111 protein-coding genes and 2 pseudogenes (2 of these 113 cut by a window edge) are annotated in these 112,342 nt (G+C 63.7%); 74 read left to right on the top strand and 39 right to left on the bottom strand.

All coding sequences use genetic code 11. The features are described 5' to 3' along the window. A protein-coding gene (locus PBR20603_RS02060; protein ID WP_150557872.1) for an MBL fold metallo-hydrolase crosses the window boundary here: on the top strand, positions 1 to 928 show its 3' portion. The gene continues 179 nt to the left of window position 1, outside the view; only the last 928 of its 1,107 coding nucleotides appear in the window; its start codon lies beyond the left edge, outside the window; the stop codon is at positions 926 to 928. Positions 929 to 1,000: 72 nt separating this feature from the next. Here PBR20603_RS02060 and PBR20603_RS02055 read toward each other — a convergent pair whose 3' ends face one another. The 6 genes from PBR20603_RS02055 to argS all read right to left on the bottom strand — a co-directional run bounded on the left by PBR20603_RS02055 (position 1,001) and on the right by argS (position 7,502). After that, a complete protein-coding gene (locus tag PBR20603_RS02055) occupies positions 1,001 to 2,320 on the bottom strand; it encodes an MFS transporter (RefSeq protein WP_150557871.1) in 1,320 nt (439 codons plus the stop codon). A gap of 225 nt (positions 2,321 to 2,545) precedes the next feature. Beyond that, positions 2,546 to 3,037: a hypothetical protein gene (locus tag PBR20603_RS02050; RefSeq protein WP_246174330.1), complete on the bottom strand. Its 492-nt coding sequence runs from the start codon at positions 3,035 to 3,037 to the stop codon at positions 2,546 to 2,548. A 99-nt stretch (positions 3,038 to 3,136) separates the two neighbouring features. Next, positions 3,137 to 3,991 carry an SDR family oxidoreductase gene (locus PBR20603_RS02045; protein WP_150557870.1) on the bottom strand — a complete coding sequence of 285 codons (855 nt, stop codon included), beginning with the start codon at positions 3,989 to 3,991 and terminating at the stop codon, positions 3,137 to 3,139. A 46-nt stretch (positions 3,992 to 4,037) separates the two neighbouring features. After that, complete coding sequence (locus tag PBR20603_RS02040; RefSeq protein ID WP_150557869.1) at positions 4,038 to 4,721, bottom strand: thiol:disulfide interchange protein DsbA/DsbL; 684 nt, start codon at positions 4,719 to 4,721, stop codon at positions 4,038 to 4,040. A 248-nt stretch (positions 4,722 to 4,969) separates the two neighbouring features. Beyond that, positions 4,970 to 5,662 carry an SPOR domain-containing protein gene (locus PBR20603_RS02035; protein WP_150557868.1) on the bottom strand — a complete coding sequence of 231 codons (693 nt, stop codon included), beginning with the start codon at positions 5,660 to 5,662 and terminating at the stop codon, positions 4,970 to 4,972. 85 nt (positions 5,663 to 5,747) lie between these two features. Then, positions 5,748 to 7,502 carry an arginine--tRNA ligase gene (gene argS / locus PBR20603_RS02030; RefSeq protein WP_150557867.1) on the bottom strand — a complete coding sequence of 585 codons (1,755 nt, stop codon included), beginning with the start codon at positions 7,500 to 7,502 and terminating at the stop codon, positions 5,748 to 5,750. Between the two features lie 162 nt (positions 7,503 to 7,664). Here argS and PBR20603_RS02025 point away from each other — a divergent pair, with 162 nt between their 5' ends. Further along, complete coding sequence (locus PBR20603_RS02025; protein ID WP_150557866.1) at positions 7,665 to 7,991, top strand: DUF1840 domain-containing protein; 327 nt, start codon at positions 7,665 to 7,667, stop codon at positions 7,989 to 7,991. Between the two features lie 201 nt (positions 7,992 to 8,192). Here PBR20603_RS02025 and PBR20603_RS02020 read toward each other — a convergent pair whose 3' ends face one another. From PBR20603_RS02020 to PBR20603_RS02005, 4 genes are all read right to left on the bottom strand, one after another. Then, positions 8,193 to 8,513 carry a hypothetical protein gene (locus PBR20603_RS02020; protein WP_150557865.1) on the bottom strand — a complete coding sequence of 107 codons (321 nt, stop codon included), beginning with the start codon at positions 8,511 to 8,513 and terminating at the stop codon, positions 8,193 to 8,195. A 143-nt stretch (positions 8,514 to 8,656) separates the two neighbouring features. Continuing rightward, positions 8,657 to 9,367 carry an MgtC/SapB family protein gene (locus tag PBR20603_RS02015; RefSeq protein WP_150558292.1) on the bottom strand — a complete coding sequence of 237 codons (711 nt, stop codon included), beginning with the start codon at positions 9,365 to 9,367 and terminating at the stop codon, positions 8,657 to 8,659. Between the two features lie 284 nt (positions 9,368 to 9,651). Then, positions 9,652 to 12,357, bottom strand: a complete 2,706-nt coding sequence (metH, locus tag PBR20603_RS02010) for a methionine synthase (RefSeq protein WP_150558291.1) — start codon at positions 12,355 to 12,357, stop codon at positions 9,652 to 9,654. Between the two features lie 157 nt (positions 12,358 to 12,514). Then, positions 12,515 to 13,630: a homocysteine S-methyltransferase family protein gene (locus tag PBR20603_RS02005; RefSeq protein ID WP_246174329.1), complete on the bottom strand. Its 1,116-nt coding sequence runs from the start codon at positions 13,628 to 13,630 to the stop codon at positions 12,515 to 12,517. A gap of 139 nt (positions 13,631 to 13,769) precedes the next feature. Here PBR20603_RS02005 and PBR20603_RS02000 point away from each other — a divergent pair, with 139 nt between their 5' ends. Beyond that, a complete protein-coding gene (locus tag PBR20603_RS02000; protein WP_150557864.1) occupies positions 13,770 to 14,162 on the top strand; it encodes a rhodanese-like domain-containing protein in 393 nt (130 codons plus the stop codon). Positions 14,163 to 14,290: 128 nt separating this feature from the next. On the opposite strand, the gene PBR20603_RS01995 is transcribed toward PBR20603_RS02000, so the two are convergent. From PBR20603_RS01995 to PBR20603_RS01980, 4 genes are all read right to left on the bottom strand, one after another. Next, entirely contained in the window at positions 14,291 to 14,548 is a 258-nt protein-coding gene (locus PBR20603_RS01995) for a BTH_I0359 family protein (protein ID WP_010808411.1), read from the bottom strand. 173 nt (positions 14,549 to 14,721) lie between these two features. After that, positions 14,722 to 15,516: an alpha/beta fold hydrolase gene (locus tag PBR20603_RS01990; protein ID WP_150557863.1), complete on the bottom strand. Its 795-nt coding sequence runs from the start codon at positions 15,514 to 15,516 to the stop codon at positions 14,722 to 14,724. A 211-nt stretch (positions 15,517 to 15,727) separates the two neighbouring features. Then, a complete protein-coding gene (locus PBR20603_RS01985; protein ID WP_174977748.1) occupies positions 15,728 to 16,840 on the bottom strand; it encodes a DUF3108 domain-containing protein in 1,113 nt (370 codons plus the stop codon). Positions 16,841 to 17,025: 185 nt separating this feature from the next. Next, entirely contained in the window at positions 17,026 to 17,883 is an 858-nt protein-coding gene (locus PBR20603_RS01980) for an IclR family transcriptional regulator (protein WP_150557861.1), read from the bottom strand. 158 nt (positions 17,884 to 18,041) lie between these two features. Here PBR20603_RS01980 and PBR20603_RS01975 point away from each other — a divergent pair, with 158 nt between their 5' ends. From PBR20603_RS01975 to PBR20603_RS01950, 6 genes are all read left to right on the top strand, one after another. Further along, positions 18,042 to 19,028, top strand: coding sequence for a fumarylacetoacetate hydrolase family protein (locus PBR20603_RS01975; RefSeq protein WP_150557860.1), 987 nt, complete (start codon positions 18,042 to 18,044; stop codon positions 19,026 to 19,028). Positions 19,029 to 19,474: 446 nt separating this feature from the next. After that, positions 19,475 to 20,626, top strand: a complete 1,152-nt coding sequence (locus PBR20603_RS01970; RefSeq protein ID WP_150557859.1) for an ABC transporter substrate-binding protein — start codon at positions 19,475 to 19,477, stop codon at positions 20,624 to 20,626. A 160-nt stretch (positions 20,627 to 20,786) separates the two neighbouring features. Further along, the gene (locus PBR20603_RS01965; RefSeq protein WP_150557858.1) at positions 20,787 to 21,608 is read left to right on the top strand and encodes an enoyl-CoA hydratase/isomerase family protein; all 822 of its coding nucleotides are present in this window, start codon (positions 20,787 to 20,789) and stop codon (positions 21,606 to 21,608) included. A 140-nt stretch (positions 21,609 to 21,748) separates the two neighbouring features. Next, positions 21,749 to 22,702, top strand: a complete 954-nt coding sequence (locus PBR20603_RS01960) for a PhaM family polyhydroxyalkanoate granule multifunctional regulatory protein (protein ID WP_150557857.1) — start codon at positions 21,749 to 21,751, stop codon at positions 22,700 to 22,702. A gap of 137 nt (positions 22,703 to 22,839) precedes the next feature. After that, positions 22,840 to 24,129 carry a patatin-like phospholipase family protein gene (locus PBR20603_RS01955; protein WP_150557856.1) on the top strand — a complete coding sequence of 430 codons (1,290 nt, stop codon included), beginning with the start codon at positions 22,840 to 22,842 and terminating at the stop codon, positions 24,127 to 24,129. Between the two features lie 29 nt (positions 24,130 to 24,158). Further along, positions 24,159 to 25,001: an AraC family transcriptional regulator gene (locus PBR20603_RS01950; protein ID WP_150557855.1), complete on the top strand. Its 843-nt coding sequence runs from the start codon at positions 24,159 to 24,161 to the stop codon at positions 24,999 to 25,001. A gap of 78 nt (positions 25,002 to 25,079) precedes the next feature. Here PBR20603_RS01950 and PBR20603_RS01945 read toward each other — a convergent pair whose 3' ends face one another. The 3 genes from PBR20603_RS01945 to PBR20603_RS01935 all read right to left on the bottom strand — a co-directional run bounded on the left by PBR20603_RS01945 (position 25,080) and on the right by PBR20603_RS01935 (position 26,964). Next, complete coding sequence (locus PBR20603_RS01945) at positions 25,080 to 25,667, bottom strand: LysE family translocator (RefSeq protein ID WP_150557854.1); 588 nt, start codon at positions 25,665 to 25,667, stop codon at positions 25,080 to 25,082. Between the two features lie 112 nt (positions 25,668 to 25,779). Further along, complete coding sequence (locus PBR20603_RS01940) at positions 25,780 to 26,217, bottom strand: nuclear transport factor 2 family protein (RefSeq protein ID WP_174977747.1); 438 nt, start codon at positions 26,215 to 26,217, stop codon at positions 25,780 to 25,782. A gap of 186 nt (positions 26,218 to 26,403) precedes the next feature. Further along, entirely contained in the window at positions 26,404 to 26,964 is a 561-nt protein-coding gene (locus tag PBR20603_RS01935; protein ID WP_150557852.1) for a chalcone isomerase family protein, read from the bottom strand. A gap of 712 nt (positions 26,965 to 27,676) precedes the next feature. Here PBR20603_RS01935 and PBR20603_RS01930 point away from each other — a divergent pair. The 3 genes from PBR20603_RS01930 to PBR20603_RS01920 all read left to right on the top strand — a co-directional run bounded on the left by PBR20603_RS01930 (position 27,677) and on the right by PBR20603_RS01920 (position 30,155). Then, positions 27,677 to 28,543 (top strand): ferritin family protein, encoded by an 867-nt coding sequence (locus PBR20603_RS01930; RefSeq protein ID WP_174977773.1) that lies wholly within the window; start codon positions 27,677 to 27,679, stop codon positions 28,541 to 28,543. Positions 28,544 to 28,647: 104 nt separating this feature from the next. After that, positions 28,648 to 29,151, top strand: coding sequence for a D-glycero-beta-D-manno-heptose 1-phosphate adenylyltransferase (gene rfaE2 / locus PBR20603_RS01925; RefSeq protein ID WP_150557850.1), 504 nt, complete (start codon positions 28,648 to 28,650; stop codon positions 29,149 to 29,151). After that, positions 29,148 to 30,155, top strand: a complete 1,008-nt coding sequence (locus tag PBR20603_RS01920) for an asparaginase (protein ID WP_150557849.1) — start codon at positions 29,148 to 29,150, stop codon at positions 30,153 to 30,155. Before rfaE2 ends, PBR20603_RS01920 begins: the two co-directional genes overlap by 4 nt. Positions 30,156 to 30,228: 73 nt before the next feature. Here the strand turns inward: PBR20603_RS01920 and PBR20603_RS01915 are convergent, their stop codons facing one another. From PBR20603_RS01915 to PBR20603_RS01905, 3 genes and pseudogenes are all read right to left on the bottom strand, one after another. Further along, a complete protein-coding gene (locus tag PBR20603_RS01915; RefSeq protein ID WP_150557848.1) occupies positions 30,229 to 31,185 on the bottom strand; it encodes an SPOR domain-containing protein in 957 nt (318 codons plus the stop codon). Between the two features lie 82 nt (positions 31,186 to 31,267). Beyond that, positions 31,268 to 32,263, bottom strand: a pseudogene (locus tag PBR20603_RS01910) (type III pantothenate kinase); the annotation flags it as partial. After that, complete coding sequence (locus PBR20603_RS01905) at positions 32,260 to 33,264, bottom strand: biotin--[acetyl-CoA-carboxylase] ligase (RefSeq protein WP_174977746.1); 1,005 nt, start codon at positions 33,262 to 33,264, stop codon at positions 32,260 to 32,262. The pseudogene PBR20603_RS01910 and the gene PBR20603_RS01905, both read right to left, overlap by 4 nt. A gap of 204 nt (positions 33,265 to 33,468) precedes the next feature. Here PBR20603_RS01905 and PBR20603_RS01900 point away from each other — a divergent pair, with 204 nt between their 5' ends. From PBR20603_RS01900 to PBR20603_RS01850, 11 genes are all read left to right on the top strand, one after another. After that, positions 33,469 to 34,590, top strand: coding sequence for an MlaE family ABC transporter permease (locus tag PBR20603_RS01900; RefSeq protein ID WP_150557845.1), 1,122 nt, complete (start codon positions 33,469 to 33,471; stop codon positions 34,588 to 34,590). After that, positions 34,590 to 35,534, top strand: a complete 945-nt coding sequence (locus PBR20603_RS01895) for an ABC transporter ATP-binding protein (RefSeq protein ID WP_150557844.1) — start codon at positions 34,590 to 34,592, stop codon at positions 35,532 to 35,534. The genes PBR20603_RS01900 and PBR20603_RS01895 overlap by 1 nt, the downstream gene beginning before the upstream one ends. Then, positions 35,524 to 36,483 carry an MlaD family protein gene (locus PBR20603_RS01890; RefSeq protein ID WP_150557843.1) on the top strand — a complete coding sequence of 320 codons (960 nt, stop codon included), beginning with the start codon at positions 35,524 to 35,526 and terminating at the stop codon, positions 36,481 to 36,483. Before PBR20603_RS01895 ends, PBR20603_RS01890 begins: the two co-directional genes overlap by 11 nt. Before the next feature lie 32 nt (positions 36,484 to 36,515). Then, positions 36,516 to 37,346 (top strand): ABC-type transport auxiliary lipoprotein family protein, encoded by an 831-nt coding sequence (locus PBR20603_RS01885; protein WP_174977745.1) that lies wholly within the window; start codon positions 36,516 to 36,518, stop codon positions 37,344 to 37,346. Between the two features lie 12 nt (positions 37,347 to 37,358). Next, positions 37,359 to 38,531, top strand: a complete 1,173-nt coding sequence (locus PBR20603_RS01880) for a VanZ family protein (protein WP_150557841.1) — start codon at positions 37,359 to 37,361, stop codon at positions 38,529 to 38,531. A gap of 250 nt (positions 38,532 to 38,781) precedes the next feature. Then, complete coding sequence (locus PBR20603_RS01875; protein WP_174977744.1) at positions 38,782 to 40,272, top strand: MFS transporter; 1,491 nt, start codon at positions 38,782 to 38,784, stop codon at positions 40,270 to 40,272. A 198-nt stretch (positions 40,273 to 40,470) separates the two neighbouring features. Then, on the top strand, positions 40,471 to 40,800 hold the full coding sequence (locus tag PBR20603_RS01870) for a (2Fe-2S) ferredoxin domain-containing protein (protein ID WP_150557839.1): 330 nt from the start codon (positions 40,471 to 40,473) through the stop codon (positions 40,798 to 40,800). Between the two features lie 100 nt (positions 40,801 to 40,900). Then, complete coding sequence (locus tag PBR20603_RS01865; protein WP_150557838.1) at positions 40,901 to 41,530, top strand: alpha/beta hydrolase; 630 nt, start codon at positions 40,901 to 40,903, stop codon at positions 41,528 to 41,530. Positions 41,531 to 41,782: 252 nt separating this feature from the next. Beyond that, positions 41,783 to 42,970, top strand: coding sequence for a D-alanyl-D-alanine carboxypeptidase family protein (locus PBR20603_RS01860; RefSeq protein ID WP_150557837.1), 1,188 nt, complete (start codon positions 41,783 to 41,785; stop codon positions 42,968 to 42,970). Between the two features lie 179 nt (positions 42,971 to 43,149). Beyond that, entirely contained in the window at positions 43,150 to 43,998 is an 849-nt protein-coding gene (locus PBR20603_RS01855; protein WP_150557836.1) for a D-amino acid aminotransferase, read from the top strand. Then, positions 43,995 to 44,267 carry a DUF493 family protein gene (locus PBR20603_RS01850; RefSeq protein WP_150557835.1) on the top strand — a complete coding sequence of 91 codons (273 nt, stop codon included), beginning with the start codon at positions 43,995 to 43,997 and terminating at the stop codon, positions 44,265 to 44,267. Before PBR20603_RS01855 ends, PBR20603_RS01850 begins: the two co-directional genes overlap by 4 nt. Before the next feature lie 45 nt (positions 44,268 to 44,312). On the opposite strand, the gene PBR20603_RS01845 is transcribed toward PBR20603_RS01850, so the two are convergent. Then, positions 44,313 to 45,353 carry a transcriptional regulator GcvA gene (locus tag PBR20603_RS01845; RefSeq protein ID WP_150557834.1) on the bottom strand — a complete coding sequence of 347 codons (1,041 nt, stop codon included), beginning with the start codon at positions 45,351 to 45,353 and terminating at the stop codon, positions 44,313 to 44,315. A 100-nt stretch (positions 45,354 to 45,453) separates the two neighbouring features. Here PBR20603_RS01845 and PBR20603_RS01840 point away from each other — a divergent pair, with 100 nt between their 5' ends. The 12 genes from PBR20603_RS01840 to PBR20603_RS01785 all read left to right on the top strand — a co-directional run bounded on the left by PBR20603_RS01840 (position 45,454) and on the right by PBR20603_RS01785 (position 58,671). Then, the gene (locus PBR20603_RS01840; protein WP_150557833.1) at positions 45,454 to 45,786 is read left to right on the top strand and encodes a DUF2917 domain-containing protein; all 333 of its coding nucleotides are present in this window, start codon (positions 45,454 to 45,456) and stop codon (positions 45,784 to 45,786) included. Between the two features lie 187 nt (positions 45,787 to 45,973). Continuing rightward, positions 45,974 to 46,924, top strand: coding sequence for a DMT family transporter (locus PBR20603_RS01835; RefSeq protein ID WP_150557832.1), 951 nt, complete (start codon positions 45,974 to 45,976; stop codon positions 46,922 to 46,924). A gap of 115 nt (positions 46,925 to 47,039) precedes the next feature. Continuing rightward, on the top strand, positions 47,040 to 47,747 hold the full coding sequence (lipB, locus tag PBR20603_RS01830; protein ID WP_150557831.1) for a lipoyl(octanoyl) transferase LipB: 708 nt from the start codon (positions 47,040 to 47,042) through the stop codon (positions 47,745 to 47,747). A gap of 23 nt (positions 47,748 to 47,770) precedes the next feature. Beyond that, positions 47,771 to 48,781, top strand: a complete 1,011-nt coding sequence (lipA, locus tag PBR20603_RS01825; RefSeq protein ID WP_246174327.1) for a lipoyl synthase — start codon at positions 47,771 to 47,773, stop codon at positions 48,779 to 48,781. Between the two features lie 425 nt (positions 48,782 to 49,206). Then, positions 49,207 to 50,091: an N-formylglutamate amidohydrolase gene (locus PBR20603_RS01820; protein WP_150557830.1), complete on the top strand. Its 885-nt coding sequence runs from the start codon at positions 49,207 to 49,209 to the stop codon at positions 50,089 to 50,091. Further along, positions 50,091 to 50,870, top strand: a complete 780-nt coding sequence (locus tag PBR20603_RS01815) for an IclR family transcriptional regulator (protein WP_150557829.1) — start codon at positions 50,091 to 50,093, stop codon at positions 50,868 to 50,870. The genes PBR20603_RS01820 and PBR20603_RS01815 overlap by 1 nt, the downstream gene beginning before the upstream one ends. A 369-nt stretch (positions 50,871 to 51,239) precedes the next feature. Then, a complete protein-coding gene (locus tag PBR20603_RS01810; RefSeq protein ID WP_150557828.1) occupies positions 51,240 to 52,208 on the top strand; it encodes an ABC transporter substrate-binding protein in 969 nt (322 codons plus the stop codon). 14 nt (positions 52,209 to 52,222) lie between these two features. Further along, entirely contained in the window at positions 52,223 to 53,059 is an 837-nt protein-coding gene (locus PBR20603_RS01805) for an ABC transporter permease (RefSeq protein WP_174977743.1), read from the top strand. A gap of 10 nt (positions 53,060 to 53,069) precedes the next feature. Continuing rightward, positions 53,070 to 53,864 carry an ABC transporter ATP-binding protein gene (locus PBR20603_RS01800; RefSeq protein ID WP_150557827.1) on the top strand — a complete coding sequence of 265 codons (795 nt, stop codon included), beginning with the start codon at positions 53,070 to 53,072 and terminating at the stop codon, positions 53,862 to 53,864. A gap of 44 nt (positions 53,865 to 53,908) precedes the next feature. Continuing rightward, on the top strand, positions 53,909 to 55,195 hold the full coding sequence (locus PBR20603_RS01795) for a dicarboxylate/amino acid:cation symporter (protein ID WP_150557826.1): 1,287 nt from the start codon (positions 53,909 to 53,911) through the stop codon (positions 55,193 to 55,195). 162 nt (positions 55,196 to 55,357) lie between these two features. Then, positions 55,358 to 57,319: a sensor histidine kinase gene (locus tag PBR20603_RS01790; protein ID WP_150557825.1), complete on the top strand. Its 1,962-nt coding sequence runs from the start codon at positions 55,358 to 55,360 to the stop codon at positions 57,317 to 57,319. Next, the gene (locus tag PBR20603_RS01785; protein WP_010804733.1) at positions 57,319 to 58,671 is read left to right on the top strand and encodes a sigma-54-dependent transcriptional regulator; all 1,353 of its coding nucleotides are present in this window, start codon (positions 57,319 to 57,321) and stop codon (positions 58,669 to 58,671) included. Before PBR20603_RS01790 ends, PBR20603_RS01785 begins: the two co-directional genes overlap by 1 nt. Positions 58,672 to 58,881: 210 nt before the next feature. Here PBR20603_RS01785 and PBR20603_RS01780 read toward each other — a convergent pair whose 3' ends face one another. Both PBR20603_RS01780 and PBR20603_RS24280 read right to left on the bottom strand, forming a co-directional pair. Continuing rightward, entirely contained in the window at positions 58,882 to 59,406 is a 525-nt protein-coding gene (locus PBR20603_RS01780; RefSeq protein WP_150557824.1) for a TlpA disulfide reductase family protein, read from the bottom strand. Between the two features lie 56 nt (positions 59,407 to 59,462). Next, positions 59,463 to 60,203: a thioredoxin domain-containing protein gene (locus PBR20603_RS24280; RefSeq protein ID WP_246174325.1), complete on the bottom strand. Its 741-nt coding sequence runs from the start codon at positions 60,201 to 60,203 to the stop codon at positions 59,463 to 59,465. 98 nt (positions 60,204 to 60,301) lie between these two features. Between PBR20603_RS24280 and PBR20603_RS01770 the strand changes: the two genes are divergently transcribed. Next, entirely contained in the window at positions 60,302 to 60,814 is a 513-nt protein-coding gene (locus PBR20603_RS01770; protein WP_246174324.1) for a hypothetical protein, read from the top strand. 5 nt (positions 60,815 to 60,819) lie between these two features. On the opposite strand, the gene PBR20603_RS01765 is transcribed toward PBR20603_RS01770, so the two are convergent. Together PBR20603_RS01765 and PBR20603_RS01760 are read right to left on the bottom strand one after the other, a co-directional pair. Further along, a complete protein-coding gene (locus tag PBR20603_RS01765; RefSeq protein ID WP_150557822.1) occupies positions 60,820 to 62,364 on the bottom strand; it encodes a YifB family Mg chelatase-like AAA ATPase in 1,545 nt (514 codons plus the stop codon). Positions 62,365 to 62,659: 295 nt separating this feature from the next. Next, positions 62,660 to 62,908, bottom strand: coding sequence for an accessory factor UbiK family protein (locus tag PBR20603_RS01760; protein WP_042114239.1), 249 nt, complete (start codon positions 62,906 to 62,908; stop codon positions 62,660 to 62,662). Between the two features lie 394 nt (positions 62,909 to 63,302). Between PBR20603_RS01760 and PBR20603_RS01755 the strand changes: the two genes are divergently transcribed. The 9 genes from PBR20603_RS01755 to ptsP all read left to right on the top strand — a co-directional run bounded on the left by PBR20603_RS01755 (position 63,303) and on the right by ptsP (position 73,306). Continuing rightward, positions 63,303 to 64,136: a TorF family putative porin gene (locus PBR20603_RS01755; RefSeq protein WP_150557821.1), complete on the top strand. Its 834-nt coding sequence runs from the start codon at positions 63,303 to 63,305 to the stop codon at positions 64,134 to 64,136. A gap of 13 nt (positions 64,137 to 64,149) precedes the next feature. Next, entirely contained in the window at positions 64,150 to 64,488 is a 339-nt protein-coding gene (locus PBR20603_RS01750; RefSeq protein WP_010804740.1) for a P-II family nitrogen regulator, read from the top strand. Between the two features lie 25 nt (positions 64,489 to 64,513). Further along, complete coding sequence (gene amt, locus PBR20603_RS01745; protein ID WP_150557820.1) at positions 64,514 to 66,055, top strand: ammonium transporter; 1,542 nt, start codon at positions 64,514 to 64,516, stop codon at positions 66,053 to 66,055. A gap of 467 nt (positions 66,056 to 66,522) precedes the next feature. Further along, positions 66,523 to 67,812: a glutamate--cysteine ligase gene (gene gshA / locus PBR20603_RS01740; protein WP_150557819.1), complete on the top strand. Its 1,290-nt coding sequence runs from the start codon at positions 66,523 to 66,525 to the stop codon at positions 67,810 to 67,812. A 453-nt stretch (positions 67,813 to 68,265) separates the two neighbouring features. After that, on the top strand, positions 68,266 to 69,483 hold the full coding sequence (locus tag PBR20603_RS01735) for a helix-turn-helix transcriptional regulator (protein WP_150557818.1): 1,218 nt from the start codon (positions 68,266 to 68,268) through the stop codon (positions 69,481 to 69,483). A gap of 135 nt (positions 69,484 to 69,618) precedes the next feature. Continuing rightward, complete coding sequence (gshB, locus tag PBR20603_RS01730) at positions 69,619 to 70,557, top strand: glutathione synthase (RefSeq protein ID WP_150557817.1); 939 nt, start codon at positions 69,619 to 69,621, stop codon at positions 70,555 to 70,557. Positions 70,558 to 70,724: 167 nt separating this feature from the next. Continuing rightward, a complete protein-coding gene (locus PBR20603_RS01725; protein ID WP_150557816.1) occupies positions 70,725 to 71,138 on the top strand; it encodes a PTS sugar transporter subunit IIA in 414 nt (137 codons plus the stop codon). A gap of 3 nt (positions 71,139 to 71,141) precedes the next feature. Then, entirely contained in the window at positions 71,142 to 71,411 is a 270-nt protein-coding gene (locus PBR20603_RS01720; protein WP_010804746.1) for an HPr family phosphocarrier protein, read from the top strand. A gap of 158 nt (positions 71,412 to 71,569) precedes the next feature. Further along, complete coding sequence (gene ptsP / locus PBR20603_RS01715) at positions 71,570 to 73,306, top strand: phosphoenolpyruvate--protein phosphotransferase (protein WP_150557815.1); 1,737 nt, start codon at positions 71,570 to 71,572, stop codon at positions 73,304 to 73,306. A 92-nt stretch (positions 73,307 to 73,398) separates the two neighbouring features. Here ptsP and PBR20603_RS01710 read toward each other — a convergent pair whose 3' ends face one another. From PBR20603_RS01710 to gpmA, 3 genes are all read right to left on the bottom strand, one after another. Further along, positions 73,399 to 74,151, bottom strand: a complete 753-nt coding sequence (locus PBR20603_RS01710) for a HesA/MoeB/ThiF family protein (RefSeq protein WP_150557814.1) — start codon at positions 74,149 to 74,151, stop codon at positions 73,399 to 73,401. 70 nt (positions 74,152 to 74,221) lie between these two features. Further along, a complete protein-coding gene (locus PBR20603_RS01705) occupies positions 74,222 to 75,778 on the bottom strand; it encodes a S41 family peptidase (protein WP_150557813.1) in 1,557 nt (518 codons plus the stop codon). Between the two features lie 364 nt (positions 75,779 to 76,142). Continuing rightward, the gene (gpmA, locus tag PBR20603_RS01700; protein ID WP_150557812.1) at positions 76,143 to 76,889 is read right to left on the bottom strand and encodes a 2,3-diphosphoglycerate-dependent phosphoglycerate mutase; all 747 of its coding nucleotides are present in this window, start codon (positions 76,887 to 76,889) and stop codon (positions 76,143 to 76,145) included. A gap of 233 nt (positions 76,890 to 77,122) precedes the next feature. Here gpmA and PBR20603_RS01695 point away from each other — a divergent pair, with 233 nt between their 5' ends. The 4 genes from PBR20603_RS01695 to PBR20603_RS01680 all read left to right on the top strand — a co-directional run bounded on the left by PBR20603_RS01695 (position 77,123) and on the right by PBR20603_RS01680 (position 79,458). Then, complete coding sequence (locus tag PBR20603_RS01695; RefSeq protein WP_150558286.1) at positions 77,123 to 77,530, top strand: rhodanese-like domain-containing protein; 408 nt, start codon at positions 77,123 to 77,125, stop codon at positions 77,528 to 77,530. A gap of 17 nt (positions 77,531 to 77,547) precedes the next feature. Further along, on the top strand, positions 77,548 to 77,808 hold the full coding sequence (grxC, locus tag PBR20603_RS01690; RefSeq protein WP_150557811.1) for a glutaredoxin 3: 261 nt from the start codon (positions 77,548 to 77,550) through the stop codon (positions 77,806 to 77,808). A gap of 66 nt (positions 77,809 to 77,874) precedes the next feature. Then, positions 77,875 to 78,381 (top strand): protein-export chaperone SecB, encoded by a 507-nt coding sequence (secB, locus tag PBR20603_RS01685; RefSeq protein WP_010804753.1) that lies wholly within the window; start codon positions 77,875 to 77,877, stop codon positions 78,379 to 78,381. A 63-nt stretch (positions 78,382 to 78,444) separates the two neighbouring features. After that, a complete protein-coding gene (locus tag PBR20603_RS01680) occupies positions 78,445 to 79,458 on the top strand; it encodes an NAD(P)H-dependent glycerol-3-phosphate dehydrogenase (RefSeq protein ID WP_150557810.1) in 1,014 nt (337 codons plus the stop codon). A gap of 241 nt (positions 79,459 to 79,699) precedes the next feature. On the opposite strand, the gene trmL is transcribed toward PBR20603_RS01680, so the two are convergent. Together trmL and PBR20603_RS01670 are read right to left on the bottom strand one after the other, a co-directional pair. After that, positions 79,700 to 80,170, bottom strand: coding sequence for a tRNA (uridine(34)/cytosine(34)/5-carboxymethylaminomethyluridine(34)-2'-O)-methyltransferase TrmL (gene trmL / locus PBR20603_RS01675; RefSeq protein ID WP_150557809.1), 471 nt, complete (start codon positions 80,168 to 80,170; stop codon positions 79,700 to 79,702). A 16-nt stretch (positions 80,171 to 80,186) separates the two neighbouring features. Then, positions 80,187 to 80,990: a ComF family protein gene (locus PBR20603_RS01670; RefSeq protein ID WP_150557808.1), complete on the bottom strand. Its 804-nt coding sequence runs from the start codon at positions 80,988 to 80,990 to the stop codon at positions 80,187 to 80,189. A 149-nt stretch (positions 80,991 to 81,139) separates the two neighbouring features. Between PBR20603_RS01670 and PBR20603_RS01665 the strand changes: the two genes are divergently transcribed. From PBR20603_RS01665 to PBR20603_RS01625, 9 genes are all read left to right on the top strand, one after another. Next, positions 81,140 to 82,060, top strand: a complete 921-nt coding sequence (locus PBR20603_RS01665) for a methyltransferase domain-containing protein (protein ID WP_150557807.1) — start codon at positions 81,140 to 81,142, stop codon at positions 82,058 to 82,060. Positions 82,061 to 82,361: 301 nt separating this feature from the next. After that, complete coding sequence (gene sbnA, locus PBR20603_RS01660; RefSeq protein ID WP_246174323.1) at positions 82,362 to 83,447, top strand: 2,3-diaminopropionate biosynthesis protein SbnA; 1,086 nt, start codon at positions 82,362 to 82,364, stop codon at positions 83,445 to 83,447. Beyond that, the gene (sbnB, locus tag PBR20603_RS01655) at positions 83,444 to 84,493 is read left to right on the top strand and encodes a 2,3-diaminopropionate biosynthesis protein SbnB (protein ID WP_150557806.1); all 1,050 of its coding nucleotides are present in this window, start codon (positions 83,444 to 83,446) and stop codon (positions 84,491 to 84,493) included. Before sbnA ends, sbnB begins: the two co-directional genes overlap by 4 nt. Then, a complete protein-coding gene (locus tag PBR20603_RS01650; RefSeq protein WP_150557805.1) occupies positions 84,490 to 85,959 on the top strand; it encodes an adenylosuccinate synthetase in 1,470 nt (489 codons plus the stop codon). Before sbnB ends, PBR20603_RS01650 begins: the two co-directional genes overlap by 4 nt. Then, entirely contained in the window at positions 85,952 to 86,914 is a 963-nt protein-coding gene (locus tag PBR20603_RS01645; protein ID WP_150557804.1) for a diiron oxygenase, read from the top strand. The genes PBR20603_RS01650 and PBR20603_RS01645 overlap by 8 nt, the downstream gene beginning before the upstream one ends. Positions 86,915 to 87,031: 117 nt before the next feature. Further along, positions 87,032 to 88,078 carry an ornithine carbamoyltransferase gene (locus PBR20603_RS01640; protein WP_150557803.1) on the top strand — a complete coding sequence of 349 codons (1,047 nt, stop codon included), beginning with the start codon at positions 87,032 to 87,034 and terminating at the stop codon, positions 88,076 to 88,078. A gap of 152 nt (positions 88,079 to 88,230) precedes the next feature. Next, on the top strand, positions 88,231 to 89,337 hold the full coding sequence (thrC, locus tag PBR20603_RS01635; protein ID WP_246174379.1) for a threonine synthase: 1,107 nt from the start codon (positions 88,231 to 88,233) through the stop codon (positions 89,335 to 89,337). Continuing rightward, positions 89,334 to 90,290, top strand: coding sequence for an FAD-dependent oxidoreductase (locus PBR20603_RS01630; protein WP_150557801.1), 957 nt, complete (start codon positions 89,334 to 89,336; stop codon positions 90,288 to 90,290). The genes thrC and PBR20603_RS01630 overlap by 4 nt, the downstream gene beginning before the upstream one ends. A gap of 48 nt (positions 90,291 to 90,338) precedes the next feature. Further along, entirely contained in the window at positions 90,339 to 90,983 is a 645-nt protein-coding gene (locus PBR20603_RS01625) for a flavin reductase family protein (RefSeq protein WP_150557800.1), read from the top strand. On the opposite strand, the gene PBR20603_RS01620 is transcribed toward PBR20603_RS01625, so the two are convergent. Then, the gene (locus PBR20603_RS01620) at positions 90,934 to 91,761 is read right to left on the bottom strand and encodes an autoinducer binding domain-containing protein (protein ID WP_150557799.1); all 828 of its coding nucleotides are present in this window, start codon (positions 91,759 to 91,761) and stop codon (positions 90,934 to 90,936) included. The genes PBR20603_RS01625 and PBR20603_RS01620 overlap by 50 nt on opposite strands. 588 nt (positions 91,762 to 92,349) lie before the next feature. Here PBR20603_RS01620 and PBR20603_RS01615 point away from each other — a divergent pair. The 7 genes and pseudogenes from PBR20603_RS01615 to PBR20603_RS01590 all read left to right on the top strand — a co-directional run bounded on the left by PBR20603_RS01615 (position 92,350) and on the right by PBR20603_RS01590 (position 97,642). Next, a complete protein-coding gene (locus PBR20603_RS01615) occupies positions 92,350 to 92,823 on the top strand; it encodes a DUF2244 domain-containing protein (protein WP_150557798.1) in 474 nt (157 codons plus the stop codon). Between the two features lie 41 nt (positions 92,824 to 92,864). Continuing rightward, positions 92,865 to 94,091: pseudogene (gene coxB, locus PBR20603_RS01610) on the top strand (cytochrome c oxidase subunit II); the annotation flags it as partial. Between the two features lie 38 nt (positions 94,092 to 94,129). Beyond that, complete coding sequence (ctaD, locus tag PBR20603_RS01605; protein ID WP_150557797.1) at positions 94,130 to 95,722, top strand: cytochrome c oxidase subunit I; 1,593 nt, start codon at positions 94,130 to 94,132, stop codon at positions 95,720 to 95,722. A gap of 2 nt (positions 95,723 to 95,724) precedes the next feature. Beyond that, entirely contained in the window at positions 95,725 to 95,844 is a 120-nt protein-coding gene (locus tag PBR20603_RS24260) for a cytochrome oxidase small assembly protein (protein WP_217425936.1), read from the top strand. 66 nt (positions 95,845 to 95,910) lie between these two features. Beyond that, positions 95,911 to 96,528: a cytochrome c oxidase assembly protein gene (locus PBR20603_RS01600; RefSeq protein WP_150557796.1), complete on the top strand. Its 618-nt coding sequence runs from the start codon at positions 95,911 to 95,913 to the stop codon at positions 96,526 to 96,528. After that, complete coding sequence (locus tag PBR20603_RS01595; RefSeq protein ID WP_150557795.1) at positions 96,521 to 96,742, top strand: DUF2970 domain-containing protein; 222 nt, start codon at positions 96,521 to 96,523, stop codon at positions 96,740 to 96,742. The genes PBR20603_RS01600 and PBR20603_RS01595 overlap by 8 nt, the downstream gene beginning before the upstream one ends. A gap of 39 nt (positions 96,743 to 96,781) precedes the next feature. Further along, a complete protein-coding gene (locus PBR20603_RS01590) occupies positions 96,782 to 97,642 on the top strand; it encodes a cytochrome c oxidase subunit 3 (RefSeq protein ID WP_150557794.1) in 861 nt (286 codons plus the stop codon). 274 nt (positions 97,643 to 97,916) lie between these two features. Here the strand turns inward: PBR20603_RS01590 and PBR20603_RS01585 are convergent, their stop codons facing one another. Next, positions 97,917 to 98,120 (bottom strand): twin transmembrane helix small protein, encoded by a 204-nt coding sequence (locus PBR20603_RS01585; RefSeq protein ID WP_023597799.1) that lies wholly within the window; start codon positions 98,118 to 98,120, stop codon positions 97,917 to 97,919. A 135-nt stretch (positions 98,121 to 98,255) separates the two neighbouring features. Between PBR20603_RS01585 and PBR20603_RS01580 the strand changes: the two genes are divergently transcribed. The 5 genes from PBR20603_RS01580 to PBR20603_RS01560 all read left to right on the top strand — a co-directional run bounded on the left by PBR20603_RS01580 (position 98,256) and on the right by PBR20603_RS01560 (position 102,550). Beyond that, entirely contained in the window at positions 98,256 to 98,981 is a 726-nt protein-coding gene (locus PBR20603_RS01580; protein WP_150558283.1) for an SURF1 family protein, read from the top strand. A 7-nt stretch (positions 98,982 to 98,988) separates the two neighbouring features. Further along, positions 98,989 to 99,621 carry an SCO family protein gene (locus tag PBR20603_RS01575; protein WP_150557793.1) on the top strand — a complete coding sequence of 211 codons (633 nt, stop codon included), beginning with the start codon at positions 98,989 to 98,991 and terminating at the stop codon, positions 99,619 to 99,621. A gap of 75 nt (positions 99,622 to 99,696) precedes the next feature. After that, the gene (locus PBR20603_RS01570; RefSeq protein WP_150557792.1) at positions 99,697 to 100,884 is read left to right on the top strand and encodes a COX15/CtaA family protein; all 1,188 of its coding nucleotides are present in this window, start codon (positions 99,697 to 99,699) and stop codon (positions 100,882 to 100,884) included. Positions 100,885 to 100,902: 18 nt separating this feature from the next. Further along, a complete protein-coding gene (cyoE, locus tag PBR20603_RS01565; RefSeq protein ID WP_150557791.1) occupies positions 100,903 to 101,808 on the top strand; it encodes a heme o synthase in 906 nt (301 codons plus the stop codon). 139 nt (positions 101,809 to 101,947) lie between these two features. Further along, on the top strand, positions 101,948 to 102,550 hold the full coding sequence (locus PBR20603_RS01560; RefSeq protein WP_174977741.1) for an SCO family protein: 603 nt from the start codon (positions 101,948 to 101,950) through the stop codon (positions 102,548 to 102,550). Positions 102,551 to 102,651: 101 nt separating this feature from the next. Here PBR20603_RS01560 and cydX read toward each other — a convergent pair whose 3' ends face one another. From cydX to rpoH, 5 genes are all read right to left on the bottom strand, one after another. Further along, positions 102,652 to 102,768 carry a cytochrome bd-I oxidase subunit CydX gene (cydX, locus tag PBR20603_RS01555; protein ID WP_150557789.1) on the bottom strand — a complete coding sequence of 39 codons (117 nt, stop codon included), beginning with the start codon at positions 102,766 to 102,768 and terminating at the stop codon, positions 102,652 to 102,654. 15 nt (positions 102,769 to 102,783) lie between these two features. Further along, positions 102,784 to 103,920 (bottom strand): cytochrome d ubiquinol oxidase subunit II, encoded by a 1,137-nt coding sequence (gene cydB / locus PBR20603_RS01550; protein WP_150558282.1) that lies wholly within the window; start codon positions 103,918 to 103,920, stop codon positions 102,784 to 102,786. A 27-nt stretch (positions 103,921 to 103,947) separates the two neighbouring features. Beyond that, positions 103,948 to 105,552, bottom strand: coding sequence for a cytochrome ubiquinol oxidase subunit I (locus PBR20603_RS01545; protein WP_150557788.1), 1,605 nt, complete (start codon positions 105,550 to 105,552; stop codon positions 103,948 to 103,950). Beyond that, the gene (gene cydP, locus PBR20603_RS01540) at positions 105,542 to 105,856 is read right to left on the bottom strand and encodes a cytochrome oxidase putative small subunit CydP (protein ID WP_150557787.1); all 315 of its coding nucleotides are present in this window, start codon (positions 105,854 to 105,856) and stop codon (positions 105,542 to 105,544) included. Before cydP ends, PBR20603_RS01545 begins: the two co-directional genes overlap by 11 nt. A 443-nt stretch (positions 105,857 to 106,299) precedes the next feature. After that, positions 106,300 to 107,238 (bottom strand): RNA polymerase sigma factor RpoH, encoded by a 939-nt coding sequence (gene rpoH / locus PBR20603_RS01535; protein ID WP_150557786.1) that lies wholly within the window; start codon positions 107,236 to 107,238, stop codon positions 106,300 to 106,302. 221 nt (positions 107,239 to 107,459) lie between these two features. On the opposite strand from rpoH, the gene PBR20603_RS01530 reads away from it, so the two are divergent. Beyond that, positions 107,460 to 107,843: a nuclear transport factor 2 family protein gene (locus PBR20603_RS01530; protein WP_150557785.1), complete on the top strand. Its 384-nt coding sequence runs from the start codon at positions 107,460 to 107,462 to the stop codon at positions 107,841 to 107,843. Between the two features lie 225 nt (positions 107,844 to 108,068). Here PBR20603_RS01530 and ybiB read toward each other — a convergent pair whose 3' ends face one another. Beyond that, complete coding sequence (ybiB, locus tag PBR20603_RS01525; RefSeq protein ID WP_246174321.1) at positions 108,069 to 109,064, bottom strand: DNA-binding protein YbiB; 996 nt, start codon at positions 109,062 to 109,064, stop codon at positions 108,069 to 108,071. 120 nt (positions 109,065 to 109,184) lie between these two features. On the opposite strand from ybiB, the gene maiA reads away from it, so the two are divergent. Both maiA and PBR20603_RS01515 read left to right on the top strand, forming a co-directional pair. Then, the gene (maiA, locus tag PBR20603_RS01520) at positions 109,185 to 109,832 is read left to right on the top strand and encodes a maleylacetoacetate isomerase (RefSeq protein WP_150557784.1); all 648 of its coding nucleotides are present in this window, start codon (positions 109,185 to 109,187) and stop codon (positions 109,830 to 109,832) included. 8 nt (positions 109,833 to 109,840) lie between these two features. Continuing rightward, positions 109,841 to 110,467: a LysE/ArgO family amino acid transporter gene (locus tag PBR20603_RS01515; RefSeq protein ID WP_150557783.1), complete on the top strand. Its 627-nt coding sequence runs from the start codon at positions 109,841 to 109,843 to the stop codon at positions 110,465 to 110,467. A gap of 174 nt (positions 110,468 to 110,641) precedes the next feature. Here the strand turns inward: PBR20603_RS01515 and ftsY are convergent, their stop codons facing one another. Beyond that, the gene (gene ftsY, locus PBR20603_RS01510; RefSeq protein WP_174977740.1) at positions 110,642 to 112,087 is read right to left on the bottom strand and encodes a signal recognition particle-docking protein FtsY; all 1,446 of its coding nucleotides are present in this window, start codon (positions 112,085 to 112,087) and stop codon (positions 110,642 to 110,644) included. A 228-nt stretch (positions 112,088 to 112,315) separates the two neighbouring features. On the opposite strand from ftsY, the gene PBR20603_RS01505 reads away from it, so the two are divergent. Continuing rightward, positions 112,316 to 112,342, top strand: the 5' end (the start) of a protein-coding gene (locus tag PBR20603_RS01505) for a M16 family metallopeptidase (RefSeq protein ID WP_246174378.1). 1,335 nt of this gene lie beyond the right edge of the window; 27 of the gene's 1,362 nt are visible here — the first part of the coding sequence; the start codon lies at positions 112,316 to 112,318; the stop codon falls past the right edge of the window.

Raw genomic sequence — 112,342 nt, 5'->3', positions numbered from 1 at the left:
GGTCGATTGCGGCATCACGCATCCGCAGATCAAGGCGTACTGGGAGCAAGTGTTCGACAGCGCGCTGGGCGGCGAGCCGGTACTGCGCGTCGTCGTCACGCATTGCCACCCCGACCATCTCGGCCTTGCGCACTGGATCTGCAAGGGCGGCGACAAGCAGCGCTGGGAAGCCCGGCTTGCCATGTCGCTGGGCGACTACGCGTGGGGCCGTCTCATGTCGGAGGGCGACAACAACAACGCGGCCAATGCAGGGGGCGATTTCGCGGTAACGCACTTCATCGCGCATGGCCTCGCCGACGAAGCGATGATCGACCAGATCCGCAACCGGAAAAGCTACTTCAGCGATCTCGTGCCCGAAGTGCCATCGCGCTACTTCCGCTTGCGCGATGGCGATACGCTGCGCATCGGTGGCAGCGATTGGCGCCTGATCGCGGGCTACGGCCACTCGCCGGAACATATGGCGCTGTACTCAGAGCAGCACAACGTGCTGATCTCCGGAGACATGGTGCTGCCGCGCATCTCGACCAACGTCAGCGTGTTCGACATCGAGCCCGAAGCCAACTCGCTGCAACTGTTTCTCGACTCGCTGGGCGTCTATCTCGAGCTGCCCGCCGATTGCCTCGTGCTGCCCTCGCACGGCCGGCCGTTTACCGGATTGCATACGCGCATTCATCAACTGCGCGATCACCACGCCGCGCGGTTGCAGGAAGTGCGCGAGGCGTGCGCAAGGTCGCCGCAGAGCGCGGGCGACATTGTGCCCATCATGTTCCATCGCAAGCTCGATGCGCATCAGACAACCTTCGCCATGGGCGAAGCGCTCGCGCACTTGCACATGCTCTGGCGTGCAGGAGAACTCACGCGTGAGCGTGATGCGAAGGGCGTCTGGCGCTTCTCTCCCGTCGCATCTCCCGTCTCGTCTCCGGTCTGATTCGGCTGCAATGAAAAATGCCCCGGTGACCTGCGTCACCGGGGCATTTTCCATGGGGTTGCGAGTGCGATGTCAGGCGTGCTGTGCCGACGCCGGAGCATGCCGGCCGTCGCGGCCCAGCAAGCCGTATGTCACCAGACTGATCGATACGGTCAGCAGAATGTAATACGCCGGGGCCAACGGGTTTTCCGTCGCCTTGATGAGATACGTGATCCAGAAGGGCGCGAGGCCGCCGAACAGCATCACCGAGAGGTTGTAGAGAATCGACACGCCCGTCGAACGCACGCCGACCGGGAACACTTCGGTGACCGCCGTCGGGAACGCGCCCCACACGAAGCCCATGCAGATGGCCGGGAGAATTTGCGCGAGCAGCAGATTGCTCATCGACGGCGAGCCGTGCAGGCGCGTGAACATCCAGAACGACACCAGACCGTAGAGCAGCACGAACAGCAGAATCAGCGGCTTGCGCCCGACGCGATCCGAAATCCACCCGGTGATCGGGCACATCACGGCGATCAGGATGGCGGCGATGAACGTCGACAGGCTTGCGGCGCCCTGCGTCAGTCCCAACTGCTTGACCGCGTAGATCGGTGTGTAGATCAACGTCACGTAGAACGACGTCGTCGCCGCGACCGTCAGGCCGAAGCCTGCGATGAGTGAACGATAGTGCTTCGAGAAGACATCGGCGAGCGGTGTGCGGCGGGTCGGTTCACGCGCGGCGGCGTAGGCCAGAAACTCCGGCGACTCCGTCATGCGGCGTCGAATGTAAAAACCCACGGGCCCGATCAGAATCCCGAACAGGAAGGGCAGACGCCAGCCCCACGATTCGAGTGCTTCCTTCGTCAGCCCGGTGTTGAGCGCATAGGCGCACAGCCCGGCGAGCGCCACGGCCAATGCCTGCGAGCACATCTGAAAGCTGCCGTAGAAACCGCGCAGATGGGGCGGAGAGAACTCGATGAGCATGGCCGTCGAACCGCCGAATTCCCCGCCCGCCGAGAAGCCCTGAATCACGCGCGCGAGCAGAATCAGCAGAGGTGCGGCGAAGCCGATGGTCGCGTATGTCGGCGCAATGCCAATCAGGCCCGTGCCAAGCGCCATGAGCAGCACCATGACAGAGAGCGCCGACTTGCGCCCGGCGTGATCGGCGTACAAACCGAACGCGAGGCCGCCGATGGGACGGAAGAAGAACGCCACGCCTAGCGACGCCACACTCGCGAGCAGCGAGTTCGTATCGTTTTCTGCGGGGAAGAAGAGTTTTGCGATGACGACGGCGAAAAGACCGTAGACGGTGAAGTCGAACCACTCGAATGCATTGCCCAGCGTGGAACCGATCACGGCTTTACGGCGCAATGCCGGATCGATGACCGGTGCGCCGGTGGGGGTTGCCTGCATATACCTCTCCTGCTTGGTTGGGAGTGCCGCAGTCGGATCGGTATGCGATGTAACGCCCTTCGGCATACGTCCGCTCTTTTGCGGCAAGACCGGTTTAACGTCGTGTGTACCTCTACTCAAGTTACACAGGCACTCTAGCGCAGGTTCGCAATGCACCACAACGGGTCAAAATTCCGGACAACGCTCACAGGGGGTAGCAGGTGTGACGCTCGGACAAGGCGGGACTTATCGATTCCCCCGGCTGCCTTTCCAGCGGTAGTCGCGCTGACCGACCCAACCCCACGTGCCCGTGTAGGGATCGAACTCGTAGCGCTGCTGATATTCGGTGGTGTAGCAGCCCCCTTTCTCCAGATAGCATCGCTCTCTTAAGAAATGCGCCGTATCGCGAGAGGTGCGCGGCCGAGGCTGCGGCACCACGATGTAAGGCGGCGGCGGACCGATGACCACAGGCGGTTGCGGCGCGATGATCATGGGCGCTGGCGTGACGATGACCGGTGCAGGCGTCACTATCGCCGGCGCAGGCGCGACGACGACCGGCGCGGGCCGGACGTACGATTGCGGCGGGCCGACGACTTGCCAGTTGCCTGGGTCCATCGCCGCACATCCGGAAACGACGAAGGCGAGCGGAGCGAAGAGGGTGAGGGCGATGCGCCGCAGGGGGGCAACGCCGCGAGTTGGGCAAGCGCTCGATGCGTCTTGCGTTGACATGGCGTTCATGGGGACGTCGCGCGTGAGAAATTTGGGGCACTGTAACGTGCATCTCACGGCTTTCCCCGGATTCGCCTCGCAGTTTGGGGAATATCCTCGCGGGTCCGGCTATGCGGGGTCGTTCGGTGACTTGTCTGCCGGCTTGTCCGGGTGTGCCGGGGCGTTCTCCGTCACTTTGCGTTCCGACAAGCGCGGTTTGCGCGGCGCGCGAGCGAAGAGCCAGTCGTAGAGCCAGCGCGGCAGGTGTCGCATGGCGCAAGCCACAATGCCCATCGGCCAAGGAAGCACCACAAAGCGCTTGCGGCGCGCGATCGCCGCGGCCGCCTTGCGGGCGAACTTGTCCGCGTCCATCAGGAACGGCATCGGGAACGGGTTGCCGTCGGTCATCGGCGTGCGGATGTAGCCCGGCGCGATGGTCACCACCGCCACCTTGTCGGCGCGCAGTTCCACCCGAAGGCTTTCCAGATACGTCATTGCCGCCGCTTTCGACGCGCTGTAGGCCCCGTGCCCCGGCAGCCCGCGCACACCGGCCACACTGCCGATGCCTACGAGCGTGCCGCGCTTGCGCTCTCGCATCGGCGCAACGAAGGGGCTGAAGGTAGCCACCATCGCCATCCAGTTGGTATCCATCACCGACGCAAAGTGCGGCAGATCGGCCGCGTCTTCCGTATTCACGCCATGGCTGATGCCCGCATTGGCAATCACAATGTCCGGCACGCCGTGTCGCGACATGAAGTCTTCGGCCGCTGCGCGCAGGGCGAGCGCGTCGCGCACGTCGAGCGCATAGCAATGCACGGCATGCGGATGGGGCAGCGTGGCGGCGAGATCGGCGAGCTTGTCGCCGCGACGGCCCACCAGCCCGAGGATCGCGCCCTCGGCGGCATAGTGACGCGCGAGCGCCTCGCCCAATCCGCTCGAGGCGCCCGTGATGAAAACTTTCGGTGATGTCGTGTGTGTGGCCATGTAACGCAAAAGCCCGGCCGGGGCCGGGCTTTGTGATTCGCGAAGCTTACAGCTTCTTCGCGCGGATCTGGTTGATGATCGAGTCGGCCGTCTTGAGCGCTGCATCGAACGTCTGCTGTTCGCTCGTGGCTGCCTTGCCGGCCTTTTGCAGCGCGTCGCCCGAGGTGGCCGGCGAGACCAGGTACTTGCCCTGGATCGCGATCGTCGGCACGCCGTCGATCTTGTAGTCCTGCCACGTCTTGTTGGCCGTCTTCACGTTGGCCTGGGTCGAGAAGCCGTTATAGGCGTCCATGTACTTCTGCTTGTCGATGCCGAACTGCGAGAGGAAGTCGGCCTGCGTCTGCGCCGTCAGCAGGTAGTTGTGCTTGACGTGGATCTCGTTGAAGACCTTGGGCGTGAGGTCGCCTTCGCGGCCCAGCGCGCTCAGGGCGTAGAACATGCGGGTGTGCGGCTCGAAACGGTCCTGGAAGGCGACCGGCACGCGCTTGAACACGACATCCTTGCCCTGCTTCTTCACCCAGGCTTCGAGCGACGGCTCGAGCGCGTTGCAGTGCGGGCAGCCGTACCAGAAGAATTCGGTCACTTCGATTTTGCCCGCGCCCGCCGACGTGGGCTGTGCCTGCGGCAACACCAGGTAGTCGGTCCCCGCGACCGGTGCTTCGGGCGACGCCGAGGCCGCGCCGGAGAGGAAACCGAAAGAAATCAGAACGGCACCAAGAAGTTTTTTCATGATCGTTGTTTAGGAGTGAGGCAGACGCGCCAGCCATCGATTGAGCGGCGCTCCTGCGAAACCATATCCCGGATTCAGGCAGATTAGCCAGTGCGTATGACCGGCGATAGGCTGCCGGGTTCAACGGCCCGGCGATGCCGGATCCTCCCGAATAATGCGTGCTTTTTCGCGTTTGTGCTTGCGGCGTGCGGCGGTTTCGGGAGGGGGAAACAAAAGGCGCTGCACTGATCGTGCAACGCCTTTTGCGTTTATTGCTTCGTGAAGCGGATGACTGCCGTGTCGTAGCCGCCATCCTGCAGGCGTTGACGCACGTGGTTCATCTCGTCGAGCTTGCTGTACGGGCCGAGGCGCACGCGATAGAGCGTCAGACCGTTCGCATCGCGTTGCGTGACCTTCGCCTCGAAGCCCGAGAGGGTCAGCTTGGCACGCAACTGTTCGGCGTCGTTTTGCGACTTGAACGCGCCAACCTGCAGGTAGTAACCGGTGTTGGCGTTATCCGTTGCGCTGGCGGGCGGCGTGGTCGGCGGGGCGACCGGGACCGTCGATTTCCCGTTGAGGATGTCGGCCGGCGACGGCTTCGTATGAGCGGGCTGCGTGGCGGGCGCCGTCGGCGCCGAGGCCGTTGGCGGGGCTACTGGCTCGACCGGCGCGCCCGGCACGAGCGGCGACGTCGCGGCCTGCGAAGCCGTTTCCGGTGCGCCAGATGCCGATGCTGCACCCGGCAGCGGCGTGCGCGGCTGCAGCGACTTGTTCGGATCGGGCGCCTGCGCGGCCGGCGAGTTCTCGGCCGGACGCGGCGGCGTCTTTTCGACGAACGGGGTCGGCGTCTTCGTGATGTAGAGCGCAACGACGACGGCAACGGCCAGCCCAACGATCAGGCCGAGCACAATGCCCAGGAAAGTACCGCCCCGCTGGCGGGGGGGTCGACGTGTGTTTGCCATCGAGTCGATTCCGTCCTTACAGAGTTCCGACGCGTTTGCCGTTCGGAAGGGTTGGGTAATGGGTGTGAACAGACCTTGCCAGGGCTTACATCTTGGCCGGGGCCGACACGCCCAGCACGGCAAGGCCGTTGCGCAGCACCTGACGCGTTGCCGCCAGCAGCGCCAGACGCGCGTGTTTGACGGTTTCGTCGTCGACCAGCACGCGATCGGCGTTGTAGAAAGAGTGGAACGCGCCTGCCAGATCTCGCAGATAGAAGGCCACGGCGTGCGGTGCCAATTCTTCGGCGGCGCGTGTGAGCATGTCCGGGAATTCGGCGAGCAACTGCAGCAACGCGAGTGCGCGTTCGCTGTCGAGCGGCGCGAGGTCGGCGTTGACCAGTTGGGCTTCGTCGCCGCCCCACTGCGTCAGGATCGAGCAGATGCGTGCGTGCGCATACTGGACGTAATACACGGGGTTTTCGTCGTTCTGCTTGAGCGCGAGATCCACGTCGAACACGAACTCGGTGTCTGCCTTGCGCGAAATCAGGAAGAAACGCACGGCGTCGCGGCCACGGCGCAGCGCTTCTTCACGCTCGGCGGGGTCCGTCACCGGCGTTTCTGCCGTAATGCCGCCCGACCATTCGATCAGGTCGCGCACGGTCACATAGCTGCCCGCGCGCTTGGAGATCTTCACCTCTTCGCCGTTGCGCATGACCGTGACCATCTTGTGCAGCACGTAGTCGGGATAGCCTTTCGGAATGCCGATACCCAGCGCCTGCAGGCCGGCGCGCACGCGGGCGATGGTGCCGTGGTGGTCCGAGCCTTGCACGTTGATGACCTGATGGAAGCCGCGATTCCATTTGCGGGTGTGATACGCGACGTCCGGCACGAAGTACGTATACGTGCCGTCGGACTTGCGCATCACGCGGTCCTTGTCGTCGCCGTAGTCGGTCGTGCGCAGCCACAGCGCGCCTTCCTGTTCGTAGGTGACGCCAGCGTCGATGAGTGCCTGAACCGTGCGCTCGACACTGCCGTCGGCGTACAGCGACGACTCGAGGTAGTACTGATCGAAGATGACGCCGAAGGTTTGCAGATCGATGTCCTGCTCGCGGCGCAGATAGGCCACCGCGAATGCGCGAATCGAGTCGATATCCTCGATGTGGCCGCTGCCGGTGACGGGCTCGCCGTCGGACGCCTGCACGGTCTTGCCCGCCAGGAAGTCCTGAGCGATATCGCCGATGTAGTCGCCGTTGTAAGCCGACTCCGGCCACTCGGCGTCGCCGGGCTTGAAGCCGCGCGCACGGGCTTGCACCGAGGTCGCGAGCGTCTGGATCTGCACGCCGGCGTCGTTGTAGTAGAACTCGCGGTGGACCGGACGGCCCTGCGTGCTGAGCAATGCCGAGATCGTGTCGCCAAGCGCGGCCTGACGGCCGTGGCCCACATGCAGCGGGCCGGTCGGGTTGGCCGAGACGAACTCGACGAGCACCGGGGCGGCTTCGTTGCTGGCGGCAAGGCGGCCGAAGGCGGCGCCTTCGGTCAGGATCGCGCGGGCGACCGATTGCTTGGCGGCGTTGGCCAGGCGCAGGTTGATGAACCCGGGGCCGGCGATCTCGACGGCGTCGACGAGCCCCTTCGCACGGGCGTCGGCGAGGATGGCGTCGGCAATCTTTTGCGCCAGCTCGCGCGGGTTGGCGCGCAGCGGCTTGGCGAGTTGCATCGCCACGTTACAGGCCAGATCGCCGTGAGCGGCGACTTTCGGGCGTTCGAGCAGGATGACGGGCGCGGTGCCGTCTGCAGGCATCAGGCCGGCGACGACGTCGCCGATCAGCGCGACGAGAGCATTCTTTTGGGCGGGTAGCATTGGCGGGTGTTTCGGGTGCGTCCGGACGCGTCCGGACAGGCAATTGAATCGTCAGCACCGGATTTTAACAGGTGTATGATGAAGTCACGGTACCCGCCGGTCCCCCTCGTTGCGTGACAAGGCCGGGGCGGGGGTGGTGATAACGCGAATAGGGAGACAACTATGCTGGTAACGTTCAAGTCGCACGCCTCGCCCACGATCACCATGCTGGAGAATCTTGCGCAGTTTCTGCTCGGGCTCGTCGGCAAGAAGCTCGGGGAGCGCGGAGCGATCGGCGAAGACGAAATGGGCGAGGCTATCGCGAAACTCGAAGCCGCCATCGCGGAAGACGATGCTGCCGCGAAGAAGGAAAGTGAGGGCAAGAAGTCTGACGAGCGCGACGACGACAGCCGTTTGCGTCTGGCGCAACGTGCTTATCCGCTACTCGACATGCTGCGTGAGTCCCGCAAGGAAAACGTAGCGGTGATGTGGGAAGTCAGCAGCCGTTAGGCATGCGACGCGGAGTGCCCGGCAGGGCGCGCCCACCGTCCGGGCGTGTGAGATGAAAAAAAAGCAGGCTGCAAATCGCGAGCCTGCTTTTTTTGTGTCCTTCGGAAACGGACCGCCCCCGGGCGAGGATATTGGGTTTGGCCCTGAAGGCCGTGAACCCTGGCGGCGCCGGTTCCTGAACGCGATACCGCGGCGCTGGTGTTACTGCGCCTTGCCCGGTGCGTTATCCGGCGCATTGGTAGCGCTGTTACCCGTGTTGCCGTTGTTCGGCGTCTTCTTGGTGCTGTGACGCGGCTTCTGGGCATGCGAGTTCGGATGCGAGTCCGACGGCGTCATCGTTTGCGCGCCCGGCGTCGGGGCTTGTCGCGAGTTCGGCGAAGCCTGGCTCGGCATCGGCGTCGACGGGGCCGTCGTTGTGCCGCCGCCAGCGCCCGCACCGCCGCCGCCAGCGCCTTGCGCGAAACTCATGGCCGAGGCGCCGGCGAGGGTCAGGGCAGCAACCGAAATAATCAGCTTCTTCATCAGATGGACTCCTTTGCTTTGCGCTGCACACGGAAGGGACATCTCTCGTGCAGGCATCACTTGCGTTAGTGAGATTCCAGTCTAAGAAGACGCAGCATGCGGTGCTGTAAGGCTTTGTAATCGTTTGTAATTCGGCTTTTCACTTAGTCATCCGAACGGCTTGACCAGAACACCTGATTGACGCCGGGCAACGTCTCGAGATGATCGGTGAGTGCGTCGAGTTCGCCTGCCTTGACCGCCGTAGGCAGCAGCAGCGCCTCGATCTCGACTTCCGCTTCGCCGAACGGATGAATATCCAGCGCGCGCACCGGATAGTTCGACGCTTCGAGCCAGGCTTCCACCTTGTCGAGAACATCACGCTGCGTAGTGCGTGCGCAGATGACGGACAGCGCGTAAGTGGCTTCAGACGTTGCCTCGTTGATCGGGGCACGGTTGATGCTGTTCACGATCGGGCGCAACAGCGTATTGGCGGCCAGCACGAAGGCGGCCACGACGCAGGCTTCGACGATCAGGCTAGCCCCGGCAGCGGCGCCGACGGCGGCCGAGCCCCAGAGTGTGGCGGCGGTATTCAGGCCGCGCACCGAGGCGCCGTCTTTCATGATTGCGCCTGCGCCGAGGAAGCCGACGCCCGAGACCACATAGGCAATCACGCGGGTATCGCCAGGCATGAGCCGCATCGACAGATCGACGAAAGCGGCGGCGCCTACGGCCACGAGGACGTTGGTTCGCAGGCCGGCCGTCCGTTGGCGGACTTGCCGCTCTACGCCGATGATCGTGCCGAGAATGAACGCGACGAACAGCGAGACGCCCGTGTTGAGCAGTGGGAGGAGCTGGAAATTCTGGATGCTTTGCAGTGCGTGCATGGGACGTCTCGAAGTGAGCCAGCCGGCCTATGGCAGGGGGCAGGGGGCCGGAGGCCGGAGACCGGGGATCCGATCGGCCGGATCAGCCCGATCGGGCGGGACACTACGCTTCGGTTGCGACAGACACGTGACACCGGAGACGGCAGACGGCGGTTCTGCCCCCGCCGCCGGTCAAACTGCCGTGATTGCCGCGTCGGTGTGCCGCCGCGATTATGGCATCCGGACCCGGCGCGCGGTAGCCATACCGCCCGCCGGAGCGCGTTGACGGGATGTCCCTACGACAGTTGCGGGGCGAGCAGACGCCGGGCGGTGGCTTCGTCCACGTCGGCACGTTCCATGAAGTCCTCGAGCTGATCGGGGCCGATCTTGCCGACGCTGAAGTACGTGCTGTCCGGATGCGACAGGTAGAACCCCGAGACGCTCGCCGCGGGCAGCATGGCGAGCGATTCCGTCACGCTCATGTTGATCTCGTGGGCCTGCAGGTACTGGAACATCGGGCCCTTGACGGAGTGCTCCGGGCACGCCGGATAGCCTGGCGCCGGGCGAATGCCGACATACGCTTCCTTGATGAGGGCGTCGTTGTCGAGTTGCTCGGTGCTCGCATAGCCCCAGAAGTCGCGCCGTACGCGGGCGTGCATGCACTCGGCGAATGCTTCGGCCAGACGGTCGGCCAGGGCCTTGAGCATGATCGCGCTGTAGTCGTCGTGCGTCGCGAGGAAGCTGGCTTCCTTGGCGTCGACGCCGAGACCCGCCGTGACCGCGAACACGCCGATGTAGTCGGCGACGCCGCTGTCCTTGGGGGCAATGAAGTCGGCCAGCGAGCGGTTCGGGCGGCGCACGCCGTCCACGACCGGGCGCTCGCTCTGCTGGCGCAGGTTATGCCACGTGAACGCAACTTCCGAACGGGACTCGTCGGTATAGATCTCGATGTCGTCGTCGCCGACCACGTTGGCGGGCAGCATCGCGATCACGCCGTTGGCCGTCAGCCAGCGGCCCTTGATCAGGCGGTTCAGCATATCCTTGCCGTCGGCGAAGACACGCTGGGCCGACTCGCCGACGATCTCGTCGGTCAGAATCGCAGGGTAGGGGCCTGCGAGATCCCACGTCTGGAAGAACGGGCCCCAGTCGATGAATTGCGCCAACTCGGCGAGATCGTAGTTCTTGAACACGCGCCGGCCGATGAACTTCGGCTTGGGCGGGACGTAAGTCGACCAATCGACCTTGAACTTGTTCTCACGGGCGGCCGCGAGCGAGACCATCGGCGTGGCCTTGCGGTTCGCGTGCTGCTGGCGCACTCGCTCGTAGTCCGTCTTGACCTCTGCGAGGTAGCGTTCGGCGGCATCGTCCGACAGCAGGTTCGAGGCGACCGACACCGAGCGCGACGCGTCCGGCACGTAAATCACCGGGCCGTCGTAGTGCGGCGCAATCTTCACGGCCGTATGCACACGCGAGGTGGTCGCACCGCCGATCAGCAGCGGAATGTTGCGCAAACGGAAGTACTCGTCGCGCTGCATTTCCGAGGCGACGTAGGCCATCTCTTCGAGACTCGGCGTAATGAGGCCCGACAGGCCGATGATGTCTGCACCTTCTGCCTTCGCCTTGGCGAGAATTTCGGCGCACGGCACCATCACGCCCATGTTGACGACTTCGAAGTTATTGCACTGAAGCACCACGGTCACGATGTTCTTGCCGATGTCGTGCACGTCGCCCTTGACCGTGGCGATCACGATCTTGCCCTTCGAGCGAACGTCTTCACCGGCAGCGGCCATGCGCGCCTTTTCTTCTTCGATGAAGGGCACCAGATGCGCGACCGCCTGCTTCATCACACGTGCGCTCTTCACGACCTGCGGCAGGAACATCTTGCCTGCCCCGAACAGGTCGCCCACGACGTTCATGCCGTCCATGAGCGGGCCCTCGATCACCTGAATCGGACGGCCGCCTGCGGCGTCGATTTTCTGACGCACTTCCTCCGTGTCTTCGACGATGAAGGTCGTGATGCCATGCACGAGGGCGTGCGCGAGACGCGCTTCGACCGGCTGGTTGCGCCACTCCAGATTCTCTTCGCGCCTTTGCGCGCCGCCCTTGAAGCGGTCGGCGATTTCCAGCAGACGTTCGGTGCTGTCCTCGCGGCGGTTGAGCACCACGTCTTCGACGCGCTCACGCAGCTCGGGATCGAGGTTCTCGTACACGCCAAGCTGGCCGGCGTTGACGATGCCCATGTCCATGCCCGCCTGAATCGCGTGGTACAGGAACACGGTGTGAATCGCTTCGCGCACGAGATCGTTGCCACGGAACGAGAACGAGACATTCGACACGCCGCCGCTGATCTTCGCGCCGGGCAGGTGCTGCTTGATCCAGCGCGTGGCATTGATGAAGTCGACCGCGTAATTGTTGTGCTCCTCGATGCCCGTGGCCACCGCGAAGATGTTCGGATCGAAGATGATGTCCTCGGGCGGGAAGCCGACTTCGTCGACGAGCACGCGATAGCTGCGCTCGCAGATCTCGGTTTTGCGCGCGTAGGTGTCGGCCTGTCCCTGTTCGTCGAAGGCCATGACCACGGCGGCGGCGCCGTAGCGGCGAATGCGTTTGGCGTGATGCACGAACGCTTCCTTGCCTTCCTTGAGCGAGATCGAGTTGACGATGGCCTTGCCCTGCACGCACTTCAGCCCGGCCTCGATCACTTCCCACTTCGACGAGTCGATCATGATCGGCACGCGCGCAATGTCCGGCTCGGAGGCGATCAGGTTCATGAAGCGCACCATCGCCGCCTTGGAGTCGAGCATGGCCTCGTCCATGTTGATATCGATGACCTGCGCGCCGTTCTCGACCTGCTGGCGGGCGACCGCGAGCGCTTCGTCGAACTGGCCGTTCAGGATCATGCGCGCAAACGCTTTCGAACCCGTGACGTTGGTCCGCTCGCCGACGTTGACGAAAAGCGTGCCCTCGCCAATGTTGAAGGGCTCGAGGCCGGACAGGCGCATCGGCTGCACTGGCTCGACAGGCTTTACGAAGGGCGTTTGACTCATGGGGCAATCCGTTCAGTGGTTGGCGCGCCTGTCATGGCGATCGCGTTGGGGCGATGGCGGCGCGCCGGGCTTGTGCAATCGGTGTGGTGGTCGTCAGACGGACGGCGGCGCGTTATGCGTCCTCGCCGCCGGCATTGCGGTACTGCGAGGGCCAGCGGCGCGGCTTCACGTCGGCCAGCGCCTTGGCGATCTCCGCAATGTGCTCCGGAGTGGTGCCGCAGCAGCCGCCGGCCAGATTCACGAGACCGGCCTGCGCGAATTCCTTGAGCAAGCCCGAGGTCACGTCCGGCGTTTCGTCGAAGCCGGTGTCGCTCATCGGGTTCGGCAGACCGGCGTTCGGATAGACCGAGACAAACGTGTTGCACAGCTTGGCCAGCTCGGCGATGTACGGACGCATGAGCGTCGCACCGAGTGCGCAGTTCAGACCGAACGTGAGCGGGCGCGCGTGACGCAGCGAATTCCAGAATGCTTCGACCGTCTGGCCGGACAGAATGCGTCCCGAGGCGTCGGTGACGGTGCCCGAAATCATGATCGGCAGCACTTCCCCGGTGTCTTCGAACAGCTCGTCGATGGCGAAGAGCGCGGCCTTGGCGTTGAGCGTATCGAAGATCGTCTCGACGAGGAACAGGTCGACACCGCCTTCGAGCAGCGATTTGGCCTGCGCGTAATACGCGTCGCGCAGTTGGTCGAAGTCGACGTTGCGCGCCCCCGGGTCGTTGACGTCGGGGCTGATGCTCGCGGTCTTGGGCGTCGGGCCGATGGCGCCGGCGGCGAAGCGCGGCTTCTCGGGCGTGCTGAATGCGTCGCAGGCCTCGCGCGCCAGGCGCGCCGACTCGCGGTTCATCTCGTCGGCCAGCGCTTCCATGTGATAGTCGCTCTGCGCGATCGTCGTTGCCCCGAACGTATTCGTCTCGAGGATATCGGCGCCGGCCGCGAGGTACTTGCGGTGGATCTCGCTGATGACGTCCGGGCGCGTGAGCGAGAGCAACTCATTGTTGCCCTTCACGTCGTGCGCGAACTCGGCAAAGCGCGCGCCGCGGTACTGCGCTTCGTCCAGCTTGTACTGCTGGATCATCGTCCCCATCGCGCCGTCCAGAATCAGGATGCGTGATTCAAGCAGCGCAGGCAGCGCCTGACCACGCGTGTAGCGGGCCTGCACGGGGGCCTGGGCCGTGGTCGGTGCGGTCCCCGTTTGGACGTTGGCGGCGGATGGGGTTGCGGTGGTCATGACGGACGTCGCCTTGGAGTGGCCGGAAAACCTATAATTCTAATGGCTTTTGCACTTGTCGCGCGCGCTGCCGCCCGCGGCGGCGGCCGCGAAGCACGATGCGCGTGACGTACCATTTTCAACCTCTTTGGCCAACGATATGGAATTCCTGCTCCCGAGCGCTGCTCACCAGTTTCTGCAAGCCAACGCCAACGCGCTGTTCGTCGACTGCCGCAGCGAGATGGAATACCTGTTCGTGGGACACCCGGCGGGGGCGATCCACGTGGCCTGGAACGATGGTCCGGACTGGGAAATCAATCCCCACTTTGTCCCGAGCGTGCGCAAGCTCGCCGGGGCGGGCGGCGAGCGCCCCGTGCTGCTGATCTGCCGCAGCGGTAACCGCAGTGCGACGGCCGGGGAAGCGCTCGAGGCGGCGGGCTTTCGCAATGTCTATGGGGTGCTGCACGGCTTCGAGGGCGATCTGGACGCCACCCACCATCGCAACGCCGTGAACGGCTGGCGCTTCGATGGGTTGCCGTGGGAGCAGTGCTGAAGGCCCGTTCGCGGGAAGGGGGCGAAGCTGAAGCGAAAGCCTGACATGGCGTCAAGCTCCCGCACCATGAAAAAACCCTCGCCGTGGCGAGGGTTTTTCGTGTGGCGGCACCGCGTACGGTGTTTGCGTCAATGGAGCACGACCGGGTTCGTCATGAAGGTATCGAATTGGCCGAGGAATTCATCGACTTCGTCCTCGGAGGGTTCGGAAGCGATCAGCTTCTGCACTTCTTCACGGAATTGCCGGGCAAGCGTGCCGTCGAGAAAGATCTCGCGGCCAGCGGTTTTGTCCACGATTTCATAGCCACCGGCAGACAGCGCGTGATTGCCGTTATCTGCGGAAAACTCAACGACACAGTAGTTCGGGCTGTTGTAAATCATGAGCATGGCAACTCTCCTGGTGTTCCTGCATGGTCCTTGATAACCCACATAGGGGCGACGCGGCGCGATTTCAAGAGGCAGTGCCCCATGATTCGCTTATCGGCACACCGGCTGACGAATTCAATGGTTTTTGCCCTCCTTGTCAAAGGTCCCGTTTCAGGTCCCGCAGATTGCAGGTGTCATACGTTAGAGGCGGCTCCTTGTAAAAATGTTGCAAGGGCATTGGTTACGAACTGTTTCTGTTCGACGATCGACAGATGCGCCGCGTCCGGCACGATTTCCAGCCGGGCATCTGCAATGCCGCTGGCCAGGCGCCGAGCCATGGCCGGCGGGGTCGAGGGATCGTTTTCCCCGACGAGTACCAGTGTCGGCGCTTCGATTTCCGGCAACCGTGTTCGCACATCGAACGCTGCCAGCGCTTCACATGAGGCGGCAAAGCCCTCCGGGTGGGCGCGGGCCACGAGTGCCCGAATGCGTTCGGCCTGCTCCGGATGGTGCTTGCGGAACCGCTCACCAAGCCAGCGCTCCAGCGTGCTCTTGGCAAGATCCTTCATCCCATGCTCACGGGCTTCGGTGGCGCGCTCGAGAAAGCGCTTCGCGTCGGCGTCGTCATAGCCGGCGGTGGTGTCGATCAGCGTCAGGCTGGCGATGCGCTCGGGCGCGTCGAGTGCCACTTGCTGGGCGACGGCCCCCCCCATCGAAATGCCAACGAAATGCGTTCGCGGGATCTCCAGCGAACTGAGCAGGGCCGTCGCGTCGGCCGCCAGTTGCTTGATGGTGTACGGGCCACGCGGCACCTCGCTGCCGCCATGGCCGCGGCTGTCGTAACGGAGCACCCGGAAATGTGCCGCGAGCTCGGGCATCAGATCGTCCCAGACCGTAAGATCCGCACCCAACGGATGCGCGAGCGTCAGCCACGGGCCGTGGCCGTCCACCGCGTAGTGAATCGATGCACCGTTGGCACTGACTTTCATGGTGAGCGGCCTCCCGGATCTCGTCGATGCGTCTGCTAACGATGGGGTGTCGATGCAGTGGGACGATTCCGATTATGTCAGGAACCTTCGACTTGTGCTGGGCGTTTCGTAGTAGTGAGGCAACACTTTGCCGTACTGCCGCGAAATGTCTGTATCGCTCGAATTTCTAAGGAATGGATCTCACCTCCGGGCATGGGCGGCACGAGAGGACTCAGGGGGGCGATTTTTGCGTGAAGATCAGTTCGAACTCGTTGCCTGACGGTTCGATTTGCTTGACGCGCACCGGCAGCCAGTCGAGCGAGGGTGCGAGCCAGATATCGACACGCCGCTCATCCCCTGTCTTGCGAGGCAAACGGGTGAAGTGGCGAGTCTCGACATAGCCCTGAGGTGTGCGCAAGGTCTCGCTGCCAACGTACTGCACCGGCCAGACTTCGCTGCTATCGGTGTCGACCACCGTGAACTCGTGCGTTACGCCCACCTGGGTATAGCGCTCGGGATTGCCTCTTGCGTAGCTTGCCAGTTGCATCATCACGCTGAACCGGTCCTGTGCCCCGGGCGCCAGCGGCACGGACTGGCCGGAGCGCGTGAAGCTCAGTGTGGGTGTGCCGTCCCGATGAAAGTCGGTCGTGTACTCGGCGCGCCGCCCGCGTTTTTCCACATAACGGGAAGGCGCAATGCCATTCGCGTCGAAACCGCCTTCGCTGATGAACTCGAAGGTGCCGAAGAAGATGATCGGCACCGCCACTCGCAAGCGGTAATGCCCGTTCTCGTTTACCCAGTGCAACTCGCCGGTCTGGTTGCGTACCCCGTTCATCAGCGCGTCGTACGTCAGCGTGACGGAAGGGGGGGGATCGAACTTGTCGCCATTGGCGGCTGCCGCTGTCAGGGGCGGCCCTGCGGGTGACGAGGCTTGCGCGCTGCTGGCGGGGGCGCCGGGCGTGGTTCCTTCGCCTGCGACGGTCTCCGAGGCCGCTTGTGGTCCTGGTGAGTCGGCCGTTGCGGGGGCGGCAAGCGTGTTGGGCCGCGCTGGCCGTGCGGTCTTGGGCCGATGCGGTTTGACGATCCGCTTGGGTTTCGGCGAGGGTGCCGGGGGCGCGGGCGGTGCGACGGGTTTGAGCGGGATCAGCGTGATCGGAATTTCGGGAATCGGTGTGTCATCGAGTGTTGTCCGGTGAGTGGCGACCCAAAGCGCGATGAGCAGATGCGCGACGAGCACTGCGGCCAGCACGCTCGCCCATACGATCCAGCGTCCGCGTGAGCCCGGCGGCGTTGGGCTCGAGGGCGTCGACAGGGCGTCTTGGGAATCGTCGGGAGCCGGAGGCACGTTAGGCGCTATTTGGCGACAGGGGTGAGGGGCACGCGATGACACGAGAGTTGATAAGCCGGAACGTCAGGTTATCAGGATCGCACATTGCGATGAACTTGGTTCGACAGATCTTGCGAGGCGCCGTTCATGGCGCGGCAACGCCGTTCGGCGGCCGCGTCGTGACGGTTCTGTGCGCCGAACACTCAGGGCTTGGCGCCCGGCGCGTGGGAATGGCCGAGGTCGGCTGAGAGTTGTTGAGCGAGCGTGCGCAGGGCGGTGTCGATCGGGCCGCCCCAACTGGCATCGAACCGGCTTTCCGGACCTAGTGCCATGAGGCCCATCACGAGTTGCCCGGTGGCATCGAACACCGGCATGCAGAATGCATTGACGGACGGCAGCACGGTGCCCTCGACGCGCGACGCCCGGTGTGCGCGCACGTCGTCGAGTACTGCATCGTACTGTGCGCGTGTGGCAGGCAGGTGATGCCGAGACGCGTGTTGCACGGCGGTGAGGGCGGCGTCGATGAGCGGTGCCGTCTGGCGCTCGGGGAGATAGGCGGCGAACAGACGGCCGGCGGCCGATTCGAGCATGGGCATGACGTCGCCCAGGCGCAGCGGCACGCGCATCGGGAAAGTCGAATCGAGCCAATGCACGACAGTCGGTCCCTGATTGCCCCAGACGGCGAGGCCTACGGTCTGGTCGATGGCATCGCGCAACTCGGAAAGGGCGAAGCGGGCGGCCTTGAAGGCGTCGATGCGGGCGAGGTGGGCCAGACCCATGCGCAGCGTGAACGGCCCGAGGTCGTAGCGTCCGCTGACCGGGTCCTGGACGATGAGGCCGAGCCGCTGGAAGCTCACGAGATAGCGGTGGGCTTTGGCGGGGTTCATCCCGGCGGCGTGTGCGAGGTCGCGCAGCATCATGGCGTTCGACGCCTCGGTCAGAACCTCGATGAGCCGGAAACCCACTTCGATGGATTGGATACCCGAGCGGGTTTTCTCCTCGTCGGGGGCGGCTGTGTTGTCGTCGTTGTCGATCTTGTTGTCTTCGTCTGGCAATGTCATGTGTCTCCGTCTTCGTCGTCGCGGCGGTGTGAGGCTTCGATGCGTCGAGGCGTGGGCCGCCGGTGCTGCCGGGTGATCGTTGGGCGAAGCCCTCAGGTAGAATCTTCGGCTTCACGCGCCATTCTATCGGGCCTGAGACAGGCCGCAGACACCATCACATGAAACTCGCTACCCGCAAGGACGGCACCCGCGACGGTCAGTTGATCGTCGTGTCGCGCGACTTGTCCATCGCCTGCATTGCCGACGCTATCGCGCCCACGCTGCAACGTGTGCTTGACGACTGGACGTTCTACGCGCCACAGCTCCAGACGCTTTACACCGAGCTCAATCATCATCGGGCGCGCAACACGTTCGCGTTCGACCCGGACGAGTGCATGGCGCCGTTGCCGCGTGCGTATCAGTGGGCGGATGGTTCGGCGTATGTGAACCACGTCGAGCTGGTGCGCAAGGCGCGCGGGGCGGAGATGCCGCCCGAATTCTGGACTGATCCGCTGATGTATCAGGGCGGCAGTGACGACTTCATCGGACCGACCGACGACATTGTGTGTGCGTCCGAGGACTTCGGGATCGATTTCGAGGCGGAGGTTGCCGTGGTGACATCGGACGTGCCGATGGGGGCGAGTCCGGCGCGTGCGCTAGAGGGTATTCGCTTGCTGATGCTGGTCAACGACGTGAGCCTGCGCAACCTGATTCCGGCTGAGTTGGCCAAAGGCTTTGGGTTCTTCCAGAGCAAGCCGGCGAGCAGTTTCTCGCCGGTGGCGGTCACGCCGGACGAACTGGGTGATGCCTGGCATGGTGGGCGGGTGCATCGTCCGTTGACGGTGAAGTGGAACGACAAGAAGTTTGGTGTGCCGGAATGTGGCGAAGACATGGTGTTCGACTTTGGCCAGCTTGTGGCGCATGTGTGCAAGACGCGCAATGTGCGGGCGGGGACCATAGTGGGTTCGGGCACGATCTCGAACAAGGACCGCAGTCGGGGGAGTGCGTGTATTGCGGAGAAGCGAATGTTGGAGACGATCGACGGTGGTGCGCCGCAGACGTCATTCATGCGGTATGGCGATCGTGTGCGCATTGAAATGTTCGATGCGCAGGGCAAGTCGATCTTTGGTGCCATTGATCAGGCGGTTGCGCCGCTGGACGAGTAAGACGCTGGCTGCTGCGCCCGGCGTGGGAATGGGTGTCGATGAGAAGCACAGCGAAGGAAGGAAGGAAGGGAGGAAGGGGGGAGAGGGGAGATGGACCGGGGCCCCTTTCTGCAGCGAGTTGGGTTTATGTCTGAGAGGCGGAAAGGGGCCCCGGTCCATCTGGAGGGCGGTGTTGGGGGGGGAGGGGATGAATGGAGCGTCATTCAAACGAGCCCAATAGCGCGTCGCGACCCGAGGCGGTTTGCGGTGCATCGGCAAACGTCCCTAGGGTGAACCCGGATATGGCGGGCAATTCCGGCTCCGCTATTCTTTGTCTCCTTGAGTCGGTTCGCTGCCCTATCGGGTGAGCGGGCGGGCCCTAACTTTCGCCGGCGCGGCGCGAGGTGTCCGTTCCGGGGCATTCGCGTAAACAAAAATGCAGCGCGGGCAAGACCAGGAGATTTTCCATGCGAAACCCCGTGCGCACTGCCCTGCTGGGTGCGATGTTGCTGGCATTGGCTGGTGGCGCTGCCGCTCAGGTCAAGATTGGCGTGAGCATCTCGCTCACCGGCCCTGCCGCCTCGCTTGGCATTCCGGCGCGCAACACGATCACCATGCTGCCGACCGAAATTGGCGGTCAGAAGGTTGACTACATTGTGTTGGACGACGCATCGGATACCACGACTGCGGTTCAGAACACCAAAAAGCTTATCTCCGAGAACCACGTCGACGCCATCATTGGCTCGTCGATCACGCCGAACACGCTGGCGATGCTCGACGTCATCGCCAGCGGCACTACGCCGACGATTTCGTTGGCTTCGTCGGCGCGCATCATTGAGCCGGTCGACGCCAAGCGCTACTGGATGTTCAAGACTCCGCAGACCGACGCGCAGATGGCTTCGGCCATTGCCGAGCATGCGAGCCGCCATGGCGTGAAGACGATGGCGTTCATTGGTCAGGGCGATGCGCTGGGCGAGGCCTTCTACGAGGAAGTCGCCAAGTTCGCTGGCCTGCACAAGATCAAGATGGTGGCCAACGAGCGCTTTGCGCGCACTGACCCGAGCGTGACGGGCCAGATCCTGAAGATCATGGCGACCAACCCGGACGCCGTCGTCGTGGGGGCGGCCGGCACGCCTGCCGCGTTGCCGCCGAAGGCACTGGCCGAGCGCGGCTACAAGGGCCTCGTGTATCACAACCACGGTGTGGGTAATAACGACTTCCTGCGCGTGTGCGGCAAGGACTGCAACAACACGTACCTGCCGGCGAGCCCGGTACTCGTGGCGTCGCAGTTGTCGAACGATCATCCGGCCAAGACGGTTGCGCTCGATTACATCAAGAAGTACGAAGCCAAGTACGGTGCCGGCACGGTGGCGGCCTTCGGTTCGTATGCGTGGGACGCCGGTATTTTGCTCCAGCGCGCCATTCCGATTGCCCTGAAGACGGCCAAGCCGGGCACGCCGGAATTCCGTAAGGCGCTGCGCGATGCGCTCGAGACCAGCAAGGAAGTCCACGTATCGAACGGTGTGATCAACATGAGCCCGACCGATCACCTTGGCCTCGACCAGCGTGCGCGCGTGATGGTCAAGATTGAGAACGGCAAGTGGCTGCTCGCGCCGTGAGCGCGATGCGAACGCGGTGAACACTGCCGATAAATGACGGATGTGAAGCGTTCGACGTCGCTCACATCGCCCTGTTGACCGTCGGCGGCGCTGGCTTCGGCCGGTGCCGCCGTTTCCCAATCCCCGCCTGTGCGGGGATATTTTTTTGGAGCGGTAAGCCATGTCGCAAGACCCGTATCAACACTACCAGTCGCTGCAGTTCAAGCGGCATCCCAACGGCGTGCTCGAACTGATCATGGGCGCTGGGGCGAACAAGAGCGGCTTGTCGACGGCCGACCATCAGATGCATCGGGAACTGGCGGACGTGTGGCGCGATATCGATCGCGACACCGAGACGCGCGCCGTCGTCATCCGTGGCGAGGGCAAAGGCTTTTCCGGCGGTGGCGATCTGTCGCTCGTGGAAGACATGGCAGACGATTTTGCGGTGCGCGCGCGCGTATGGCGTGAAGCGCGCGACCTCGTCTACAACGTGATCAACTGCAGCAAGCCGATCGTCTCTGCCATGCACGGCCCGGCCGTGGGTGCCGGACTCGTGGCGGGCCTGCTTGCCGACATCTCCATCGCTGCCAGGAATGCGCGCATCATCGACGGTCACACGCGATTGGGCGTGGCGGCGGGAGATCACGCGGCGATCGTATGGCCGCTGCTGTGCGGTATGGCCAAGGCCAAGTACTACCTGCTGCTGTGCGAGCCGGTGTCCGGTGAGGAGGCCGAGCGCATCGGCCTCGTGTCGCTCACGGTCGACGAAGCGGACCTGCTGCCCAAAGCCTTCGAAGTGGCGGACAAGCTCGCACGTGGCTCGACCACGGCCATTCGCTGGACCAAGTACGCACTCAACAACTGGCTGCGCAGCGCGGGGCCGTCGTTCGACGCGTCGCTTGCACTCGAATTCATGGGGTTTGCCGGGCCGGATGTGCGTGAAGGCATCGCGTCGCTGCGCGAGCGTCGTGCGCCGGACTACGGCGGCGATGCGCCGCTCTGACACACCACTGGCGCACGCTCGGCGTATGATCGATATCCATACGCCTGCGCGGCCTCGCGTTTGATGAGTGCGCATGATGCGCTTGGCTTGCCGGGACCGGCCCGCTGGCCATCCGTCCCCGACCGTGACTGGAGACTGTAATGAGCGATTCGACGAGCGCCATGCCCAACGGCTTCGACATTCTCAAGAAGATGTGGGAAGCGTTCAGCCCCCCCGCGACATTCACCTCGCCGCTTACGCAGTTGATGCAGAGCGCGGCGCCGTTGCTCGATCCCGACGAAATCGAGAACCGCATCGCCGAGATGCGGGCGGTGGAGCAATGGCTGACGCTCAATCTGAACGTACTGCGCTCGACCATCCAGGCTTTCGAAGTCCAACGCGCGACCTACGCGACGCTGCGCGCCTTCGGCACCGGCAACTTCGGGGCGTCGAGCAGCGCCGATGCCGGGCCGGCGAGTGCGCCGGAGAGTGGCGGGGCGTTCACGCCGCCGTTCGGACAGGCGGGCGCGGCCAACTTCTGGCGTTCGCCGTTTGCGTCGGCAGAGCCGGCGCAGGACGTCGAATCGCAGGCCGCCGCTCCGGCGCCTGAACCTGAACCTGAGCCTGAACCCCAAGCGGCCGCCGGCCAGACGCCACCGCCGGGGGGCAATGCGTATGGCGCGCTGGACCCGTCGTTGTGGTTCAACGCCATGCGCGCGCAGTTCGACCAGATTGCCGCCGCCGCACAGGCGGCGGGTATGTCGGCCGCGCAAATGACGGAGGCGGCAGCGGCGCAAATGTCCGAGGCGGCGGCCAAGGCGACGCACGCCCCGCAGGCCAAACCGGCAGAATCGGGTGCGGCGAAGGCGTCTGACAAAGCGCCGGGCAAGGCGGGCGCGGCCACCAGGCGGGCAACTGGCGCGACGAAGACGGCCGGCAAGACCGCCGCCAAGCGCGCACCGGCCAGCAAGAAGACGCCAGCGAAATCGGCGGCGGCCAAGACGTCTGCGAAGACATCCGCAAAGACACCGGCGCAGGCAGCCGAGAAGCCTGCCGAAAAGCCCACCCCTGGCGCAGGCAAGGCCCCGGGCAAGCAAGCCACCTGGAAGTGGTGACGCCGGCGAGCCGGCGACGCGTGCCGCTGTGAAATGCGGCTAAAACCATCGACGCTGGCGAGAGCGGGCATAACGAGCATAACGGGCATAACGAGCCTATCGAGCGCAACGACAGTAAAGGCAGGAGGAGGCCTCCCATGATTTCAGGCGAACGTACCGGTCTCGTCCTGATGGGCGGTGGTGCACGTGCCGCGTATCAGGTGGGCGTGCTCGCGGCGATTGCCGAGATTCAGCGCGAAGTCCTGCCGTCGCGGCGCGCGATTCCGTTTCCGATTGTCTGCGGCACGTCGGCAGGTGCGATCAACGCTGCGGCGCTTGCCTCGCATGCCGAAGATTTCCAGCACGGCGTTATCAAGCTCGACGCCGTTTGGCGTCAGTTCCACGCCGGTCAGGTGTTCCGTGCCGACACGCTCGGCATGGCGGGTACTGGCGCGCGCTGGCTTGCGGCGCTCTCGCTTGGCTGGGCGCTGCGCCGTTCTCCTCGCTCGTTGTTCGACTGGTCGCCGCTCGCCGGCACGCTGCGCAGCGCGATTCGTCTTGAGCGGTTGCCCGACGTGTTCGCGTCGGGTGCGCTCGAGGCGCTGTCGGTGACGGCGTTGTCGTACTCGTCGGGCAAGCACGTCACGTTCTATCAGAGCGCCGAGCCGATTCAGGCGTGGAAGCGCTCGTTGCGTCTGGCGCGTGCTGTGCCGTTGACTGTCGATCACCTGCTGGCGTCGAGCGCGATCCCGTTTCTCTTTCCGGCCATCGAACTCGATCTTGACGGCCAGACCGAGTATTTCGGCGACGGGTCGATGCGTCAGATTGCACCGCTCAGTCCGCCGATTCATCTGGGGGCCACCCGTATCCTGATTATTGGCGCGTCGCACGGGCAGTACGGACTCGACAGTAGCGGCGAGCGCATCGCCGGGTATCCGAGTCTTGCGCAGATTGGCGGGCAAGCGCTCGCGAGCGTGTTCATCGACGGGCTGTCAGCCGATCTGGAGCGTGTGCAGCACATCAATGACGTGCTGCGGTATGTGCCGGAAGCGCATCGTGAGTCGAGCGGATGGCGGCCCATCGAGACGCTGGTGATCTCCCCGAGTCAACGCATCGAACCGATTGCGGCACGTCACCTGCAACAGTTGCCCCGTGCGGTGCGCACGATGCTCGGCGCGATTGGTGCGGACGAGGCACGCGGCGCAGCGTTCGCCAGCTATCTGTTGTTCGAGGCGGCGTACACGCAGGAACTCATCGCGCTGGGAGAGGCCGACGCCTACGCGCAACGCGACGCGATCGCCGCATGGCTCGTAGCCGAAGCGGACGGCACCAGTCCGTTCGATCATGTGGAAGCTGGCGCGGTGGGCGGCGCCGAACTGTCGGCGAACTCACCGCTCTCCGCAGACCGGTCCGACGTTGTAGCCGATACCGGCAAGCCGGCGGCATGAGTCCCCCGTCTTCACCCAATCACACCCTTATGTCGAAATCCTCCGTTGCCTGCCCCTACCCGTCGACGTTTTGGCGCGATCCGGCATTACCGTTTCTCGAAGCGCGCGAAGTCCTCGACGGTCGTCACGTGTGCTATGCACTGCACAGCCATGAGACGTTTTCCATCGGCGCGGTGACGGGCGGACGAAGTACCTATCTGAACGGCCGGGCGCGAGAGACGGTGGGGCTCGGCAGTGTCGTGGTGATGAACCCCGATGCAGTACATGCCTGCAACCCCATCGGCGACGAGGCGTGGGCCTATCGCATGTTGTTCGTCGACACGGCATGGTTACGCGATTTGCAGCGCGAACTGGGATTTGGGCACGGAGACGATCTGCATCTGTTCGACCCGATGTCGTCGACCGATCCGGTCTTGTACGAGGGATTGAACCGGCTCTACGACGTCTGCACCGACGCGACGCGCGACCGGCTCGAGCGCGAGAGCGTTGTGCAGCAGTTCTTTATCGATGCGCATGAACGTCTGAATCCCGCGCCACAGCCGATGCGTGACGACTCGCACAAGCTGCGAGATGCTGCCGACTTCATCCGCGCACATTGCCGCGAAGCGTTGACGCTGGCGCAGATTTGCGAGGCCGCGGGCTTGTCGGCGTCATATCTGACGAGGGCCTTTCGCGCGCAGTACGGACTTACGCCACATGCCTTCCTCATGAATCAGCGAATTCAGTATGCGCGCGGGCGATTGCGTCGCGGGCACGCCATCGCTGAAGTGGCGCTCGACGCGGGCTTCGCCGATCAGGCGCATTTCCAACGTACCTTCAAGCAGTTCCTGGCCGCGACGCCCGGGCACTATCGGGAATCGCGCGCGGCCTGAGGTCGCAAAGCACGATGGGGAATGTTCTCCCCGCGTCGTTTGACTGCGTGATTCGGCTCGTTACGTCGCTTCGTCTCGTTACGTCGCTGCGACCAGATACACCGCGCTTCCCGCCAGCAGCGCTGCCATCACCCGATTCAGATGCCGGACCCGGCGTGCGTCACGCATGTGATGGCGCAGCATCGCACCGGCGGCGGCCCAGCATCCGACCGATAGCCAGCAGACCACGAAATAGATCGCGGCGAATTGCCAGATGCGCGCGGGGTCGCCTGCCGTATAGGCGCCCATTCCCGCCAGCGCCGCGAGCCACGCCTTCGGGTTGAGCCACTGCATGACGGCACCGTGCGACATCGTCGGGCCGCGCCGCGCGTCGGCCTCGCCCAGTTCGCCGTTGTCGATTGCCAGCTTGTACGCCATGTAAAGCAGGAACGCCACGCCGAACCATTGAATCGCGTGCATCAGGACAGGCATGCGTTGCAGCAACTCATACACGCCGAAGCCGACCGCGATAAGCAGCACCACGAAGCCCACCGTCGCCCCCGTGACATGACGCAGGCTTGGCACGAGACCGTAGCGTGCGCCGGAGCCCAGCGCCACGACGTTGACCGGTCCGGGGGTAATCGATGCGGCCAGCGCAAAGGCGGCCATCGAATAGAAAAGTGTCATCGGAAACCTCAATGCTGAACAAGCGTGTGAAACGAGGTTCCGAATGTAGGCTGGCGCGCGTGCGGCGTATTGAAGAAAACTGCCCTCTGAGAATTGGCCCGATGCGCGTGTCTCAGCGAAACAAGCGTTGCTGCAACCAACGCAATACGCGTCCAACCAAGGGCAGCTTGACGTAGACGTCTTCCGTCGCGTCCCAATAGTCGCGCTGGTAGGTGACGCGTCCGTCTACGGCCAGACGCAGATGCGAGGCGCCGTGGATGACCTGTTCGTCGTCGAGCCATCGTTTGGTGTGGAAATGCAGATTCCAGACGAGCATCGCCTGATTGTGTTGCAGCAGCGTAGCGGTGATCTCGAAGCGCGGCACGTCGACGCGCTCGAACAGGTCGGTGAGCATAGCGGCGATCTCGGCGGCGCTGCGGACCTCATGCAGCGGTGTCTTGAGATACACGTTGGGCGTGTAGAACTCGCCCAGATTCCCGACGCTCAGGCGGGTGAGGGTCTCGAAGTAACGCGTCAGGCGTGTGAGCGCCGCAGCATGATCGATATCCATAGGCACGCTCGCGTGGGCGCTGTAACAGCGCGATTCGATGGACAATCCGTGGCCGGTTGTGGCGACGCTCCCATCAGTCCCGGGCGTGCGGCGCCGGGACTGGCATTCCATAAATTACACCCGCATCGGGATGTCGCGGCGCGCGTGGCGCCGATGAGACACCCGTGGCATCCGCCGGGCGGGAACTCAGTGCGCGTCGCTGATCAGCTCGGCGCGAAGGTCCGGGGCACTCGTGCGCGGGTCGAGCCAGATGGCAAAGAAGGCGCGGCCGAAGGCATCGCCCGCGATCTGGCCGATCAGCTTGCCATCCGAGAAGAAACGCGTGCCGTCGCCGGGCCGGAAGACGCCCGTCAAATGCTGTCCGGCCGATACGTCAGGCAGGATGCGCGCGAGTTCGTCCGCCCAGCGTTGCCGTTCCTCGTCGGTCGCCACTTGCAGCTTGTTCATTTCAATCAAACTTCGTTGCACGAGCGTATGGGACTTGAAGCTCCGCGCGTAACGCAGATCAAGTACTAGCGGATGCGTACCCCAATTTGTGCTGACGCGGTCGGTGCCGGAAAAGAGGGCGGCGTCATAGAGATGGAAGCCCAGGCGCGTGAAGGAACCGTGGCCGATCAGATGCGCGGCCGGAACCTCCTGTGAGGCCAGTTGCCCGGCGTCGAACGCCAAAGCAGCGGGGGCTGTCGCCACTGCCGCCAGAAAGCAGGCGGTGCGCAGCCATGCGGAAAATGCGGGACGAGTTGCCATGCTCGGCTCCTTTCGGTCAAGGATCCAGTCGAGTAGGAGGGCCCGTTGGCGGCGCGTGGCTCGTTCTGCCGCGCACCGGCCAGTACAATTTGTTGCGTAATTGCGACTGAGAACTATCCTCAAAGCAACGTGCTGCTATCGGCAACACGCCGCGCCGACAGTCATGGCTTCCGGCTTTGGCCGCAAATGCGGAACGATTGCTTTCAGCGTAGACCATCGGAAGCGACGCGCGCAGGCCCGTGGCACAAGGACATACCCTGACGCGCTACCGTGATTGCCCTTGTCAAGGCGTTGCCGCTGGCGGGACGAGCGGCGCGCAGCGCCCTATCGCCGAATGGCTGCCGGGAAGCTTGCCGCTCCTTGAGCTTAGGCGCTTTGCGTGACATTTTGACGGGTGTCAACATTACGACGCATTACCGTCATGTGGCTGTCGTTGAAGCCGGTTCTGAAAGGCTTTTATGTTATGATTCAAGAGTTTGCCCATATTTTAGTAAGGTCGCTCTAAGCCATATCGCCAAGGTGCGGCCAGATTACAGGCGTTAAATCGCCGTCCTTCTGCGACGGCAGGGTTCAAGACGTGAAGCCGGACGGCGGGGGCCGCCCGCGACACGCTCACCGTTTTGTCTGTCGAAATTCGGCGTAAACTTTCACAATACTATCTTGAGTCCTGGTGTAAGGTCTCGCGACCTTGGGGGTAATTGAAATGAACGAAATGCTGTATCCCGAGCTGTACAAGTCGCTGGAGGCAGTGCGTTGGAACATGGAGAAGGACATTCCGTGGGACAAGTTTGACGCCAGCCAACTCACCGACGATCAGGCGCGCACCATCAAGATGAACGCCATCACGGAATGGGCGGCACTGCCGGCCACCGAGATGTTTCTGCGCGACAACCGTGACGACAGCGATTTCTCCGCGTTCATGAGCGTCTGGTTCTTCGAAGAGCAGAAGCACTCGCTGGTGCTCATGGAATACCTGCGCCGCTTCCGCCCGGATCTCGTACCGACCGAGGCTGAACTGCATGCCGTGCGTTTCCCGTTCGATCCGGCCCCGCCGCTCGAGACGCTCATGCTGCACTTCTGCGGTGAAATCCGCCTGAACCACTGGTATCGCCGTGCTGCCGAGTGGCACACCGAGCCGGTCATCAAGGCCATCTACGAAATCATTTCGCGTGACGAAGCCCGCCATGGCGGCGCTTACCTGCGCTACATGAAGAAGGCGCTGACGAGCTTTGGCGACAATGCGCGTGCCGCGTTCGCCAAGATCGGCGTGTTGATGGCCTCGGCGCGTCGCACCGAAAAGCCGCTGCACCCGACCAACCTGCACGTGAACAAGGACTTGTTCCCGAACGACACGGTGCAGTCGCGTCTGCCGGAGCCGGAATGGCTCGAGCACTGGCTCGACGAACAGATCAAGTTCGACGATAGCTGGGAGAAGAAGGTTGTCGAGCGTATTCTGCACAACATGTCGCTGCTGTTCGAGCACACGTTTGCAACGGCGCAGGACCTGAACCGCTACCGTAAGGAAATCACCAGCCGTCTGGCTGCGGTGGCGGCGCCGGCCGTGGCGAGCGCATCGTAATCTGCGACAGCATTTGCGACATCAGCAAAAAAGGGGCTTCGGCCCCTTTTTTGTTGCCTCGTGCGCGGCGTGGGACAATAGCGAATCCACTTCGATTGATTGTCATGTCATCTTCCCAAGCCACTTCTGCGGCCGATTTCGAGGCCAAGATTCTCTCGCGCGAGGCGCTCGCGGCGTTGGCGCCGACGCTGCCGCGACCGCTCGTGTTCACCAATGGTGTATTCGACATCCTGCATCGCGGGCATGTGACGTATCTCGCGCAGGCACGCGCGTTGGGCGCGTGCCTCATTGTGGGTGTGAATACCGACGCGTCGGTACGTACGCTAGGCAAGGGCGATGACCGTCCGATCAACAACGAAAACGACCGCGCGGCATTGCTCGCGGCGTTGCAAAGTGTCGACTATGTCGTGACGTTCGGCGAGACGACGCCCGAGTCACTGATCGCTGCCATACGTCCCGACATTCTTGTCAAAGGCGGCGACTACGACATGGATAAGCTGCCGGAGTCTGCGCTCGTTCGCGGCTGGGGCGGCGAGGCCGTGGCCATTCCATTCGAGCACCAGCGCTCGACCACGTCCTTGCTCAAGAAAGTGCGGGCGCAATCATGAGTCTTGCGCCGCTCGTTGAGGTCACTCGCGGCGCCGATGGCGTCGACACGGTCGAATGCGTGCATTACGGTTGCGTGGCGGTTGTCGACGCGCAAGGGCGGTTGCGATATGCCGCAGGCGATCCGTCGTTCCTCACCTTTTCACGCTCCACGCTCAAGCCGTTTCAGGCGCTGCCATTCGTCGAGGGCGATGGTGTCGGGCATTTCGGTTTGACGCAACCGGAGCTTGCGTTGCTTTGCGCGAGCCACTCCGGCGAGACCTTCCATGTCGAAGGCGTGAAAAGCCTGCTGAACAAGGCGGGTTGTGACGAGCATCATTTGCAATGCGGTTGCCACACGCCGACGTTTTACTCTGCGACGGGAAAGCGTGCGCCGGCCGATCTGACGCCGACACCGCTGCATCACAACTGTTCAGGCAAACACGCGGGCTTTCTCGCGTATTGTGCGCAACACGGTTTGCCGCTCGACACCTATCTGAACCCGGCGCATCCGCTGCAGCAGGCGATTCGCGCCCGCGTCGGCGATGTCGTTGGTGTGAAGGGCGATACCCTGCCGCTGGGCATCGACGGATGCTCTGCGCCGAACTATGCGTTGCCGCTCGACAAGCTGGCTGCCGCTTATGCCCGGTTGGCCGCAAGCGACGATGCCGCACTATCGACCCTTTTCGCGGCCATGACGCAGCAGCCGGAGATGGTGTCGGGCACGGCGCGCAACGATCTGGCCTTCATGCGCATGGCGCCTGGCGATTGGGTGGCGAAGATCGGTGCAGACGGTGTCCAGACGATCGGTGTGCGCTCCGCAGGACTCGGCATTGCGATCAAGGTCGTTGACGGCAATATGCGAGCGCTCTATACGGCAGCGGTTGCAGTACTCAAGGCGCTCGGCCTGGTCGAGTCGCCTGAGACGACAGGCTTGGCACCGTGGGTGTCGCCGGTCATCAAGAACGCGCGCGGCACTCGCACCGGGGTTGTGCGTCCTGTTGTCGAATTGAAGCGCGTCGGGTAAGCCTGCGTTGCTGAACGCGGCCCACCCGGGCCGCCCGGTTGGCGCGGCCCCTGACCCGCCGCGCGCATCGCGATCAGTGAGTGCCTTCTGGCGGGCTGCCGGCCGGTGAGGGGCAGGTGCGCACCAACTGTGCCGACCATTGTTGTGTCACCACGCCACGCACCTGCGCTGCGGCATTCGCGTTGATCCCGGCGATGCGGTAGACGATCCGGCTCTTCACATTCGGCCTCTCGCTCAATTGCGGCGTGATGCCTTTCTTTTGTGCCGCGGCCATCAGCCGCACCGCACGTTCCCGGTCGTTGAAGAGTCCTAGCGAGACAACGAGATTCGAACCGTCGTCGTTGAGCAGGAAGTACTCCGTGACGCCTGCCGAGCGCAGTTGTGCCACTTGCTTGTCGGCGGCTGCCTTGTTGGGCACCGGGCCGAGATGTACCCAATATCGCTTGTCGAGCGCTACGGACTGAATGTCACCTTGTCCGGCTGGCAGCGCCGCGAGCAACAAGCCTCGCGCCTGCTGTGCGTCGTTGGACGCGAACGGACCGATGTCGAGGCAGATGGGCGCGGCAGCGGCGGCCGCCGTTTGCGATGCCGACGCGTCGCTCGAGACCGCACTCGGCGCTTTCGCGGCAACGGCCTGATTCGTGGCCGCAGTCGTGGCCGCTGTCGTCGCCGCCAACGCGGCCGCCGCCGAGGCTTGTTGGCCACCTGTGACACGCTGCCCGTCGTCGTGGGCGCCGGTGTTGCCAACACCGCTCCCACCGCTCCCACCGCTCGCCCCACCCGGCGCGGCGTCACGGCTCACCGCTGTCGCGGCCGACGCTTGTCCGCTGACCTCAACCCCCGTGAGGCGGATGTTTTCGGGCTCGAGTTGCTTTTCGACGCGTGCGGGTTCGCGGCCGGTGGCGGGCATTACGTCACGCCATTTCAGCCAGCCGAGCTGCACCGCAGCGAGCGCAGCGTTGGCCGCCAGGAACATGACAAGCAGCAGCGCACGCAACATCTCAGGCACCTCCCGGAGCACGTCCGGCATCGCGCGGCGCGGATGCCGATGGATCTGTCTTGATAGAGCGCGTTGCCCCGGCCGCTGTCGCATCCGCGCCAACCGCCCGCAATGCAACCTCGTACAACCCTGCCGGCACCAATTGATCGTGTTCCGTAAAGGGCAGGGTGAGGGTTTGCGCAAGTGTGCGCCGGGCACCGCCCGAGAGCACGCAACGTACCGGCGCGCCGAGTTGCGCCTGCAGTTGCGCGTGACTGCGCTCGACGAGACCGGCCTGCGCTGCGGCGCAGCCGCGCAGAATGGCGTCGGCCGTGCTGCGGGCAAATGCCTGCCCGCCGGATGGCATGGTGGCGTCGAGCGTCGGCAACTGGGCCGTGCCTTGTGCGAGAGACTGAAGCATCAGCGCGGGACCTGGCGCGATCAATCCGCCGAGATAGTCGCCGTCGGCACGCAAGGCTTCAACGGTCGTGGCCGTGCCCAACGTCACAATCAGCAGGTGTTCGCCGGGCCATGCGGCATGCGCACCGATCAGGCTCGCCCAACGATCGCTGCCGAGTTGAGCGGGCGTGTGATAACCGTTGCGCACGCCTGCGCGTGACTCGCTGGCACGCAAGACCTGCAGCCAATCGGCCGAGGCCATGCCCCATAGCGTTTGCAGCGTCATGCGAACGGCTTGCTCCGCCGCGTCGCCAGCGACATTCGCCAGCCAGACGCCGGCAGGTACCGGGCAAATGAAGCCTTCGTCCTGTCCGCCCTGACCGATCGCGAGCGGGGCCGTATTCGGGGGGAAGTGGGCGTCGCCGCCCCGCCCGGAGGCCAGCGCTGCCCAGCCCGCACGGATTTGGGTTGCGAGCGTGCGCCATTCGGCATGGTCCACGGCACCGCTGGCCAGAAACGACGGCGACGCGGCACGCCATTCGGCCGGTCGCACGGCTGGCGCCAGTGCCCATTTGATCCGGCTGTTCCCGGCGTCTACGAGAAGCCATGGCGCGTGTTCTGCACCGCTTGCGCCCCCGATGTCGTTCGCGACGTGGGTGTCGGGGGTGATGGCTGCCGCCTTTGCCGTACCTGTCGTTAGGGATGGGGGCGTGCGTCGGGAGACGGTCATCGGCGGACTCCTTGTGCGCCCGGCGCGGACGTATCGAGCAATCGCACGGAGACTTCGCCGCTGGCGACAACGCGCTCGCCTTCGTCAGTGGCGACCCGCAGGCAGCCTTGCGAGTCGACGCCGAGCGCCACGCCATGCAGCAAGTCCCGGCCGTGCTCGATGACACGAATCGATGCCCCGCCGTAGGCGTGCATGGCCTCCCAGTCGTCGCGGAATGCGCTGAAGCGATGTTCGGCAAAACGGTCCAGCATGGCGGCAAGACGCTGCACCAAGGCAATGAGCACCGACGACATATCCGGTGCCGGGAGTACCGATTCGAGCGCGGCGGGCGGTGTGGCAGGGATGACGGACGTTGCAACGCCGGTGTCGGCGGGCGCGCTGGCAGCGGCTGCGTTGTCGATGCGCGTTGCGACATCCCCGGCCTGCCGAAGATTGACACCGATGCCGATCACGACACCGATCCGTCCCGGCCCGGCCGGGACGGTCTCGATCAGAATGCCCGCGAGCTTGCCGCCACGCAGCAGCACGTCGTTCGGCCACTTGAGGCCAAGCGCATGCGGTGCCGACAGCGGCAGATCCGATAGCCCTTCCACGACAGCGACACCCGTGGCAAGCGACAGTCCGGCCAACTCGGCCGGTCCGCCCGGCAGCACGTACGCCAGCGAGAACGTGAGACTGTCGCCCGGCACGCTTTGCCAGGCCCGGCCGCGTTGTCCGCGTCCGGCCGTCTGCTGCATCGCGGCGCGCACCACAGGCGCGCACGAGGCATCTTCACGAAGCCGTGCGAGAAGGTCGAGATTCGTGGAGCCAGTGGCGTCGACGACTTCGATCTGCCAGTGACGGCAAGCCGCAGCCAGATGCAAGCGAATTCGGTCGCCATCGAGTGAGCGCGCCGCAGTGTCGCGCGACGGCTCGCCAGCCCCGCCGCACGGGTGTTCGGGGCAACCCGCAGCCGAGGCGGCGAGGACGGTGTTCAGCGAGGAAGATGCGGCGTTATTCATGGCTGCTATTGTAGCGGCGAGGCCGGTGCCGCGCCGGTCTGCGCTGCGTCGATCCTTGTTTTTCGGCATCATCCGAGGCGCAAGTCAGCCGATTCCGGCGCGTTTTCAGCCCTTGGCGGGTTGCCATCGCTGGGTCCCGCCTGTACCGTACAATGACCCCGTTTTGCCGGATTCCGGCGGTTTTTTGCCAGGAGATCGTCTGTTTTGAACCTCGATGCCGTGCCCACTCTGGAGCTGACCCCCTCGTCGCAAGGCCCGGTGGTCATGCTGCGCGGCCTATGGACAGCGCTGGCGCTTTCGCAGCGCAAGAAAATGCTGCTGCGTCTCGTGCGCGCCCTGCCTCGCGGGGAGCTGGCGTGGGATCTGACCTGTGTCGAACGGCTCGATCACGTTGGCGCGCAGGCTTTGTGGCGTTACTGGCAACGTCGGTACCCGGAGCGCATTGCGCTGACGCCGACACAACGTGCGCTGTTCGATCACCTTGCCGAATTCGACCGCACGCGGCAAAGTCCGGTGCCCACGCGCCGCGTCGATCCGGTCAGTCGGCTGGGGTACTCGCTGTTCTCGTTGGGGGAGCATTTGCGCGACGGCATCACGATGTTCGGTCGCTTCGTGATCGACCTCGGCCGTGTCATTCGCCATCCGGTGCGGGCGCCATGGTTGGAGATGTCGGCCAATATCTATAGCGCGGGAACCAAGGCGCTCGGCATCACGGCGCTGGTAGCGTTCCTGATCGGCATCGTGCTGTCCTATCTATCTGCCCAGCAACTGAAGCTGTACGGGGCGAGCACATTCATCGTGAACATCCTCGGTCTCTCGGTGATCCGGGAACTCGGACCGGTGCTTTCCGCGATTCTCGTGGCGGGACGTTCGGGGTCGGCGATCACCGCCCAGTTGGGCGTGATGCGCGTGACCGAAGAGCTGGACGCGATGCGCGTGATGGACATTCCACACGGACTCCGGCTTGTACTTCCGAAGGTCATTGCCCTGGCGATTGCCATGCCGCTGCTGGTCATGTGGACGAACATCGTTGCCTTGCTCGGCGGCGCGCTCGCCGCGAAATACGAACTGGGCATCGGACTGCACTACTTCTTCACAACGCTGCCTAACGCGGTGAACATCGCCAACCTGTGGATCGGTCTGGGCAAAGGTGTCGTCTTCGGCATGTTGATTGCCCTCGTGGCCTGTCACTTCGGCATGCGCGTCAAGCCCAATACGCAGAGTCTTGGAGAAGGCACGACGCAGTCGGTGGTGACATCGATCACCGTCGTGATCCTCGCCGACGCCGTTTTCGCGATTCTGTTCCGTAACGTGGGGATCGGCTGATGCACGAATCCACTGTCCCAGATCTGCCGTCCTCCACGCCAGATACCGAAGCGACCCCGCTGGCGCCCGGCGGTGACGTGCGGGCCGGTGCCATTGCCAACTGCCCGCCAGTGTCGTCGACGCTGCCCGGTGAAGCCGAGCCGGTGATCGAAGTGCGCGATCTGACCAAACGGTACGGCACGCACACAATTCACGAGCATCTGGATCTCACCGTGCGGCAAAGCGAGATCATCGCGCTCGTCGGCGGATCTGGGTCGGGCAAGACGACACTCATCCGGCAGGTCATCGGACTGGAGTCCCCGACGAGCGGCCACATCAGCATCTTCGGTCACGACATCACGATGATCGACCGGCGCACCGCGCACCTGCTGCGGCGCCGCTCAGGCATGCTGTTTCAGCGTGGCGCGCTATTCTCCGCGATGACGGTGTTCGACAATATTGCACAGCCGCTGCGTGAACTGCACACGCTCTCGGAAGATCTGATTCGCGATGTCGTGATGTACAAGCTGGAGATGGTGGGACTGTCGGGGCGCATGGCGAATCGCATGCCGTCCGAGTTGTCCGGCGGGATGATCAAGCGCGTGGGGATCGCGCGGGCCATCGCACTGGAGCCGGAACTGCTCTTTCTCGATGAGCCTACGGCCGGCCTCGATCCGCAGGCGTCAGACGAATTCGTGGACATGATCCGCGGCCTGCATCGCTCGCTCGGCCTGACCGTCGTGATGGTCACGCACGATCTGGATACGGTGATGATGCTGGCCACGCGTGTGGCCGTGCTGGCCGACCGTAAGGTGCTCGTCAACGCGCCGGTGGAAGACGTGGTGTGTGTCGATCACCCGTTCATCCACAGCTTCTTCCTCGGTGAGCGCGGCAGACGCGCGTTGCTGGCCTTGCCCGCAGCGCGGCGCGCCAAGATTTCGGAGTTACTCGACGATGGAAAATAAATCGCACGCATTCATGGCGGGCCTCTTCACGCTGGCGTTGCTCGCCGCCGTTGCCGCTTCGGTGTACTGGTTCAACCGGGACAATCGCGTTCGCGTGCCCTACGATCTGGTCTCGCGTACCAACGTGACCGGCCTGAATCCAGAATCCGCCGTACGGTATCGCGGGCTGGGCGTGGGTAAGGTGGACTCGATCAGGTTCGATCCACGCACGCCGGGCCAGATTCTGATTCGCATTCTCGTGAACGAAGGCACGCCGATGACCAAGTCGACGTTCGCCACGCTGAGCTATCAAGGGGTGACGGGGCTGGCCTTCGTGCAACTGGACGACGATGGGCGTGACCGCACGTTGCTGCCGTCGTCGGCGGCGCATGTCGCGCAATTGCGGCTGCGCCCGAGCTTCGTCGACGAACTGCAGCGGCGCGGTAACAATCTCGTGCATCAGTTGGAGGAGGCGACGTCGTCCGTCAACAAGCTGCTCTCGCCCGACAACCGGCAGGCCATACTGGACTCGATCAACAGTGTGAAGACTGCGGCGCAAAGCGTGAATCGCGTGGCGCAGCAACTCGAACCTGTGACCCAGCAACTGCCCGACACCGTGCGCGAACTGAACGGCACGCTCGCCGGTACACATCGTCTGACAAATCAACTGGCCGATCCGCAGGGGCCGCTGATTCGCAATCTGGATAGCGTGGGTCGCGCGGCCGATCAGGCGACATCGAGCCTGGCGGCATTCCAGGCAACGATGCATACATTCGAAGGCTCACTGCAACAGGAGGCGCTGCCGCGTCTGAACACGCTCTCGGACGATCTTCGCTCTACGACGCAGGCCGTCGGCCAAGCCGCCGAGACAATCAATCGCAATCCGCGCGCGCTGCTCTTCGGTACGTCGCCGCCGCCACCCGGTCCGGGTGAAACCGGTTTTTCGTGGCCCGGCAGGGCAGGTCAATGATGCGCAACACCGTCATGCAAGGGGATATCGAGATGACTGAGCCTACCGGCGCGATCCAGACCAACGAGGCAACGACTGCGACGCGGCTTGGCCGCCGTAGCCCGCGCCGGCTGCGCGCGCTGACCACTTGGCTGCTCTATGCCGGGACGGCCGCGCTGATGGCCGGATGTGCCGCGACGACGCCGTCGGACTCGCTGACGCGTTTCGATCTCGGTCCGCCGATGGTGCCTGCGGCTTCGGCCGCCGCCAACGTGGCGAACACGGCCAATGCAGCCAACGCAGGCGCGCCCGCATGGGATGTGACCGCCGCCGGGGCGCCGCGCATGCCGCCACTCAAAGTGGTGATCAGTGCGCCGAGCTGGCTCGACGCCGACGTGATCTATTACCGCCTGCCTGCAAGCGACGGCGATCAGGCCCGCGTGTATGCGAACAGCCGATGGCTCGCGTCGCCCGCCCGGCTCTTCGGGGATCGTCTGCGCGCGGCCCTGTCGGTCGACCGGCCTGTACTGTCGGCAGGCGACCCGACCGCTGCACCCGCGATGCGCGTGGAACTCGAGGAGTTTGCGCAGTACTTCGACAGCACGTCGTCGAGTCACGGTGTTGTGCAGGTGCGCGCCACGCTGTTCGACGGGCCGAAGCTGCTCGCGCAGACGACGCTGCGTGCGCAGGCGCCTGCGCCGAGTGCCGACGCCGCAGGCGGCACAAGAGCGCTTGCCGCCGCCACCGATGCGGTACAAAGGCAACTGATCCAGTGGCTCGCCGGCCGCGTGCCGGCACCGCCGGCCACGACACGCGCGGGCGAACAGTCACGGGCCTTGCCCGCTGGGTCGCCGGCATCGGGTGCGTCTGCACCCGCGCGATAGAGTGCAGCCCCGATGCCTGAGCAGGATGACAAACCCTGGCAACGACGTGCCTCTCCGCTCGCGCGTCAGGCGCTGATTTGCCTGATTTTGCTGATCGCCTACGCGAGCCTGTACCCGTTCGAATTCCAGCGCGCCGCCGTGGGGCCGTTCGACTATCTGTTCGCACCGCTTCCGCGCTGGATGACGATCTTCGACGTCGTGACCAATGTGCTGGGCTATATCCCCCTGGGCATACTGACTGTGCTGGCGCTGCACCCCGCGTGGCGCGGCACGCGCGCGGTACTCGCGGCATTCTTGCTCGGCGCATGGCTCTCGTGCGGCATGGAGGCCTTGCAGACATACCTGCAGACGCGTGTGGCGTCGAACGTCGATCTCGCGACGAACGCCCTCGGCGCACTCATCGGTGGTGCGATTGCGGTGCCGCTCACGAGTCCGCTGCTCGATCGCGGATGGCTGCGGCATTTGCGCTTCGCATGGTTTGAGCGGCACGCGAGTTTGCTGCTCGTACTGTTGGCGCTATGGCCGTGGGCGCAGGCCTATCCGCAACAGTTTCTCTTCGGAGACGGCGACCTCGTGCGCCAGATATGGCTCTGGCAGGACCCGGATGTGACCGATCTCGTCATCGACTGGGTGCCGCGACTCGGTCAGTTGCAGGACTATCTCTCCGAACTCGATGCCGTGGCCAGTCACGCCTTGTGGGAGACGGTAGTGACCGCCAGCGGGACCATTCTGGCCGGATTGCTCGCCACGCTCGCGATCCGCCGCTCGGCGCCGCGCGTGCCGCTGCTGTGCGCGATGTTCGTGAGCGCGTTCGCGATCAAGGCCGTTGCGTCGGCGTGGCAGTTCTCGCCGGCACAGGCGTTCGACTGGGTGACGGCCGGGGCGATCTATGGCGTGATCGTCGGCGCACTCGTGTTGCTCGTGGCCGGACGCGGGCCGCGCGCACTGCGCGGCGCGGTCGCGTTGGCGGCGCTCGTCGTGCTGTTGGTCTTTGTCAATCTGCTGCCCGCGAATCCGTACTATGAGGCGGCGCTGCAATCGTGGCGGCAAGGCCGCTATGTCCACTTCAACGTGTTGGCACGCTGGCTCGCGTGGACGTGGCCGTATCTCGTGCTGATCTACCTGCTCGCGATGTTCGATCCCAGTCATCGCGGCCCCGCCCGAAGCGTCGGTAATCAGCGCTGAGCCCCGCCCTGCCTGGTCGGGCGGCAAAATGCGACGGCAGATTGTTTCCAAATCGGCAATAGCGTATTGGCCGCCAGCCCATTGGTGAACGGGGCCGCGAATCCTAAACTCCCATGTAAGGCACGCTGGCACTCAGTGTGTCACGACCGCCCGGCGGCTTCTGGCAGATCCCGGGCGGTTTTTCATTGGTGAGGTGGCGATGAGTACATGGGGATTGATGTTTGCGCACAGGACACGGCAGCGAGTGCTGATGGCCGTGATCGCTGCCGCCACGGGCATCGAAATGCTGGAGAACGGCATGTTCGTGTTCGCGTCGTCGCATATCGCGGGCGGCGTCGGCGCCGCGCCCGAAGAGTACGCATTCGTCTCCACGCTCTACGCCGTGGCGGGGATTCTCGTCATTCTCAAGCAGCGCTGGCTGGCGGCCCGCCTCGGCTATCGCACGTTCCTCGCGGGCGCGCTCACGCTCATGGCGTTCGGTGCATGGTTGTGTGGCATGGCGCACACGCCGAATGAGCTCGCCGTCGCGCGCTTCGTACTCGGTCTTGGCGCGGGATCGCTATTCACCGCCAGCCGGATTCTCATCAACCTGTGTTTCGCGCCGGAATTGCGGCTACGGGCGTTGCTCTTCTTCACCTATGGCTTCTTCGGCGGACAGATCTCAGCGCCATTGCTCGCGAGCTATCTCGTCGACCATTTTCTGTGGTCGTCGGTGTTCTTTGCCGTTGTGCCGATCGCGCTCGCCGGCGCGCTTGCCTCATGGCTCGTCATTCCGGATTTTCGCGAGCGTTTGCGCGACGAAGGCGAGTTCGAGATGCGCGGCATCGTGTTCTTCGCCGCAGGCGTGCTGTTCGTCGAAGTCATGATGCAGCGCTCGCGCTTCGACTTCTTCTCCGATCCGCTGCATCTGCTCGAACTGTGTCTGGTCGGCGCGATCTGCGCAATCGGTTACATGTGGCATCAATACTCGCATCACAAGCCGCTGATCGATTTCCGCGTGCTGGTGCGTAATCCGGCTTATGTGCTCGGGTTGGGCGGCTACGCCGTGTATTACTTCTTCTCCTATTCCACGTCGTATCTGTTCCCGATCTACATGCAACAGGGGCTGAACTGGAGCGTGGAGCATACCGGCTATCTTCAGGCGGTGGCGTCGGTGACGAGTCTCGTCGTGGCCGTGATGTACACCTTGGCGCGACCGAAATTCGTGCAGCTCAAGCCGTTCGTTTTGCTCGGTTATCTGTGTCTGCTTGGCTACGCCTTCCTGCTCTCGCAAAGCTATCCGGGCGTGTCGAGCCAGTGGCTGATTCTGCCGATGGTGCTGAGCGGACTGGGCGGGGTATTCGCCATGATTCCGATTGCCGAGCTGACGTTTCGCGGCATGGACGAGTACGTCTTCCAGCACGGCTATCAGACCAAGAACATCGTGCGTCAGTTGGTGAGTTCGATGTCGGTGTCCATCATGGCTGTGCTGATGCAGGACCGGCAAGCGGTCTTCATGCATCAGCTCACGCCGTCGATGACGCCGCTCAATCCGGCGTACAACGCCGCCATTTCCCAGGCACAGCAGGCGTTCGGCGCGAGCGTCGACGCGACGACCGCGTCGCACATGGCTTCGGCATGGGTCGGCAATCTGGCGTCACAACAAGCGCTCGTGCTGGCGTGCGTGAACGTGTTCTTCGGCTTCGCGTGTCTGGCCGCATTTTGTGCCGTGTTCATGGCGGTGCAGCGGCGTCTGCGCTGAGCGCTGCGTGACAGGGCGACGGGTCGACAGTGAGACGGGGCGGCGAGCCTTCGGCCGCGTCGGCCTGCCCGTCCCGGATACTGCATTTGCGCATGCGTGACGTGTGGTGTGAGGCCCCCTGTGGATCCCGCGTCCGCAGCGTCCGGGCAGGTCGGTTAGAATGGCCCGCAATACGTTGCCACTCCCCAAAGCACCGACATGGCCACTCAGTCGCCGTACTACCAGCATCACGTGTTTTTCTGCCTGAATCAGCGCGAACCCGGCGCCGACCGGCCTTCGTGCGCCAACTGCAACGCTCAGTCGATGCAGGAGTACGCGAAGAAGAAGGTCAAGGAACTTGGCCTGGCCGGTCCCGGCAAGGTGCGGGTGAACAAGGCCGGGTGCCTCGATCGCTGCGAGCAGGGACCTGTTGTGGTGATCTATCCCGAAGGGACCTGGTACACCTATATCGACGAATCCGATATCGACGAGATCGTCGAGAAGCATCTGGCGCAAGGCGAGATCGTCGAGCGTCTGCTGATCGACTGATCCCGGCGGACAATTCACCGATTCACCGATTCACCGATTCACTGGTTTGCTGCCTTGCGCGTCGCGTTTTGCGCCGCCGCACGTCAGCCCGACATCGCTCATGAACGCTCAGACTGAACGCTTCACCATCGACGGCCCGGTCGGCGCCATCGAAATCGCCATCGACCGTCCGGCCGGCGCACCGCGCGGCATCACCCTTGTGGCGCACCCGCATCCGCTGTTCGGCGGCACGCTCGACAACAAGGTCGCGCAGACGCTCGCCCGCGCGTTCGTCCAGCTCGGCTACGCCGTGGTGCGTCCGAATTTCCGCGGCGTCGGCAAGTCGGCGGGTGAGCACGATAAGGGGATCGGTGAGCGCGACGATCTGCTCGCCGTGATCGACTGGATGCGCCGGCAATCAGGCTGGGAGACGTTGCCGCTCGCCCTCGCCGGGTTTTCGTTCGGCACGTTCGTACTCTCGCATGTCGCGAAGACGCTTGAGGCGGCGGGTACGCCTGCGCAGCGTCTGGTGTTCGTGGGCACGGCCGCGAGCAACTGGGAAGTCGCGACGGTGCCGGCCGACACGCTCGTCATTCACGGCGAAGTGGACGACACCGTGCCGCTGCAATCGGTGCTGGATTGGGCGCGGCCGCAGACGCTGCCTGTGGTCGTCATCCCCGGCGGCGAACACTTCTTCCACGGCCTGTTGCCCCTGCTGAAACAGATCGTGGTCGACGCGTGGCGTCATTGACACACCCCGCACGAATTTCGGCCAATTTCGGCCGCTCCGGGCCGCCGCACTGGGGACGTGAAATCGCGGCGGGTATAATTCGCTTCTGAACCATGTCGTGCCGTGCCGGGTCTATGTCCCGGACAGGCATGGCACCGGCGCTACGGTGCCGCTGTCTTCTTCGCCGTGCCGCGCGTTTGCCAAAGCGCCGGTGGCATGGCGCTTCTTTCAGTGCAGATGCCCCTGAGTCTCACATCGTTTCCCTCTTCGCCAATGAAATTCAACGCTTCGCTGTCCCGTGCTGCCGCTGCCGCGGCGATCGTCGCTTGCGGCTCGCTTGCTGCACTTCCCGCCCGTGCTCAACAGATTCCGCCGCCGCCGATGACGGCCAAGGCATGGACGATCGTCGACGTCACCAGCGGTCAGGTGCTTGCCGCCGGTGACCCCGATGCGCGCGTAGAGCCGGCTTCGCTCACGAAGATCATGACGTCGTACCTGATCTTCGAAGCCCTGCGCGACAAGCGCATTTCGATGGATCAGACCGTCATTCCGGGTGAATCGGTTCGCAAGGTGGGCCGTGACGAATCGCGCACGTTCATCGAAGCCGGCAAGCCGGTCTCGGTGCACGATCTGGTCTACGGCATGATCATCCAGTCGGGTAACGATGCCTCCATCGCACTCGCCGAACTCGTGGGTGGCTCGCAGCCGGGCTTCGTCGAGCTGATGAACCGCGCGGCGCAGCGCATGGGCCTGAAGAACACCCATTACACGAACGTCGACGGTCTGACCGACCCGCAGCACTACACGACGGTGGCCGACATCGCCGCGCTGTCGACGCACATGATTCAAGACTTCCCCGAGTACTACAAGATCTACTCGGAGAAGAGCTTCACCTATAACAACATCCGCCAGCCGAACCGTAACCGCCTGCTGTATCTCGACCCGACGGTCGATGGGCTGAAGACCGGCCACACGAAGGAAGCGGGCTACTGCCTCGTGTCGACGGCGTCGCGCCCGATGCCGGGCGCGCCCGGCGTGAACCGCCGCGTGCTGTCGGTGGTCGTGGGCGAACCCACCGAGCGCGCCCGTGTGCAGGACAGCCTCTCGGCACTGAACTACGGCTACCAGAACTTCGACACGCTGCGCGTGTATGGCGCGAATCAGGTCGTGGCCACGCCCAAGGTATGGAAGGGCAAGGAAAGCGAGCTGAAGATCGGCGTGAAGAAGGACACTTTCATCACCGTGCCGAAGGGCATGGCGGACAAGATCAAGCCGCAGCTCGAATTGCGTGAGCCGCTGATTGCGCCGCTGGCCAATGGCGCGCCGGTCGGCACCGTCAAGGTCATGGCCGACGGCAAGCAACTGGCCGAATTCCCGGTCGTGGCGCTCGCCGATGTGCCGCAGGCCAGCTTCATCGGCCGCGCCTGGGATGCCCTGCGTCTGATGTTCGTGAAGAAGTAACGATTGGCTGTGGCGTCCCGGTCGCGGGACGTGCGCTGGCAAAACGCGTAGCATTACCGCATGCGTTGATCCGGTGTCCGGTCTGGCAGGCTCGCGGTGCGGGCCTGCTGCAATGCAAAGGCGCGCCCGGTGGGCGCGTTTTTTCCTTTCGCCGCGCATCTGGCGCGCACCTTGCAAACATGGATAACCCCACCATCTGGCTAAATGGCGACCTGATTCCGCTCAGCGACGCCAAAATCTCCGTACTCGATCGCGGTTTCCTCTTCGGCGACGGCATTTACGAAGTCGTGCCCGTCTATCACGGCAAGCCGTTCCGTCTGACGCAGCATCTCGAGCGCCTCGAGCGCAGTCTTGCCGAGATCCGCATCGCCAATCCGTACACGCGCACCGAATGGGAGGCGCTCTTCGCACGCCTGTCAGCCACCTGTTCCGCCGATCCGCACAGCGTCTACGTGCAGGTCACGCGTGGCGTGGCGCCGCGTCAGCACACCTTCCCGAAGGACATTACGCCCACGGTGTTCGGGATTGCGACGCCGCTTACGCTGCCCAGCCGCGAGAAGGTGGAGGGCGGGGTAGGAGCGGTTACGCATGAGGATCGCCGCTGGCTGAACTGCCACATCAAGTCGACGTCGCTGCTGGGCAACGTGCTGATGGCGCAATACGCTGCCGATCACGACGTTCAGGAGACGATCCAGTTCCGCGATGGCAGTCTGACCGAGGCGTCGTCGAGCAACGTGTGGGTCGTCAAGGGCGGTGAGATGTTCGCACCGCCGCGCGATAATCGAATCCTCGAAGGCATTCGTTACGGTGTGCTCGAGAGTTTCGCGCTGGAATGCGGTATTCCGTTCCATGAGCGCGTTGTGAGCGAAGCGGAAGTCCGCAATGCCGACGAACTGCTCATCACGTCGGCCACGAAGGAAGTGCTCGCCGTCGTCACGCTTGACGGCAAGCCGGTGGGCGATGGCAAGCCGGGCCCCGTTTTCCGCGCGCTGTACGCGGCTTATCAACGCGCCAAGGAGGCACTATGACGACGGAAAAGAAGGAAAGTCTGCTCGAGTTTCCGTGCGATTTCCCCATCAAGGTGATGGGAACGACGCAGGACGGATTTGCGGATGCCATCGTGGCGTTGCTGCGGGAGTTCGATGCGGAATTCGACGCGGCGACAGTGGAAATGCGCCCGTCCAGCACGGGCAAGTATCTCGGGCTGACCGTCACGGTGCGCGCTCACTCGAAGGCGCACCTCGACGATATCTATCGCGCGCTGACCGGCCACCCGATGGTCAAGGTCGTGCTGTAAATCGGGCGTGCAGCATGCGAAGCGGGTGCGGGGAACGCACACGCTTCACGCATGCGTCGGTGCGCCGTCGTCGGGCGTCAGGGTTGGGTCCAGTCCCAACTGCGCGTCCGTCGTCATCTCGCCCGCCGTGGCGGCCATGCCGGCCGCCAACGCCGCGGGACTCGGCTGTGTCGGGCGGCGCTGCATATGCTTCACCGACTCGAACGCCTTCAATTCCTCCAGAAACCACGTTCTGAACGCCTGAACGCGCTGCGTCGCCAGCACTGCGGGCGGACAGACGAAGTAGTAATCCCACTCGCATGGCGTATCGACGTCGGACAGCCGCACGAGGCGTCCGGCCATGATGTCGCCCACCGCCAGCGACCGGCGCACGAGGGCTACGCCCTGGCCGACGATGGCTGCCTGCGACAGCATCCCCGAATCTTCGTACATCATGCCCTGCGTCGGCTCGGGTAGATCGAAGCCCGCCGCGGCGAACCACGGCACCCACGGCTCGCCTTCCGAGCGCAGCAACGTGCTGCGACGGAATTCCTCCGCCGTCTGTGGCACATGCCCGTCGTTGTAGGAGGGACTGCACGCGGGGAAGAACACATCGTCGAGCACCTTCTCGATGTGCAGCCCGGGCCAGTTGCCTTTGCCCATGCGAAGGGCGATGTCCACGTCGTCGCGCTCGAAGTCGGTGAGCTGTGCGCTGCACCGCAATTCCACTTCCAGCTCCGGATGCCGGTCGATGAAGCGGCCGATGCGTGGGGTCAGCCACCGGCTCGCAAACGACGGCATGGTGGTCAGCACCAGCCGTCGCTCGCTGCGCGTGCCCGCCTGCAACTTGCGCGTCGCCTGGGCGATGTCGCCGAGCGCGGTGCGGATGGAGGCAGCGTACTGTCGTCCCGCCGGCGTAATGCTGATGCGCTTGCCATTTCGGGTGAAGAGCGTTGTGCCCAGTTCCTGCTCCAGCGCGCGGATCTGGTGGCTGATGGCGCCATGCGTCACGAACAACTCCTCGGCCGCACGCGAGAAGCTCTCAAGACGGGCAGCCGCCTCGAAGGCGCGCAAGGCGCTCAGGTTGGGAAGTCTCCGAAGATCCATGTGAGCTTTATTCGCAAGGCCGTGAAAATATGTCGTTTGGTGAAGCGCTTGGCAGTCCCTATGATTCAGTCATTGTCTCGCACTGAGTGGGGGTCGTAAAATGCAAAACAATTTGACAAAGGTGCAGTACTTCTACGGAATTCGTCCGGGCGAAGTGGTCACCCTCGACCTGCACCACGAGCATACGCTTGTTGCCCGCGGCTCGGCAGTCTGGGTGACGCGCGCAGGGGATCCACGCGATTACTGGCTGATGCCCGGCCAGCGCCTTGCCGTCGAGCCGGGACGCCGTTACTGGGTATCGTCCGACAGTGTGGCGGAAGCCCAACTGGAGCGTGAAGTGAGCCGCCGTTTCCCGTTGGCCCGCGTGCTGCGCAAGTGGCTCGCCGGACGCCGCGCCGCCCGCGAAGCGAACTCCTGCACTGCCGCCGCCTGACTGAACCCGGACGTCGGCCCGTCAATACCCACGCGCTCTCTGGCGGCGAACGTCATAGGGCGCGTGTTGCGTTTCACGGGGCGGATGCCGGTACCCGCTACGTGTTAATGGAATTCACAACAAGACGCACAATAATCGACCTGAGAATATCTCGATAACGCGTCAAAACAAGAGAAGTCGTTTCCCGATGACCGAAGCCTCCCGCCCGGCCCCCATGCCTTCCGTCCAGCCGGACTCCGCCGCACTTCGCCACCCCCAGGCCGACGAACGTCTTGGCCGTTTGCTGATGATCGCCGCAATGGTGATCTCGGGCACGATCGGCTTCTTTGTGCTGATGTCGGATCAACCGGCGCTCAATGTCGTTTTCTTCCGTTGCCTGATCGGCGCGGCTAGTCTGTGCGCCTGGTGTGCATACCGGGGGTATTGGCGCGGCTTGCGCATGACCCGCTGGCAGGTCGTGAACGTCACGCTCGGCGCCATTACGCTCGTCTCGAACTGGTATTTCCTGTTCACGGCCTACCGGTTGACGTCGGTGGGCATTACGACCGTTGTCTACAACGTGCAGCCGTTCCTGCTTGTGTTGGCGAGTGTGATCGTCACGCGGGAGCGGCCGTCGCTGGCCACGCTCGGCTGCCTCGGTGTCGCGTTCGCCGGGCTGGTGATCCTGGCTGAGCCGGGCGGTGTTCATGGCGCGGGATATCTGGTCGGCGTCGCGAGTGCGCTGGCCGCCGCATCGCTTTATGCCGCGACCACGCTCTTCACGAAGCGGCTGGCCGGGACGATCCGTCCCGAGATCATCGCGGCGCTGCATATGGTCATCGGGGCCGTAGTCTTTGTGTGGATGGCGGACTTCCATCATCTGCCCGCCGCGCCGCGCCAGATCGGTGCTGTCGTGACGCTGGGTCTGTTCCACACGACGTTCATGTATCTGTTGCTGTACGGTGCTTTCCAGAAGGCGTCGACTTCGAGCCTTGCCGTGTTCGGCTTCGTCTACCCCGTTGTTGCGGTCGCCGTCGACTTTCTGGCGTTCGGTATTGTGTTGCATCCGACGCAGTGGCTCGGCGGTGTCATGATCCTGCTGGCCGCCGGCGGGTACGCCCGAGGTCTCGGCACGGCGCCTTTGAAGAAGGTGAGCTGACGCCGGCAGCGGGGCGCAAGCCGGGCCGGCCGTTGCGGCCGGGCAACACCGGCCGGTGACGGGCGAGGCGAGCGGCGTCGAGCAAGACTGCCCCGGTTTCGCTAAAATTGCGTGCATGACCTCCCCGATCGAAGTGTGCTGGCGCGGCACCGAAGACTACGCCACATCGTTCGACGCCATGCGTGCGTACACCGACACGCGCGGCCCGCACGGCCCCGACCAACTCTGGATCGTCCAGCATCCGCCTGTCTATACGCTGGGACTCGCCGGCGATCCCGCCCACCTGCTGGTTGCCAACACCGGTATTCCGCTCGTCAAAGTCGACCGCGGCGGCCAGATTACGTACCACGGCCCCGGACAGGTCGTCATTTACCTGCTCGTGGATCTGCGCCGGCGAAAGCTGGGGGTGCGGGAAATGGTGCGTTTGATCGAGCAGGCGGTGATCGACACCCTTGGAGCGTATAATCTCGACGTTGAGCGCCGGGCCGGCGCGCCGGGGATCTATGTGAGTCCGGGCGACGGCGCCGCAGCGCATGCCGGCGCGAAAATCGCCGCACTCGGGTTGAAAATCCGCAACGGTTGCAGTTATCACGGCGTCTCTCTGAACGTCGCGATGGATCTGCGGCCGTTCGACTGGATCAATCCGTGCGGTTACGCCGGTTTGCAAACCGTAGACATGGCCACGCTCGGCGTGGCCCCCCGCTGGGACGAAGTGGCCGCGCGACTGGCGCAGCAACTCGGTCATCATCTCGAACAGCACACCGCGACGGCCGAAGCCGCGCCGCAGGCCGACCCGGCCGCCGGTGCAAACGCCGCCGCCTGATTGGACGTCTGGAAAGCCCCATCATGACCACCACCGTGAATCAGAACGACACCGCGAACAAGGAAGTTCGCACGATCGACGGCGATTACGACGCCACTGCCAAGCAAAAGTCGCAAGCCAAGACGGCGCGTATTCCGATCAAGATCGTACCGATCGAGCGTCTGAAGAAGCCGGACTGGATTCGCGTGAAGGCGGCGACCCACACGTCGCGTTTCTACGAGATCAAGCAGATCCTGCGCGAGCACAACCTGCACACGGTGTGTGAAGAGGCGAGCTGCCCGAACATCGGCGAGTGCTTTGGCAAGGGCACGGCCACGTTCATGATCATGGGCGACAAGTGCACGCGCCGCTGCCCGTTCTGCGACGTGGGCCACGGCCGCCCGGACCCGCTCGACGCCGATGAGCCGCTCAACCTCGCGAAGACCATTGCGGCGATGCGCCTGAAGTACGTGGTGATCACGAGCGTGGATCGCGACGACCTGCGCGACGGCGGTGCCCAGCACTTTGTCGATTGCATCCGTCACGTGCGCGAGCTGTCGCCGCAAACCCGCATCGAAATCCTGACGCCGGACTTCCGCGCGCGTCTCGATCGCGCACTGGGCATTCTCAATGCCGCGCCGCCCGACGTGATGAACCACAACCTCGAGACGGTGCCGCGCCTGTACAAGGAGGCCCGCCCGGGCTCGGACTACCAGCACTCGCTGACCCTGCTCAAGGAGTTCAAGGCGAAGCATCCGGACGTTGCGACGAAGTCGGGCCTGATGGTCGGTCTGGGCGAGACGGACGAAGAAATTCTCGAAGTGATGCGCGATCTGCGGGCGCACAACGTCGACATGCTCACGATCGGCCAGTACCTCCAGCCGTCGGAACACCACCTGCCGGTGCGTCGCTACGTGACGCCGGACACGTTCAAGATGTTCGAGGAAGAAGCCAACAAGATGGGCTTCACGCACGCTGCCGTTGGCGCAATGGTGCGCTCGAGCTATCACGCCGACGTTCAGGCGCATGAAGCGGGTGTGGCCGACGCCATCTGATTCGCGAAAGCCTTACCTCGTCGTCAGACACAGAACGCGGGCCGTCGAAAGACGGTCCGCGTTTTTGTTTGGGCGCGCGAGTTTTCGCGCCCGCACAAGGCGCACTCAGACCGAGCGGACGATGACGTGCGGATTACGCCGCGTCACAACCGGCGCCCGGTTCGATACGTAATACGGCCGGTGCAAACGCCTTTGCGCGGGTAACTAGGCGCAAACGTGTTGCCATCTGCGATGAACGTCGCTGAACTGACTTGCCGGCCCGTCGAAGCCCACCTCGCTCGCCACGAAATATGTTGTAACAACCCTTACCTTGTGTGCGCTCCCTCGTTGTTTCAGAATATTGAAACCTTGTTTTGCTTGGCAAAACATCACCCCCGTCATGGCGACTGACGGAGGGAAGTTCCGGATGCGCGCAAGGAGATGGCATGTCCCGTCAGGTCACCGAGGGCCGATATTTTGTGGAAGCGCCACAAGGGGGCCTGGGGAGGGGTTTGCCTCTCGTGATCGACGCACCGCATAGCGGTCATGTGTTTCCGGCGGACTTCGACAGCATCGCCCCGACGGCGGCGATCCTCGCGTGTGGCGATGCCTATGTCGACGAGTTGTGGTCGGTGGCCACGCATCACGGCGCGACGCTCGTCGCCGCGCTCTTCCCGCGCGCCTATATTGACCCGAACCGGGCCGAGCACGACATCGATCCCGAGTTGCTCGCGAGTCTGTGGCCGCACGATGCGCGTCCGCAGGCATGCAGCGAGCGCGGTGTCGGGCTGCTGCACCGGTTTGCCGCGCCGAATGTGCCGCTCTACGACCGGCGTCTGTCGGTCGCCGAAGTCGAGCGACGCATTCACGACTATTACCGGCCGTACCGCCATGCGCTGCGCGATGCGCTCGACGCCGCCTGGCGCCGGCATGGCGTGGTCTGGCATCTGGATTGCCATTCGATGCGCTCACGCGGCAGCGCGCTCGACCCCGATGCGGGCATCTTGCGGGCGGATGTGCGTGTCAGCGACAGCGGTGGCACCACGGCCGATCCGGCGTTCTCGCGCTGGATCATTGCCGAGTTCACGCGACTGGGCTATCGCGTCGCGTACAACACGCCGGGATATCACGAAGGCCGCGAGGATCTGGTGCGCCACTTCGGACGCCCCGCCGAACGTCGCCACAGTGTGCAGATCGAGCTGAACCAGGCGCTTTACCTGAATGAATCGCGCGGCGAGAAGCACGACGGCTTCTCGGTGCTGCAAGCGCAACTTGGCGAATTCGCGGCGGCGCTCGCCGCTTATGCCGAACAACATAGCGAGGACGTTTGATGGACTACACAGTCGCTTCAGTCGACACGGCGCTTACGCTGCTGTCGCTGGTCGGGGAGTGCCCCGGCCTGGGTGTGACGGAACTGGCGCAGCGCGCCGGCCTGAACAAGTCGCGTGCATTTCGCCTGCTGGCCACGCTCGAGCAGCACCGCTGGGTGGTCCGCGAGGGCAGTCCTGTCACCTACGTGCTCGGCGCACAGGCGCTGGTGCTTGGTGTGGCGGGGCATGAGCAGGTCAACCTCGTGAAGGTCGCGCATCGTCATCTTCAGGCGCTCAGTCGTGCGCTCAACGAGAATATCCAGCTTCGCGTGCGCGATGGCCTCGAGTCGTTGTGCGTGGCGCGGGTCGAATCGACGCACGAATTGCGCGTGCATGGCGTGGTCGGCAACCGTCGTCCCTTGTATGTGGGGGCGTCGGGTCGCGTGCTGCTGGCGTTCGCCTCCGACGACGTTCGCGCACAGGTGCTGGGCCGTCCGCGCAAGCGCTTCACGGCGGGCACGCTCATCGAGCGCGACGAACTGGCGGCGGAGTTGCTCAACGTGCGTCGTCAGGACTGTGCGGTGAGCTTTGGCGAACTCGCGCCGGAAGCCGTGTCGGTCGCGGTGCCGGTGCGCGACGCGTCTGGCGAAGTGATCGCGTCGCTGTCCGCCTCCGGCCCGTCGTCACGCATGACGCGAGCGCTGCTGCCCGACATTTCGTCGCGTCTGTCGGCCTGCGCCGCCGAGATATCCGCTGCGCTCGGCTATCAGATTCCTGTGCCCGAAGCACTGTCGGCCTGACGCGCCGCCGGTCGCCGGCCGTTGTTGCTCGAGGTGCGTTCGCCGTCGCGCTGGCGGACGCACTCGAGAGAGGTTCCGATTTTTTCAATGGCCCGTTGTGTGCGGACCGCCTCGGGGTTTGCCCGACACTTCGCGTGAAATCGCCAATATTTCACCTGACTTTCTGGAAAACCAGAAAGTATCCTCGCCTGTTTTCCAGCTTTCCGTATCACCGACCATCGGGTTTTCCACAATTTCGCTCAATAGAATCAAAGACTTGCGTAATTGGCATGAGTATTGCTTTTTAATGCGCGTGCTGCCGCGTTGTCTGGAAACCCGACGGGAATCCAGAGACGCAGGGCAAGCCGTTCAAATAAGAGAGGAGACCTTATGTTCAAGCAATGTCTTGCTGCCGCGGCTTTGTGCGCGGCTTCGTTACACGCCTTTGCCGATGATCTGGTGCGTCTGGGGAATCTGAAGTTCGCCCACTATGGCGCGGTGTCGTACATGAAGGTCATTGGACCGAAGTACGGTCTGAAGATCGAGGAGCGCATGTTCGCCAAGGGCGTAGACATCATGCCGGCGATCGTGGCGGGGCAGATCGACGTGTCGGCAAGCGCGCTTGACGCCGCCATCGCCGGTCGCGCCCAGGGGGCGCCGATCTATGCCGTGGCCGGTTTCGCGAAGGGCGGTGTGCGTCTCGTCGCGAAGAAGGGTCTGCCGGTCACCAAGGTGGCCGATCTCAAGGGCAAGAAGGTGGGTGTCGCCCGCGGCGGCGCCCAGGAACTGATTCTGTACGCCGAGTTGGCCAAGGCCGGTCTGACGTGGTCGGACCAGCCGGGCAAGGACGTGCAGATTCTGTTCATGGCCTACGCCGATCTGAATCAGGCGCTCGCCGCCGGCAGCATCGACGCAATGTGCCAGTCGGAGCCGCAGGCCTCGCAAGCCATCAACAAGGGCTTTGGCGTGGAAGTGCTCAAGCCGTACGACACGCCCATCGGCGAGCCGGTGCGCGCGCTCGTCATCACCGAGAAGCTCTACAAGGAGAAGCCGGACGTGGCGCAACGCCTGATGTACGCGTTCGTCGAGGCGACCGACTACTTCATCAAGAACCCGCAAGCGGCCGAGAAGTACGTGCGCGAGGACATGTTCAAGAACCAGATCACAACGCAGGACTTCAGCGACGCGATCGGCAACTCGCCGTATAGCTACGACCTGAGCGTCTCGCATGTGCAGCTCACGACCGACCTCATGAAGAAGTACGGCGTGGGCAAGCTGCAGGATCCGGTGCCGAAGGCGGAAGACTGGGTCAAGCTCGACCTGCTCGCCAAGGCCAAGACCAAGCTGAACATCAAGTAAGGCGAGGCGAACGGATGGCCGCTGTGCTTGCTTCTACGGGTACCTCGCGCACCACGCGTTTGCTGCGTGGTGTCTTGATTCCGCTCTCGGTCGTGGTGATCTGGCAGATCGTCACGGGCCTCGAGTGGATCAACCCGATCATTCTTCCATCGCCGGTCGCTGTCGTGACCAAGTGGTGGCAATACCTCCAACCGACCGTTTCGATGGCCGACGGCTTTGGCGCGTGGCTGCATTCGAGCGAACTGCTCACTGACGCCGCCAACAGCCTGTATCGCGTGATCATGGGCTTTCTCGTGGGCACCGTCATCGCGCTGCCGCTCGGCTTGCTGATGGGCACGAGCCCCCGCGTCTACGGGCTTTTCAATCCGCTGGTGCAGGTCGTGCGTCCGATTCCCCCGATCGCGTACATCCCGCTGGCGATTCTCTGGTTCGGTCTGGGCAATCCGCCGGCGTTCTTCCTCATCGCGCTCGGGGCGTTCTTTCCCGTGCTGATGAACACGATCGCCGGCGTGCGCCATGTCGACGGCATCTATCTGCGTGCGGCCCGCAACCTCGGCGCGAGCCAGTTCACGATCTTCCGCCGCGTCATCATGCCGGCCGCGACGCCGTACATCCTGTCGGGTATTCGGATCGGTATCGGTACGGCGTTCATCGTCGTGATCGTGGCCGAGATGATTGCCGTGAACAACGGGCTCGGCTACCGCATTCTGGAAGCGCGCGAGTACATGTGGTCGGACAAGATCATTGCCGGGATGCTGACCATTGGTCTGCTCGGCCTGGTGATCGACCTGGGCATGGATCGTCTCAACAACCACCTGCTCAAGTGGCACCGTGGTCTCGAAACCAAGTGAGGCGAACGACATGCTGATCGAAATCAACAACGTCAACAAACAGTTCCCCGTTCCCGGCGGCACCGTCGATGCGCTCAAGGACATCGACCTGAACATTGGCGCGGGGGAGTTCGTCTGCCTGCTCGGCCCGTCGGGCTGCGGCAAGTCGACGCTGCTCAACGCGCTGGCCGGCTTTGTCCAACCGACCTCGGGTGCGATTCGTATCGACGGCCGTGCGGATGCCGCTGCCGAGCCGGGCCCGGATCGCGGCATGGTGTTCCAGGAGTACGCGCTGTTTCCGTGGATGACGGTGGCGCAGAACATCGCCTTCGGGCTCGAAATCAAGGGAATGAAGCGCGCCGAGATCAACGAGCGCGTGGACCTGCTGCTCGGCAAGTTGAACCTGCGCGAGTTTCGCGACCGGTTCCCGCGCGATCTGTCGGGCGGCATGCGTCAGCGCGTGGCGATTGCCCGCGTGCTCGCGCTCGACAGTCCGATCATGCTCATGGACGAGCCGTTCGGGGCGCTCGACGCGCTCACGCGCCGCACGTTGCAGGACGAGCTGCTGCGGATTTGGGAGGAATTCAAGAAGACGATCATTTTCGTCACACACAGCATCGAGGAGTCGATCTATCTGGCCGACCGGGTCGTCGTCATGACGTACCGGCCGGGCACGGTCAAGCGAGACGTGGTCATCGAACTACCCCGTCCGCGCGACACGGCAGGCAGCGAATTCAATGAATTGAAGAAGGAACTGGCCCAGATGGTGATGGAGGAGCAAATGCGCTTCGCGCAAAGCGAGATCCGCGGGGTCACCGCGGATTGATAACAAGGGCGGTGGCTTGCCCCGCCGCCTGAAGAGGAAACAACATGCAAACCCAGACCAAAAAACCCTTTTACCGCATCCTGTACGTGCAGGTGCTGATCGCCATCGTCATCGGCGTGCTGCTCGGACACTTCAAGCCCGACCTCGCGATTCAGATGAAGCCGCTCGGCGATGCGTTCATCAAGCTGATCAAGATGATCATCGGCCCGGTGATCTTCTGTACGGTCGTGACCGGTATCGCCGGCATGGAAGATATGAAGAAGGTTGGCCGCGTCGGCGGCAAGGCCCTCATCTACTTCGAAGTCGTCTCGACGCTCGCACTGCTCATCGGCCTGATCGCGACTCACGTCCTGAAGCCGGGTGCCGGGTTCAACGTCGATATCAACACGCTCGATCCGAAGGCGATCGCGGGCTATGCCGAGAAGGCTGCCCACGGCGACACGTTCGTCGACTTCCTGCTGCACCTGATTCCGAACACGATTACCGATGCGTTCGCCAAGGGTGAGATTCTGCAGATCCTCGTGATCGCTGTCCTGTTCGGCGCCGCATTGGGCATGATCGGTGAGCGTGGCCGCGTGGTGACGGGCTGGATCGACAGCGTCTCGGGCGTGCTTTTCCGTGTGGTGCATATCATCACCAAGGTGGCGCCGCTGGGTGCGTTCGGTGCGATGGCCTTCACGATCGGCAAGTACGGTATCGCGTCGCTGGTGCCGCTCGCCAAGCTCATGGGCACGTTCTACCTGACGTCGTTCCTGTTCGTGATCGTGGTGCTGGGTCTGATCGCCAAGATCACGGGCTTCTCGATCTTCCGCTTCCTCGCCTACATCAAGGAAGAGCTGCTGATCGTGCTGGGTACCAGCTCGTCGGAAGCCGCGTTGCCGCACCTGATGGAGAAGATGGAGAAGGCCGGTTGCTCGAAGTCGGTGGTGGGTCTGGTGATCCCGACCGGTTATTCGTTCAACCTCGACGGCACGAACATCTACATGACGATGGCCGTGCTGTTCATTGCGCAAGCGACCAATATCGATCTGACCTGGGGCCAACAGCTCACGCTGCTCGCCGTGGCAATGCTGACCTCGAAGGGCGCTTCGGGCGTGACCGGCGCCGGCTTCATCACGCTGGCCGCAACGCTCGCCGTGATCCCGACGATTCCGGTGGCCGGGATGGTGCTGATCCTCGGTATCGACCGCTTCATGAGCGAATGCCGTGCGCTGACCAACATCTGCGGCAACGGTGTTGCCACGATCGTCGTGTCGGCCTGGGAAAAGGAACTGGATCGCAAGAAACTGGCGCAAGCCATGTCCGGCAAGCGAGAGCCGGAACTGGCCTGACGGCCGGCGGCAGGGGCAGCCGGGGCTGCGCGTGAGTTGTCTTGCGCGGGTGCGCCGGTCCTCTGCCCACGCAACGTTCGCCACCGGGCGGCGCGGCACAGGCACAATAGCGCCTGAGCTTCGCCGCCCGGTGGTCCTTCGGCTCACGCACGCCGTGCCCCAATGGCCACCCTGCACGAGAATATGATCCGCGCACCGAAAGGTGACACTGCCTCGCCTGCGGACCCCCGGCGCGACGAAGTCCCCATCGATCTCGAGAGGACTGTGCCGATGCGCCGTTGGTCATGGATCGTCGTCATGCTATTGGCGAGCGTCCTGTTTTGCTGGTTGACGTATGCCTTGAGCTGGCAGCGCGGCGTGGCCGATCTGCGCGTGAACGCCGGGGCGCGCGTCGAGCGTTACGCGGGCAGTCTGCGCAGCACGGTCGACCGGTACGAATTCCTGCCTTATCTGCTGTCGCTGCATCCGTACGTACACGATCTGCTGCTCCATCCGGAAGATCGCGCGGTGGTGCAGCGTGCCAACGATTATCTGTTCGACGTGAATCAGCGCGCCAAGGCGTCGGCGGCCTATGTGATCGACGCCAACGGGCTGGCGCTGGCCGCCAGCAACTGGCGTGAGAAGGCCACGTTCGTGGGACAGGAATACCGTTTTCGTCCGTATTTCATCGACGCCATCAAAGGCGCACTGGGCCGCTTCTATGGCGTGGGGACCACGTCCGGCGAGCCGGGGTACTTCGTCTCGCAGCCGATTGTCGTGGACGGTGAGATTCGCGGCGTGGTCGTGGTCAAGCTCAACCTCGAGTGGTTTCAGCGCGCCGGTGCCGATGCTTCCGAGCCGGTCGTCGTCGCGGACGATCACGGCGTGGTGTTTCTGTCGTCCGAACCGCGCTGGCAGTACCGGGCGCTCGCGCCGCTCACGCCCGACGTGAAGGCCGCGCTCGACAGCACTCGCCAGTATTACAACCAGAACATCACGCCACTCGCCTGGACCGAGGACGAACGGCTCGATGCCGACGGCGAAGTGGTGAGCGTGCGCGACGGGCGCGGTGCGGGCCATTCGCGACGGTTTCTCGCCGTACAGCGCAAGCTCGGCGAGCCGGACTGGACGCTGATGTACTTCGCGCCGCTCGATCAGGTCATTGCGAACGCGCGGATCGCGGCGGTGGCTGCGGCGTGTCTTGCCGCGTTCACCTGCTTGCTGGGGGTGGCGTGGAACCAGCGGCGCCAGCGCGTGCGCGACATGCTCAAGAGCCGCGAATTGTTGCAGTCGGCCTACGCTGAACTTGGCGAGCGGGTGGCGGAGCGTACCGCCGATCTGCAATCGGCCAACCAGCGGTTGCAGACGGAAGTGCAGGAGCGCTCGCGCACCGAACATGAGTTGCGCGAGGCCCAGAGCGAACTGGTGCAGGCGTCGAAACTCGTGGCGCTGGGGCAGATGGCTGCCGGTATCACCCACGAGCTCAATCAGCCGCTCTCGGCGCTGCGCAGCTTCTCCGATAACACGCGCGTGCTGCTCGAACGCGGTGAGCACGCCGCGGCGCAGGAGAATCTGGAAGCCATCGCGTCGCTCACCGATCGCATGGGCAAAATCACCGGGCAACTGCGGCTCTTCGCGGGCCGGGCGCGTCGTGGTGACATGGAAGCGTCAGTGCATCGCGCGCTCGACAATACGTTGATGCTGCTTCGCGGACGTCTCGCCGGTATTCACGTGACGACGACGTTTGCCGACGGGCTGGACGAGGTGCAGGTTGCCTGCGAAGGACTGCGTCTCGAACAGGTGTTGATCAATCTCGTGGGGAATGCCATCGACGCCGTGGTGAGTTCATCCAGTGCGCACGCGCCGCCGTCGATCTGGATCGATGTGGACGCCGACGACCTGTGGGTGCGCATCTATGTGCGCGATAACGGGCCGGGCATTTCGGAGGCGCATATGCCGCGCTTGTTCGAACCATTTTTCAGTACCAAGGAAGGCGGTCAGGGCATGGGGCTCGGACTCGCCATCTCATCGTCCATCGCACAGGAAAACGGCGGCCAGTTGGCCGCGCGCAACGTTCCTGGCGGTGGCGCAGAATTTCTCGTGACGCTGCGCCGAGTGCAGCGCACTGGCACGACAATCGCATGATGTACAAGAACCTCCAGATCCTTTTCGTCGAAGACGATGAACTCGTGCGGCGTGCCACGCTGCAAAGCTTGCAACTCGCCGGACTCGACGCCTTCGGGCTCGCGTCCGCCGAAGCCGCGCGCGAGCGTATTACGCCGGACTTCGCCGGTATCGTCGTGTCCGACATTCGTCTGATCGGCATGAGCGGGCTGGAACTGCTCGCTCATCTGCGTCAGCATGCCCCGGAAGTGCCGGTGATTCTCGTGACCGGTCACGGCGATATATCGATGGCGGTGCAGGCCATTCGCGACGGTGCCTACGACTTCATCGAGAAGCCGTTCGCGCCGGATCGTCTGATCGAATCGGCCAAGCGTGCGCTCGAGACACGCAAGCTCATGCTGGAGAACCAGGCGCTGCGGCGCGAACTGGCAGAGCAGGGCGGACGCGCCTCGCGCATCATTGGCCGCAGTCCGTCGATGGAGACGCTGCGCACGCTCATCGCCAACGTCGCGATGACCGATGCCCCCGTGCTCATCAACGGCGACACCGGTACCGGCAAGGAACTGGTGGCGCGCAGCCTGCATGAATTGTCGCGCCGCCGCGATGCGCCGTTCGTTGCGCTGAACTGCGGCGCACTGCCCGAAGCGATCTTCGAGAGCGAGATGTTCGGGCACGAGGTCGGGGCGTTTACCGGCGCGGCGAAGCGACGCATCGGCAAGTTGGAGCACGCGTCGGGCGGCACGTTGTTTCTCGATGAGATCGAGAGCATGCCGGCGGCGTTGCAGGTCAAACTGTTGCGCGTGTTGCAGGACGGTGTGCTGGAGCGGCTTGGCTCGAACCAGTCGATTCGCGTCGACTGCCGTGTGGTCGCGGCGGCCAAGGGTGACATGGAAGCGCTCGTGCGCGAGGGGACTTTCCGTCGCGATTTGTACTACCGTCTGAATGTGGTGACGCTGGCGTTGCCGCCGCTGCGCGAGCGTCGTGAAGACATTCTGCCGCTGTTTGAGCACTTCATGCTTGACTCCGCCGTCCGTTATGGACGCCCGGCGCCAGTGGTCTCCGACCGGATGCGTCAGGAGCTGATGCAGGCGGACTGGCCGGGCAACGTGCGTGAGCTTCGCAACGCCGCAGACCGTCTGGTGCTCGGCGTGGCGAGCGCGCCCGAGGGCGACTCGCTCGCACCGCTGCCGCTCAAGGAGCAGGTGGAACGCTTTGAGCGCGCTGTGCTGCAAGAAGCGCTCGAACACAGCAAGGGCAATGTGGCGGCGACCGCTGAGGCGCTGCATGTGCCCAAGGCGACGCTCTACGAAAAGCTCAAGCGTTATGGACTCCATACCCGCGGTCATGGCGAGGGGGGCGACGGCGGGCGTTGAGGGCATTGAGGGCATTGAGGGCGGATGGACGCAAGGCAACGTTGCGCGAGACGCCCGAGCCTTGCAGGTTGCCCGCCATGCGGTCGTGCCGAAGGTGCCTCGCGCGTGGCGGTGGTCGTGACGGATGTCGTCGATTTGCGCTGATGGCACCGCCAAAAACAAAGCGCCCCGAGGGGCGCTTGCGATGCGGCGAAGTGACGTGAGGTGGCGTCAGGCCTGTTTGGCCAACGCCTTCTCGATGAGCTTGTCGAGTTCTGCGTATTCCGGCTCGCCCACGTATTGCTTGAGCACCTTGCCGTCACGATCCACGACGAAGGTCGTCGGCGTGAGTTGCACGTTGCCATACTGCTTGGCCACGCTGCCATCGGAATCCATGGCTACCTTGAACGGCAATTGACGCGACTGCGCGTAGTTCATCACGTACATCGGCGGATCGTAGCTCATGGCGACCGCGACGAACTCCAGACCCTGGCCTTTGTACTTCTCGTACGTTTGCACCATCGTCGGCATTTCCTTCATGCACGTCGTGCAACTCGTCGCCCAGAAGTTGACGAGATAGACCTTGCCCTTGAGTTGTTCGGTGCCGACTTTCTGTCCGGAGAGCAGCGTGAACGTCGCCTCGGGCGCGCGCTTCTGTCCGGCGAACGTGAAATAGGCGGCAATCGCCACCACGGCGATGATCGCCAAGGCGAGAATCTTGCCCAGGGCAGACTTGCGGGAGGTCGTAGCGCTCATGACACAGCCGTGTGGGTGATGGGGTTCATTGGGTGAGGTCGATTCTACTCTGAATCTCAGCGTGTCGTGGCACCGCTCCCGCCGTGCAAACGCGCGCGTGCGCGGGCGATGGCGTCGTCGAGATACGCGCCGTAGAAGTCGGGCAGGCCCGCTCCGATCAACGGGTCGGCGACAGGGCGTCCGCTCGTATCGAGGAACAAAACCGTCGGCGATACCTTGACGCCATGCGCGCGCGCCCAGGCGACACCGGTGGTCGTCGAGCCGTCGAAGTCGCGCACCGGAGCGCGGCTGTCCATGCCGATCTCGCGCACCTCATATTTGCCGCTGCGCACGAGCGGCGCGAGTTCGCGCTGACGGATCGGGCCGCAGTAGACGCAGTCGCGAAGCGACACCAGCACGATCAGCGGCGCATCGAGCGAGGCTGCGCGGCGGGCGTGGGCAGCGAAGTCCGTCGCCACTGGCACGGCGGCTTGCGCCTTCGCGGCCGTCTTGCTATCGACTGGGGCTGCTGCGAGGGTGCCCTCGTGCGGATACGTGACGCCCGTCGCTTGCGACAATTCGAGTTTCGGGGCCGTCGGGCTGACCATGCCGCCGGGGGCGGCGGTGGCTGTGCCCACGAAAAGCCCCGTCGCCAGCATGACCCACGCCGTCGCAATTTGGCGGGCGATTCGCGAAGACTCTGCCGGCAGGTGCGTAGCCGCGAGCTTGCGCGGCTTCTCGCAGACTTCGGTGAGCAACGCCCGGGTCTGGCGGGCAATGGTGTGTGTCATGCCGCCGATGATACCGGTATCCGCCACGACGCGTTTTTCGTGTCGCAGCACATGGCGGATAATGGGCGTTTGCGTTCCTCTCACTTCCTCTCTCGTCTATGAATCGCGTTGTCCGTGTCTGCGCCATGCTCGCTGCGACGATCGTGCTCGTCGCCTGTTCCCCTCGCTACGATTGGCGTGAGGTGCACGACAAGGACGGCGCGTATGCGGCGACCTATCCCGCCAAACCGACACAGGACGCACGTGAAGTGAAATTCGCCTCGGGGCCGCTGCCCATGCGAATGCAAGCCGCACGGGTCGATGCCGCACTCTTTGCCGTTGGCGTGGTGACCCTTCCCGGCGACGATGCAACGCTGCGCCAGACCGTCCTGACGGAGTTGCAGCACGGCCTGCTCGCCAACGTGAACGAGGCAACGGCGGCCCCCGAGCAGGTGATGGTGCGTCAAGCCGGCGACGCGCCAGCGATTCCCGGGCTGGCCGTCTCCGCACAAGGCATGGCCAGCGACAAGACCGAGCGTTACGTTGCGGCCCGCTTTGTCGGGCGCGGCAACCATGTCTATCAGGTGGTCGTTCTGGCGACCAAAGCGCCCGCGAAGGAACAGGTCGATCAGTTCCTCGACTCCTTTACGCTGGAGTGAAGCCGTCACGCCGACGGCGCTTCGCGGTACTGCACCGCTTCTCCGACATGGTGGGCTTCGATCGCTTCACATCCTGCGAGATCGGCCACCGTGCGCGCTACGCGCAGCACCCGATGATAGGTGCGTGCTGACCAATAGTGCTGCGTTACCGCCCGGTGCAGAACGTCCTGAGCGTCTGGTTGCAGTGTGCATTGCGTTTCCAGCGCACGCCCCGACAGGCCGCAGTTCAACTGCCCCTGCCGCGAAAGCTGGCGCTCCCGCGCCTGCCCCACGCGCCGCGCCACCACCTCGCTATGTTCACCGTCGGCTGGCGCGGCGAACGTCTCGGCACTGAGTGCAGGGACCTCCACATGCAGGTCGATGCGCTCGAGCAGTGGTCCTGAGAGACGGGTGCGATATCGCGTGACTGCCTCACTCGTACAACGGCAGCTTCGCGACGGATGCCCCAGATCGCCGCACGGACACGGATTCATAGCGGCCACGAGTTGAAAAGCGGCGGGGAACGTTGCGTGGCCGCCAGCGCGTGCGATCGTCACGTGGCCCAGTTCCAGCGGCTCGCGCAGAACTTCGAGCACACGGCGCTGAAATTCGGGCAATTCGTCGAGAAACAGCACGCCGCGATGGGCGAGACTGATTTCGCCGGGACGCGGTGTGCTTCCTCCGCCCACAAGGGCCGCTGACGATGCGGTGTGATGCGGCGCACGAAACGGCCGCCGTCCCCAATGCCGCATGTCGAAGCCCTGCGCACTGAGGCTGGCCAGCGTAGCGGCTTCCACGGCCTGCGCTTTGCTCAGTGCAGGGAGCAGCCCCGCGAGTCGTGTCGCCAGCATCGACTTGCCTGTGCCCGGTGGTCCGTAGAGCAGGATGTGATGCCCGCCTGCCGCGGCGACTTCCAGCGCGCGTTTGGCGTGGGCCTGTCCTTTGACGTCGCCCATGTCCGGCATGTCGGCCGTGCGCGTGGCATCGCTGCCGCAGAACGCCGACACTGCGAGCCCACTCGGGAGGATGGCACGCGGTAGCGGCGTCGCCACGTCGGGTTCAGCGAGGTGTGCGCAGACGTCGAGCAACGTGTGCGCGCCATAAACCGTGGCGTCTTCGACCAGCGCGGCTTCCTGCGCGCTGCCCGCGGGCAGTACCAGCGCGCGGGCCGGCGATTCGGCTGCAATGGCGCTCGCCATCGCCAGGCCGCCGCGCACGGCGCGCAACTCCCCCGTGAGCGACAACTCCCCCGCGAACTCGTGCGAGCGCAGTCCGGCGTCGGGCAACTGACCGCTGGCGGCGAGAATACCGAGGGCGATCGGCAGATCGAAGCAGCCCGAGGCTTTCGGCAAATCGGCGGGGGCCAGATTGATAGTGATGCGTCGCGCGGGAAATTCGAACCGGCTGTTCTGCAATGCCGAGCGCACACGCTCACGGCTTTCCTTGACCTCGGTATCGGGCAGGCCGACCAGTGTCAGGCCCGGCAGCCCGTTGGCCAGATGCACTTCCACAGTCACCGCGCGTGCCGCCATTCCGGTGATCGCTCGGCTGCTGACAACTGCCAATGACATGTCTCCTCCTCGTGGCTCGAACATCGCGAAGTGCATCGCATGCGTCGATGTTCGTTGCCGCACGCCATGTCGCGCAACGTCTTATCGGCGGAAATACGGGGAGTGGGGGTGTTTTCGGAACGGTGGCAGCGATGTGCTGGAAAGGCCCGTCGGAACTTAGGACGATTCCGATAGCAGATCGGGACTTCAGGAGAGACTTCGAGCATAGCGAGCGCGAGGCACTGCCCGCCGGGGGCTTGCGCCGGCACGCAGGCCCCGGAAACGACAAGGGGCGCCGTGGCGCCCCTGTGAATCGTCAGTCTTGCGCTTCGCTGCGCAGGCTTTCGAGTTCAGCCACACGTTTTTCCAGCGCCTCGAGCTTCTCGCGCGTGCGTGCGAGCACCTGCGCCTGCACGTCGAACTCTTCGCGAGTCACCAGATCGAGCCGGGTGAAGCCTTGGTTGAGCAGGCTTTTGACATTGCGCTCGATATCCTTGGCGGGCGATTGCTTGAGCATCTCGCTCACCTTGGCTTGCATGTCTTGCAGGATCTCGTTCGGTTTCATAAGCCTTCCTCTCGTCGTTTCTTTGCACTAATGTGGTGCTTGCACCGTCTGTGTGCTTCAACGGGCCGGTTTGACGGGTGCAAGGTGGTGCATCAGGTGCGGACATCAAATGTTGGCGCAACTCTATCACCGTTTCCTGCGCCCAGCCAGCGCAGGAAACCGCCGAACCGTTACCCGGTAAGGATCTGACCCGAATCGCCGGGCATCGTTGCCTTCGCCCGCGTTGTTTGCTTGCCTCACTCTCCCCGCAATTTTGCCAATTTTTTATCTCGAAATTCGTATCTTGCGCGTCGCAGCGCACGCAGATTCCGAGGCTGGCACGGGAGTTGCTCTACCCAGTCCGCAACCTGCCGCACGCTGTACCAAGACTTGGATTTCAACTTAGGGGAAAGTGATGAAAAAAGTGTCAACTGCGATGGCTGGCGTTGTGTTTACTGGTGCGATGGCAATGTCCTTCGGCGCGTTTGCTCAGGCGAGCGCCGAGGGTGCCACGCCCGCCGCAGCACCGGCCGACGCAGCCGCCGCTGCGGCCGAACCGCTGACGATCACCGCCAACATCGGTCTGTTTTCGGACTATCGCTTCCGCGGTATTTCGCAAACGGCGAAGCGTCCGGCGGTACAGGGTGGTTTCGATATCGCACATGAATCCGGCCTGTATGCCGGCGTGTGGGCATCGAACATCAGTTGGATTTCGGATGGGAATTCGGCGGTGAGCGCTCCCATCGAGATGGATTTCTACGGGGGCTGGAAGAAGGAAATCATCCCCGACTGGACCATCGATTTTGGTGGCTTGCAGTACTACTACCCGGGCACCTATCCGTCCGGGACTTATTTCCCGCGTCCGCATACGTTTGAACTGTATGCCGCTGTGGGCTGGAAAACCATAACGCTGAAGTACTCGCACTCGATGACCCGTCTGTTCGGTCTCGTGAGCCCGGATGGCCAGGATACGTCGAACAGTGGCTACCTCGACCTGACGGGCACTTACGATCTCGGCTTCTGGGGCCTTTCTGCCGTGGGCCACGTGGGCCACCAGTGGGTGCATAACTTCAGCGCGGCAAGCTATACCGACTGGAAGATCGGCCTGTCGAAAGACCTGGGCAAGAACTTCTCCGTGTCGGTCTCCTACATCGATACGAATGCCGACGAAAAGTACTACACCGCCGCGAACTCCGGCAAAGTGCTTTCCAAGGCAACGGTCGTCGTAGGACTGTCGAAGACATTCTAAGGAGCGACTCATCATGAAGCTGATTACCGCAATTGTGAAACCCTTCAAGCTCGACGAGGTGCGTGAAGCCCTCTCGAACATCGGCGTGGCAGGCATTACGGTGACCGAAGTCAAGGGCTTCGGCCGCCAGAAGGGCCATACCGAGCTGTATCGAGGTGCAGAATATGTCGTCGACTTCCTGCCGAAGGTGAAGATCGAGGCGGTAATCGGCGATGCCTTGCTCGACCAGGCGATCGACGCCATCGAGCAGGCAGCCCGCACCGGCAAGATCGGCGACGGCAAGATTTTCGTGTCAAACGTCGAGCATGTGGTCCGCATCCGTACGGGAGAGACCGGCGAAGACGCGCTGTAAAGGTCCTACATAAGAGACAACAATCATGAAAAAACTGCTTGCCAAACTCTTGCTCGCCGCCGCTTTTCTGGGCGTTGCCGGCACCGTGAGCCTCGGCTCCACCGCTGCACTTGCCCAGGACGCCTCGGCGCCCGCCGCCGCCTCTGAGGCTGCGTCACCCGCGGCTTCTGCCGCTTCTTCCGCAACGCCTGCCGCTGCACCGGCACCTGCGGCCACCGCAGCGCCAGCCCCTGCCGCCGCGGCTGCGGCACCCGTACCGCCGAACAAGGGCGACACGGCGTGGCTGCTGACCTGCACCGCATTTGTGATTCTCATGACGCTGCCCGGCCTCGGCCTGTTCTACGGCGGTCTCGTGCGCTCGAAGAATATGCTCTCGGTGCTGATGCAGTGTTTCATCATCTTCTCGCTGGTGGTCGTGCTGTGGGCGATCTACGGCTACAGCATCGCGTTCACTGAGGGCGGGGCGTTCTTCGGCGGCTTCGATCGTCTGTTCCTGAAGGGCATGACGCCGGACTCGGTCGCGGCAACCTTCAGCAAGGGCGTGAACGTGCCGGAATACGCGTACATGGCGTTCCAGGCCGCTTTCGCCGCCATTACCTGCGCGCTGATCGTCGGTGCCTTCGCCGAACGTGCCAAGTTCTCGGCCGTGCTGCTCTTCACCGTAATCTGGTTCACGTTCTCGTACCTGCCGATGGCCCACATGGTCTGGTTCTGGCCGGGTCCGGACGCCTACACCGACGCGGCTGCCGCCGACGCGGCCAATGCCCACGCCGGCTGGCTGTTCCAGAAGGGCGCGCTCGACTACGCCGGCGGTACGGTGGTGCATATCAACGCCGCTATCGCGGGTCTGGTTGGCTCGTACATGGTGGGCAAGCGCGTAGGCTTCGGTAAGGAGGCGTTCAAGCCGCATTCGCTCACGATGACGATGATCGGCGCCTCGCTGCTCTGGTTCGGCTGGTTCGGCTTCAACGCCGGCTCGGGCCTGGAAGCCAACGGCGGTGCTGCGCTCGCCTTCGTCAACACGCTGCTCGCCACTGCGGCTGCCACGCTGTCGTGGACGGCGGGTGAGTGGATCGGCAAGGGCAAGCCGTCGATGCTTGGTGGCGCGTCGGGTGCGGTGGCCGGTCTGGTGGCCGTTACCCCGGCTGCCGGTTTCGTCGGCCCGATGGGCTCGATCGTGCTCGGCCTGCTGGCTGGCCTGATCTGCCTGTGGGGCGTGAATGGCCTGAAGCGCCTGCTCAAAGCCGACGATGCACTCGACGTGTTCGGTGTTCACGGTGTGGGCGGTATGCTCGGCGCGATTCTGACGGGCGTGTTCGCTGCCCCGTCGCTTGGCGGCACGGGCATCTACGACTACGTGGCCAACAAGGTCGCACCGGACTATTCGATTGCCGGTCAGGTCTGGATCCAGTTCCAGGGCGTGCTGACCACGCTCGTGTGGTCGGGTGTGGTGGCGTTCATCGCCTTCAAGATCGCCGACATCGTGCTGGGTCTGCGCGTGCCGGAAGACGAAGAGCGCGAGGGGCTGGACATCACCTCGCACGGCGAATCGGCCTATCACAACTGATCGAAACAGACTCGTCTGCAAGCTGTCTCATCGCACCGCTCAGGCTCGGCTTCGGCCGGGCCTGACGCCAGTGAACATCAACGAATCGGCAAGGATTCGTGATCGAGCCCCCGCCAGGGGGCGAGCGAGAGGAGTTGCTGATGGCCGGTCGGACAGCCGGCCCCGGCATTGCGCGGGCACCCGAGGGGGTGCCCGTTTTTTTGGCTTGCGATTGCCGGCTTCGTCCCCATCTTCTGCGCTCGCAGCATCGCACTGCATGTTCCCGATCCTGCCTGAGCCCATAGCGCCTGTAGCGCCCGAAGCGCCCATCTCGCCTGTATTGCCCTCTGAGGTTGCCTGGACGGCGATCCGGGGGGGCGGGACCGCGCAGACAGCGCGGCGTGGTGCCCCTTCCGGGGGCATGGCGAAGGGCGGGGGCGCCATGCGTATGCTCTACAATCGATATTCCATCTGGATATGAGAGAAGCATGGTTCCGCATCTCGTCACGGCCCTGAAAGGCCCTCTGCTCGACCTGGAAAAGAAAATCCTCGATGCGACGCCCGCCATCGAGCGCTGGTTCCGGCTAGAGTGGCAGGAACACACGCCGCCGTTCTACTGTTCGGTCGACCTGCGAAATGCCGGCTTCAAGCTCGCGCCTGTCGATACCAATCTCTTCCCCGGCGGCTTCAATAATCTGGCGCCCGAAGTCCTGCCGCTCGCCGTGCAGGCTGCCATGGCCGCCATCGAGAAGATTTGCCCCGACGCCAAGAACTTGCTGCTGATTCCCGAGCGGCACACGCGCAATACGTTCTATCTACAGAACCTTGCCCGTCTGTCGACAATCATGCGCCACGCAGGGCTGCATGTGCGCCTGGGCAGTCTGTCGGACGACATCACCGAGCCCACGACCATCGAACTGCCCGACGGCCAGCACGTCGTGATCGAGCCGCTCGAGCGTTCGCCGCGCCGGCTGGGGCTCAAGAACTTCGACCCCTGCTCGATCCTGCTCAATAACGACCTCTCGGCCGGCATTCCACCGATCCTCGAAGGCCTGCACGAACAGTACCTCCTGCCGCCGTTGCATGCGGGTTGGGCCGTGCGCCGCAAGAGCCAGCACTTCTCGGCGTATGACGACATCGTCAAGAAATTCGCCAAGATGATCGACGTCGATCAATGGATGCTCAACCCGTACTTTGCGAAGTGCGAAGGCATCGATTTCGATGAGCGCGTTGGCGAAGAGAAGCTCGCCGATACGGTCGACGCCGTACTCAAGAAGATCAACAAGAAGTATCGCGAGTACGGCATCACCGAGAAGCCGTTCGTCGTGATCAAGGCCGATGCCGGGACATACGGCATGGGCGTGATGATGGTGCACGACGCTGCCGAGATCAAAAACCTGAACCGTCGCGAGCGCACCAAGATGAGCGTGGTGAAGGAAGGTCTCGAAGTGCGCGACGTGATCGTGCAGGAAGGTGTCTATACGTTCGAACGCATCAACGAAGCCGTGGCCGAGCCCGTCGTCTACATGATCGATCGCTATGTGGTCGGCGGCTTCTACCGGGTGCACACCGGACGCGGCACCGATGAGAACCTCAATGCGCCGGGCATGCACTTCGTGCCGCTTGCTTTCGAGCACACGGCGTTGCCCGATGTCCACGCAAAGCCGGGTGCGGCGCCGCCGAACCGGTTCTATATGTATGGCGTGGTGGCGCGTCTGGCGCTGCTCGCGGCCTCGCTCGAACTCGAGCGTACCGATCCGGATCCGGAAACGTATTGACGACGCGGGACCCACGCTGCGGCGAGTAACGTCCGCTCGCGGTCTTTCGGTCTCGTCGGCTATTTGAGAAGTTTCCGAATTTGATGTGAGGCCGCGCTTGTGCGGCGGCGGCCTCAGTCGTCTCTCGTCCTGAGAGGCGAAAAGAAAAAGACGCCCGGCTGGCCCCCCGACTAGCCGGGCGTCACATTTACCGGTCGCCTCATGCAACGACCGGAAATCGGGGCGTCCCTGAGCGGGCCCCCCCGCAAACTGATTCCTGCGCTTCCCTTTCGACTTTCGGATCGGTGTACTGTGCCGATCCATCGTCCGGTTTGCATCAGCAATGGCGTGATGATGCGACCGTTTGACGCGTCCGACATCCCCCGAATGGGGGATGTCGATACGTGATCGGGCGGAATAGGAAATTTCCTCGGAATTGTCTTCGCTGGGAGGGATACCGGAATGCAGGGGGATGTGCGTACATGCCTTCGTCAAATCCACCAATTGCCGGTGCCAACGCTCGGCTATCTGCCGCTATGGCTGGAGACGCTGCGAATATGGCTGGCGGCAGACGGCGTGGCGGCGCTCTGGTGCCACGCGTCCGGCGATCCGGCCGAAGCCTGCGCCGCCACCTGCTGGTATGCCCCTCAAGCCCCGGCGTCGGCTTGCGAGCGGCTCGCCGCCAGTGGCTGGGCGATGCCGCCGGTGGCGGCGTTGCAACGCTCGCTTTCGCACGGTGAGCTGCTGCGAGGGCACGCACGACGCTCGCGAGGGTGTCCGGGGGCGTTGGCAACGACCTTTTGCCGCCCCGTTGAATTGGATCGATGCCTTCCTGACGGCGACTTGCTCGACGTTTGCCTGTTGCCCGCCGCCAGGCCAACGGGTGAGGCAGGTGCGGGAGGTGAGACAGACGTGCGAGCCGAATCGTCGGTTCCCGCGCCCATCGGCGCGCTGCGATTGCTGGTGTCGCGTCGCAATTCGCGTCCGAGGTTCAGTGCGCGTGAAGTGACGGCGTTTGAGGCGGCTGCGGCAGAATTCACCACCGCCCCCGACCGTCCCAATTTCCCGACGCTGACGGCCATGGCGCCCTCTGCGCCCACGCTTTGGCCGGAAGCGTCGGGGGCCGTCGGAGACGACGTGGCAGGTACGCTCGTCTGGCATCGGCGGCAGCCGGAGTGGGCGGACCCGGCTGCGCTGGCGCTGATGCACCGGGTCTGGCGGCCCATGCCAGGGCGCGCCTGGTCCGAAGCATGCGTCGTCGTGCAGGCATGTCAGTCGCTGGCCGATGAGCTGACGCTTCACCCGTCAGGCGCCGTCGCGCCAGGCGTGCAGGTCGGCAGGGCGGTGGCAGTGCCGGGCGGCACGTTGCATCTGCATGCCACGCATTTGTGTGGCATGGGGGGCCGGGCGACCGATCGCGTGCGCATTGCGCTGCACCTTGCGGTACCGCCCGCCATCCGTTTGTTGCAACGTCTCTGGGGGACGGCGCTCACGCCCGTGCAACGCGAGATCGCGATGCGTCTGCTCGCAGGGCAGTCGCGCTCACAGACGCGCGAGGCCTGCGCGATTGGCGTGCAGACGCTCAAGACGCATCTGTCTCTCATGCGCGCCCGTCTCGACCCGGTGCGCGACGCCTCGCTCCTCCTCGGGCTCGGGGGTTCGGGCGCGACCGTAAACCCCGGCCGCCCGTGAGGTTTTCAGGTGGCCAGAGTCCGCATCGCATGGCGCGGCGGTGCGAAGCGGCAAAACGGCGCCTCGGCTAGAATAGGCGTCTGTCGCCGCAGACTGCGGTGTGTGCATCCGAACCCCCAAGACCTCCGCCGATCGATGCAGATTCTCTTTATCGCCGACCCGCTCGACCAGTTCAAAACCTACAAGGACACCACGTTCTCGATGATGCGCGAAGCCGCGCGTCGCGGGCATCGAATCTTCGCGTGCGAGCCGCAGGAAATGGCGTGGCAAGGCGCAGCGGTCGATGCGCGTGTGAAGGAAATTCGCCTGACCGGCGATGCAGATGCCTGGTACGAAGTCGTCGAGATACGTGTGGCGGCGCTCATCGAATTCGACGCGGTGCTCATGCGCAAGGACCCGCCGTTCGACATGGAATACATCAACGCCACGTGGCTGTTGGAAGTCGCCGAGCGCGCCGGGGCACGGGTATTCAACAAGCCGAGCGCGATTCGGGATCACTCCGAAAAGCTCGCTATTGCCGAGTTTCCTCAGTTTGTGGTGCCGACGCTGGTCACACGTGACGCTGCACGACTGCGCGCCTTTCACGCCGAACATGACGACGTGATCTACAAGCCACTCGACGGCATGGGGGGCACGGGGGTGTTCCGCATTGGTCCGGACGGCCGCAACCTCGGTTCGGTCATCGAGATGCTCGGTGAAAACGGCGCCAGCTCGGTGATGGCACAGCGCTTCATTCCCGAGATCAAGCTCGGCGACAAGCGAGTGCTCGTGATCGGCGGCAAGGTCGTGCCGCATTCGCTGGCGCGTATTCCGCAGGGTAACGAAGTGCGCGGCAACCTCGCGGCCGGTGGTGTCGGCGAGGCGCGCGACCTGTCGGCTCGCGATCGTCAGATTGCCGAAGCACTGGCGCCGATTCTCTGGCAACGTGGCCTGTTGCTCGTGGGGCTCGACATCATCGGCGATTACCTCACGGAAGTGAACGTCACGAGTCCGACGTGCTTCCAGGAAATTACGGCGCAAACCGGTTTCGACGTGCCGAAGATGTTTATCGACGCGCTGGAACTGGCGGTCTGAGGGAGCGTGGGTCTGTCGTCTGGCGAAGGGCTTGGGGCAGACCCTAACATGATGAAAATTCGGGGTTTTTGCGCGCCTGCTAAAATAAGAATCCCAAAATCGACAGGTTCGCGTTCGTCGTTGTGTTTGTATCCCGGACACCCGCGGCGCTTGGCGTGCCTAGCATCATGGCTGGAATTCTGATTATTGCCCACGCACCGCTCGCTTCGGCGCTTCGCGAGTGTGTTTCTCACATCTACGGCGGTTGTCCGTCGCACATCGGCGCGATCGATGTCGTGCCCGACCAGGACACGGCGGCACTCGTCGACACCGCCCGCGAACGCCTTGCGCAGCTGCATGAAGAGAATGGCGTGCTGGTCCTCACCGACTTGTTCGGGGCCACGCCGTCGAATGTCGCGGCCCAACTCGTCGGACCGAAGGTGCGGGTGCTCGCCGGGGTGAACCTGTCGATGCTCATCAAGGCGGTGTGCTATCGCTCGGTGCCGCTCGACACACTGACGGAGAAGGTGCTTTCGGGCGGATCTAAAGGTATTCTCGAAGTCGGCGCGGGTGCGCCGGCCACACACACTACGTCACACTGAAACATGCTTCGACAAGAAACGACGATCGTAAATAAATTGGGCTTGCATGCCCGGGCATCTGCAAAGCTGACGCAATTGGCGGCGAAATTTCAGAGTGAGGTCTGGCTGACCCGGAATGGTCGGCGTATCAACGCGAAGAGCATCATGGGCGTCATGATGCTGGCCGCCGGGATCGGCTCGACGGTCGAAGTGGAGACCGAAGGCGCCGACGAGCAACAAGCCATGGATGAGATCCTGGCCCTCATCGCGAACAAGTTCGGCGAAGGGGAATAACGCGTCGTTGCGGTGAGTGGTGGCGCATGGCAGGCCTGCCACCCTGCGCGGACTGTGCCTTGGCCGCTCCGCTGCCCACCGCCCAAACGCTACCCCGCACGCAGCAAAAATATATAGATCACGGTCGAATCATCCGCCTCTGAACTGGGGAGACTTCCTTGTCTTTCACCCTGCACGGCATTCCCGTCTCGCGCGGCATCGCGATCGGACGCGCCTATTTGCTCGCGCCCGCCACGCTCGATGTCCCGCACTATTTGCTCGATCCTTCCCAGATCGACGACGAAATCGCGCGCTTTCACGGCGCTCAGGCGACCGTCCAGCACGAACTCGATACCCTCAAGGCAGAACTGCCGGACGACGCGCCGGGCGAGATGGGCGCCTTCCTGGACGTTCACACGCTGATCCTCAACGATACGTTGCTGGCCGATGCCGTCATCAAGCTGATTCGCGAACGCCGCTACAACGCGGAATGGGCGCTGACCACGCAGCTTGACGTACTCGTCGCCCGCTTCGAAGACATTGACGACGAATACCTGCGCGAGCGTCGCGCGGACATCGAACAGGTGACCGAGCGCGTACTCAAGGCGCTCGCTGGCGCCCCGGGCATCCGTCATGTGGTGGCCGAGACGCCGCGCGACGACATGATCGTCGTGGCTCGCGACATCGCGCCGGCCGACATGCTGCAGTTCAAGTCGCAGACGTTCAAGGGCTTCGTCACGGATCTCGGCGGCAAGACGTCGCATACGGCCATCGTGGCCCGCAGCCTGGGAATTCCTGCGGCAGTCGGCGTTGCGCAGGCCAGTCTGCTCATCAAGCAGGACGACGTCATCATCATCGACGGCGACAGCGGCATCGTCATCGTGGATCCGGCGCCGATCGTGCTCGAGGAGTACAGCTATCGCCAAAGCGAGCGAGCGCTGGAAGAGCGCCGCTTGCAGCGCCTCAAGCACTCGCCTGCGCAGACGATCGACGGCACCCCCATCCATTTGCTTGCCAATATCGAGTTGCCGGAAGACGCCAAGACGGCAGTGGCCGCCGGTGCCGTGGGCGTAGGGTTGTTCCGCACGGAATTCCTTTTCATGAACGAGAAGGAAGCGCCGGAGGAAGAGGCGCAGTTCGAGGCGTACAAGCGCGCCGTCGAGGCGATGCATGGCCTGCCGCTCACGATTCGGACCATCGACGTCGGCGCGGACAAACCGCTCGACAGTCACGAATCTTACGAGACCGCTCCGAATCCGGCGCTGGGGCTGCGGGCCATTCGCTGGAGCCTGTCGGAACCTCGCATGTTCCTGACGCAATTGCGGGCGATTCTGCGCGCGTCGGCCTTCGGCAAGGTGCAGATTCTGTTCCCCATGCTCGCGCATGCGCAGGAGATCGATCAGACGCTCGAACTCGTGCGTGAAGCGAAGTCGCAGCTCGACGCGGCGGGCCTGCTCTACGATCCGGGCGTGAAGCTGGGCGCGATGATCGAAGTGCCGGCCGCAGCGCTCACGGTTTCGATGTTCCTGAAGCGACTCGATTTTCTGTCCATCGGCACGAACGACCTGATCCAGTACACGCTGGCGATCGATCGCGCGGATAACGCCGTCGCGCATCTCTATGACCCGTTGCACCCGGCCGTGCTGCGTCTGATCGCGATGACGATTCGCGAGGCGCACGCGTTTGGTGTGCCGGTGGCGGTGTGCGGTGAAATGGCGGGCGATCCGACGGCAACGCGTTTGCTGCTTGGCATGGGGCTACGGGAGTTTTCGATGCATCCGAGCCAACTGCTGCAGGTCAAGCAGGAGATATTGCGGGCGCATCTGCCAGATCTCGAGCGGCCGGTTCAGGAACTGCTGGCAGCGACAGAACCAGAAGAAATGCAGGCAGCGTTGGCGCGTCTGGCAGTCGCGTGACGGATTGGCGGCAGGTGGCATGTCCCTGAATGAAAAAGGGGCGCTCCGATAACGGGGCGCCCCTTTTTTTACGGGTATTCGGTTGGCAGCGTTCAGTGCCGCTGGCCGCAGACCTTGCACTCCGGATTGCGAGCGCAGTGCATGGTGTGCCAGCTCATCTTGCGGCCGTCGAGCATCTGCAGGCGGCCAACCAGTGGCACGCCCACGCCCGTGATGAGCTTGATGGCCTCGGCCGCTTGCATGCTGCCGATGATGCCCACGAGCGGGGCGAGCACGCCCATCGTGGCGCAGGCCTGCTCGGGGAAAGGCTCGTCCGCCGGAAAGATGCACTCATAGCAGGGCGACGCGTCGTTACGCACGTCGAAGACGCTGATCTGACCGTCGAAGCGCAGGGCGGCGCCGGATACGAGCGGCACGCCCGCCGCCACGCAGGCGCGATTGACCGCGTGACGCGTGGCGAAATTATCCGAGCCGTCGAGTACCACGGTGGCGTCGCTCGCGAGTGCCGTGAGTCGTGCTTCGTCGACGCGTTCGTTGACCTCGTCGACGATCACGTCCGGATTGATTTGCGCGATGCGCTCGCGTCCAGAGGTTACCTTGGGCCGGCCCACACTTTGGGTGTCGTGGAGGATCTGGCGTTGCAGGTTGGTGAGATCAACGTCGTCGTCGTCGATCAGCGTGATGCGCCCGACGCCCGACGCCGCCAGATAGAGCGCAGCGGGCGAGCCGAGACCGCCAGCCCCCACGATCACGGCATGGGCGGCGAGCAGGCGCTCCTGACCCTCGATGCCGAGTTCGTCGAGCAGGATGTGGCGGGAGTAACGCAGCAACTGGTCGTCGTTCATCGCAAAACGGATAGGAATAAAAAAACCGTGCCGGCTTTCGCGGGCACGGTTGCTAGTGTAAAGCGGATGCTTACTTCTTGTCCGCCGGCTTGGCCGGTACGACGGTATCGGTCTTCGGATCCGACTTCGCGCCAGCGGCAGGTGCCGCGGCCTTCGAAGCGTCCTTCGGCATCGGGCCAGCGTTGGCTTCCAGACGCGACTTCGTGCGCTGGACCGGCTCGCCCTTGAGCTGACGGATGGCCTGCTGGAGCATGAAGTCGTCGGCGCTACCCAGATCCGGCAGGCGTTCTTCACGTTCCTTCTTGCGCTCTTCCGGCGTCTTCTTCGCGTTCTCTTCCTCGAGGCGGCGCAGTTCTTCCAGGCGGCGAGCTTCGCGGGCGTCGATTTCCTTCTGCTCGTCAGGCGTTTGCGTGTTGTGCAGATGGTTTTGATAATCGATTTCGCGCGTGACCAGCACGTCGTCCGGATCACCCTTCGGATTCTGGTCGACCGGCACGTCCGGCTTGATGCCGATGGACTGGATCGAGCGGCCGCTCGGCGTGTAGTAGTACGCCGTGGTCAGACGCAGCGCGGTGTCGGGCGACAGTTGACGCACGGTTTGCACCGAGCCCTTGCCGAAGGTCGTCTTGCCCATGATCAGCGCGCGCTTCGAATCCTGCAGCGCCCCGGCCACGATTTCCGACGCCGACGCCGAATAAGCATTCACCAGCACCACCATCGGCACCGTCTTCCAGATGGGCGCTTCGCCCTTGAGCGGATCTTCCGGACTGGCCGACAGACGATAGTTGTCAAAGGTGGCCGTGTACTTCTGCTTGGCGTCTTCGATCTGACCGTTGGTCGTCACGACCGTCGCACCGTCCTTGAGGAACGCGGCGGACACGCCGACTGCGGACTGGAGAATGCCGCCGCCGTTGTTACGCAGATCGAGCACCAGACCCTTGAGCGGTTGATCCTTGGCCAGTTCCTGCAGCTTCTTGGCCAGATCCGGCACGGTGCGTTCCTGGAAGCTGGTGATGCGCACGTAACCGATACCCGGCTCGAGCAGCTTGCCCTTGACGCTCTGCACGCGAATTTCCGCACGCACGATCGACACCGGGAACGTGCGCTCGTCCGACTTGCGGAAGATCGTCAGCGTGACCTTGCTGCCGGGGGCGCCGCGCATGCGCTTGACCGCCTGGTCGAGGGTCATGCCGCGCACAGGCTTGTCGTCGATGCGGGTAATCAGGTCGCCAGGCTTCAGACCCGCCTTGAAGGCCGGGCTGTCCTCGATCGGCGAGATCACCTTCACGAGGCCGTCTTCCTGCGAAATCTCGATGCCGAGACCCGCGAAGCGGCCGCGCGTCTGCTCTTGCAGCTCTTTGTATTCTTCCTTGTCCAGGTAAGACGAGTGCGGATCTAGGCTGGACACCATGCCCTTGATCGCTGCCGTCAGCAGCTTTTTGTCGTCAACCGGCTGCACATACTCACGCTTGATCTGACCGAACACTTCGGCCAGCAGGCGAAGCTGTTCGAGCGGCAACGGCGTGGTAGCGCTTTGTGCGGAAGCCTGCGAGAACGCGAGGGTGGCAGCCGCACCGGTCGCGAGGCCCAGCACGATCAGGCCGATGTGTTTGAGGGTTTGGCGCATATAGGCGTGGAAATTCCGGATTTTTCGGGGCGCCCGCCAATGGGCGCGCGCACTTTGGCGAAGTATAACCGTTTGCCCGCGGGGCGGACATTGCCCATTCGACAGGGACTTTTCCCGAGTGGTTCTGCAAAAAGTTCCGTTCAACGTGCTGTTGTGGCGGGATTCCGGCCGGGCGTCCTTCCTTGGTCCACCGCTTTTGCAGGCAGAACGCACGCTGGCAGGTGATGGAGGACCGAAAAAGAGGGGGCGCGCAAGCCACCGAAATCGTGTTACGGGGTATTACGGAGGGGGCTGAAGGGAGGGGGGCGCACCGCTGGGGGCGGTGCGCCGGGTTCCGGCTATCGCTTCGGGCGACGCTCGGCGATTACTTCGATTTGCCTTGGGCTGCCACGGCGGCCAGTGCACCGGCGATCTTCTCCTGATCGCCCAGATAGTAATGACGAATCGGTTTCAGGTCGGCGTCCAGTTCATACACGAGCGGCGTGCCGTTCGGGATGTTCAGGCCGGCGATGTCGTCATCCGAAATGTTGTCGAGATGCTTGATGAGCGCACGCAGCGAATTGCCATGCGCGGCGACGAGCACCTGCTTGCCGGCGAGCACGGCCGGGCCGATCGACTCGTTCCACAGCGGCAATACGCGCGCCACGGTGTCCTTCAGGCACTCGGTGAGCGGAATCTCTTCGCGCTTGAGCTTGGCGTAACGCGGGTCGTTGTACGAGCTGCGCTCGTCGTCCGCAGCCAACGGCGGCGGCGGCGTGTCGTAGCTGCGGCGCCACACGTGAACCTGTTCGTCGCCGTACTTGGCGGCGGTCTCGGCCTTGTTCAGACCGGCCAGGGCGCCGTAGTGACGCTCATTCAGGCGCCAGCTATGCACGACGGGAATCCACATCTGGTCCATGGCGTCCTGGACGTGCCACAGGGTGCGGATCGCGCGCTTGAGGACAGACGTGTAGGCGAGATCGAACTGGAAACCGGCTTCGGCGAGCAGATTGCCGGCCTGGCTGGCTTCGGCGACGCCCTTTTCGGTCAGGTCGACGTCGACCCAGCCGGTGAAGCGATTTTCCTTGTTCCACGTCGATTCGCCGTGGCGGATGAGAACGAGCTTGTACATGAGCAAACTTCAGTCAGAGTTGGAAAGCGGGGGCAGCCGGCGAGACGAAGGCGGTTCGCAGCGCCTTGCGCAGCAAGGCCCGGCAAGGGCTTTGCGGCAGCAAATCAGGGACATTCGGGGCCGCAGCGAAGTGGCCACCGATGTCCGGCGCAGCGATTGGCAACACGACCCGTCGGCGCAATCACGGATTATTTTATAATGATCGGATTCTTTTGATCTTTTTCAGGTGGTTTGTGAAGTTCTTTTCCGATTACACCAACCTCGCGCTGATCGCGATTGCCCTGGTTTCAGGCGGCATGCTGGCCTGGCCGGTCTTCAAGCGCGGCGGTCGCGGACTGTCGACCATGGAAGCGACCCAGCTCATTAACCGTAAGGGCGCCGTGGTGCTCGACGTGCGTTCGGGAGAGGAGTTTGCCAACGGCCACCTGCCGTCGGCGCGAAACGTGCCGCTCGACGACGTGGAGCAAAAAGTCGCTCAGGTCATCAAAAACAAGGCAGCGCCGGTACTGATCGTTTGCAAGAGCGGTCAGCGCTCGGCGCGCGCCCAGACGCTCCTGCGCAATCTTGGCTATGCTGAGGCATTCAGCCTCCAGGGCGGTATCGCTGCCTGGCAGGAAGCCGGCCTGCCGGTCGTCAAGTAATCGAGGAGTTGCAAGTCATGCCGAAGATCGTGATGTACAGCACGCAAGTGTGCCCTTATTGCCAGATGGCGGAACGTCTGCTGCGCCAGCGCGGCGTTCAGGACATCGAGAAGATTCTGATCGACAAGGAACCTGCCCGCCGCGAGGAAATGATGACGCGCACGGGCCGCCGTACGGTGCCCCAGATCTACATCGACGATCGTCACGTTGGCGGTTACGACGATCTGTCGGCACTCGATCGTGCCGGTGGCCTCCTGCCGCTCTTGCAAGCGGCCTGATACCGCCTGCAAAATAGTGCGCCCAGCCGCGTGCCTGCGCGGCTGTCTTATACCCAAGGAAACGAAATGTCCGACCAGAATCAGCCGTTTTTCAGCATCCAGCGCGCTTACCTGAAAGATCTGTCGCTCGAGCAGCCGAATTCGCCCGCGATCTTCCTCGAGCAGGAGATGCCGACCGTTGAAGTGCAACTGGACGTCGCCGCTGAGCGTCTGGCCGAGGAAATCTTCGAAGTCGCCGTGATCGCCACGGTGACGGCCAAGATCAAGGACAAGGTCGCGTTCCTGGTCGAAGGCAAGCAAGCCGGTATTTTCGAAATCCGTAATGTGCCGGTCGAGCAGCTCGATCCGCTCATCGGTATCGCCTGCCCGACGATCGTCTACCCGTACCTGCGCGCCAACGTGGCCGATGCCATCAGCCGCGCTGGCTTCCAGCCGATCCATCTGGCCGAAGTGAACTTCCAGGCGCTCTACGAGCAACGTCTGGCGCAACTGGCCGAGCAACAAGCGGCCAACGGCGAGACGCCGGCTCCGGGCATCGTGATGCCTGACGGCTCGTCCGCCCAGACCCACTAAGCGCTTGCGCTTGACCGACGCGATGGCCGGCCTTGCGCCGGCTTTTGCGTCGAGGCCTCCCTCATGAAGATTGCCGTATTCGGTGCAGGTGCCTGGGGCACTGCAATGGCGAGTCACATGGCAGCACGCCATGACGTTGTCCTTTGGGCGCGCGACGCTGCGCTCGTGGAGCAACTGACCACCTCCCACGAGAATTCCGCCTATCTCCCCGGTTCGACGCTGTCTCCCCGTCTGCGATTCGAAGCCGATTTCGCCAAGGCGCTGGCGCATGGCGCGGGCGAGCACGCATTGTGCGTAGCTGCCGTGCCCGTTGCGGGCTTGCGCGCATTGGCTGGCCATATGGCGCTCGCCGCGCATCCTCCGCAGAATCTGATCTGGCTGTGCAAGGGTTTCGAGGCTGACACCGGGCTGCTGCCACATCAGATCGTTGCCGAGGTACTTCCGCAGGTCGCGGGTGGTTCGCTCTCCGGGCCGAGCTTTGCGCGCGAGGTCGCGCAGGGGCTGCCGGCAGCGCTGACCATTGCCAGCGGGGTGGCGTCGCTGTGCGAGTTGACGATCGCCGCCTGTCACTTCGGCGCATTGCGCATCTACTCGAGTGACGACTTGGTCGGTGTCGAAGTGGGTGGCGCCGTGAAAAACGTACTCGCGATTGCCACGGGCGTGAGCGATGGGTTAGGTCTGGGTCTCAACGCTCGCGCTGCGCTGGTGACACGCGGTCTGGCGGAAATGACCCGCCTGGGCGTTGCGTTGGGCGGTAAGCCCGAGACGTTCATGGGGCTGACGGGCATGGGCGATCTGATCCTGACGGCGACCGGTGATTTGTCGCGTAACCGCACGGTCGGTTTGCAACTGGCGACGGGCAAGTCGCTCGATGACGTGCTTGCGTCGTTGGGCCATGTGGCCGAGGGCGTACGATGTGCTCGCGCGGTGCGTGATCTGGCCCGTGCGCATGGCGTCGAGATGCCGATTACCGACGCCGTCTGTGCCACATTGTTCGAAGGTTTGCCCGCCCGCGCGGCGGTGGAAGCCCTGCTGCGGCGCGACGCTCGCGCTGAACGTGAGGGCGACGCGGGCTAACGCGTCGCCGCATGCCGCGCCGTCTGTGCGGCGGCATCAGGCTCCACACGGCCGGCCGGTGATCCTTCCCGGGATCGCCGGTGTACCGTGCTTTTGCATTTTCGGTTTTTCCGTATTTCCGCTGCTGCGGCGTCTCCCTTTCGTCGCCGACCCTCGTCACAAGGGCGTCGAGCCCATGTCGTAAGCCGTCCGTCGGCGTCGACGCACCGATGTTCGCGGGCTATCCAGCGAAATTCCCCAGTCAGGCGCCTTGCGCGTAACCCTGCTGACGCCACGCTTCGAAGACCACCACGGCAACCGTATTCGACAGATTGAGGCTGCGGTTGCCGGGACGCATCGGCAGGCGTACGCGTTGCGTGGTGGCGAATGTGTCCAGCAATTCCGGGGCGAGCCCACGCGTTTCCGATCCGAAGATGAACCAGTCGCCCGGCGCAAACGACAATTCGCCAAAGGGCCGCGAACCGCGCGTCGTGAGCGCAAACATCCGTGCGGGATCGGGTGTCTCGGCAGCCAGAAACGCCTCCCAGTCCCGGTGAACCTTCATCTCTGCATACTCGTGATAGTCGAGGCCGGCGCGGCGCATACGCGCGTCGTCCAACGGAAAACCGAGAGGTTCGATCAGATGCAGCCGTGCGCCTGTGTTGGCGCACAGGCGAATCACGTTACCGGTGTTCGGCGGGATTTCAGGCGAGACGAGAACGACGTTGAACATGAGCGTGGGGGCAGAGTTATTGGGAAGACGGCGTACGCAGTACGACAGCCGCAAGCACGTGTATTGCACCGGCGTCCTTGAGCGCGGTGGCTGCGGCGTCGCAGGTCGCGCCAGTGGTCATGACGTCGTCGATCAGCACGATGCGGCGTCCACGGACGTGATCGCTCGCGACGAACGCGCCGCGCAGATTGCGCCTGCGCGCCTCGCGTGACAGACGCCGCTGCGCAGCAGTCGTTCGTTCACGCCGCAGCACATGAGCGCTGGCGGGCAGGTTCGCGCGCCGGGACGCCACCCTGGCGAGTTCCCAAGCCTGATTGAAGCCACGCGACGCGAGTCGTGAGGGCGCCAGCGGCACGGGCACCAGCAGCGCAGTGGCGTCCCCACGGGCCGTCAGTGCGTCACCGAGGCGTTCGCCGAATTCGCGAGCGAACGGCAGGATGCCATGGTATTTCAGACGAATCATCAGTGTATCGAGTGGCGCCACGTAGTCTGCGAGCGTCAACGCTTCGTCGAACGCCGGGCGGTGCCGCTGGCATCGTCCGCAGACGGCGGGCAAACGGGTGCGGCAAATTGTCGCACCGTCGGCATCGAGTGTCGTAGTGGCATCCACCGGAATCGCCAGCGATGGCAATGCGGCGGCACATTGCCGGCAGCGCAGCGGCGCATCGGCACGGGCGGCGTCGAATGTGCGCGCGCAGTCTGCGCAGATTTGCCGCTTGGCGCGCCGGTGGCAGATCGCGCAGTGATCCGGCAACGCCAGGCGCAGCAGCCCGCCAGCAAGCCTGGCTAGCGTGGGGAAAGTGGCGCGAACGATGGGCAAGGCGATAGCAGGGACGAAGTGACGTGGCGGACTGAGCGACCGGTGCCGCCGAGGCGCACCGGTGGCCGGTTTGCGCCGGACCACTTGGCGGTGCCCGATGCATTTGGACAGCAACGAGTATACTGCCGACTCGCCTTTTCGCCTGTCCCATGAAGCCTTCTGCCGCTCCCCAAACCCCGTCCTCAGCGTTCTCCGCCCGCTTTTTGCGCACCGCGTTCGACCGCCGCGCGCCGAACTGGCACGAGGCCGACTTCCTGATGCGGGAGGTGGCGTCGCGGCTCGCGAGCCGGCTCGAGTACATCAAGCTCAAGCCGACACGCGTGCTGGACATCGGATGCGGCACGGGCGGTGACCTGTTGAGCTTGGGCGAGCGCTATCCCGACGCCTATCGCGTGGGGCTCGACGCCTCGTTCGCGATGTCAAAGGCGGCGGCTGCGGCAGGCGCGACGACCGGCTGGCGTCGGCTGCTTCGCAGTGCGCCGTCCTACGGCGTGGTGCAGGCCGACTTCTCGGCACTGCCGTTCGCCTCGCGCACGTTCGATCTGGTGTGGTCGAATCTCGCCCTTCACTGGTATCGCGAACCGCATCGTGTCATTCCTGAGTGGCATCGCGTGCTGAGCACGGACGGTTTGCTGATGTTCTCGGCATATGGCCCCGACACGCTGCGGGAACTGCGCGCGGCGTGGGCGGAAGTCGATCACGTGCCGCATGTGCTCGAGCCGACCGACATGCACGATCTGGGCGACATGATGGTGGCGAGCGGCTTCGATACGCCGGTCACGGACATGGAGCGCCTCACGCTCACGTTCGAATCGCCGGACACGCTGTTGCGCGACGTGCGTTTGCTTGGCGTGAATCCGCTGCCGGAGCGTCGCGACGGACTCACAGGACGGGCGCGCCATGCGGCCTTGCGCGCGGCGCTGGAGCGTCAGCGCGGCGAGGATGGCACGATTGCGCTGACCTTCGAGCTCGTCTACGGCCACGCCTGGAAAATTCCCGAAAAGACCGATGCGGCGGGCAACGCCGTCGTTCGTATTCAGGACATCGGACGCGGCGGCAGGCCGCGCTGAGCGTTATCCGCGAACGCGCGCCGGGCCTTGCGGGCGCGTTCGACAGCTTCAGGCGCGGTATCGCGCCGATCGAGCCGATCGCGCGATCTTCTGGTGCACTCTGCCCCGCTGATTCCCACGCCCGCTCCCAAATTCTCCGCCGCATCCTGCGTCCTACACGACTATGCAGGTGTCCTGCGCTCGTCCGGTTCGCTTAAATGACGCTTCACGGCGTGCATGAGCGAAGGACGTTGCGGACCGCATTCCCTTCGCTTCGCCACGCCATTGCGTCGCCTTCGGGCGGGACTTCGGGAGGTGAGGGGTGGGGTATCAGCACGAAACGTTGTCGTTGCCGTTGCAGGCCGGGCCTGAAGCAGGCGACAAAGCGCGCGACGGCCTGCCGTTGCGTGTCGGTGGCGCGTTCCTGCAGCCGACGGCCCCCGTCTTCACGGCGATCGATGGCCTGTGTCCTGCCACGGTTCACCTCAAGCTGGAAGGGCTGAATCCGGCCGGTTCCATCAAGCTCAAGACTGCCCTCCAACTGATCGAAGACCTGGAATCGACGGGCCGCATTCACGCGAACACGCAGATTGTCGAGTCGTCGTCGGGAAATCTCGGGGTGGCGCTGGCCATGGTCTGCGCAAATCGCGGCTACCGGTTCATCTGCGTGACCGATCCCAATACGTCGCGTCAGGCCATCCGTGCCATGCAGGCGGCGGGCGCCCGCGTGGTGCGCGTCGAGCGTCGCGATGCACAGGGCGGCTACCTTGGCACACGCATCGCATGGATCCGGGAGCAAGTGGCGCGTGACGCCCAATGGGTGTGGGTTAATCAATATGCCAATCCCGGCAATTGGCGCGCGCATTACCGTTGGACCGCGCCCGAAATCTTCGCCGCGTATCCCGATGTTGATCATCTGTTCGTCGGTGCGGGCACGACCGGCACATTGATCGGGTGCTTGCGCTATGTGCGTGCGAATCGATTGCCGACCCGTGTCATCGCGGTCGATGCCGTCGGGTCGGTGACGTTTGGCGGTCCGCCGGGACCGCGACGCATTCCCGGACTTGGGACGAGTTGCCGCCCGCCATTGTGCGAGCCGCCACACGCGGAACCCCCCGATGCCATCGTCTACGTCCCTGAGGCGGACACGCTACGTATGTGTCACATGCTAGCCGCGCGTGGCTTGCTGGCGGGCGGGTCCACGGGCAGCGTCTTGCAAGCGGTGCAGATGTCGTCGTCGGCCATTGCCGCCAACGACACGGTTGTCGCCATCGCGCCCGACATGGGCGACAAGTATCTGGACACCGTCTATGACCCCGACTGGGCCGCTGCCGGCGCTGGCGATCTTTCGAGCACGCCTGGCGGCGCAACCCGCGCCATCGACATCGTGAGTCCTTCATTGCCATGAACGCACTACCGTTACCGCAATTTCGCGTGTTCACCGGGGAGCAGATTGACGCGGCCATCTGCGAGGGCAAGTCCGCGGTCCTCGATACGGTCGAAGCGGCATATCGAGCCCACAACGCTGGACGCACGGTGAATCCGGAAAGTCAGTTTCTCCGCTTTCCCGATGCACAACGCAACCGCATCATCGCGCTGCCCGCACACATCCGGGATGGCGACGGCGACGATGGCGTAACCGGCATTAAATGGATATCCAGCTTTCCTGAAAACATCGAGCGTGGAATGCCTCGCGCATCCGCCGTGCTCATCCTTAACGACGTCACGACCGGCTATCCGATGGCGTGTATGGAAGCGAGCATCATCAGCGCGGCGCGCACGGCGGCGAGTGCGATCAGCGCGCTGCGCTGTCTCGCGGGCAACAGGCCTGCCACGCAGGCGGCGCCCCCGGGACGCCTGCGCGTGGCGTTCGTCGGTGCCGGGGTTATCGCGCGTCATGTGGCGGAGTGTCTGCCGCTTGCGGCGCTGCCGATTGGCGAAGTGACGACGCACGATCTGCAGAACGATTACGCGGAGTCGCTGGCGACCCGGATCGGGAAGCACCTCGGCTACGAAACGCGCACCGATGCGTCGCTCGAGCGCACCATTCGAGAGTCCGATGTCATCGTGTTCACCACAACCGCGTCGTCACCTTATCTCGATAACCCCGACTGGTTCTCGCACTGCCCGATCGTGCTGCATCTCTCGCTACGCGACCTTGCGCCCGCGATTGTTCTCGAGTCTTACAACGTTGTCGACGACATTGATCATTGCCTGCGTGCGATGACCTCGCTGCATCTCACGGAGGTCGAGACCGGCCATCGACGCTTCGTTACAACATCGCTGCCGCATTTGCTCTGTGGTGGCGAGCCTCCGGCGCGTGACCGGCCAATCGTGTTTTCACCCTTCGGTCTGGGCATTCTCGACATTGCCGTCGGGCGTTGGGTCTACGAACGACTGGCGGCGCAGCAAGCGCCTGTTCCCCGATTTTTCTACGATATGCAACGCGCATGACCTCTGTATCCTCAAGCCCCTCGCTTCACTCCGCTAACCTCGCTTCGCCCTCCGCCGAAGGGTTTGCCGACGTCCTGGTCGGCCTGCAATATGGCGACGAAGGCAAGGCGAAGATCATCGACGCGCTCGCTCCAGGGTACGACGTGATCGCCCGCTTCAATGGCGGTGCCAATGCGGGACACACCATCGACACACCCTCCGGGCGTATCGCGCTCAAGCAATTGCCGTCAGGCGTATTTCACCCGCACGCGACGCTCTACATCGGGTCGGGGTGCGCCATCAACCCATGGAAACTGGCCGGCGAGATCGAGCAACTGCGCGAGATGGGCATCTCGCTCGAAGGCCGGTTGCGCATATCGGCGCGGGCGGCACTTGTGCAGCCGCACCACATCGCGATGGATCGGCGCGGTAGCGGCACGATCGGCACCACGGGCAACGGTATCGGGCCGTGCTACGCGGATCGTGCGCTGCGCGTGCGCAATGACACACGCGTCAACCTGATGCTTGGCGATCTTCTAAAGAGCGAAGTGGACGCCATTGCCTCAATGAGGGACGTGTTCACTCGCATGATCAATGCGGAGGGCGGCACGTCGCCGTGGATCGCCGAAATGTCGGACATGTTGTTGAGCCTGCCGAAGGTCACGGAGACCTTGCGTCGGTACATCGAGGCAGATCGTGGATGGCTCACCGACCGCGTGAGGAACGGTGCCAACGTGTTGTTCGAAGGGGCGCAGTCGGTGTTGCTCGATGTCGTCGACGGTAGTCAGCCGTATGTCACGTCGAGCCACACCGTGCCGGCCTACGCATATGTGGGAGGCGATCTGTCGCCGAAGTATCACCGTCGAACGATCGGCGTGGCGAAGGCCATTATGTCGCGCGTCGGACGCGGTCCGTTTCCTTCGGAGCTGGGGGGCGAGCGGTCGGCGCAGTATTGTCACGACGCATCGCAGTCGCGCACTGGCGCGACGGAAGAGCAAGTGCGCTATTCCCCTGACAAGCTGCTTCGTTCCAGCGATCCGTTCGATGTCGGTACGGCGCTTCGCATGCTCACTGGCGAGTACGGCACGGGGACCGGGCGGCCCCGTCGGATTGGCATGCTCGACCTCGCACAGTTGCGGGAGGTCATCAAGGCACACGCGGTGGACTGTGTGTATCTCAATAAGGTCGATTGCCTGGCGCACTATTTTCGTTCGGCGTATCAGGGCGTGCCGATGCGTGTGCATCGTGACGTGCTGTCCAGCGACGTCGTGCCGGACGTGCTGATCTATCCCGGACTGAACGAGCGTTCGCTCACGCTCGGGCGGGAGGGCACGCTCGACGCTGCGATGCATGGCTTCGTCGATTTCGTCGAGCGCCACATCGGTGCGCCGCTGGCCGGAATCGGACTCGGGCCGGAACGCGCCAGCCTGATTTCGCTGGCTACCCATCAGCGGGTGCCTGTCACGGCACCGTCTCCCCATGACTGATCCGGATTTGTTCGACGACGGGATGCGCCTGCCCAGCGGCGGCACCGCACGCGATCATGGGCAACGGCCGTGGCAAGACGTTGCGGCCGTCACCCGCTGTGCGACGGAGGCGACGTTCCCCCCTCTGCGGCCCGATCAGTTGTTTTTCAATGTGGCGCTGATGCCTTATGCGGCGCATCCGCTGGTTTGCAAGCGAGGGCAGGCAGCCCGGCAGCAATTGAGCGCGATGAGGTTGGCGGACTATCTGAACAAAACGGAGCGGGTTGAACTACACATCGTCAATCGGGCTATCGAGCAGATGCTCGACATTCCAGGCGTTGCATCGGTCAGCCGGGACGACCTGTTGGCCATCTACACGGACGAGGGTTTTCACACGTGGATGATGGAACGCTTTCGCAGGCGTCTGCAGAGCCATACGGGGTACGAGCTGCGTCGAGGGCCGTCGTTAAGCGTCGTGCGCGTGTTGGCGATGTGCGAGGCGGTGCCGGAGACGCATCGCGGAATGTCCATTGTGGCGGCGGCCTCGGTCACTGAGACGCTGATCACCGGCACGCTGCGCCGGGCGGGGGCTTGCGACGACATTTATCCGCCCGTGCGCGTATTGCTGGCCGATCACGCGGCGGACGAGATGCGTCATCAAGCGGCGTTTGTCCACTTTGTGAGCGAATGGGTGCCATCGTTGTCCCCTGACGAGCGTGCGTTTCTAGACACCCTTCTGCCTGACCTGATGGCGGCGTTTCTCGCCCCTGAGCTGCCGTCATGGCGAGAGCACCTGTGCTCGATAGGGTTGCATGCCGCCGAAGCCGATCTCGTGATACGAGAGAGCATCGATCCGCTGGAAGTGGGTGTGCAGATGATGGAGGCGGCGCTGGTGCCACGGCGTCTTTTTGAACGGCTGGGCATGTCATGTGCGGAGCACTTTGCGCACAGCGTGAGACGCTGGCGTCCGCCTTGAGCGAGATAGCCGGCTGGGCAGTCCGGATGGCAAGCGCGCCCGGTTGCTCGCGTCAAATACGACAGACAGCGTGACGCTGACTGTGGAGCGTCATCGAACAGCAATCAGGAGAGACGTGTGACTTGCAACTGGCTAGCCCCCGATCTGACCATGAGTGCGGCGGACTATCGCGCGCTGATCGATGCAGCACTCTCCTTCAAGCGCCGCTATCCGCTGCAAACGGAAGGTGCATTACGCGGGCGCACGATCTACTTTCTCTTCTATAACGCTTCACTCCGGACACGCAGCAGCTTTCAGACCGGTTTGTCGCGAATGGGCGGGCATGCCATCGTGCTCGACCCCCAAGGCGGGATCTATACCCCCGCGCTACCCGAGGCCGAAATTCCCTATTCGACGGAGCGTGTCGCCGACGTCGCACGGGTGCTCTCATCCTACGGCGATGCGATTGCCATTCGCATGTATGGCGCGCCTGCGGGTTGGGTGTACGGCGCGGCGCATCGCCATCTCGAGGCGTTTTCGCAGTGGAGTCGGGTGCCCGTCATCAACATGGAGTGCGATCGCTTTCATCCGTGTCAGGCGCTCGCCGATGTGATGACGATGCGCGAGCAACTTGGGGGGCTCACCGGGCGACGGCTTTGCATCAGTTGGGCCTATTCCGGAAGCTGGCATAAACCCGTGGCCGTGCCGCAGAGTCTGTTACTCGCCGCCGTCAAAGCGGGGATGGACGTCACGCTTGCCCATCCGGCGCCGTTCGGTCTCGATCCGCAGGTCATGCAGGCGGCCACGCAGTTTGCCGAGCAGGCGGGCGCACGCATCCGCGTGACTCACGATCTGCGTGATGGTGTCACCGATGCGCATGCCGTCTATGCCAAATCATGGTGCAGTCTGGCGCATTTGCCCGTGCGTCACGGCGATGCCGTTGATGAGGCGGCGATGCGCGAGACCTTTGAGCGGCATCGAGACTGGCGCATCGATGCCGACGTGATGCAGCTCGCAGCACCGGACGCCGGGTATTTGCACTGCCTTCCCGCAGACCGGGGACAAGAGGTGACGAATGACGTCATCGATGGGCCGTCGTCGTGGGTTTTCCAGCAGGCTGCGAACCGGCTTCATGCGCAGAACGCCGTGATGGCGCATTTGCTGAATCCGGGGTGCCTCGCGTGACCTCATGCTTTTCGTATCGCTACGCGTGCGTAAGATGCGCGACGCTGCAGTCATGGGGCGAGCTTCGTTACCGCTGCGACGTGTGCGGACAGAATCTGCGCATTCAGCGCCAGGCCAATGGGGATGCGCCGTGCGCGCGAGACATCGTGAGCATGTTTCGTGGCCGAGGGATGTGGCGATACCGTGCGCTCCTGCCCGTCGAGTCTCGCTGGGGGAGTCGATTGGTCGTCGGTGGAACACCGTTGATCGACTGTGGCGATGATGGAGGCGTCAATCTCTGGGTGAAGGATGAGGCGCGTAATCCAAGCGGATCGCTCAAGGATCGTGCCACTGAAATGGTATTGGCCGCCGCGAAGCGGGCAGGGTGTGCGCATGCGGTGACGGCGTCGACCGGCAACGCCGGTGCATCGTTGGCATGTATCGCGGCGTCGCAAGGGATGTCGGCGACCGTTGTCGTGCCGGCGAGCACCCCCTTCGTCAAGCTCGCGCAGATTCGTGCCTATGGCGCAAAGGTCTGTGAAGTCGACGGCTCCTACGACGAAGCGTTCGAGATCGCCGAACGCATGGCCGACGATGCCGGCGTGTGCTGCCGCAACACCGGCATCAATCCGTTCACGCGTGAGGGCAAGAAAACCTGCGCATTCGAGGTGGCGGAGGCGTTCGACTGGTGTGTGCCCGATTGGGTGGTTGTGCCGACAGGGGACGGCAACATTCTCTCGGGCATCGCGGCCGGGTTTCTGGATCTTTACGCGTTGGGTATTACGTCTGCAGTACCGCGTCTGCTGGCGGCACAAGCCGACAGTTCGAACAGCATCACGCGGGATTGGCAGGAAGACAATGAAGGGATGGCACTGCCGCAGTCTCCCACGCTCGTTAGTCCGGAAACCGTCGCGGACAGTTTGTCGGTCAGTCGTCCCCGCGATCACTTCGCGGCGCTGCATGCATTGCGCGCAACACGCGGTGCATGCGTCGCGCTCGACGATGCCCGCATTCTGGCCGCGTCGCAAACGCTGGCGCAGCGCTTCGGCCTGTGGTTCGAACCGTCGACAGCCGCCGGGTATGCCGCACTCCATGCGTGTCTCGCGACCGGCCGAATCCATCCCGGTGCGCGGGTGGTGCTGCTCGGCACGGGGGCCGGGCTAAAAGCGCCGCAGGGTGTCAATAGCGTGGTGCCGGGGCACCGCCATGACCCTGGGGATGGCGTGCCTCGCGACGCCCCCGAAGATCGCCGGCATTTGCACAGGGAGAGGCAGACATGACGCGTCAACGCATCATCGTGCTTGGCGCCGGGGTCAGCGGTCTGACGACGGCCGTGACCATGGCGTTGGCCGGTTGTGACGTCGTCATTCACGCGGCGGAAGGGCCGGCGCAGACAACGTCGGCACTCGCCGCCGCCATTTGGCATCCGTTCTATCAGGCGCCGGATTTCGTCTATCTCGAACGCGCCCGTCAGACGTATGCGACGATGCTTCGGCTGTCTTCCGACAGATCGTCGGGTGTGCTCATGCGGCCGCTCACAGAGTACTTCCGGCGCGACGCTGGCGTGCCTTGGTGGGCCGAGTGCGCCAACGACCTTAAGCGTCTGCCCGAGACTGACGTTCCGTCGCGCTTTGCGTGTGCTTACCGCATGGCCGTTCCGGTGGCAGCCACAGCCACTTATCTTCGCTACCTGTTGAACATGTTCTTCGAACTCGGCGGGCGTTTCGTGCAGCGTCGTGTCGACGATCCGGTATCGCTACTTGATGATGCCGACCACGTGGTGAATTGCTGTGGCTACGGCAGCCGCCAGTTCGGTGACGCAGAACTGGCGCTGTCGCGCGCCATTGTGCTGCGTGCCAGACGCGATGCCGCCGTGCGCGGCTGCTTCATCGACGACTCCGATCCGGCAGCGCCGACATACGTCGTGGAGCGCGATGACGACATCGTCCTGGGTGGCACCGCCGACCCGGAGTTGACGTCGACGGTCATCGGCGAGCGGCAAATCGAGGACATCGTGCGCCGCTGCACGCAACTGTGCGAGGGAGTGGCCGCGTTGCAAGTTGTTGACGCTCGCACAGGATTTCGGCCGATGCGACGTGTGGCGCGTGTGGCGTGTGACGAGCGTCATCCGCGCCTGCTTCATAACTATGGTCACGGGGGCGGTGGTTTCACGTTGTCGTGGGGGTGTGCAAACGATGTTCTGCGTCTGGCGGGTGTGGCGCCGAAAAACTAGCGTCTGCCCGCAGATGGCCGGGTAGTCACGATAACTCTGGGAAGCGACATGGAACTGGATCCGGCGACGCTCGACGAAGCGAGCATCTATAACTTCATGATGAGTACGATCCTGCCGCGTCCCATCGCGTGGATTAGCACGGTGGATGCACAAGGGCGTCCGAATCTCGCGCCGTATGCGTACTTCATGGGCGTGTGTTGTGTGCCGATGACGGTGTTGTTTTGCCCGGTGGTACCGCCTGCGCCGAAGCAAAAAAAGGACACACTGCGCAATGTCGAAGTGGTGCCCGAGTTCGTGGTGAATGTGGCGAGTGCGTCGTGTATCGATGCCGTGAATCTATCCGCGGCACCGCTGCCCGCGGGTGAGTCGGAATTCGATCTGACGGGGGTGAGCGCCGTGCCGTCATCACGCGTGCGGCCTCCACGGGTGCTCGAGGCGGCGGTGGCGTATGAGTGCCGGGTGCGCGACATCATCGAAATCAGTGCTGCACCGGGAGGCGGATGGGTGGTGCTCGGCACGGTGTTGGCTGCCCATGTGGACGACGCGTTGCTCGACCCGGTCACGCATCAGGTGGATCTGCAGGGGTTGCGTCCGATAGGGCGGCTGGGCGGCGGCTCGTTTGTGAATGCTGCCAGCGATACCTTCACGTTGACACGTTACAAGACGCTTGCTGACCTTGCGGCGCGGAAGTAGCGATTTGCGGACCCGCTGAGGCGAAGTCGTCGAGCAGCCCATAATCGCTGGCAAGCTTCGCCGCTCGGTGACGGCTCGACACATCGAACTTTCGCATGACGCTGCGCAAGTGAAAGACGACACCATGCTCGGAGATGGTGAGGATGCGTCCGATCTCCCATGAGGTCTTGCCGCGTGCCACCCACCGCAAGCATTCGCGTTCGCGCGGCGTCAGCACGGGGGCACAGCGATGCGCCGCGTCGTGTTGCACGATGCGCCATACCGCCTCGTGCACATGCATCGCGAGAACGGCACCTCCGTGCTGTATCCAGGCGTGCGCGCCGGGCACGCGCGGGTGGCGAGGCCGATTCTGCGGTGACGAGAGACTCAATGTCCCCGACGCCCCGGACGGGGTGAACACCGGATATGTAATGCCGGTACGTAGTCCTGCGGCGCGCTGATCGCGAAGCAACTGCCGGGCCTCGGGCGAGGCGTATAACGCAGGGGTCCACTCGACGGGCGTGAGTTGTTTGCGGGCGCGTGACAGCACCGGGTCGATCGTCGCGTAACGCTGAGCGTCGTAGTGCGCTTGCCACGCATGGGGCAGATTGCCGAGTTGCGGTGTTGCCAGCGTTCCGCCCGGCAACGGGAAGTGACCGCGATAACTGAAATAGCGATGTCGAAGAGACCCGCATAGCGACTGCAACAGCGCGCGCAAGGCATCGAAGTCGGTGACGGAGCGCAAAGCGCTCAGGCCGTCGGCAAACGAGTGAGGAGTGATGCAACGCGTGGCACGCATGACATGTCGATGTAGGGAACATGTTTCGCTTGTAGCATGCGTGATATCGACGCGCGCATCGAAGGTCGCCGAAGGGCCTCAAGGGCGGCGCAAGTGTTTGCCGTGCGCCCGTCGCCACAGGCCGTCGCCGGGCGCGACATAACGTCGCACGCGAAATCCCGTGCAGCGTCTAGTGTTGATGGATATCGGACGAATCCCGCATTGCAGCGAAGGCAATGATGCTTGGGGGGCGTTGCATGATTCGAGTGAAGGGCGTTTGAAGATGCGGTGCATCGCTGGCGAGCGAGTGCGTTTCCGGTATTCAGGACACCGCAACGAGTCGCGCCGTGTTGCAACGTGTCAAACCGGCGACACATAGGGAGTATCCCGTAGTCGTCCCGCCGCCGCGATTTGCAGCTAGGGGAATAACCGGATTTCCCTTTTGTATCAATGAGTTCAGGAGGATGCTATGGCGCGCCAAATACTCGGTATCAATGTTGTCGCTTGGAGAATGCGCGTTCTATAATGCGGCAGTTTGTCGCGGCCCGGACGCAACTAGTTCCCGGCCGTCGGACATGAAAGACCCAAAATGCCCCACGGGTGACGGCGATGCTCGCAGCCTCTTCTTCCGACGTCGAATCGGTGACGAAGGAATGGACGCACAAGCGCAACTGCGCGATATCGCCGCGCCAGTTTGTCCTGTTCTACCTGTCGTTGGCCGCCGTGTCGCTGGGTGTTGCCTTGATTGCGGCGTGGCGCGGTGGGTGGTTGGTCTTGCCGTTCACAGGCCTGGACTTGCTCGTGGTGGGCGTTGCGTTCGTCATTCATGCCCGGCATGCCACAGATTACGAGGTCATTCGGTTGTCGCCCGTGAGCCTTGTGGTCGAGCAACGTTCAGCACAGAGGTTGACGCAGTACGAGTTCAATCCCCGCTGGGTGCGCATCGACATCGAGAAGCCGCCGCGTACGCGCGTTGTACTGCGCTCGGGTAGCCGCTCGGTCACTGTCGGTGCCTATCTTGCGCCGCATCGCCGCGAAACGTTTGCGCGCGAGCTGCGCCGTTGTCTTGCCCAACAGGCCTGAGAGATGGAGACGATCTCGGGCGACCGCCAGGGAGGATTTGGATGGTAATTTTGGGTAAGGAAGCTATGAAAAAAACGAAACACGCCTTGGCGGCTTTCCTTGCGGGCGCCTCACTGCTCGCCGGCGCTCCGGCACTGGCGGCGGTCACGGATATGCCGGGGGGGCCGGCCGTCAACGAACTCAACTTCCAGCCGCCGGTCACGAAACTCGCGGAAGAGCTTCACAGCCTTCACACCATGATGCTGATCATCTGTCTGGTGATCTTCATCGCGGTGTTCGGCGTGATGTTCTACTCGATCTTCAAGCACCGCAAATCCAAGGGCCATCAACCCGCGAATTTCCATGAGAGCACCACGGTCGAGGTGATATGGACCGTCGTGCCGTTCATCATCGTGATTCTGATGGCGCTGCCCGCCACGAAGACGGTCGTCGCCATGAAGGACACCACCAACGCCGACATCACAATCAAGGTGACCGGCTATCAGTGGAAGTGGGGCTACGACTATCTGAAGGGCGAAGGCGAGGGCATCAAGTTCCTGTCCACGCTCACCACGCCGCGCAGCCAGATCGACGGCCAGGCGCCGAAGAGCAACACCTATCTGCAGGAAGTCGACAACCCGATGGTCGTGCCGGTCAACAAAAAGGTGCGTCTCATCACCACGGCGAACGACGTCATTCACTCGTTCTACGTGCCGGCCTTCGGTATCAAGCAGGACGCCATTCCGGGCTTCGTGCGCGACACGTGGTTCAAGGCCGAAAAGGTTGGTGAATATCGCGGCTTCTGTACCGAGCTGTGCGGTAAGGAACATGCGTTCATGCCGGTTGTGGTGAAGGTGGTTTCGGAAGAGGATTACAACAAGTGGGTCGATACGCAGAAGAAGCAGATGGCAGCGTCGGCCGACGATCCGAACAAAACCTACACCGTGCAGGAACTGATGGAGCGCGGTCAGAAGGTCTACGCGTCGAATTGCGCGGTGTGCCATCAGCCAAACGGCAAGGGTGGCGGTGCATTCCCGGCACTCGACGGCGGCAAGATCGTGACCGGCCCGGTGGCAGACCATATCAGCATCGTGCTGCATGGCAAGAATGCGATGCCTAACTGGTCGCATCTGAACGATGTAGAGCTTGCGGCCGTCATCACGTTCGAGCGCAACTCATGGAGCAACAAGACCGGCGACGTCGTTCAGCCGGCGCAGGTGCGCGAAGCGCGTGGCAACAAGTCGGCGAATGCCGCAGGGGCTGCCGACGCTGGCGCAGCGAAGAACAGTTAAGTGCCGTTCGACCAGTTCGAGGAAGGAGATTGGGTATGAGTTCCATCGCTCACGATCACGTGGCGGGTCACGACGATCACGCGCACGACCATCCGCACGGATGGCGTCGCTGGCTGTTCGCGACGAATCACAAGGACATCGGCACGATGTACATGATCTTCTCGTTCGTCATGCTGCTCTCGGGCGGCGTGATGGCGTTGATGATCCGTGCGGAATTGTTCGAGCCGGGCCTGCAGTTCATTCGTCCGGAGTTCTTCAATCAGCTCACCACCATGCACGGGCTGGTGATGATTTTCGGCGCGATCATGCCGGCGTTCGTGGGGTTCGCGAACTGGATGATCCCGCTGCAGATCGGCGCGTCGGACATGGCCTTCGCACGCATGAACAACTTCAGCTTCTGGCTGCTGCCCGTTGGCGGTCTGTTGCTGATCTCGTCGTTCCTCGTGCCGGGCGGTGCCACGGCAGCCGGCTGGACGATGTACGCGCCGCTGTCGGTGCAGATGGGCCCGGGCCAGGATCTGGCGATCTTCGGGGCGCACATTCTGGGCGCGTCGTCGATCATGGGCGCGATCAACATCATCGTGACCATTCTGAACATGCGCGCGCCGGGCATGACGCTCATGAAGATGCCGATGTTCGTGTGGACGTGGCTGATCACCGCCTATCTGCTCATCGCCGTGATGCCGGTGCTCGCCGGCGCAATCACGATGCTGCTCACGGACCGTCACTTCGGCACGTCGTTCTTCAACGCGGCAGGCGGCGGCGATCCGGTCATGTACCAGCACATCTTCTGGTTCTTCGGACACCCGGAGGTGTACATCATGATTCTGCCGGCGTTCGGGATCGTCTCGCAGGTGATTCCGGCGTTCTCGCGCAAGCCGCTGTTCGGCTATAGCTCGATGGTGTACGCCACGGCGTCGATCGCAATTCTGTCGTTCATGGTGTGGGCGCACCACATGTTCGTGACGGGCATGCCGGTCACGGGCCAGCTCTTCTTCATGTACGCCACGATGCTGATCTCGGTGCCGACCGGCGTGAAGGTCTTCAACTGGGTCGCCACGATGTGGAAGGGCTCGCTCACGTTCGAGTCGCCGATGCTCTTCGCCGTCGGCTTCCTCTTCGTGTTCACCATGGGCGGCTTCACCGGCCTGATGCTCTCGCTGGCCCCGCTCGACATTCAGATGCACGGCACTTACTACGTGGTAGCGCACTTCCACTACGTGCTCGTGGCCGGTTCGCTATTCGCGCTCTTCTCGGGGTTCTATTATTGGGTGCCGAAGTGGACAGGTCACATGTACAACGAGTGGCGTGGCAAGTTCCACTTCTGGGGCTCGCTCATCACGTTCAACGTGACGTTCTTCCCGATGCACTTCCTGGGTCTGGCCGGCATGCCGCGTCGCTATGCCGACTACCCGGCACAGTTCACGGACTTCAACCAGATCGCGACGATTGGCGCGTTCGGTTTCGGCCTGATGCAGGTCTACTTCCTGTTCTTCGTCGCGTTGCCGACGTGGCGCGGTGGCCCGGCCGCCGAAGCCAAGCCCTGGGATGGCGCGGAAGGCCTGGAGTGGACCGTGCCGAGCCCGGCGCCGTTCCACACGTTCGAGACGCCGCCGAAGGTGCATTGAACATGGCAGCCAGTCGCGAACAGCGGGCGAAAAACCTGCGTACGGGGCTGATTCTCGCCTCGGTCGTGCTGGTCTTCTTCGTCGGTGTGATGATCAAGACCAAGCTGATGGGCGGTATCTGAACCGCGCCTCGCCAATGCGGCGGGGCGTCTGGTGGTGCCACTGAAAGGAGAGCCATCAAGGCGAATATGGGCGGCTTGCGACGAATCAATGTGCGCACCTTCAGCAAGTTGCTGCTGCTGGTCGCGGTGATGTTCGGTTTCGGCTACGCGATGGTGCCGTTCTACCGCGCATTCTGCGATCTCGTGGGCATCAACCAACTGGGCGATCGCACGACCGAAGTCGCGGCGCGCAATTCGCAGGTCGACGAAGGCCGTACGATCACGGTCGAGTTCGATGCCAACGCGCAGGGACCGCTGCGTTTCAAGCCGGCGAAGAGCAGTCTGACGGTGCATCCCGGACAGATAGCGACCATCGAGTATGAAGTGGCGAATCAACAGCCGCACGAAGTGCGTGCGCAGGCGATCCCGAGCTACGCGCCGGCGCAGGCGGCGAGCTACTTCAAGAAGATCGAGTGCTTCTGCTTCACGCAGCAGACGCTCAAGGCCGGAGAGGCCAAGGAGTTCCCGGTGGTCTTCGTGGTGGACACGAAGCTGCCCAAGGATGTGAATACGATCACGCTGTCCTATACTTTTTTCGATCTCGGCAAGAACGACGCCACGCCGCGTGCAGACGCCACCGCGGGCGCGCAGGGCGCAGAGTTGAGCGCAGGACCGACAGGAGGAGGCAAGGGCAGCAATGGATGACCTTAAAGAGGCGACCCAGCGCAAGCTGTCATTCGTCCAGACCATCAATGCGGTGTTCTGGTCGTTTTTCGGTGTGCGCAAGGGGCGCGATCACGACCGCGACATGGCGCAGCTCAACCCTGTGCATCTCATCGTCGCCGGACTGATCGGGGGCGTCCTGTTCGTCGTGGCGCTGGTGCTGCTGGCGAAGCTCGCCATTCGGCTCGCGACGTGAATGGCATAGACAAAGAGAACCAAGCCTGGAGAGATAAGAATGAGTGGTCAACACCAAACGGCGCCTTACTACTTCGTGCCGGCCCCCTCGCGGCATCCGGTGAGCTGCAGTGTCGGCTTGCTGGTCGTGCTTGCTTCGGCCGCAGCGTGGGTCAACGGTCAATCGTGGGCCCCATGGACGGCACTGGCCGGCCTGCTGTGGGTGCTATGGGTGCTGCGTAGCTGGTTCGGCGACTCGATTGCCGAGTCCGAAGGCGGCCTCTACGGCAAGCGCATTGACGTGTCCTACCGCTGGGGCATGAGCTGGTTCATCTTCTCCGAGGTGATGTTCTTCGCGGCGTTCTTCGGTGCGCTGTTCTACGCGCGCACGCTGGCGATGCCGTGGCTCGGCGATCTCGATAACAAACTGCTGTGGCCCGACTTCAGCGCCGTGTGGCCGAACACCGGTCCGGCCGGTGTGGTGGATGCTTTCGAGACGATGGGCCCGTGGCCGATCCCCACGCTCAATACGGCACTCCTGCTGACCTCGGGCGTCACGCTGACGATCTCGCACCACGCCTTGCGCGCCAATCATCGCGCCAGCGCGATCTTCTGGCTGTTTGCCACCGTTGTGCTGGGCTTCGTCTTCCTGGGATTCCAGGCGTACGAATATCACCACGCTTACACCGAACTGAACCTGAAGCTCACTTCGGGCGTGTACGGCTCGACGTTCTTCCTGCTCACCGGCTTTCACGGCTTTCACGTGATGCTCGGCGCGATCATGCTCAGCGTCATGCTGATTCGCCTGATGAAGGGGCATTTCACGCCGGAACATCACTTTGGTTTCGAAGGCGCCGCCTGGTACTGGCACTTTGTCGACGTGGTCTGGCTGGGCCTGTACGTCGTGGTCTACTGGCTCTGACGCCGAGACCCCGTCAAGACGGTCGGGACGCCGCCGGATTCCGGCGGCGTTTCCATTTGCGGGCGCATTTGCAAGCGCTGGCGTCGCCCGACAGGGCAGTAGGGCCTTTGTGAACGGAAGCGATGAGCGGGCTGCGCAATGCGGCCTTATGCCGCATACCGCCGGTGCACAGCCGTAAGTCACGGTACTGCGCAATGACCGTAGCTTGACGAAGGTCAAAGACAGGCGGCAGAGACGGGGTGCGGCGATTTGCCGCAGGAGAGCGGCGCGGGACTCAGTATCTTATGCCCGTGCTGTGAATCCAGCCCATCCAGTTGGCGAACAGGATGAGCAGGAACAGCGTCACCGACAGGCCGACGCGCACCATGAGCGAATGCACGGTGCGATTCGATCGGCCCTTGTCCCGCATCATGAAAAACAATGCGGACGCCAGACTGCCAAGAATCAGGACGAAGGCGATGGCAACGATGATGCGCATGATTTGTCCGATGACAGGAATTCGTCATTATCGGGCAACGGGCTCGCGCTGGCACGCTGCAATGCAGTGTATGGCGCTGGCGTTCGTGGCGCTGCCAGTCAAGGAACGTACGTGTTGAAAACCCTCTTGCGCGGCATGCGCCCGGTACCGGCGCTGCTGATTTTGTTGGGCGTGATGCTCACCGCAGCGCTCGGCGTGTGGCAGTATCAGCGCGCGCAGATGCGTCTGGCGCGTCAGGCGCAGATCGAGCAGGCCGAGCAGGCGCCAGTGATCGCGCTGGGCGCGCAGTCCTACTCGCTGAGCGAGGTGGCGAACCGGCGGGTGCGTGTGACGGGCCGCTTCCTGCAGAACCGCGTGGTGTATCTGGACAATCGTCCGCGCAACGAGCTGCCCGGGTTTTACGTGGTGATGGCGTTGCAGACGGGGCCGGATCACGTGGTGCTCGTCAACCGCGGATGGCTGCCGCGCGATCTGCGCGATCGCGTCGCGATCATGCCGTATGCCACGCCGGCAGGTGACGTCACCATCGAGGGCATTGCGCAGCCCGATGCGTCGCGAGCCTTCGAGTTGGGGCGCGGCGGCTCGGCGGCGGGGCTGGCCATTCGTCAGAATCTCGATGTGACGGATTACGCGCGCGAGACATCGCTGCCGCTGCAACCGTTCGTCGTCATGCAGACCAACGACACGGGCGATCACCTGCTGCGCGACTGGCCCGCGCCAGCGACCGGTGCGGATCGCAATTACGGATATATGGCGCAATGGTTCGGCATGTCGCTGATCCTTGCGATGCTGGGACTGCGTCTGGCCTACCGACGCGGACGCCGGCTGACGGGCGCCACTGACAACTTCAAGCGGGCATGAGGCGAGTATGAGTACTGAGGTGAATGCCGCAGGCACGGGAAGTCCTGCCATCGATCCGGTGCAACGACGCCGCGCGCGGCGCATGCTGGTGCTGCTGTTCGTCGTGTGCGCAGCGCCTGCGGTGGCGGCGTACCTGATGTATTACGTATTCAAGCCGCAGGGCGGCACGTCGGCCTACGGCAAGCTGATCGAGCCGCAGCGGCCGCTGCCCGCCCTGATGGTGCGCGACGACGAGACGGGCGAGACCCTGCCGCTGTCGTCTCTCAAAGGCAAGTGGCTGATGATCAGCGCAGACACTGCCGCGTGTGACGAGAATTGTGTGAGCAAGCTCTTCTACATGCGGCAGATCCGCGTGTTGCAAGGTAACGAGCGCACGCGCGTCGAAACATTGTGGCTGGTGACGGACGATACGCCGGTGTCCGACAAGCTCGATGCGGCGTACGAAGACACGCGCCGCCTGCGGACCGATCCGGTCGCGCTGGCGGCGTGGCTGCCGACGCAGGACGGCACCGGCCTGCGTGACCATATCTATCTGGTCGATCCGCTGGGTAACCTGATGATGGCGTTCCCGAAGAACGCCGATCCGGGCAAGATCAAGAGCGATCTGTCCCGACTGCTCAAATGGTCGGGGACGGGTTGAGGGGCATGCCCCGCAATGCAGGTGAGACCGTGCGCCATGGCGCACGCGACATGACGAAGAACTGACGTAAAACCGATGCTTTACCTTCTGGAACTGGGCTTCATCGGCCTGTGTATTGCGGTGCTGCCGCTCGGCTGGGTGCTGCTGCGCCGCGACGCGAACAAGTACCGCAAACTGGCTTGGGTGACGACCTTTCTCACGCTCGACCTGATCATGTTCGGCGGCTTCACGCGGCTTACGGATTCGGGGCTCGGCTGTCCCGACTGGCCGGGGTGCTACGGCACGTCGTCGCCGTTCGCCGCGCATGCGGACATTCACGCGGCGCAATCGATGCTGCCGACCGGTCCGGTGACGTTCGTCAAAGCGTGGATCGAGATGATTCACCGCTATTTCGCCATGTCGGTGGGGGTGCTCATCATCGCCCTGATGGTCATGGCCTGGGTGAAGCGGCGCGAGTTGAAGCAGTCGCCCTGGCTCGCAACGGGGTTGTTCATCCTCGTGTGTGTGCAAGGCGCGTTCGGCGCCTGGACCGTGACGATGAAGCTCCAGCCGGTGATCGTCACCACGCATTTGATGTTGGCGCTCACTTTGCTGGGCTCGCTCGCGTGGCTGGCGTCGCGTCAGATGCCGCTGGTGAGCGTGGCGGCCGACCCCGGCGCGTTGCGCTGGCGCTGGGCGGCGCTGATCGGATTGGCGCTGCTGGTGTTCCAGATCGCGCTCGGCGGATGGGTGAGTACCAACTACGCTGTGCTTGCCTGCACCGACTTCCCGACTTGTCAGGGGCAGTGGGTGCCGCCGATGGACTTCCACAACGGCTTCAAGCTCTGGCGTGAGCTGGGCAAGACGGCGGGGGGTGAGGTGATTCCGATGGACGCGCTCGTGGCGATCCACTGGGTTCACCGGACCTTCGCGGTGGTGGTGGTGCTGTATCTGGCGTGGCTGGCGAGCCAACTGCGACGCCATGCCGCGCTCAGAAAACCGTCTATTCTGGTATTGATGCTGGTGTTCGTGCAATTCGCGACCGGATTGTCGAACATCGTTTTCCAATGGCCGCTGCTCAACGCCATCGCCCATAACGGCGGGGCGGCCGTCCTGCTGCTATTGCTCGTTATGTTAAACTACCGCATTCGCGCCGCTGGAACGGCGGCGTCCATTGCGGCCGGCCTGACAGATCAGGCAGACCTTCCGGCCCGCCAGAAGCCCCTCCCGTCAGCGGAGCCGGCTGCCGCACCACTCGCTGGCGCCCCGACTGGCTCGGCATAGCGCATTGCCTCTGAGTGTATGAAAAGCACGACCCTTCCCCATCCGCCGTCTAGCCGTATCGCACAATACTGGGCGTTGACCAAGCCCCGTGTGACGCAGCTCGCCGTCTTTTGCGCCGTCATCGGCATGTTCCTGTCCACGCGCGGCATGGTGCCGTGGCAGGTGCTGATTGGCGGCACCATCGGTATCTGGCTGCTCGCCGGGTCCGCCTTCGCCGTGAACTGTCTGATCGAGCAACGCGTCGACGCGCTGATGCGCCGCACGGCGTGGCGTCCGTCCGCGCGCGGCGAGATCGCCCCGTGGCAGATCATCGTCTTCTCGACGATTCTCGGCGCGGCCGGCATGGTGGTGCTCTACACATTTACCAACGCGCTCACGATGTGGCTCACGCTTGCCACGTTCGTGGGCTACGCGCTGATCTATACCATCATTCTCAAGCCCTCCACGCCGCAGAACATCGTGATTGGCGGTGCGTCGGGCGCCATGCCGCCGGCGCTCGGCTGGGCCGCCGCGACCGGTGCCGTGCCGGCCGATGCGTGGATTCTGGTGCTTATCATCTTTGTCTGGACGCCGCCGCACTTCTGGGCGCTCGCGCTGTACCGCCGTCAGGATTACGTGAATTCGGGCCTGCCGATGCTGCCGATCACGCACGGCGAGAAGTACACGCGTCTGCAGATCCTGCTCTACAGCGTGGTGCTGTTCGCGGTGTCGCTGTTGCCGTTCGCGCATCGCATGAGCGGCTATCTGTATCTGGTCTCGGCGGTCGTGCTCTCGGGCATCTTCCTCGGCTACGCGATCAAGCTGTGGCGTCACTATTCCGATGCGCTCTCGCGCTCGATGTTCCGCTACTCGATCGTCTACCTGTCGCTGCTCTTTGCGGCGCTGCTGGTCGATCACTACGTCCAGATCTTCCTGCTCGGCTGACGCCGGGCGGTCGCGGGCATAGCGGGGTTTGCCCGCCGTGGTGTGAGTCACGATGACAGGCGCGTTACGGTATTCTCGACCGGCGCGCCTGTTGTATTTCCGGAAAGCGTTTTTCCATACGTTTTGGGGACATTCGTTCATGAATCTTGCTGTCATCTGGTTGCGTCGTGCGATGTTGCTGATGGGACTCACCTTGCTTCTCGCCGCGTGCGGTAAAGACGGTCCGTCGTTCCAGAGTCTCGATATCACCGGGAACAAGGAGTTCGCACAGGACTTCTCGTTGCAGGACCCGCAAGGCAAGACGCGCACGCTCGCCGACTACAAGGGGAAAGCGGTCGTGATGTTCTTCGGCTACACACATTGCCCCGACGTTTGCCCGACCACGATGGCTGAACTCAATCAGGTCATGCAGAAGCTCGGCGCGGATGCACAGCGCGTGCAGGTGCTCTTCGTGACTGTCGACCCGCAGCGCGATACGCCGGAGCTGATGGGCCAGTACGTGCCGGCGTTCAACCCGGCATTCGTCGGCCTGCGCCCGGCAGACGATGCCGCGCTCAAGGAAGTCACGAAGTCGTTCCGCGTAGTGGTCAACAAGGTGGAAGGCTCGACGCCGAACAACTACACCATCGATCACACCGCAGGCATCTACGTCTTCGATCCGAACGGTCAGCTGCGCCTGTTCATGCGTCCGGACGAGCCGGTCGATGCGATGGCCAAGGATCTGCAAACGCTGCTGAGCTGAGTCTGCCGAGCGCGTCGATGCCGATGGGCCGACGCGTAACAGGATAAAAAAAATCGCGCCCCTTGAGGCGCGATTTTCATTTCTGCTTCCCGCAGGTCAGGTCAGCTGCCTTCCTGACTGCGGCGTTCGAGGTCGTCGTGCGCTTCGAACCACATCACGTTGATGATGCCGAACGCGAGTGCGAGGCCGAGGCCGAGAGTCCAAGAGAAGTACCACATGTCGCGACTCCTTGATCAGTACATCGTGTGCGGGTTGTCGTTGACCGTCTCGATCGTCACGCGGCCACGGATCACGCGATACACCCAGCCGGTGTAGAGCAGGACGATGGGCAGGAAGACGATCACGGCAATCAACATGATTTGCAGCGTGAGCTGGCTCGAGGTGGCATCCCAGACCGTGAGGCTGCTGACCGGCGCCGCGGCCGAAGGCATCACGAACGGGAACATCGAGAAGCCGGCGGTGAGGATGATGCCGGCCATCATCAGCCCGGTGATGACGAACGTCCACGCATAGGCCCGGCCGGTCGCGAGCAGTGCCGCGAGAATGGCGCACAGGCAAGCAACGACGGGCGCCGCGATCATCCACGGATAGGTGTGATAGTTCGTGAGCCACAGGCCGGGGCCGGTCGTGACCTCCTTGAGCAGCGGGTTGGCCGGCGAGTCGGTCGGGCCCATGTGCGTGATGGCGAAGCCGTCGACGTGCGTGGCGACGAGCACACCCGCCACGAGAAACAGCAGCAGCGTGCCCAGCGCGGTCACACGCATGATGCGCCCGGCGCGATCGGCCACGATCGGATCGGCCTTCATGCGCAGGTGGGCGGCACCGTGCGTGACCAGCATCAGCACGCTCACCAGACCGCACAGCAGCGCGAACGGATTGAGCAGCGCCCAGAACGAGCCGGTGTACGTCGAGCGCATGGTGTTGTCGAACGAGAACGGCAGGCCCAGCAGCAGGTTGCCGAAGGCCACGCCGAACACCAGCGACGGCACCACGCTACCGACGAACAATGCCCAGTCCCACGAGTTGCGCCAGCGTGCGCTCGGCAGCTTGTTGCGGTAGTCGAAGCCGACCGGTCGCAGGAACAGCGCAAAGAGCACCAGCAACAGCGCCCAGTACAGACCCGAGAACGCCGCGGCGTAGACGAGCGGCCAGGCGGCGAACATCGCACCGCCCGCCGTCACGAACCACACCTGATTGCCTTCCCACGTGGGTGCAACGGTGTTGATGATGACGCGGCGTTCCGCGTCGGTCTTGCCCAGGAAGGGCAGCAGCGTGGCCGTGCCCATGTCGAAGCCGTCGAAGAAGGCGAAGCCGATCAGCAGCACGCCGACGAGCACCCACCAGATCAGCTTGAGTACGGTGTAATCGATCATCATGATGTCGTGTCTCCCTGACGATCAGACCGAAGTCGCCGGACGCTCGCCAGCGATGGCGCTATCGTCCGTCCCTTCAGTCTCGAAGTAATAACGGCCGGTGTGCAGCGATGACGGGCCGAGCTTGACGTACTTCACCATCAGGAACATTTCAATGATGAGCAACGCGGTGTAGAAGATGATGAAGCCCGCGAGGCTCAGGTACAGGTCGCCGGCCGAGAGCGACGACGTCGAGAGGTGCGTCGGCAGAATGCCGGCGATGGTCCACGGCTGACGGCCCACTTCGGCGACGATCCAGCCGAACTCGGCAGCAAGCCACGGCAGCGGAATCGCCCACACGGTCCAGCGCAGGAACCAGGCCGAACGCGGCTTGAGCAGACGGCGGCGTGCGCACAGCCAGAAGGCCCACAGGAACGTGAAGAGGAACAGGAAGCCCAGGCCGACCATGATGCGGAACGACCAGAACACGGGGGCGACCGGCGGGATCGTATCGTTGGCCGCCATGTGGATCTGCTCCGGCGTGGCGTCGACAACGTTCGCCGTGTACTTCTTGAGCAGCAGGCCGTAGCCGAGGTCGTCCTTGTACTTGTCGAACTCGGCGCGCACGGCCGGCGACGTGTCGCCGCTGCGCAGCTTCTCGAGCGCGGCGAAGGCGAGCATGCCGCGTTGGATGTTGTCCTTGTGCTCGTCACGCAACTGCGTGAGACCGATCACCGGTGTGTCGACCGAGCGCGTGGCGATCAGGCCCATCGCCCAGGGAATCTTCACGGCGTAGTCGGTCCGCTCTTCCTTCTGGTTCGGGAAGCCGAACAGCGTGAACGATGCCGGCGGCTTGGCCGTCTCCCATTCGGCCTCGATGGCGGCGAGCTTGACCTTCTGCACTTCGCCCGTGGTGTAGCCCGACTCGTCGCCCAGCACGATGACCGACAGCGTCGAGGCCAGACCGAAGCCTGCGGCCACGGCAAAGGAGCGCAGGGCGAACGGCACGTCGCGGCGCTTGAGCAGATACCAGGCCGAGATGCCGAGCACGAACATGGCGGCGGTCACGTAACCGGCCGAGAGCGTGTGCACGAACTTCACCTGCGCCACCGGGTTGAAGATCACGTCCCAGATGCTGTTGAGCTCCATGCGCATGGTTTCGTAGTTGAAATGCGCGCCGACCGGATTGTTCATCCAGCCGTTGGCCACGAGAATCCACAGCGCTGAGAGGTTCGAGCCCAATGCCACCGCAAACGTGGTTGCAAGGTGACCAATGCGCGAGAGCTTGTTCCAGCCGAAGAAGAACAGGCCGACGAACGTGGCTTCGAGGAAGAACGCCATCAGACCTTCGATGGCGAGCGGCACACCGAAGATGTCGCCGACGTAGTGCGAGTAGTAAGCCCAGTTGGTGCCGAACTGGAATTCGAGCGTGAGACCGGTGGTCACGCCCATCGCGAAGTTGATCAGGAAGAGCTTGCCCCAGAACTGGGTCATGTCCTTGTAGATCTGCTTGCCGGTCATCACATACACCGACTCCATGATGACAAGCAGCCAGGACAGGCCGAGTGTTAGCGGGACGAACAGGAAGTGATACAGCGCCGTTATGGCGAACTGCAAGCGCGAGAGGTCAACGACTTCGCTACTGATCATGGCGGACACCTTGACTTGGGGTGGTGGACTGCGCTTCGACGGCTTGCGGCCCAATCAGGGCACGAGCCACGACGTCCGGCGGCAATTGCATGTGCTTGGCCATCGGAGCGTCGAAGAACGCGTGTTTCAGAATAAACAGGAGTACTACCTTGATCGCGAGGACGATCAGGATTTCGACCATGAAACGGGAAGGGCGGGTGCGCCAGCGCCTGATCAGCCAGTCGACGATGGCGGCGGAGCGCGACGCCGCGACGGGCGCGGCCGGGGCGGGAGGCTTCAGACTGCTAGGAGAGTGGGTGTCCATCCGTGACGGCTCCTGGCGTCGAAAGTCGTTGTGTTGGGAACAGCGTCGACTTTCGGCGCATTTTGCCTTATCGCTCGAAAATGTCAAACCGCGGGGCGCGGGGGGCCGGATGACACGCAGATGACGCTGGTTCGATGCGGATCTGCCAACGCGGGTGATGGCAGATGAGAAGCGAGGTCGAGACAAGGGTCCGGCGCGGCGAACGGCCCCCCGGCCGTCCTTCGCACGCAGCATGGCCACGTACGATTCGATTCTATCGACCGGTCGTCCGGGGGACCTTGCGATGCATCAAGTCCTACGCAAATGACCCGTGAACTTTCGAAGTCCAATAAAAAAGCCCCGTGAGCTTCACGGGGCTTTTGCGCCGGCCATTCACGGCAGACGGTGATGCGGCATGTCGTGTGGCAATTTGTCGCGTTGCCACCGCCACTCCGATCCATGCATTACGCAAAGGCTTGCAGTGCGCCTTTCATCTTCTTCATGGCGGCGACTTCGATCTGACGGATGCGCTCGGCCGACACGCCGAATTCTTCCGCCAGTTCGTGCAGCGTGGCGCCGCCGCTGCCGTCGTCGGCGACCGACAGCCAGCGCGCTTCGATGATGCGCCGGCTGCGCGGGTCGAGACGGCCGAGCGCCGTTTGCAGACCGTCGCTTTGGAGATGGTCGCGCTCGCGCGCGGCGATCACGGCGGTCGGCTCCTGATGCGAGTCGGCGAGGTACGCAATAGGGGCGAAGCTCGCGTTGTCGCTATCGTCGCTATGACCCTCGAGGGCAATATCGCCGCCCGACATGCGCGTTTCCATTTCCACGACGTCTTCGCGCTTCACGTTCAGATCGCGAGCGACCTGATCGATCTCTTCCGGCGTGAACGCTTGCAGGCCCTGCTTCTGGCTGCGCAGATTGAAGAACAGCTTGCGTTGGGCCTTGGTCGTGGCGACCTTGACCGTGCGCCAGTTGCGCAGAACGTACTCATGAATCTCGGCCTTGATCCAATGCATGGCGTACGACACGAGTCGTACCCCCTGGGTCGGATCGAAGCGCTTCACGGCCTTCATCAGGCCGATGTTGCCTTCCTGAATCAGGTCGGCATGCGGCAGGCCGTAGCCGAGGTAATTGCGCGCGATCGACACCACCAGACGCAGGTGCGACAGCACGAGCTGGCGGGCGGCTTCGAGGTCGTCGCTCTCACGCAGGCGCTTGGCGAGCGACTGCTCCTCCTCGGCCGTCAGCAAAGGAATGCGGTGAACAGCCTGAATATAGCTGTCGATATTGCCCAGACTGCCCGGCAGCATCAATGCCGACGGGGCAATAGCAAGGGCACGAGAATTCGGCGCCGTGCCGGTGGCCGGCGTCGTCGGATGCAAAGTGGCGGCAGTACTCAAGTGGTGGACTCCTGGTTAGCCTCTGGGAAAACATTTTAGCACTCTCTTTCGATGAGTGCTAAACACGTTAGAACCCTTACCGGGCGGGAAGTTTCCGGCATCTCGGGGTTTTCCAGCACCCCCCGTAAAACCGGAGAAGTCACTGGCGCAAACGTGACGCGGATGGTGTAAATTGCAACCCAAGTCGCGAGCGTTTGGGTCGGCGAAGACGGGAGGTCAACATGGCGGGAAAGCAAATCGACGTGGTGCGTGAACGCGAGTCAGCGCGCTTCGACGCGATGGTCGAGGGTGACGTCGAACAACTCGACGCCCTCTTGGCCGACGGCCTTCACTACGTTCATTCGAACGGCAAACGCGAAACCAAGCGCGAATTTCTCGACGCCCTGACCTCGGGCCGCCGTCGATATCTGGACATCGATATCCGGGCACAGGAGCTGCGCCAGTTTGGCGACACCGTGGTCGTCACCGGCAAGCTCAAGGTCGAACTGGAAACCGCGACCGGCTCGCTCGAGTCGCAAATGGCCTATACGGCAGTCCATGTGCTCGAGGCCGACGAATGGCACCTCATCTCTTGGCAAGCGACCCGCATGGCGTCGGCCGAATGAAGCGCCGGTCGTCTGCCAGCGGATCCGGCGGCTGCCTCGTCCGGCACTCGCCGGACGTCCTCTCCGAATACAACATTCGATTGTTTTTGGTATGAATTGTTCCGGAAATTACTTTATTTCTTGATTTCCGAGGTTTTGTTCCGCGTTACGGGCATATTGGCCGACGATATGCTCGTATGGCGATCAAGCGGGTGATCTTCACGCCCGTCACGCCTGCCACTCCTGTCATGCTCCGCTGACGATTCCTAGTGCCTGGCGAATCACCTCGACCTGCCGAGCGATGGGGGCCGGCACGGCGATCTCACCGGCCAGCACGGCTTCAATCCATCGAGCAGTGGCCGGGGCGTCGGCAGCGGGTAGCGCCGGCGGCACGCCCGTGGCACCTTCTTCCGCCGCTTGCCACAACCGGTACATTCCGTCCGAAAAGCCCTCGATTGCCGTCTGACGGCGGGCATCCGCGACCGGTTCGCCTTCTGTGCCGCGCGCCAGCAGCACACCCGGTGCCGGGCTGTTGGCGGCATCGGCGAACATCTCGCCGAGCGTTTCCCGATATTCGGGGTGCGTGTAGTTCACAAGCCGCAGTGCCGGACCGGCAAACGGCTGCAACAGCTTCACCACCGTATGACCGGAATTGCGCACCCCCAACGCGGCGCGCATCTCCAGCAGCCGTTCCAGTGCAGGCGAAAGCGCGGCAATCGGCAGATAGGCGACACGGCGTGTCCGCAGCGCGGCCTCAGTCTCGGCGGCCGACTGACAGGCGGTGTGGCCCAGTTCCGCGAAGATCGCCTGCGTGCCGACGCGATTCGCGCCGCTGTGATGCTGACCGTGCACGAGCACCGGAATGCCCTCGCGGGCGAGCAGCAAGGCGAGCAGCGGGGTGAGATTCGGCTGTTTGCGTGCGCCGTTGTAGCTGGGCAGCAGGACGGGCGGTGGCGCATCGGTCGGTGCGGCGAGCGGCGTGAACGTCGCGTGCGCGGCGTCGAGCATGGCGCGCAGTTCGACGGGCGTTTCACCCTTGATGCGATAGGCGATCAGAACCCCGCCCAGTTCTGCGGGCGCCACGCGCTCGGCGAAGATGGCGTCGAACAGGGTACGCGTCTCGTCGGCGCTGAGTGGGCGCGCACCTTTCGCACCGCGGGCGATGGTTTTGAGCAGCGGCGCACAGGCGAACGGAGCGGCAGAGGTCATGGCACGTTGGAATCGATATTCGTATTCGTCCATGATACGCAATCGAGTGTCCTCGGGGCCAGTGCATGCAGTACCATCTCGTGTTCAGACGCGGGTGGCTCGAGACTTCTGACACCTTCCGCGTCTTCCCACATCCCGCTTTCGAGGTCTGCCATGTCCACGCTGTACAGCTATTTCCGCAGTTCCGCCGCGTATCGTGTGCGGATCGCCCTGAATCTGAAGGGGCTCGATTACGACACCGTGCCCGTGCATCTGGTGCGTGACGGCGGCGAACAGCTCAAACCGGCTTATCGCGCGCTCAACGTCAACGGATTGGTGCCGACGTTCATCGACGGCGACGTGAACATTCACCAGTCGCTCGCCATCATCGAGTATCTGGAAGACGTGCATCCCACGCCTGCGCTCCTGCCGTCGGAGCCGGTAGCACGCGCTCAGGTGCGGGCACTGGCGCTGGACATTGCCGCCGATGTTCACCCGATCAACAACCTGCGCGTGTTGCGTTACCTCAAACACGACCTGGGCGTGAGCGAAGAACAGAAAAACGCCTGGTACGTTCACTGGATCGTGGAGGGCTTCAAGGCGCTGGAAGCCCGCCTCGCAGCACAATCTCCGCACGGCAAGTTCGTCTTCGGCGACACCCCGACGCTGGCGGACTGCTGCCTCGTGCCACAGGTCTACAACGCGAACCGCTTCAAGGTGGACATGACACCATTCCCGCGCATCGCCGCCATCAACGCCCACTGCCTGACGCTCGATGCCTTCCGTCGCGCGGCGCCGGAAGCGCAACCCGACGCCGAGTAAGTTCCGTCATGGTCGATCCGGCTTTTTGGCGGGGCATGGCGCTTGGCGCCAGCCTCATCATGGCGATCGGCGCGCAGAACGCGTTTGTGCTTCGGCAGGGCATTCTGAAGCGTCACGTGGGCGCGGTCGTGGCGGTGTGCGCGATCTGCGACATGGTGCTGATCGCGGCAGGGGTGGCCGGCATGGGCGGCCTCATCGCCGCGTATCCGCGCTTTCTCACGGCCGTCACGTGGGGCGGTGCGGCATTCCTGTTCTGGTACGGTCTGCGCGCGTGGCGCGCCGCATTTCGCGGAGCGGGTGCCTTGCGGGCCGACGGCAGCCGCGCGGCCACGCAGGACATGACGTGGCAGCGCGCATTCGTGCTCGTCCTGATGCTCTCGCTGCTCAATCCTCACGTCTATCTCGACACCGTGATTCTGCTCGGTGGCATCGGTGCGCGTGAGGTGTCGCCCGGCAATGCCTGGTTCGCCGCAGGGGCGATGACCGCTTCGGTGCTGTGGTTCACCACCCTCGGCTATGGCGCGCGGTTGCTCGCGCCGCTGTTCTCTCGCGCTCGAGCATGGCAGATCCTCGATGGCGTGGTCGGCATGATGATGTGGGGGCTCTGCGCAGGACTCGTCGCGCAGCAGTTGTAACGCATCGTTCGACGGCGGCGCTGCGTGGCCGTCTTGCGTCGTTCAAAGGACAAACGGCCCGCCGGGTGAAATAGCGGGCCGTTGGGTTTGTGGCAAGCAGCGCTTCGCGTTACGAGAAATTGCGACGAATTGCGACGAATTGCGACAAATTGCGACGTGCGCTGCCGGATGCGTTTACCCCAGCAGAGCGTCGGCGAATTCGCGCGCGGAGAACGGTTGCAGGTCTTCGACCTTTTCGCCCACACCGATGAAGTACACGGGCACCGGACGCTGACGCGCAATCGCGGCGAGAATACCGCCCTTGGCCGTGCCGTCGAGCTTGGTGACGATGAGGCCGGTGAGTTGCAGCGCGTCGTCGAACGCCTTGACCTGTGTGAGCGCGTTTTGCCCGGTATTGGCGTCGATTACAAGCAGAACCTCGTGCGGTGCGCCGTCGGCGGCCTTGGCCAGCACGCGCTTGATCTTCTTGAGCTCTTCCATCAGATGCAACTGCGTCGGCAGGCGGCCGGCGGTGTCGGCCATCACGATGTCGATCTTGCGAGCGCGGGCGGCGTTCACGGCGTCGAACACGACGGCGGCAGGGTCTCCGCTTTCCTGTGAGACGACTGCGACGTTGTTGCGCTCACCCCAGATCGTCAGTTGCTCGCGGGCCGCTGCGCGGAACGTGTCGCCTGCGGCGAGCAGCACGGACTGGCCGTAGTGCTGGAAGTGCTTGGCGAGCTTGCCGATGCTCGTCGTTTTTCCTGCGCCGTTCACGCCGGCGATCATCACCACCATCGGCGCTTCCCGGCCGAGCACGAGGCTTTGCTCCAGCGGTTGGAGCAGATCGACCAGCAGGTCATGCAAGGCGCGCTTGACCTGTTCGCCTTCGGTCAGCCGTTCGGCTTTGACCTTCTTGCGCAGCGCTTCGATCAGGAACGTGGTGGCTTCAACCCCGGCGTCGCTCATCAGCAAAGCGCTTTCGAGTTCTTCGAACAGGTTTTCGTCGACCTTCACGCCGATGAAGATGCCGGTGAGGCCGGCGCTCGTCTTCGACAGTCCAGCCTTCAGGCGCGTGAGCCAGGAACGCTTGGCGGCCGGCGCCTGGGCCGGCGCGGCAACGATTTCGCCGATGGCTTCGCCGTGCGAGTCCTTTACGACGACGGGCGCGGCGGGCAATGCGATCGGCTCGATCGGCTCGACCGGCTCGGGCGTAATCTGCGCCGCGGGGGTGGCAGCGGGCGGGGCCGGCGTGCTCGGCGTTGGGACATTCACCGGTGCCGGTTCGGCGTGTGCCGCATTTTCCGCCGGGCTGACGGGACCACGCGGGGCGTCTGCCGGTGCGGCGGGCGCTTGCGGCGCGGCGACCGCCGGCGCTGCCGGAACGGCGGCGGCGGGGGTGGCGGGGGGGGCGACTGGCGCGGCAGGTTGCGGCGGGGGCACCGGCGTAGGCGCGGGCGCAGCAGGCTGGGCCTGCGCGACCTCGGCCGTTGCGGCATGGCTTTCGATCGGAACGCTTGACGATTCGGGCGTTCCCGGCAATGACGCCGATTCGACGGATTCGACGGATTCGGTGGATGCTGGACTCGCCTCGGCGGCCTTGTTACCGCCCGACTTGAAGCGCTTGAAGAAGCTGAACATGGGGTGAAGAACTCGACGTGGGCGCGCGCGGTCGGCGTGCGTCTGTGATTTGTCTTGCCATTCGCGCCGCACAAAACGCCCTACAATGGGCGAGTCGTTGTTTCCGACGCGGGAAATGCGACGTATTTTATCAGACGCGTATCGACGTCCATGACGGGCGAAAGGGGATCCATGACGGGAACCATGCGCTGGCGACGTGCCTTGGTCGGACTGACCTTGGCCGGTGTGATGAGCCTGAGCCATGCTGCCGACACG

This window comes from Pandoraea bronchicola (genome assembly GCF_902459805.1).
GTDB lineage: Bacteria > Pseudomonadota > Gammaproteobacteria > Burkholderiales > Burkholderiaceae > Pandoraea > Pandoraea bronchicola.
This window is presented reverse-complemented; position numbering and strand designations above follow the sequence as displayed.

Coding starts and splice junctions, on each gene's coding strand:
- PBR20603_RS01795 (WP_150557826.1), top strand. CDS start 53,909: ATGCAAACCCAGACCAAAAAACCCTTTTACCGCATCCTGTACGTGCAG.
- PBR20603_RS02000 (WP_150557864.1), top strand. CDS start 13,770: ATGGAATTCCTGCTCCCGAGCGCTGCTCACCAGTTTCTGCAAGCCAAC.
- PBR20603_RS01960 (WP_150557857.1), top strand. CDS start 21,749: ATGAGCGATTCGACGAGCGCCATGCCCAACGGCTTCGACATTCTCAAG.
- PBR20603_RS01530 (WP_150557785.1), top strand. CDS start 107,460: ATGGCGGGAAAGCAAATCGACGTGGTGCGTGAACGCGAGTCAGCGCGC.
- amt (WP_150557820.1), top strand. CDS start 64,514: ATGAAAAAACTGCTTGCCAAACTCTTGCTCGCCGCCGCTTTTCTGGGC.
- trmL (WP_150557809.1), bottom strand. CDS start 80,170: ATGTTCAACGTCGTTCTCGTCTCGCCTGAAATCCCGCCGAACACCGGT.
- PBR20603_RS24260 (WP_217425936.1), top strand. CDS start 95,725: ATGGCAGCCAGTCGCGAACAGCGGGCGAAAAACCTGCGTACGGGGCTG.
- cydP (WP_150557787.1), bottom strand. CDS start 105,856: ATGGACACCCACTCTCCTAGCAGTCTGAAGCCTCCCGCCCCGGCCGCG.
- PBR20603_RS01575 (WP_150557793.1), top strand. CDS start 98,989: ATGAGTACTGAGGTGAATGCCGCAGGCACGGGAAGTCCTGCCATCGAT.
- PBR20603_RS01570 (WP_150557792.1), top strand. CDS start 99,697: ATGCTTTACCTTCTGGAACTGGGCTTCATCGGCCTGTGTATTGCGGTG.
- grxC (WP_150557811.1), top strand. CDS start 77,548: ATGCCGAAGATCGTGATGTACAGCACGCAAGTGTGCCCTTATTGCCAG.
- secB (WP_010804753.1), top strand. CDS start 77,875: ATGTCCGACCAGAATCAGCCGTTTTTCAGCATCCAGCGCGCTTACCTG.
- PBR20603_RS02055 (WP_150557871.1), bottom strand. CDS start 2,320: ATGCAGGCAACCCCCACCGGCGCACCGGTCATCGATCCGGCATTGCGC.
- PBR20603_RS01755 (WP_150557821.1), top strand. CDS start 63,303: ATGAAAAAAGTGTCAACTGCGATGGCTGGCGTTGTGTTTACTGGTGCG.
- PBR20603_RS02005 (WP_246174329.1), bottom strand. CDS start 13,630: ATGACCACCGCAACCCCATCCGCCGCCAACGTCCAAACGGGGACCGCA.
- PBR20603_RS01805 (WP_174977743.1), top strand. CDS start 52,223: ATGGCCGCTGTGCTTGCTTCTACGGGTACCTCGCGCACCACGCGTTTG.
- PBR20603_RS01895 (WP_150557844.1), top strand. CDS start 34,590: ATGCACGAATCCACTGTCCCAGATCTGCCGTCCTCCACGCCAGATACC.
- PBR20603_RS01705 (WP_150557813.1), bottom strand. CDS start 75,778: ATGCGCCAAACCCTCAAACACATCGGCCTGATCGTGCTGGGCCTCGCG.
- PBR20603_RS01620 (WP_150557799.1), bottom strand. CDS start 91,761: ATGCGTGCCACGCGTTGCATCACTCCTCACTCGTTTGCCGACGGCCTG.
- PBR20603_RS01645 (WP_150557804.1), top strand. CDS start 85,952: ATGACTGATCCGGATTTGTTCGACGACGGGATGCGCCTGCCCAGCGGC.
- PBR20603_RS02045 (WP_150557870.1), bottom strand. CDS start 3,991: ATGGCCACACACACGACATCACCGAAAGTTTTCATCACGGGCGCCTCG.
- PBR20603_RS01890 (WP_150557843.1), top strand. CDS start 35,524: ATGGAAAATAAATCGCACGCATTCATGGCGGGCCTCTTCACGCTGGCG.
- PBR20603_RS01855 (WP_150557836.1), top strand. CDS start 43,150: ATGGATAACCCCACCATCTGGCTAAATGGCGACCTGATTCCGCTCAGC.
- argS (WP_150557867.1), bottom strand. CDS start 7,502: ATGCTACCCGCCCAAAAGAATGCTCTCGTCGCGCTGATCGGCGACGTC.
- PBR20603_RS01930 (WP_174977773.1), top strand. CDS start 27,677: ATGCTGTATCCCGAGCTGTACAAGTCGCTGGAGGCAGTGCGTTGGAAC.
- PBR20603_RS01710 (WP_150557814.1), bottom strand. CDS start 74,151: ATGAACGACGACCAGTTGCTGCGTTACTCCCGCCACATCCTGCTCGAC.
- PBR20603_RS01905 (WP_174977746.1), bottom strand. CDS start 33,264: ATGAATAACGCCGCATCTTCCTCGCTGAACACCGTCCTCGCCGCCTCG.
- PBR20603_RS01600 (WP_150557796.1), top strand. CDS start 95,911: ATGGGCGGCTTGCGACGAATCAATGTGCGCACCTTCAGCAAGTTGCTG.
- thrC (WP_246174379.1), top strand. CDS start 88,231: ATGTTTCGTGGCCGAGGGATGTGGCGATACCGTGCGCTCCTGCCCGTC.
- PBR20603_RS02020 (WP_150557865.1), bottom strand. CDS start 8,513: ATGAAGAAGCTGATTATTTCGGTTGCTGCCCTGACCCTCGCCGGCGCC.
- rfaE2 (WP_150557850.1), top strand. CDS start 28,648: ATGTCATCTTCCCAAGCCACTTCTGCGGCCGATTTCGAGGCCAAGATT.
- sbnB (WP_150557806.1), top strand. CDS start 83,444: ATGAACGCACTACCGTTACCGCAATTTCGCGTGTTCACCGGGGAGCAG.
- PBR20603_RS01840 (WP_150557833.1), top strand. CDS start 45,454: ATGCAAAACAATTTGACAAAGGTGCAGTACTTCTACGGAATTCGTCCG.
- ftsY (WP_174977740.1), bottom strand. CDS start 112,087: ATGTTCAGCTTCTTCAAGCGCTTCAAGTCGGGCGGTAACAAGGCCGCC.
- PBR20603_RS01945 (WP_150557854.1), bottom strand. CDS start 25,667: ATGACACTTTTCTATTCGATGGCCGCCTTTGCGCTGGCCGCATCGATT.
- PBR20603_RS01765 (WP_150557822.1), bottom strand. CDS start 62,364: ATGTCATTGGCAGTTGTCAGCAGCCGAGCGATCACCGGAATGGCGGCA.
- PBR20603_RS01545 (WP_150557788.1), bottom strand. CDS start 105,552: ATGATCAGTAGCGAAGTCGTTGACCTCTCGCGCTTGCAGTTCGCCATA.
- PBR20603_RS02025 (WP_150557866.1), top strand. CDS start 7,665: ATGCTGGTAACGTTCAAGTCGCACGCCTCGCCCACGATCACCATGCTG.
- PBR20603_RS01955 (WP_150557856.1), top strand. CDS start 22,840: ATGATTTCAGGCGAACGTACCGGTCTCGTCCTGATGGGCGGTGGTGCA.
- PBR20603_RS01780 (WP_150557824.1), bottom strand. CDS start 59,406: ATGAGCGCTACGACCTCCCGCAAGTCTGCCCTGGGCAAGATTCTCGCC.
- PBR20603_RS01560 (WP_174977741.1), top strand. CDS start 101,948: ATGAATCTTGCTGTCATCTGGTTGCGTCGTGCGATGTTGCTGATGGGA.
- PBR20603_RS01845 (WP_150557834.1), bottom strand. CDS start 45,353: ATGGATCTTCGGAGACTTCCCAACCTGAGCGCCTTGCGCGCCTTCGAG.
- cydX (WP_150557789.1), bottom strand. CDS start 102,768: ATGTGGTACTTCTCTTGGACTCTCGGCCTCGGCCTCGCACTCGCGTTC.
- PBR20603_RS01875 (WP_174977744.1), top strand. CDS start 38,782: ATGGCCGTGATCGCTGCCGCCACGGGCATCGAAATGCTGGAGAACGGC.
- PBR20603_RS01785 (WP_010804733.1), top strand. CDS start 57,319: ATGTACAAGAACCTCCAGATCCTTTTCGTCGAAGACGATGAACTCGTG.
- PBR20603_RS01630 (WP_150557801.1), top strand. CDS start 89,334: ATGACGCGTCAACGCATCATCGTGCTTGGCGCCGGGGTCAGCGGTCTG.
- PBR20603_RS01760 (WP_042114239.1), bottom strand. CDS start 62,908: ATGAAACCGAACGAGATCCTGCAAGACATGCAAGCCAAGGTGAGCGAG.
- PBR20603_RS01880 (WP_150557841.1), top strand. CDS start 37,359: ATGCCTGAGCAGGATGACAAACCCTGGCAACGACGTGCCTCTCCGCTC.
- gshB (WP_150557817.1), top strand. CDS start 69,619: ATGCAGATTCTCTTTATCGCCGACCCGCTCGACCAGTTCAAAACCTAC.
- PBR20603_RS01920 (WP_150557849.1), top strand. CDS start 29,148: ATGAGTCTTGCGCCGCTCGTTGAGGTCACTCGCGGCGCCGATGGCGTC.
- PBR20603_RS01940 (WP_174977747.1), bottom strand. CDS start 26,217: ATGGATATCGATCATGCTGCGGCGCTCACACGCCTGACGCGTTACTTC.
- PBR20603_RS01870 (WP_150557839.1), top strand. CDS start 40,471: ATGGCCACTCAGTCGCCGTACTACCAGCATCACGTGTTTTTCTGCCTG.
- PBR20603_RS01865 (WP_150557838.1), top strand. CDS start 40,901: ATGAACGCTCAGACTGAACGCTTCACCATCGACGGCCCGGTCGGCGCC.
- PBR20603_RS01885 (WP_174977745.1), top strand. CDS start 36,516: ATGACTGAGCCTACCGGCGCGATCCAGACCAACGAGGCAACGACTGCG.
- PBR20603_RS02050 (WP_246174330.1), bottom strand. CDS start 3,037: ATGAACGCCATGTCAACGCAAGACGCATCGAGCGCTTGCCCAACTCGC.
- PBR20603_RS01625 (WP_150557800.1), top strand. CDS start 90,339: ATGGAACTGGATCCGGCGACGCTCGACGAAGCGAGCATCTATAACTTC.
- PBR20603_RS01615 (WP_150557798.1), top strand. CDS start 92,350: ATGCTCGCAGCCTCTTCTTCCGACGTCGAATCGGTGACGAAGGAATGG.
- PBR20603_RS01725 (WP_150557816.1), top strand. CDS start 70,725: ATGGCTGGAATTCTGATTATTGCCCACGCACCGCTCGCTTCGGCGCTT.
- PBR20603_RS01585 (WP_023597799.1), bottom strand. CDS start 98,120: ATGCGCATCATCGTTGCCATCGCCTTCGTCCTGATTCTTGGCAGTCTG.
- PBR20603_RS01980 (WP_150557861.1), bottom strand. CDS start 17,883: ATGACATTGCCAGACGAAGACAACAAGATCGACAACGACGACAACACA.
- PBR20603_RS01820 (WP_150557830.1), top strand. CDS start 49,207: ATGTCCCGTCAGGTCACCGAGGGCCGATATTTTGTGGAAGCGCCACAA.
- PBR20603_RS01650 (WP_150557805.1), top strand. CDS start 84,490: ATGACCTCTGTATCCTCAAGCCCCTCGCTTCACTCCGCTAACCTCGCT.
- PBR20603_RS01850 (WP_150557835.1), top strand. CDS start 43,995: ATGACGACGGAAAAGAAGGAAAGTCTGCTCGAGTTTCCGTGCGATTTC.
- PBR20603_RS01580 (WP_150558283.1), top strand. CDS start 98,256: ATGCGCCCGGTACCGGCGCTGCTGATTTTGTTGGGCGTGATGCTCACC.
- PBR20603_RS01770 (WP_246174324.1), top strand. CDS start 60,302: ATGCTCGCTGCGACGATCGTGCTCGTCGCCTGTTCCCCTCGCTACGAT.
- PBR20603_RS01720 (WP_010804746.1), top strand. CDS start 71,142: ATGCTTCGACAAGAAACGACGATCGTAAATAAATTGGGCTTGCATGCC.
- PBR20603_RS01990 (WP_150557863.1), bottom strand. CDS start 15,516: ATGAAAGTCAGTGCCAACGGTGCATCGATTCACTACGCGGTGGACGGC.
- PBR20603_RS01860 (WP_150557837.1), top strand. CDS start 41,783: ATGAAATTCAACGCTTCGCTGTCCCGTGCTGCCGCTGCCGCGGCGATC.
- PBR20603_RS01595 (WP_150557795.1), top strand. CDS start 96,521: ATGGATGACCTTAAAGAGGCGACCCAGCGCAAGCTGTCATTCGTCCAG.
- PBR20603_RS01965 (WP_150557858.1), top strand. CDS start 20,787: ATGTCGCAAGACCCGTATCAACACTACCAGTCGCTGCAGTTCAAGCGG.
- PBR20603_RS01970 (WP_150557859.1), top strand. CDS start 19,475: ATGCGAAACCCCGTGCGCACTGCCCTGCTGGGTGCGATGTTGCTGGCA.
- PBR20603_RS01975 (WP_150557860.1), top strand. CDS start 18,042: ATGAAACTCGCTACCCGCAAGGACGGCACCCGCGACGGTCAGTTGATC.
- lipB (WP_150557831.1), top strand. CDS start 47,040: ATGACCTCCCCGATCGAAGTGTGCTGGCGCGGCACCGAAGACTACGCC.
- PBR20603_RS01590 (WP_150557794.1), top strand. CDS start 96,782: ATGAGTGGTCAACACCAAACGGCGCCTTACTACTTCGTGCCGGCCCCC.
- PBR20603_RS01515 (WP_150557783.1), top strand. CDS start 109,841: ATGGTCGATCCGGCTTTTTGGCGGGGCATGGCGCTTGGCGCCAGCCTC.
- PBR20603_RS01800 (WP_150557827.1), top strand. CDS start 53,070: ATGCTGATCGAAATCAACAACGTCAACAAACAGTTCCCCGTTCCCGGC.
- PBR20603_RS01815 (WP_150557829.1), top strand. CDS start 50,091: ATGGACTACACAGTCGCTTCAGTCGACACGGCGCTTACGCTGCTGTCG.
- cyoE (WP_150557791.1), top strand. CDS start 100,903: ATGAAAAGCACGACCCTTCCCCATCCGCCGTCTAGCCGTATCGCACAA.
- PBR20603_RS01995 (WP_010808411.1), bottom strand. CDS start 14,548: ATGCTCATGATTTACAACAGCCCGAACTACTGTGTCGTTGAGTTTTCC.
- PBR20603_RS01665 (WP_150557807.1), top strand. CDS start 81,140: ATGAAGCCTTCTGCCGCTCCCCAAACCCCGTCCTCAGCGTTCTCCGCC.
- ctaD (WP_150557797.1), top strand. CDS start 94,130: ATGAGTTCCATCGCTCACGATCACGTGGCGGGTCACGACGATCACGCG.
- PBR20603_RS01680 (WP_150557810.1), top strand. CDS start 78,445: ATGAAGATTGCCGTATTCGGTGCAGGTGCCTGGGGCACTGCAATGGCG.
- PBR20603_RS01950 (WP_150557855.1), top strand. CDS start 24,159: ATGTCGAAATCCTCCGTTGCCTGCCCCTACCCGTCGACGTTTTGGCGC.
- PBR20603_RS01790 (WP_150557825.1), top strand. CDS start 55,358: ATGGCCACCCTGCACGAGAATATGATCCGCGCACCGAAAGGTGACACT.
- PBR20603_RS01810 (WP_150557828.1), top strand. CDS start 51,240: ATGTTCAAGCAATGTCTTGCTGCCGCGGCTTTGTGCGCGGCTTCGTTA.
- gshA (WP_150557819.1), top strand. CDS start 66,523: ATGGTTCCGCATCTCGTCACGGCCCTGAAAGGCCCTCTGCTCGACCTG.
- metH (WP_150558291.1), bottom strand. CDS start 12,357: ATGCGCCTGTCCGGCCTCGAGCCCTTCAACATTGGCGAGGGCACGCTT.
- PBR20603_RS01915 (WP_150557848.1), bottom strand. CDS start 31,185: ATGCCGGACGTGCTCCGGGAGGTGCCTGAGATGTTGCGTGCGCTGCTG.
- PBR20603_RS02040 (WP_150557869.1), bottom strand. CDS start 4,721: ATGAAAAAACTTCTTGGTGCCGTTCTGATTTCTTTCGGTTTCCTCTCC.
- ybiB (WP_246174321.1), bottom strand. CDS start 109,064: ATGGACGAATACGAATATCGATTCCAACGTGCCATGACCTCTGCCGCT.
- maiA (WP_150557784.1), top strand. CDS start 109,185: ATGTCCACGCTGTACAGCTATTTCCGCAGTTCCGCCGCGTATCGTGTG.
- PBR20603_RS02035 (WP_150557868.1), bottom strand. CDS start 5,662: ATGGCAAACACACGTCGACCCCCCCGCCAGCGGGGCGGTACTTTCCTG.
- lipA (WP_246174327.1), top strand. CDS start 47,771: ATGACCACCACCGTGAATCAGAACGACACCGCGAACAAGGAAGTTCGC.
- PBR20603_RS01935 (WP_150557852.1), bottom strand. CDS start 26,964: ATGGCAACTCGTCCCGCATTTTCCGCATGGCTGCGCACCGCCTGCTTT.
- gpmA (WP_150557812.1), bottom strand. CDS start 76,889: ATGTACAAGCTCGTTCTCATCCGCCACGGCGAATCGACGTGGAACAAG.
- PBR20603_RS01835 (WP_150557832.1), top strand. CDS start 45,974: ATGACCGAAGCCTCCCGCCCGGCCCCCATGCCTTCCGTCCAGCCGGAC.
- PBR20603_RS01750 (WP_010804740.1), top strand. CDS start 64,150: ATGAAGCTGATTACCGCAATTGTGAAACCCTTCAAGCTCGACGAGGTG.